Below are 115343 nucleotides of genomic sequence, written 5' to 3'. Positions count from 1 at the left end.
CGAGGAACCCAATCAGAAGCAAATTGGATTGCAGATGCTCAAATCCACCAGCGGCCTTACCCTTATACACAAAATGCAGGCCTTGTTCATGAAGGATTTTTAAACATTTATGAATCATGTCGAGATGAGATACTGTCCACGTACGCTACCTTACCAGCCAAGCCTCTTTATATTACCGGACACAGTCTTGGGGCTGCCCTCGCTACGCTGCATGCTCTTGATGTTGTGACCAACACAAATTTCCCAGGCGTCACCATGTACAACTACGCATCTCCACGAGTTGGAGATTTAAACTTTGTTCGTACTTATACAAGCTTAGTACCTGAGAGCCGATCGTTTATCAATACAACGGATATCGTCCCAAAACTTCCTCCTAAAGTATTTTATAACCCGTATACAAAAGAAACGATGTACTATGCAGATGACCCTTTAAAATTGTTATTTACGATTCAAGGGGGAAGTACGGTAGAAAATCATAGTCCTAAAACCTATAGCGTGGGTATCTGGACGATGTCTGATTATCCGATTCTTTCTCCAAATTAAAAAAGCAGGTGGAAGCACCTGCTTTTAGTTCATTTCTGCCTTTAACTCTTCAATCTGTAAAAGATGTCTCTTTTCATGATAACCTACAAACTCAATCCACTGAGCTAAATCCATATCACCAAAGATTGGATGAGGGAACGACTTTTTCTGTAGTTCCTCTGTCGCTACACGTTTAGTAATATCTTCTAGCTTCGTACGCGATGTTGCAAGCTTCATCTTCATTTCCTCTAACGTCTGTGGTTCTTCTGAAGGAGTGACCTGTGGAGGTGCAGGTACTTTCCGAGAACGATCCGTTGTTAAATGAAACGGCTTCTTTTGTGCTGACTTGTCCTCTCCATTTTGCAACTGATAATACACGCGAGCTACAATCATCTCTTCCATTAGATACAAGTGTTCTAATACCTGCATAATACTCCATTTTTCTTCTGATACTTTTTGATTTAATTCTTCATATGACAAAGTTGAAACAGTTTCTAGTAGTTCTTCACGAAAGGCTTGATTCGTATTCATAATGTCACTCCTTTATTATCTTTTTTTTATCGTATCAAATATTACTTTGTTCGAAAAATAATATCCTTTACCACAAAAATATTTTTAAAATCAAAAACATATCCTTGACTTTTAAACTAACATTGCGTAGAATTATGATTCTAACTTCAAAAAGAAGTAACTTGAGAGGATGTATTGTAAAATGCAAGGTAAAAATACTGGCATTCTACACATGTTTTTAAAAACAACTTACTCACACTGGATCGGCTTCGGAGCCGTAAGGATGCAAGAGAGGTAGGGCTTGCGTCGTTTAGGTTAAACGATCGTGTGGAATTGATGAACCGCGGCAATGGATAAATCCATATGAGCAGACACAATCAATGCTAATTGTGTCCCAAACAGCAGAGAAAATTTAAATCCTTATTAGTATGGGTTTAATCATAAAATGAATTTGTTTTTACACTTGCACAAAGGCAAGTTACTTAATATGAAAGCTAAAAAAGCGAGCAGGGATTTCCTTGCTCGCTTTTTTCATTTGAATAAATAGTTTTTACTTACCTCTTATTTCTCCGCTAAAACGTCCGCAAATGCTTTTGCATACGGTGGTAAATCTGGTGGACGACGACTTGAGATAATGTGGCCATCAACTACAACTGCTTCGTCATGCCAGATAGCACCAGCATTCTCCATATCATCTTTAATACCAGGCGTACTTGTAACGTTACGGCCTTTTAAAATCTTCGCTGAAATCAATACCCAGCCAGCATGACAAATTTGGCCAATTGGCTTCTTGTGCTCGTCCATATGTTGAACCATTTCAATAACTTCTGGATAGCGGCGCAGTTTATCTGGCGCCCATCCTCCTGGTACTAAGATGGCATCATAATCGTTTGCTTTCACATCGGAAAACGCATAGTCGGACACAGCAGGCACTCCGTATTTTCCTTTATATGTTTCCTTAGCCTTTTCACCAACTAAATGCACCTCAGCTCCTTCTTCACGAAGTCGCATGACAGGATACCATAACTCTAAGTCTTCAAAGTCTTCGCTTACAAGCGCAATTACTTTTTTATTTTCTAAACGCATCTCGACACCTCCACTGTTCAGTATAGCATGTTCTGATTACCCCTTGAAAATGTAAGCTTCTAGTGTGAAAGTGTATTCGACGCGGATTGATTCTTTCTTTTCGATAAAATCCAAACCGTTAGAGCCATCAATACAATTGCAAGTAAGAGCGTTGCAACATGACCGAAAATACCAGCAATTAAAAAAGCTATAAATGCTGAACCTGCATTTACTAGTGCATATGGAAGCTGTGTTTTGACATGATCAATATGGTCACAGCCCGCTCCAGTAGAAGAAAGCACAGTTGTATCTGAAATTGGGGAACAGTGATCTCCAAACATACCTCCCGATAGAACAGCACCAATGCAAACAAGCAGTGGAGCATCAAGCTGAACGGCCATCGGAATTGCTAGCGGCATCATAATCGCAAACGTTCCCCATGATGTTCCAGAAGCAAGTGACATGACTGCCCCAATGGCAAATAGTAAAGCTGGAATTAGAAAAACTGGCAAATTGCCATCAATAACTTCCACTATATAATTAGCTGTTCCCATTTCCTTCATTACCGTTCCAAGCGCCCAAGCTAATACTAACGTCGCTGCCACAACCATCATTTTTTGCATACCTTGAAAATAAATGTCCATCGTTTCAGCAAATTTTTTCACTTTTGAAATGACCAAAAATCCAATTAGCGTAACAGAAGCAAATAAGTACCCCGTCGTTAACGCTATACGAAACGCACTACCCTCCACTTGTTTAAAAGGAAAGCCTAACGAAATCAAAATTCCAAACAGCGTGATAAACAAAACTAGCAAAGGAACAATAATAAAACTCGCCTTGCTCTTTGTCTGCTGAATTTCGTTCATTGCTTCTGATTTTCGCAGTGGAATCGATGTATCCCAATATAGCTTGCCGGTTGTTTGTACTCTCTCTTCTGCTTTCTTCATTGGTCCAATATCAAGCTTTGTCATAACTACCAAAGGTACCATAATAACCGTTAAGATTGAATAAAATTGGAATGGAATAGCTCCCACAAAAGCTTCCCAGTCTGTCATACTTGTTACGTTTGAAGCGTCAAATTCTTTTTGAATAAGTCCCATAATATACACGCCCCAACCGATAAACGGAATTAAAACAGCAACCGGGGACGACGTTGAATCAATAATCCATGCAAGTTTCTCACGTGAAATCTTCATCTTATCAAATACTTTTTCAAAAACTGGTCCTACAATTAAGGGTGTGCCCAAATCTGAGAAAAAGATTAAAATACCGCCTAGCCAAGCTGACACTTGGGTCTTCACACGCGTATTTAACACATGTATGACCTTTTCTGCAAAAGCACCTGCTCCTCCAGATTTCTCTACAAGCGCTACAAATCCACCGATAAACACAAGTAATACTAACACCCCAGCGTTATAACTATCCGTTAACTGAACGAATAAGTAATCACCAATGAATGTTTGAACTGATGCAATTGGTGCTCCTTTTTGTAAAATAACAATCCCGGATAAGGCACCCATGAATAAAGATAAAATAACATTTTTACTAATAAGTGCAAGAACAACAGCTATAAAAGCTGGTATTAACGAAACCCAACCCATGTGTTCCATAAAAAATCCTCCTATATTAATGAATAAATATATAATTATATTAATTATTATTCATTAATAAAAGATATAAATCAACCTTTATTTGAAAATCTATTACTATTTTATTAAAAACAGCTTGCCACTTCTTTTCATGCTATAATGTACGCAATTACATACTACTGTTAAGGAGGCCTATCGTGAGCAAAGGAAAGATTTTAATTGTTGAAGATGAAAAGAAAATTGCAAGACTTATTCAACTTGAACTGGAATATGAAGGATACGAAACTGCCACTGCTCATACCGGTGCAGACGGGCTGTCGTTATTTCAAGGTCAACAATTTGACTTACTCATCCTTGACGTCATGCTTCCAGGATTAAGTGGGCTTGAAGTATTAAGAAGAATACGAGCAAACAACCAGTTCATCCCAGTTATTTTACTAACAGCTCGCGATTCACTTCCTGATAAAATTAGCGGACTTGATTTAGGAGCAAACGATTATATGACAAAGCCATTTGAAATTGAAGAATTGCTCGCCCGAATTCGCGTCTGGCTTCGTCATCAGTCTACTACCGTTGAAGAAAGTTCAATTCTTCAAATTGGCGACTTAACCGTTGACGAAAAAACACGGATAGTCATAAGAGAAGGAAATACCATTGAACTCACGCCAAGGGAATACGATTTACTTGTTTACTTATTAAAAAATAAAAATCAAGTTCTTAGTCGAGAGCAACTTCTGACAAATGTGTGGGGATTTGATTATTATGGAGATACAAACGTAATAGATGTGTATATTCGCTATCTTCGCAAAAAAATTGATGCACCTTATTCAAACCCTTACCTTCATACGGTACGTGGCGTTGGCTACATGCTAAAGGAATAAATAAGATGAAGCTAAAAACGAAAATTACGTTATTTACAACGCTCCTTCTTATCCTGTTGCTTCTTGTAACCAATAGTTCAATCTATTTTATCTTTAAAAAAACCATGACAGACCATGCCATAGAACGCTTAGATAGCCAAGTTAATGATATTGCAGAAGGCTTTAACAGAAGTGGCTCAACCGCTGTTGAACCTCGAAATTTATTCAATGCTTATGTTCCTTTAAACGGGATGATTCGCATTATTGATGAAAATAACAAAACCTTACTAACAACTTTAAAGGATGAGCTATCGCTTCGTAGTTTAAACGCAACCTATCGAACAAACGAACACACTGATGTTACACAGAAATCAGGCGCCATTTATGCAAGTGCATCAATGCCTATTATCTGGACAAACGGTAATGTTGTGAGCCTGGAACTTACCGAGCGATTAGTGGATGTTGAGCAGTCTTTAAGTATTTTACGTATCATTCTAATTGTCGCTTCTTTTATCATTTTAGTTCCAACCGTTATTGGTGGTCGCTTTTTAAGCAAAGTGGTTTTACAGCCAATTCAATCACTTATTCATACAATGGAAGATATTCAAACCTCACGTACCTTTAAACGAATTGCAACGAAGTCATCCTCTAAAGATGAACTTGATCAAATGGCTAGTACGTTTAACAATATGATGGATTTACTTGAAGAAAACTATAAAAAGCAGGAGCAGTTCGTATCCGATGCTTCTCATGAGTTAAAAACACCGCTTACAGTCATTGAAAGCTATGCCAATATGCTCAAGCGCTGGGGAATGAAGCGGCCTGATATACTGGAAGAAGCCGTTGAATCTATTCACTCAGAGTCAATTCGGATGAAAGCTTTAACCGAGCAAATGCTTGTCTTAGCAAAAGATGACTCCCAGCTGGAATTACACATACAGCCCACTGATATTAACACCCTATGTATTGAAACCGGTCGTAGTCTGCAGCAAGCATTCCAGCGAACGATTCATGTAAAGCCTTCAATGCATTCGATTCAAGTTAGTAGTGATGAACAAAAGCTTAAGCAGCTTCTTTATATTTTATTAGATAATGCAATTAAATATAGTGAAGAGTCAGTAGAATTAATCGTCAACGCAGTAGATAAAACATGCCTTATTACCATAATAGATCATGGAATTGGCATTCCAAAAGAGGACTTGACACACGTTTATGAACGCTTTTTTCGTGTTGATAAAGCAAGAAGTCGAGAAACTGGCGGTTCTGGTCTAGGTCTAGCTATTGCATCAAAAATTGTTAAAGCACACCAAGGTACCATTGAGATTGAAAGTGAAGAAGAAAAAGGCACAACTGTACAAATCCGCTTACCAATTCATTTCTCATGAAATTTTAATCTTATTTTAACTTCATTATCATAAACCAATGAGATAATCAGCTGGAGGTGATACTATGAAACGAACACTGATTATGGTTTTAATCGCGCTTGCTGTGGCCATCGGAATTTGGTACTGGGTAACAGCTTTAAACAATACCAGTGCTTCTTCTTTATCAGAAAGCGACGTACAAAGCCTCGTTAAGCAAAAATACGAAGGTCAGATTGATCGAATACAAAAAGTAGACAATCAGTTTCACGTACAGCTTACCAATCAAAACAATACGTATGAAATCATGGTTGATAGAGCTTCTGGTGACATTATCGATTTTTCAAAAGTCAGTGAATCAACGAACGAAGAGAAACCTCGTGCACAGCTCACTCAGGAGCAAGCAAAAAAGAAAGCAGCGGAACGTGTACAAGGTACTGTGGAAAACGTAAAAGAAAGCAATGACCACTATGATATAACAATTAAGAATAATGGCGGCACTCATATTGTGAAAGTCAATCGTTCAGATGGTTCAATCGCAAACGTCTCTACTGCTCAGGAAAATGAACAGTTAACCACTCTTATCAGCAAAGAAGGAGCCAAAAAAATTGCGCTAGAAAAAGTAAAGGGCACCATTTCATCGGTGGAGCTAGAAGATGATGACGATGAGCTTTTATATGAAGTAGAAATTGATCAAAGCCCAAGTGAAGAAGCAACTGTACTTATCGATGCCTATTCTGGTGAAATCGTATCAATTCAGTTTGAGACAGACGATGATTAAAGGCTTATCCTGCTAGTTTTGTAGCACGGATAAGCTTTTTTCTATGAATTATGAGAGCATTTCCTCAAAAACTATCCGATTTCTCATCAAATTCTAATCTTTCTCTCCTTTTCCTTTAATCTTCACTGGATAAGATAAGGATGTAAACAAAACAAGGAGGTTATTGATTATGAAACTTGCGGCAACGTTATTAACGGGAACTTTAGTTTTAGGTGGATTAGGCGCTGGTGCTTACGCTATGACAGATAAACAGCCTTTACAATCCGTATCGGCCAACTCAACAACGATTTCAGAAGAGCAAGCAAAAGAAATTGCGCTAGAACAAACAAATGGTGGTAACATTACAAAGATGAGCGTGGATACAGATGATAGAACGAAAAAATATGAATTTGAAATTATAAATGGTGAGTGGGAATACGATGTAGACGTTGATTTTAACTCTGGAAAAGTAGTAGAGTTTGATCAAGAACGTTTAGATAGCGATGATGACGATGACCGTGATGGCGAGATAAGCATTGAAGAAGCTAAATTTTCATTAGAGGAAGCAACAAAAGTAGCACTAAAAGAGCAAGCTGGAACCATTGTTGAAACAGAGTTAGACCGCGACGATCACCAGCTGCGCTATGAGATTGAAATTCACACTGAGGATAACCGTGAAGTCAATGTTGATATTGACGCTATTAACGGAAACGTATTAAAGGTTGAGTGGGACGATTAATCCCTCTTTTATATAGAAGCGCGCTTAGCTTTATTCTAAGCGCGTTATTTTATATCTTCAGGCCTTAATTGAAAATGAGGATAATCCTTAAATCCTTGCCAGTCTCCTCCCCACTCAAAGCCAAGTTTTTTACCAATTTCAGCTACTTCCATCCAGTCAGATTTACCATTACCATTGCCGTCGTACTCCATGTCCCAAATAATATCGCCATTATCGACTCGCAACGCAAAATCAATCGCTAAACCGTAGTTATGATAAGATTCGCCACCTTTTGAGTACGTGACAATCTGCCCTTCGGTCGTTCGGCCACGGGCATAAAGTTCGTCTTGTTCTTCAAATGAGCGAAAGCCATCCGTAATGACAACATCTATTCCCTGTGCTTTTGCTTTTTCGATAAGCTGATCTCTTTTTTCAGCTACATCGGGATGAAGGTCTGTTGCGTCTTTAAACTCACTTAAACTGGGACCAAAAGGAGAAATAGGCCAATTTTTTTGAACAAAAAAGATTAATCCATACGCAATAATGCCGATTAATAGCAACTTAAGAATTGTCTCTACCGCATTCATGTTTTTATTTATGCTCCTTGCCTATACATGTAATAAATTAAGAATAAGCATAGTATACTCAGCAACGAATGAAAAGAAATTCACTCTTGGAAATATGCTCCTCTCATCTTTTTTAAATCTTTTTGCTACTTTCACCATTTTTTCACTATTGCTGGTTACATTATCAAATGTGAACAACATACTTCTCATATGTTGTTCCTTCATCGGGGAACTTAACATAAAAAGGAGTGAAAAAAATGAACAAGAAGTGGCTCGGCTATGTGTTGGCCAGCAGTTTAACTCTCGGCGCAGTAGCAGCGGTAAACACACCTGTGTTTGCGGCAACAAAAGACAATGTGGGCGAAAATACAATCGTTCAGCGAACAAATCACTACAAAGAAGACGTTCAGCTAGATGCCCAAACGCAAGAAAAAGTGGATGTAGTTATGAACGAGGCAAAAACAAAATTAGAAAAGCTCGGTGTGGTATTTCCCGAGAAAAAAGATCACCCTTTCCACAACTTAACGAAAGAGCAAAAAGAACAGTTTCACAACATTATGGAACAAGTAAAAGATGGTTCTTTAACAAAAGAAGAAGCCTATACTAAGTTAAAAGAGCAAGGTATTAACCTACCTAAAAAAATGCATAAACACCCGCTTTCTAATTTAACTGAAGAGCAAAAAGAGCAAGCGAAAAAGATTATGAATCAAATTAAAGAAGGTTCTATTACGAAAAAAGAAGGTATTGAAAAGCTTAAAGAGCTTGGAATCACTTTCCCAGAACGTGAAGGGCATCTATTACAAGGATTAACAGATGAACAGAAAGTAGAAGCAAGAGCAATTTTACAAGAAACAAAAGAGAAAGTAGAAGATTTAGGTGGAAACTTTCATCATGAAAAGCATAAGCATTTTGTCCAATCGTAAAAACAGAGGCTGATTAAGCCTCTGTTTTTTACATCATTAAGGACCGTACGATCTCTTGGGCTGAGCACTCTTTTACTTTATTGTGACCAATACCCGCCCAAAGGGAAAGATAATTTGCCTCCCCTTGCTTAGCAGCCTTTTTCCGAAGCGGCTGGGTCATATAGTGAACGTGCGGATAGGCTGCTGGAGCGGAGTCAGTATGGGAAAGCAAAAATGTATTTGCCAAACCTCTAGCACGCCTGCCTGTAAAAGCTCGGGTAATGGCCGTCTCTTTGTACGTTTTATTTAATAATGCTTTCTTATAGGTAGAGTTCGCCCCACTTTCCTTACAACAAAGAAAAGCTGTTCCTATTTGAACGGCACTAGCCCCAGCATTCAATACTACCTCTACACCATCTTTGTCCATAATTCCACCGGCAGCAATAAGCGGCAAGCTAGACTGCTTTTTTACAAGATCTATGAGCTCTAAAATTCCATAGTCTTCTTCTTTGCCTTTTTGATTGTTAAAGCTTCCGCGATGGCCACCCGCTTCAATCCCCTGCAAGCAAAGTGCATCCGCCCCTGCTTCAGCTGCCAGCTTGGCTTCTTTTGGTGTTGTTATCGTTACGATAACGACGGTTCCTTTCTTCTGCAATGTTCGAATAACATTTTTTTCTGGACAGCCAAACGTAAAACTAACTAATGGAACAGGATGATTTGCTAAGAGCATAAGTTTATCCTTCCATTCATCGTCATGGTATCTTGGAACACCTATTTCTTCCTGCAACGTAACTGCCGTACTTTTTATACGCTCTTCATACTGTTTGAGGTCATAGTTTCCTTCTTCTTCTGGTACAAATAAATTAACGCCAAATACACCGGGTTGTTGCTTTTGCAGCTGTTCTATTTCTTCTTTTAAAGCAGATGTTGTTTTATAACCTCCGGCAAGAAAGCCCACTCCTCCAGCTTTGCAAACAGCAGCAGCCAGCTTAGGTGTAGATATTCCTCCTGCCATCGGTGCTTGAATTAATGGATATTTGCTGTTAAACATTAATCATTTCACCCTCTCTCTAACGTTATACTCTCCATGTTCTTTACTATCCTCTACGTTTCCTGTTGATAAACAAAAAAACCTATCTGCTTAAGCAGATAGGTTTTTCAAACAACAAGTTAATTTATACATTTAAAAACTTTACGCAAACCGCGTATGGTACATCAACAATTGAGTCTACGAACGTTAACTTGCCAGTTTCTTCATTTCGTTCAAACAACACTAAGTTTCCAGTCTCTTGATTAGATGCCACAATAAATTTTTCCGTTGGATCTAATACGAAATCACGTGGCCAGTCTCCTTTTGTATCCGTCCACTCAACAAACGTAAGTTCATAACCGTCGTTACTAACAGCAAACGTTGCAATAGTATTATGCCCACGGTTTCCAGCATAGACGAAACGGCCATCTGATGAGATATGAACCGCACTTCCTTGGCTATTTTCAGTAAAATCTGCTGGTAAAGTTGCAATTGCTTGTAGTTGTGTAAAGCTCCCATCTTGAGCGTTATATTCTAACACTAACACTTCATTGCTTAGCTCTGTCATCACATACGCATACTTGCCATTTGGATGGAACGTTAAATGTCTTGGTCCAGCGCCAGGTGATGTGTTAAACGTTTGAGCTTTTGTTAATTTCCCTTCTTTTCCAACAGCATACGTGATGATTTCATCTGTGCCAAGATCCACCGCTACAGCGTACTTACCGTCTGGCGTAAAATCTGAATAGTGAGCGTGTGGTTTTTCTTGACGATCTTTGTTCGGGCCTTCTCCTTCATGTTGCATAACTGAAGCAGCTGGCCACACTTCTCCGCTTTGAGAAGAAGTTACGTATGATTCAATACTTCCTCGATGGTAATTAGCAGTTAACACCTGGTCATTGTTATCGTTAACTGCCACATAACACGGTGAAGGTCCTTCAAGCATTTGGTTATTAATAAATGTTAAATCGCCGTTTTCAGGATTGATTTTGTAAGAAGCTACGCCTCCTTTATCTCCCTCTTTTACAACAGCATATAAGTATTCATTGTTCTTGCTAATATTCACATATGTAGGGTTATCAATTTTAGCTACTGCTCGTACATCCCTTAATTCCTTTTTCTCTGCATCAAATGTAAATGTGTAAACTCCTTCACTTGAACCTTTTGTATACGTTCCAACGTAACCGATAAACGTTTTTCCTCGAGTCATCGCTGCATACCCTCCTAAATTATTGATTCTATCTTTTAACTATATCATAACTATAGCGCAAGTCTCATTTTTACTCTCCCCTGAATGGTCTTTTTACAAACATGAAATCAAGCGGGTTTCTTGCTTTTTTAGTTTAGGGAGCGTTATCATAAAATTTGGATTAAACTTAGTTTGGATTTTTAAATCCATTTTAGATATAGAGAATATACACTCAAAAGGAGGAGTTTACTTGATTTCATTAAAAAGTGAACGCGAAATCAACTTAATGCATGAAGCAGGTAAGTTATTAGCTCAATGTCATAAAGAGATTGAACAAATGATTAAACCAGGTATTACAACGCATCAAATTGATCAATTTGTTGAAAGCTTTTTAGAAAAACACGGTGCTACGCCAGAGCAAAAGGGATATAAAGGATACCAGTTCGCCACATGTGCATCGTTGAACGATGAGATTTGTCACGGCTTTCCAACGAAGCAACCTCTAAAAAATGGAGATATTGTGACTATCGATATGGTGGTTAACTTAAATGGTGCTTTAGCCGATTCAGCATGGACTCATAAGGTGGGGGAAATCTCTGATGAAGCAAAGCGCTTGATGGATGTAACGTACAACGCATTATATAAAGGTATAGAGCAAGCACAGGTAGGAAATCGCACAGGTGATATTGGGTATGCTATCCAATCTTATGTGGAAGGAGAAGGCTTTTCCGTTGTTCGTGACTTTACTGGACACGGCATTGGTAACACAATGCATGAGGAACCAACCATTTTTCACTATGGCAAACCTGGGAAAGGACCTCGTTTAAAAGAAGGAATGGTTATTACAATTGAACCAATGGTAAACGTAGGAACTTGGCAATCCAAAATGGATAAAAACGGATGGACAGCGCGTACAACAGATGGAAAACTATCTGCGCAGTACGAGCATACCATTGCAATTACGAAAGAGGGGCCGGTTATTTTAACCGAACAATAAATTAAAAGACTGCCTGAACATCAGGCAGTCTTTTAATTTATTGGCAACGTCAGCATAAACGTTGTTCCTTTTTCAGATGTTTCCACTAATTCAATATCTCCACCGTGATTTTGAAGAATTGTCTTTACAATGGTCAAACCTAATCCCGTGCCGTTTTCCTTCGATGTATTAAACGGATGAAAGATATTCTTTTGAACCTCTTCTGGGATGCCCGTGCCACTATCTTTTAGATAAATGCAGTATTGATTTCTCTTCACCATTCCGGTGATTTCCATCCTACCGGCCCCGTTCATAGCTTCTAAGCTATTTCGTAGCAAATTATGAACCACTTGCTTTATTTGTTTATCATCAATCCAAACCATTGCTTTTTCCATCTGTACTTGAATCATAAAGGATTGATTATTAGCGGTAATAAACGAAATAATCTCTTCTAATACATAATCAATTCTCTTTGCTTTCATAACGGGTGCTCCTGGTTTTGCAAGCATCAGCATTTCTTCTACAATTGAATTGATTCGCTCAAGCTCTTTAAGCAATAGCTCAACCTGAAACGATTTTCGATCCTCTATAGAAAGCCCGTGGTTCATAAGTGATAAAAAGCCATGAATAACCGCTAGTGGATTACGAATTTCATGAGCTGCTCCTGCAGCTAATTCTCCTACTAATGCTAGTTTCTCTGATTGATGCATTCGACGTTCTAACTGCTGCGTATCAGTGATATCAATGAAGTGAAAAATCCGACCGACCACATTGTTTTCATCATTCACTAGCTGTGATTGAGAAACCAGCAGGCAGCGTTCTTCTTGGTTTAGCTGGTACGTTACTTTTTGATGTCTTTTTACTTTTTTCTCACGTAAAATACGCCAAAATGCTTCGTTCTCGTTTCCTTCATAATGTAAAGCATGCTGAACATCGCTTAAGCTAATCATTAACATCTTTTTTACTGCTCCATTTAAGAAAAGATGATTATTGTAATGATCAACTGTAATAATACCCACAGGCAATGAGTTTAATATTTGCTCACGGTATGTCTTCTCTGACGTTATCTTATGAAAAGACTCAGAAAGATTTTGAGACATCTTGTTGATTGATTTGCTTAGTCTAAGAAACTCGACTTGCTGCTCTTCTTCTAGTCGTAATCCGTATTCACCATCAGCAATCCGATTGACTCGTGCAGTCATGCTTTCCACAGGTTTGGTCAACATTCTGCTCATACGGTAGGAAATAAAAATTGACAAGAATACAATGACAACCATTGAAATTAATAATCCAATTAGTGCATTCCGAATAATAAGCGGCAAATCACTAGACAGTTCACCTAAGGAATTTGATACATCTTTCTTTTGATCATGAATCTCGCCTTGTACTTTATATAGCTGAGGCAAATAAACCTCTTCAAGATAAGTAGCAACTGCTTCTTGATCTCCGTAATCAATTAACCCTGCAACATTATTATTCATTTGAAAATCGAGCAGTTCAATTTGCTCTTTCAATTGTTGGAGCGATGCTGGAAAAGCCAATTTATCATTTTCTACTTTGCTTATTGCGTGATTACCATATTGCTTATATTCTGTTACTACGCTTGTACAGCAATTATCTCTTTCTAGATTGTTTGAAACAATATATTGCTTAACATGAAGCTCTTCATCCCAATGAGAAAGCCAAACTAACTCTGGAATTTCTTCATTTTTTAATCTTTGGCTAACATGACTCAAATCATCGATTGAATATACAAAAATAAACGACAGGCTGCTCAACAACAAGGCAATAACCAAGAGTGAACTCAGGATTTTACTCCGAAACGAAAGCTTACTTATCACATTCTTCATAATCATCTCTTTCTTTGTATACTTTCTATATTGCTAGCTTCCTGCTACTATTCTTCTATGCTATTCTCGATTGCTCTCTTCTCTTTTTCTGTGTACATAGGACCAAAAGGAGCAAGTCGGTACACACCATCATTCTCATCTAATACGACCATGCCTGATGGTAAACCGCTTTCGCTAAAATAATCCTTCATAATGGAGCTATAAGACTCTGGTACATCATTAATAACGCTTGTTAGTACTTGATTCTCCCCCATATACGATTGATCATCAAGATAACCTATGACATAAATTCCTTTTTCTTTAGCTGTACTAATAATATCTCGATTATATGAATTTCCTTTAGCATAAATGACGTCGACTCCTTGGTCTACTAATTCATTCATTAACTCAACAGCCTTTTTACTATCATCTCGGCTATTTACCACTCGGTAAAAGAATTCAATATCCTCATCCACCGTCATCAATCCATTTTCAAAGCCTTTGTTTTTCTCACGAGCTTCAAATGCATCGATAAGGCCTACCTTGTTACTACTTGTTTTAAAACTAGCCGCAACTCCTGCTTCATATTCAGTTTGATATTGATCAAACGTATAGACTGTTTGGTTGGAATGTTCAGCGGTACCGTGTATTGTAACGAAGTGAACATGTGGATAAGAGGTTGCTAATTTATTAAAAAAAGGAGAGAACTCTCTTCCATGACCAATAATGACTTCGGCTTTTTCTTCAACTGCAGCCTGGACAGCATTTTCTATCTTTTGTTTACTATCAAGCTGACTGTAAACATTTGCAATGACGGGGAATTCATTCTCAATTTTCACTTTCCCTTTATAGGCTAAACTTCCCCAGCTCTGATCTATAATAGCATCACTAGTTAAAATCGCCACATGTTTTTTTTCAGCTGGTTCTGCACCTTGATTATGTAAAATCCCTTGTGCTTTTAGCATAATAACAGCAAAAAGAATGAAAAAGAACAGCACCGCAATAAAGATAATTATTTTTGATTGTTTTGCTTGTTCCAATATAATTCTCCTTTTTCAACTTCTTCCTTTATTATACAAAAAATAAACCCTTAAAAACTACATTTTCAGTCATTTTTTTTCTTTTTTCGACATTTTTTGCGCATATCAGTACTAAAATGCTTCTTTTTAGTAGCTGAAACGGACTTAATGACCTCTAAAAAAGTAAGAATTAATCTTCGTCTTTTACATCCATGTCTTCTGGAATAGGCTCACTTAAATATTCTTCCATCTGCTTTTTATATTTTTCAAGCTGTTCAAAATGCGTATTAAATTGTTCTTTGTTTATTACGTATTGTTCACCGTCAAAAACAGTACGAATCTTCCCCTGCTGAATAAGACTTTCAATATATTGCTCAGGTAAGGATAAATATTCAGCTGCTTCTGTTATTGTTAAATACATTTTTTATTCCTTCTTTCAAATAATAACTTACTTCTAGAATACCACGTTTAAAAGGAAAGAGCTTCAATAAGTCATTGAAGCTCTTTCAATAGTTCATTTAATTCTTGCTGGGACAGCTCTCTCCAAACCCCCGCTTCTAAATTTCCTAGGTGAATATTCATAATACGAACCCGCTGCAGACGCTCAACTCGGTAACCTAATGCTTTACACATTCTTCTAATCTGCCGATTAAGTCCTTGAGTTAAAATAATTTTAAACACATTGTCACTTATTTTTTCGACCTTGCACGGCTTAGTTATGGTATTTAAAACCTCAACACCGCTTTCCATTTGTAACACGAACTGCTCTGTAATTACCTTATCCACTGTAACAACATACTCTTTTTCATGACCATGCTCTGATCGAAGAATCTTGTTGAAAATATCACCGTCATTTGTCATTAAAATAAGACCTTCGGAAGCTTTATCCAGGCGGCCGACAGGAAAGATTCGCGTTGGATAATTTACAAAATCAATGATATTTCCCTCTACTTCTTTAGCTGCTGTACAGGTAATACCCACCGGTTTATGAAGCGCTAAATAAACAGAGTGTTCCTTACACGGAATAGCTCTTCCATCAATTAAAACTTCGTCATGCTCTGCTACCATTGTATTCTTATCGCTCACGGTTCCGTTAACCGTTACTCTACCTTCTATGATTAAGCGATTTGTTTGCCTTCTCGAACAAAAACCTGTTTCGCTAATATACTTTTGAATTCTCATCTTCTACTCGCTTTCTCTACCTTTTTCTTTATTTTAGAGAATGTAATGTTAAAAAGCATTAAGAATTTGAATAAGGTAAATTCATTGGGGTGACAAATTGCTGATGAATCATGCTGTAATACGCTCCTTTTTTATCCATCAATTCATCATGATTACCTTTTTCTTTAATGTTGCCATCTTCAATAAACATAATTGTATCTGCATGACGAATAGTGTTTAATCTATGGGCGATAATAAAGCTCGTTTTCCCTTGTAAGATGGTGCGTAGTGCCTCCTGAATGTACAATTCGGTTCGCGTATCAATATTACTGGTTGCTTCGTCCAGAATAAGCATTGATGGATTTGAAAGCAGCACTCTCGATATAGCAAGCAGCTGCTTTTGACCTTGGCTCAGATTATCACCGTTTTCCGCTAGCTTAGTCTCATACCCTTTTGGCAATTGATTAATGAAGTAATCTGCATTCGCTACTTTAGCCGCTTCTTTTACTTCTTGTTCACTTGCTTCTGGATTTCCGTATCGAATGTTGTCCATAATGGTTCCTGAAAATAAATATGTATCTTGAAGCACGATACCAAAGCATTTTCTCAGACTTTCTCTCGTGTAGTTCCGAATATCGATTCCATCAATTAAAATTTGCCCTTCAGAAATCTCATAGAACCTTGTGAGTAAATTAATAATAGTTGTTTTTCCAGCTCCAGTTGTTCCAACTAAAGCCGTGCTACTGCCTGCTTCTGCCCTAAAGCTAATATTTTTTAAAATAAATGCATCATCGCTGTAACCAAAGCTCACATTTTTAAATTCCACAATCCCTTTAGGGTTTGTTAAATCAATGGCATTCTTAGGGTCTGCATCTTCTTCTTTACTATCTAACACGTCAAATACTCGTTCAGCACCGGCCACGCCAGACTGGAGAGTATTAAAGATATTCGCAAGATCATTTAACGGACGTACAAATTGGCGCGAGTAGGTGATAAAACTTGCAATTAAGCCTACTGTAATGAGCTCATTAATAGCTAAATATCCCCCCACAACGGCAATAACCATAAAGCCAAAATTATTAATTACGTTCATCATCGGCATTAAAAATCCTGACCATATTTGTGCCTTTATACCAACTTCTCGCAGTCTCGTATTCACTTCTTCAAAGCGGTGAATGGACTTTTCTTCATAATTATAGGCTTTAACAACCTCCAAACCAGTGATCATCTCTTCAACATGCCCATTAAGCATGCCTAGCTCTTTTTGTTGCTCTTTAAATAACACTTTTGTTTTTCTAGCAATCGACTTTGTTAAAAGAAACATTAAAGGAATAGTAATAAGACTTGCTAGCGTAAGTAACGGACTTAAGACTAGCATCATCACTAATGACCCTATTAAAATAATTACACCAGACATGAGCTGCGTAATAGACTGAGAAATTGACGTGCTGACGTTATCAATATCGTTTGTTAATCGGCTCATCATTTCTCCATGTGTGCGTGAGTCAAAAAAGGCCACAGGTAGATTTTGCAGCTTACCAAACAAATGCTGTCTTAATCTTTTAACCATTCGTCCAATAATTCCGGCCATCATCCAGCCCTGTGAAAAATTTAATAAAGAGCTTGTGACGTACGCAACCAAAAGCGTCACTATCACGGTATTGAGCACGCTAAACGAAACAGATTTCGTCAGCGCCATCGTATCTACCGCTTTCCCAATTAAAAATGGAACGAACAGCACGATGATGGAGTCCATCATCGTCAACAGAAAAACAGTCGCCAAAAGCCCTTTATCTTCTCCAAAATAAGACCAGAGCCTCTTCATCGTTCCTTTAAAATCTTTCGGTTTTATCACTGGCCGTTGAAAGCGAGCCGCTCCTCCGCCACCCTGGCGGCCAGGCATAAGAGGTGCGCTATCCTTTTTCACTTCTTGATTGGTTCTTTGCGCCAAGTTAACGCACCTCCTTTTCAAACTGTGATTCGTAGATTTCTTTATAAGCTTGACACGTTTGTAATAGCTCCTCATGCTTGCCGTTTCCAACAATCTCACCGTTATCAACTACAAGAATTCGGTCTGCATCTGCTACCGTTGAGATTCGCTGTGAAACGAGAATGCACGTGATGTCATTAGCATATCTCTCCAGCGATTGTTTAATCTTTGCTTCAGTCGCCATATCCACCGCGCTGGTGCTATCATCTAAGATTAAGATTTCAGGCTGTTTAATTAGCGCTCGAGCAATCGAAACTCGCTGTTTCTGGCCGCCCGATAAGTTAACTCCACCCTGTCCAATTTCCGTTTCATACCCCGCTTTTGACCTTTGAATAAATCCATTTGCATCAGCCATTTCAGCTGCTAGCTGTACTTCTTCTTCAGACGCATCTTCTCGTCCCCAGCGGATATTATCACCAATCGTCCCCGTGAATAACATCGCTTTTTGAGCAACAATCGCAATTCTTTCACGTATGGCTTTTGGCTCAATCTCCCGAATGTCGCTATCGTTTAGTTTAATTGTTCCGCTCGTTGCATCATATAAGCGTGGAATTAAACTCACAAGACTGCTTTTTCCCGCACCCGTTTTTCCGATAATACCAAGAGTTTCTCCAGGCATACACGTAAACGTAACGTTTTTTAAGACCAGTTCTTGCGATGTTGCATTATATGAAAAAGACACATTTTCAAACTCGATTTTTCCTCCTTGATTAGAAACAAACTGTTCCTCTGTCCACGTCATATCGTTTTTTTCGCCTAGCACTTCACCAATGCGGCCAGCTGACGTTCTCGCTCGGACAAACATATTAAATACCATAGAAATCATCATAAGTGAAAAGAGAATTTGCGTCATATAGTTCGTAAACGCCACGACGTGTCCCACTTGAATTGTACCGCTTTCTACTCCATGACCCCCAATCCAAAGGACGGCCACAATTCCTACGTTCATCACAAGCATAATAATTGGACTAAAAATAGCAATGACTCTTGTGGCCGCAACCGATTTATCCTGAAGCTCATCGTTAAACCTGCTAAATTTTGCTGTTTCATAATTGAAGCGATTGAATGCTTTTACTACGCGAACACCTGATAAATAGTCTCGCATCGATCCATTGACTCGGTCGAGTGCATTCTGAAGCTTTGCAAAGCGCGGAATGCTGAGTTTAATATTCGTAATAAGCAGAACCACAATTATCGGTACGACAACCATAAGTACCACAGATAAATGAATATTTAACGTGGTTGCCATAATGAGGCCGCCAATTGCTAGTAAAGGCGCTTTAATATAAATTCTCATCAAACCGTTCACAAACAGCTGCACCTGCGTCACGTCATTTGTTAGTCTCGTAATTAACGACGCTCGGTCATAGTTATTGATTCGTTTAAAAGAAAGAGTTTGAATTCTTCTAAACAAATCAAGGCGCAGCTCAGCCCCAAAATTTTGAGACGTGATGCTTGCTAAAATGCTACGTGTCGAAGCTGCTACTCCTCCAAGCAGCGTCACGCCAAGCATCACCGCTCCCATCCGAAGCACATAGTCTAAATCCCGATTGGCTATTCCAACATCAATAATTTTTGCCATAATCGTTGGTTGCATCAAGTCACAAATCGCTTCTAGCATTAGGAACAAAAGTGCAATGCTAAAAGGCTTATAATATTTTTTTATGTATCCTCTGTAGTTACCCATACATCACCCCACACTTAGTTAATAGACTGCCAGCGAACAGCTCGTATAGTTTTATTATATTTAAATGATTAAACAATTTACCATCTTTTTACGTAGAAAGCAGTTTTGAGAAGATAAAAAAAGCTCAATTCCGTTTGGATTTGAGCTTTTTGTGTACTTTGAACGCTAGTTTAGCCAGTCTGAGAAACATATCTATACTGATACATCTTTACTAAGTGACGATGAGTCAAAGCTAAGGATAACATAAATATAACTTCAAACAGGTTTATCACAGCTGTACTTGGAAGAGAAAAAGGAATTGCGCTTCCTACAATCATCACTGCTACGCCAATCATCATGATGCTCCAATTCATGTGCTTGAAGATTAAGATACCGATAAAGAGTAAGATAAGCGCTACAACTATCACCATAATAGGTGGACCAGATGTTCCTACAATTCCATAGCGAGTAATACCATACTCACTTATAGCTGCCATATCATGACTAATTGTCTTTACTACTTCATAACTAATAAGGATTGCTGTGCTTATTAGAAAAAACACCTTCACAATTGGCTTGTTAGCCCAGCTAATATTGGCATGTTTTGCGACCCCATACCCAAACAAAATAAGTGTTGGCGTAAACAAAGCATGGAACCAGAAGCGGAGCAAGCTAAGAGCAAAGAGTATATTCCCCTCGCCAATAAATGAACCTATAAAGATAATTAAATTATCATAGATCAAACCTATGATTACTAAAGGAAAAGAAAGCATATAAACCGATAATGCTCTCTTCTTAATTAATTTGATACTGAATAGAAACAATGCTACGTAGAAAATAGTAAATAGTAGATAGAGAATGGTATCAATCATTTTTACTCCTTTTTATAAAAACAACCTTTTCAAACATAGATTGCTATCGTTATTAATCAAAATAGCTCAATAAAATTATGTTTAATCACTTCTTTTAATTCTGTTTGATTACGACATTTGGCTTTTCTAATGCCTGTGAAAGTGACCATTCGGCACGGTCATCCTTTTTTACTCGTACTTTTTCAACCCGAATATTTTGCTTTTTTAATGCTTTAATGATCATATCAATTGAATTCATACGACTCACTCTCCAAAGAAATGCTTAGTATTTGTTTTCTTTTATCCATGTTAGTGTAGTCTGTGCCATTTCATCCTGCTGATTTTTAACGGGGATAGATGCTTTCATATCTCCTTTTTGCGGTCCATACATTCCAAATTGAGCATGATTTCCACCTTTTATCTCATGCATTGTTGCATTCTTCGAAAGAAGTTGCTCCGTGTCTTGAATCTTATCTTTTGTAGATAAGCCGTCTTTTTCACCGTATATAGACAAAATAGGAAGGTTCGTGTTTGAGAAATCAGATGCTTCATCAGGATAAGAACCTAGCAGAATTAAACCGTCTACTTCCTTTGAATGAGCGTAGGCAAATTTAGAAGCAGTAACTCCTCCTAAAGAATGGCCACCTACGATCCACTTGTTTACTGATGAATAACTATCTATTACCTCTTGCGCTTTATTTGAGTCAAACAAGGCAAAGTTAAAGTTTACATTGGGTATTGCAACCAGATAACCTTCGTCTGCTAATTGTTTACCGTAGTAACTGTAAGCTTCAGGTTCTACTTTTGCACCTGGATACAACACGATCCCAATTTGGTTATTCTCTTTAGGATTAAAGATAACCCAATCTTCTTCTTGCTTAATTTCTTTTTTATCTATGAGTGTATAAAGCTTTTCAGATGGTTCATATGTTTGCTGTGACCATATAAAAAATCCTAGAAACCCCAATACTAGTAGAACGACAATACTAGCCAAAAGGTAGCCTATTTTTTTCTTCATCTATAAACCCTCTTTTCCTTGTAATTAAATTTGTTTGATTTACTTAAATCCATTAAACTAATATTAGATCCTTTAAATAATTATATATACCAAAAGGTTAATTAATCAACTAAATTAATATGTCTATTTTTTGAACTAGGAGGCTCCCTATGAGTGATAACATACCGAAGAAAAAGCCTGGAAGACCGAAAATAACAATTGAAAAGAATGTAACGAGGGAGCAAATCTTGAAAACTTCAGCTCATCTCTTTATGACATATGGATATGAAAGTGTCTCAATGGAACAAGTCGCAGAAGCAAGTGACGTAACAAAAGCAAGCGTGTACTATTACTTTAAAAATAAAGCAAATTTATTTACGGTATCCGTATCTAGTATGTTTGAGCGTATTACAATCCAAACAGAGCGACTGTTACAAAGTTCAAAAGGATTAAAAACTCGATTGTATGAAGTCACGTTAAATCATCTTCAAACACCGCATATCGACTTTGAAACACTATTAAACGAGGCTACTTCTTCACTTACAAAAGATCATATAAAAAAAATTCGTGGAGCAGAGAAAGAAGTGCATCAAGCACTGGAAGATATTTTCAAACAAGCGATGGAAGACGGTGATATCGTTCAGAGTAATCCCCTTCTCCTTGCCCATGCATTTTCAACAGTCACTATGATTCGAAATAAAAAAGAATTGATCAATGAACTCGGAGGGCCCGAAAAAACTGCTCAGTCGTTAGTAGACCTTTTTTGGGAAGGCATTAGTCCCAAGTGAAGGCACTATCCTTTTTAATAAAAAAGACAACTAACCTTATAAGGTTAGTTGTCTTCTTTTAAAATAAGCTTTGCCACTGATTCCACATGTCTGGACTGTACATGGCAACACACGAGATGTTGATAGGCTACTCTTCAGTAAATAGAGGGTGAGCAGCATTGATACTGTGATCTCTTACTGAAAATATTTATATAGGAGAGTAACTAATGAAGAAAAAATTTCAATTAATGTTTGTTTTTCGAACAAAGCAACTTTCACTACTACACTGTGTCGGAATGGATTATGAAAATGGAGCAATGTTTTGCGTTTTGTTAAATAGCCCAAACGATAGTGTACAAATTGATTGTATGACTGATCACTATCCAAAATCTTTAATGAGCCATTTAAGCGAAGAGAAAGAAAGGATTGATTGTGGCTTCTATGATATTCGGACCTGGGGAATGAGTTTGTACCATTAATCCATAAAAAAACAAAAGGTCTCACTTATCAAGAAATAATTGAGGCCTTTAAAATTAATTTTTCTTCAAATTATATTTATACGATAAGGTGTGTATCTTTGAAGATATGTATGAATGGTTGTCTTTCAAAGATTCTTTTATTGGATTCGATAAAGAGTCTATTTATATAAAATATAAATTCTTTTTTTATCTTTTTGAATCTTAAATGTTCTAAATACTTATCAGAAGATAAGTGCTCACTTTTATGAATTGGAACCCAGGAAAATGAGTTTATAACATGACTATTCGCCTTATAAACTTGCAAATAATAATTTTTCATCCTTGACTATTTATTAGTTCTTTACTAATAAATATAAGCTTTAAATATCTTCTCTTCAGCTAAAATAAGTCTGATAATTCAAATTTCAAACTTTACAATGTACATGCAAAGCATTTAAAATGGAAATATTAGTCTTTAATGTTTTGCTTAGTGCGTCTATTCATTTGAAAGGAGTGCTATATTGCAATGGAACTGGTCCTTTCAGCCACCAAATTAATTGGATTGTCAACACTAAACTAGACAGTTTTCTTAAGGTGCGTAAATTTGTATTCCACTGGACTTAAATAATCTAAAGTACCGTGGATGCGTAGATGGTTAAACCAGTGCACATAATCTGTAAACTCTCTTTGTAACTCTTCTAAGCTATCAAAATGACGTTTCTTTACAAACTCTGTTTTGATGATTTTGAATGTTGCTTCTGCTACTGCATTATCATACGGACAGCCTTTCAAACTTAGAAATCGCTTGATGTTAAACGTTTCTAGGGCCTCATCAATGACTTGGTTCTTATATTCTCTTCCTCGGTCAGTATGGAACATTTGAACCGTATGTAAATTACCTTTTATGGTTCTGGTGCAAAGATTGCATTTATTTGAAAGAGGTATATAGACTCCTAATGGAATCTGTTCTTATGCAGCCATTCCAAATAGTTGATGAATGAACTTCACTTGATTGTGGACAGACTTGTCCCGTAAAGCAAGTTGTCCTTTTTTAATGATATGCATTGCTTCTATTCCTGAAAGAATAGATTTAGCTGTCCGAAAAGATTTCAACCCTAACATCGAACGAACTCTCTTTTTAATAAAACGATGATCTTGTTCCACAATATTATTAAGATATTTAACTTGCCTTAGTTGGATGCCTACGGGCATCTTTTTCTCCTTCTTCAACTCTTCAATCGCCATAGGATAGGATGGGTTCTTGTCTACTGTGATAACACGAGGCTTTGAAACATGAAAAGACCGCAAAGCTTTCTTGAAAAATCGCTTTGCAGCCTTATGATCTCTTGTTTTGCTTAAATAAAAATCAATCGTATTTCCTTCTGAATCAACGGCACGATATAGGTACATCCATTGACCTTTGACTTTTACATACGTCTCATCGACTCGCCAAGAATCATTGGTTGGCTTAAGATGACGCCGTACTCGCTCATCTAATTCAGGACCATACTGATGAACCCAGCGCATGATGGTTGTATGAGCAATAGATAATCCGCGTTCTTCCATCATTTCGACTAAATCACGAAAACTGAGGCTGTACCGTAGGTACCATCTCACGGTTAATAAAATAATATCAGGTTGATAATGTTTCCACTTGAATAGATTTTGTTTTTCCATACTGATCACGTCCTTTTTTTAGAGTAATAGTATCAGTATGTCCAAGTTTGAGAGAATACTTGCAGATATTTTGAAGTTTTTGCACCAGAACCCTATTTTTCCTGTTTTCATTACTTGTTTTATAGATTCAAACAATCTCTTTTTTGTTTTTTTAGCGTAACCAAAATACTTCGTGCCAGTGCGAAATTTTGTGCACACGCCTCACTCCGAAATGGGCCCGAGACTTTTTGTTTCACCTTTTCCATTCGTAAATCCCGCTCAGCTAAGCTATTGTCAAATGGAACGTTTGGATTTACTGCAAGTAGTAATACGGAATCTTGACGCTTTGAAATCCGATTTAATAATTTTTCCGCATCATGATTTGTCATTGTAGCATTCTCCCTCTACCCTTTTTCAAGAATGGCTGTAATAGTAAGCTGTTAAAAAACGTCAATAAATGTTATAATATTTAGTAAATTCGATAATTAAGTTATTTGAAAGGAGAATATCAATTGTGAACTATATAATTCGAACTATGAATGAATACGATATTGCAGGAGTTCAACACGTTGCAAAAACTTCTTGGAATGATACATACAATGGGATTATACCCCAGAAAATTCAAGATGCTTTTCTAAGTCAGGCCTATTCAGAGGATATGCTGAAATTTCGAATGGAACATTCCCCCCTCCTAATTGCAGAAGAAAAAGGTAAAATTGTTGGGTTTATTAATACTTCTTTAACAAATGAAAATGGAGAGGCTGAGTTACTTGCTATTTACTTACTTCCAAATTACCAACGGAAAGGAATCGGAAAAGCACTTCTTCAAGAAGGAATACTTATTTTAAAGAATGTGCAGAGACTTTTTGTTAATGTAGAGAGTGATAACCAAAAAGGACATAATTTCTATGCAAAAAGAGGTTTTCAAGTTATAGATGTATTTAACGATGACTTTGACGGTCACACGTTAAATACAACAAAAATGCTTTTAAATATATCATAAAATTTTATATACTTAATATCAAAACACCATATTTATACAAAAATACATATAAAGTCTTCTTGGCACCATTTTATAGACTCTAACCTAACATAAGTAGGAAGACAAACTATCATTATGGTTGCCAACTTATCTATTGACATTTATTTAAGTAAATTCAGAGCTATCAAAGCAGCTAAGTGTTTTTAAAGAAGCCTTAGCTGCTTTTCATATTGCAAAACCTCGAGAGATAACAAAGGAGTTACAAAAATGAAAAAGGTAATTCATGTAGGAGTTTTAGGTCTTGGAACAGTAGGAAGTGGAGTAATTCATATTCTTCAAGAGCGCCGAGAAAAAATTTTTCTTGATACAGGATATGAAATACGAGTAAAGACAGTAGCAGTACGTGATTTGGAAAAAGAACGAGATGTTTCAATAGATGGAATTGTATTAACAAACAATTTAGATGATATTACAGATGATCCAGATATTGACATTATAGTGGAAGTAATGGGGGGGATTAAACACGCAAAGCAATCTATTATAAAAGCGTTCTATAATAAAAAGCATGTGGTGACTGCTAATAAAGATCTACTGGCTTCTTATAGTACTGAACTATTACAACTTGCGCATGAAAATGCATGTGATTTGTATTATGAAGCTAGTGTCGCTGGAGGTGTTCCTATCTTAAGGGGACTTATAGATGGACTAGCCTCAGATCATATTAGAAAAATAATAGGAATTATAAATGGGACAACAAATTATATACTTACAAAGATGAGTCAAAACGGATGGTCATATGATCAAGCACTTAAAGAAGCTCAAAATCTTGGGTTTGCAGAGGCTGATTCTTCTGCAGATGTAGACGGGTTGGATGCAGCGCGAAAATTAGCGATTCTTGCCAATTTAGGGTTTTCGATGAATATTTCTCTTGATGATATACATGTACGAGGGATTCGACATGTGGATAAGACAGATTTAAAAGTAGCGAAGAAATTAGGTTTGACTATGAAATTAGTGGGGAAAGCAGAAATGAGTAATTCAGTCATTAGCTTAAGTGTGGCGCCTACTTTATTACCGAATCATCATCCCCTCTCAAGTGTAAACAACGAATACAACGCTGTGTATGTACATGGTCAAGCTGTTGGAGAAGTTATGTTTTATGGACCAGGTGCTGGTAAATTACCAACGGCGTCAGCTGTAGTCAGTGATGTAATTTCTATTGTTAAAAATATGAATCTTGATACAAATGGTTACAGCCTTTTAAAAGAGCCTCAATCTTATATACTAAAACAAGATCAAGAAATTTTTTCTAAATATTTTATACGAATTCTTTTAAAAGATGAACGAGGGATACTCAAAAAAATCACTGAATGTTTTATGAACCAATCAATTAGTTTAAAAGAAATTATCGAATTGCCATTGGATGATGAACTTGTAGAAATTGTGATTGTTACACATCGAACTTCCAGATATCAGTTCGAACGGACTTTGAGATTATTAGAGGATGTGGCGGGTACTATTAAAAGTTACTACTGTATTGAGGTGGAGAAAGAGAATGCATAACAAAAAGGCTTCAAAAAAAATTGAAGCCTTTTTGTTATGCATTCTATATATATCCCGATTAATTTTCCGACATGGCTTGCGATCCAATTCGTTGGATTACCTTCTTCGGATATGCATTCAGATATTCCATAAAAGAATCGATTGACTTTGGAATATCTTTTCGTGTGGCATGAAATCGATTCGTAATTACACTTACTTTCAGCCATCTCAAAATACGCTCTACAGCGTTAATATTCAGGGAATAATATCGTTGCAACTTTTTAGAAAACAATCCTAGTTCATCAAAAATCGATAAGTTCATATTAAAAACGCCATCATTTCCTAGGACTATATAGAAAGAATGGCGTATTTTTTCATTTTAGAGGGAATTTTGTTTTGTTAGCTTGATAGCGATGTGGCAGGACCCGATAATCAAGATCATCGGAAGACATACTAATCATGTGGTCCAGTAAAGTTTCCCATTTTTTTCTACAGAAAATTGCAATCCAATTTTCTGTAAAACTTTAATAGACGGTTGATTATCTGGAGAACAAGTAGCTAAAACTTTCTTAACCTCTGGTTGGGAAAGTCCCCATTGAACAAGTGCTTTTCCCATTTCACTCGCATATCCTTTTCCCCTTTGATCTGGTACTATACTATATCCTATATTTATAGCTCCTTCCTCATTAGGACCACCTTTAAAACCCATATCACCTATAATTGTGTTCGTTTTTTTATGTATGATTAGACCTTCCCATTTATTTTCTATAGGAGTTTCTTTGAACTTATTAATCTTGTAAGAGAAAAATTGTCGATATTCTAGTAAAGGCCATTCAGAATGCACATTTAATGAAAATCTCTCTGTAAAAGTATGTTTGTTTTTCATTATCTTTTCCATCATTTCGACTGTAAATGTTGTCATAATAAGTCGATTTGTATGTAGTTCTGGCATATTGATTTCTCCTTTTTTATAAAAAATAATATAACTATATTCGGAAAGGAAGATAGAAAATCCTGTTATATATCATATTTATATGAAGTTTACATAAGACATCATTGGGGTTCAGCCGAGATACGTGTAAAAATGGGTCATAGACTGGATTTTATTTCCATAACATGACCCATATATTTTTTATACAGGTATATTCTCTTCTATTGGCTGTGGGATGTTTTTTAAATCAATCACATAATCGCCAAAACGTTTTAGATGTTTCGTCATATATGGGCTTAACATCACTAGATCTTCCCGTGAGAATTGATAACCTTCTCTTTTGAGCTGCCACAAAATCATAGTTATATCAACAACATTTTGAAAAATGACTGCATTGGCAACGAGATCATTATACTTAATTCGTTTTTCTTGTTCTAGTGGATCATTTTCAGTAATAATCCCATCCCCGCCAAAGAATAACCATTTTGAAAAACCATTATATGCTTCCACTTTATTCGTACTAGCTGTAATTTGCTCTCTTAATTTCATATCTGAAATATACCTAAGAAAAAATATCGTTCGATTGAAGAAGTAAAAATATCTTATGAGTTTCAGAAGAATTCTAGTCATATGTTAGTAATTACGCTGAAGTAAAAATGTAAAAAGAACTCTCTTTACATTTTCTTAGGATTCTTTTACTACTACTGATGCGTTATGTACACAATACTTGTATAGATAAGGCTATACAATCCTTTTTAGTACTCTTTAATAAAAGGGGGAGAAAAAATGGTGAAAGCAGTTATTTTCGATTTAGATGGAACTTTGTTGGATAGAGATAGTTCCCTTAAACCTTTTATTAAAAATCAATACACGAGGTATATTAATGAACTAAAACATGTACCTGAAGAACAATATGTAAACTGATTTATTGAGTTAGATAATAAGCATCCTCAGACAATAGAGTACATTTTATCCCCTTACCATCTTTAAATACACAACCTATCATTTCACCAATCTCAAATACAAATGATGTTTTCTTATCCCCCGCACTAAACTTAGGAGATCTTTCTTCAACAGTTGGAAACTCTTCATGCCTTATATATTTAAATTCAAAAAAATTAACTGTTATTTGATACAGATCACCGTTCCCCTCCATATCAAGAACACAATAATACTCTTCTATTGTTGAAAATTTACCTTTTAACAATTCATCCTGATTAAGTAGCTTTATATCTACAGTAACCCCCTCATAAATACATAAGAGTGTCTGTAACACCCACCACTATCACGATCAATAGGATAATATTTACCCAAATGAAACACCACCAATAGTGAAATTTTCTAGCAATTAACTAAAAATTTCACATACCATAATAAATATATAACCCTAGTACTATAAGACTAAAAATCCGAGAATAAAAATAACAGAAAATAGGTAACCCTATAGCTAGCTGACCAAACCAAGTATCGTAGATATAATTATGTATTGGCAGAGTGGACAATTAAAAATTAACCAGCTGGTAGCCCTTCGATTAGGCTGTATGACACGGTTTCTTCTGCCATAGCGCTATCGCTCTTTGCTTGTAGTAAGATATTCCCCTTTTGGGGAAACAGTTCGTTTAAATAGCTTAAATAACTCTCTCTTTTTTGCCCTTTTTCATGTAATGCAAATGAAATTAACATTCCAATCGTTGAAAAACCTGTTTTTGCTGTTTTTCCTTTACCTTCAACCGTCTTATATATTTTATTACTGTTTTTTAAGACAGTGTTTAGGGTACTTCTAGGAATATTAATTGCTTCACATAGTTCTTTTTGTGTAAAGTATAGCACAGGTTTGTTTTTAGAATTCATTGATAGGAAAGCGATAATATCCGCTTCCCACTCATGCCAATGAGAACGTACTCTATCCTCACGTTGTTTTTTGTGTTTTTTCCAGAATGCAGCTGGTGCTCTAAACGAATTAACTTGTCCTGGAGTCCCATATGTTTGAAGTAAACGATCAATGTAATCTTTATGTGCAGCCTGGTATTTTCCTGAATATGCAGACATGACAATTCCTCTAACCTCAGCATGATCTAAAGGTTGATCTAGGTTACTATTAAACTGATCCATCATGTCTAATGTCTCTTTAATTGACACTTGACTTTGAAAACATGCTAATGACAAAGTGAAAATCGCATTGTTTCGCCCTGCTTTTGTCTGTTGTGGCGCTATATTCGTACAATTAATAATTTGTTTAAACCACGCTTCTTCAACCTGTTTTGGTTGCTCTACTGGTTTGTTTTTAGAGAATGAAGTTTCAATTACGTTATTTTCACCTGGTATTACAAAAAATTCTTTGCCTTTGTTATCATCTTGTCTCTTACTCCAATCTTGCAGTTCCTTGAAAGAATATACATTTTCCTCGAAAAACATAATGATATTCTCTTCCGAAGGCATTCTGAAGAAACCAAAGTGATTACATGTTAAATCCACGTTTGGCAAACTCTCAGCAAACATTTCTCTCAAGTTTTGAGAAATTCTTTTTGCTGATTTAATAGCAATATAGTTCTTATTATTTGTTACATATACAGCTTTATCTAGCACATAATATACTTGGTAACCCTTTGTAGATTGAAGAATCATAGTTGGCACACCAAAACCAGCATTTAACGCAACATCGTTAATCGCTGTCATTGGGAATGTCTTTGAATCAATGTCAATTACAAAGCAATTAATTTGCTGTAAGTTCTTTTCTGTATGCCCAACGATAGTACGAAGACCATTCTCGCCATATGTACCAAAATTATATACATTAGGAGTCCAGTGAGAAGCTTGTCCAACATGATCCAGTGTAGCTTCCTCAGATGTTAACACTACCCCTCTTGTACCAAAAGGTGCGCTTAAATCTTCCTTCTTACGAGTAATAAAAATAGATCCTTTTTTATTCTTCTTGCCATTTAGGGTTCTGGTGCAAAGATTGCATTTATTTGAAAGAGGTATATAGACTCCTAATGGAATCTGTTCTTATGCAGCCATTCCAAATAGTTGATGAATGAACTTCACTTGATTGTGGACAGACTTGTCCCGTAAAGCAAGTTGTCCTTTTTTAATGATATGCATTGCTTCTATTCCTGAAAGAATAGATTTAGCTGTCCGAAAAGATTTCAACCCTAACATCGAACGAACTCTCTTTTTAATAAAACGATGATCTTGTTCCACAATATTATTAAGATATTTAACTTGCCTTAGTTGGATGCCTACGGGCATCTTTTTCTCCTTCTTCAACTCTTCAATCGCCATAGGATAGGATGGGTTCTTGTCTACTGTGATAACACGAGGCTTTGAAACATGAAAAGACCGCAAAGCTTTCTTGAAAAATCGCTTTGCAGCCTTATGATCTCTTGTTTTGCTTAAATAAAAATCAATCGTATTTCCTTCTGAATCAACGGCACGATATAGGTACATCCATTGACCTTTGACTTTTACATACGTCTCATCGACTCGCCAAGAATCATTGGTTGGCTTAAGATGACGCCGTACTCGCTCATCTAATTCAGGACCATACTGATGAACCCAGCGCATGATGGTTGTATGAGCAATAGATAATCCGCGTTCTTCCATCATTTCGACTAAATCACGAAAACTGAGGCTGTACCGTAGGTACCATCTCACGGTTAATAAAATAATATCAGGTTGATAATGTTTCCACTTGAATAGATTTTGTTTTTCCATACTGATCACGTCCTTTTTTTAGAGTAATAGTATCAGTATGTCCAAGTTTGAGAGAATACTTGCAGATATTTTGAAGTTTTTGCACCAGAACCAATTAATTTATACTTAGGAAGCAACGGTTCTTTGCTTAATGGTATTACTCTTCATAATCATATTGATCATACCATCCACTAGTCTGTACTACTTCTGTATATGATAAGTTCACAATATAATTAATTAAATCTTCAAAACACGTAATGTGAGCTATTTCTTCCAAGTCTTGTGTTTTTAAAGCCTTAATTGAAAAGATAAACTCTACGATATCAATTCTTATCTTCTCAGGTGATTTCCTAGCAAAAATATCAAAGTCTTCTAATCCTATATCTACTAACCCATCTTTTTTATAGTAAGAAAGCGCTCTACATTTAGACCATTCTACTAATGTCACATCATAAATATCTGCGGCGCTATAAATTAAATCTACTGCTTTCTCATAAAAATTAATTTTAGATTTCCCTTCTAAATCTTCCTTTAAATAAAATAGCAGCATTCCGTCCCGTTGAGGAACTTCCGCAATATGATACTCATACATTGGACTGTTGTTAATTTTGTTTAAAATTTCTTGTCTGTTCAAATCTAATTTCTCCCTTCGGTGTCTTTTAAAACACATACTAAAATTCGGTACTTTTTAATTTTTAAAACCAGTCTTGAAAAGTTTCTATTTAGTATAAATTTTTTGTAAATAATCACCGTTTATCCTGTTAACTTTTCAAAACTAGTTAAATAGCTAGCTACATTATAAATGCAAAATAAAGAGCAGATGAAAAAACTTTATTTTTTATAAAATATAGTCGCTACTAGCAATTAAGTTTATGTTCCCTCTATATAAATTCCTACAACGTTTAAGTTATAATTCTGTGCTTTTTTAAAGGGATCTTCTCTTTTAAAGAAACTGTTTTCTATAGCGGCTTTGCTTATTACTAGCATATCAATAAAAAATTTTTTTCTATCCTTGCCCCTTGTTTCCTTAAAAATCTGCAGAATATAATGTCGATGAATTTTTCAATCAGCATATATGAAAGCTGTTTTGAGATCAGTTTCGCTTTCTTTTCTAAAAGACCTAGTTTCTCTAGCAACTGTACTCATTACCTCAAGGATATTAAGGCAATCATAATTTTTTCAAAAAAAATTTATTTTTTGTGCTCTTGCCTCTTGTTTCCTTGAAAATCTGCAGAATATAATGCCAATGATTTTCAATCAGCATATATGAAGATTGCTTTGTAGACTAAACGTATTTCTTTTATAAAAGAGCTAGCTTCTCTAACAATTGTTCTCATTACTTCGAGGGTATTGAAGGGTTCAACAATTTTAAAAAAATTTATTTTTGGGTTATCTCCCCTTGTTACCCTGAAAATCAAGAGAATATAATGTCGATGAATTTTTTAATCAGCATATATGGAAAAGTCGCGCTTTCTTTAAAAGAAATGATCTACAGACGCTTTGCTCATTGCTTCAAGGAGATTGAGGCGATCACAAATCTTTTTGAAAAAATTTATTTTTGTGCTCTTGCCCCTTGTTTCCTTAAAAAATTAGAGAATATAATGCTGATGAAATTTTCAATTACTAGTAAGGAGAGGATGCACCTGACTATTACACGGCACTTTGCCTTACCTGAAGAAGGTGTCAATGTAAACACACTTATTCAACATATTCTCGTGACAGAGTTGGACAAACTGCTAGATTCACAGTTACATAGTCCCTCATCAACAGAACAACCCATTGTAAGGAGTGATTGTGATTGAACTTTAATAAAGTTCAGTTTCATCGAATCTATAAAACAGAATTGGTGAAGCAGCTTGAAGAACTTTGTGAGAAAGGCTACATATCTCCTTTCTTGTTAAAGAAGTTTATTGAATTAGCAATTTGGAGGAAGACAAATGAAAGAAAAAGAAGTTGAGTTATTTCCTGGTCAGTGTACAGGAACAATTAAAGTATTTATTAATTGCCTAGAAATCCAAGAACCGATTCAACTTGAGCTGGAATTAGTATTCCAAGATTAAAAGAAAGACCATTTTGTATAAAATACGCCTATTTCCGTCAAAGCTTATAGGCGGAGGTGTATTTTATGCGAAAGAAGATTAATTTAAAAACTAATTCAGAAGTGAATGACGTAGCGAATTTGTGGATTCAACATTTAATTCAACGTATTATCGTTGAACAGTTAGACATCCCTCCTCGCTTACAGTCAAAAATACTTTATAAAAAAAGGGGAAATACAAAAAATGAAGACATTAAAAGTCGTAGCTCATCGTCGTATTAGTACAGAAAGTCAAGATTTACGTATGCAAGAAAGCGCAGATGCTCCATATCGTGAACAACATCCTTCGAATCAGTTAGTTATCATTAACGAACATGGTGTTTCAGCTAATAAATTAAGTATTAAGGATCGACCTAAGATGCAAAAACTCATTAAAATGATTAAAAATAACGAGGTTAAAGTGCTGTACACGTTTGATCGCTCACGACTCTTTCGAGATTTCTATGAAGCAAACCTTTTTTTGTCATTGTGTAAAAAGCATAATGTAAAGATTATTTTTACTTCAAGTGGCCATCAACAAGCATCTGATAGCACATTGATTGAAGGTGTAATGAATATTGTGGGTGATATTGAAGGTGAAAATATCGCGAGAAGAAGCGCAGAAGCTAGAAAAAGGTTTCCTGCGCAAAAGTTTGGATATGAAAAAAAAAAGAAACTAAACAATACATCAAAGATTTAGTAAAATCAGCAATCATCATTGATTTCTTTAAAGAACTTGCCGAAGTTAAAAGTGTTTTGGAATTAGACAATGTATTAACCAAGTATAAGAAGTTGCTCAAAAAGAAACCTGATGACCTTCTTAAACTAGCCACTGATCCGTTCTATGCAGGTTATGATTTGAGTAATGGTGAAAACAAGCTTCAACACGTTGAACCATATTTATCGTTGAAAAGTTTTAAGGACTTACAAACTAAAAATGTAATGATTTCACAGTATGCAAATAAAAAGACGGAATTATTAAATGAGAATACATTTGAACCTTATTGTGGAAAGTGTGAAAAGCCAATGAAGTTTAAATTTAGCGTTTTAGAAGATAAGGCTTGGTATACTTGCTCAAATCAATCTAACCATCCAAAGATTCTGTTATCAACTCAGGATTTAACTTGCGTGGTGAATAGAATCCTAGATAAAGCGCTTCAAGAACTTGATACTAGTAAAATTATTAAAGATTCTCGGCAATACTTTAACAATATGCGCAAAGTTATTCATAAGGAACTATCTGCAATTACTAGAAAAAAGGAACAGCTGCGTCAAAGAATCATATTAGAGAATGATGAGCTGACAAACTGGAGAGATTCTCCAACTTACAGTGAACTATCAAAACTTGAAGATATGCAACAACAACTTCTAAAGGAAGTCAATGAAAAGGAAGAGTTACTACTAGATAATAAGGAGCTAACTATGTTAGCAACCGAATACTTACTTAAATCTAAACAGAAGAATCTTTTTTCCTTAGCTCCTATGCTTGTTGAGCGCTTAGATATTTACCCTGGAAAAATTAATATTACAATGAGTCGATTTGACTACCTAAAACATTTAAATAATCAGTACGTGTTTAAAGGAGGTAATTTGTATTGAAAATGGCTTTTGCATATATCCGTTACTCTTCTCATAAGCAAGTAGATAACAATAGTGTAGAAATTCAAAAACAACACATCCACGAATTTGCAAAGCGAAATCAATTGGTTGTACCTGAAGAATTTATTTTTATTGAAGAAGCCACAAGTGCTTACTCTAAATCTGCTAAACAAAGGAAACAACTAATGAACTTAAAGGAAAAGATGATTGAGATGAATATCTCAATCGTCATTTTCCACGATATTTCTCGTATGGATCGTACAGGTTATTCTTTTACAATTGATTTTTACCGCCCGCTATTGGAATATTTACCTAATTTAAACGTATATACGACAGAATCGAATGAACCAATCAATCCAAATAGCTTAAATACAAAAATGATTTTTTTACTATCTCAACATGAATCAGAAATTAAGTCAGAACGTGCTTTGAATAACTTAATGGGTGTGCTTCAACAAGAAAAAGCAAATCGTCCTGGTTCAATTGCTCCTTATGGATATACGCAAGTAGATAAGCAACTTGTTCCTAATCAGGACGCTGAAATTGTCTCATTTATTTCATTTCTTTATACCTGGGGATATTCTTTCAAAAAAATTGCATTTCTTTTAAATGAAGCCAATATCCCCTCTCCTACAGGAAAACAGTGGCCAACAAGTACAGTAGAAAAGATCTTAGGTAACTCTGTTTATACTGGTAACCTTACTTGGCATATTCATAAAGGGAAACATAAAAATAATGTATTTACATTTAAAGACTCACATGAGCCATTAATGAGCGCTTTTGAACTTCAACTACACTCATACAATAAACAAATTCAAAAAGAGTTTGGACGATTGGATACACCATTTTTATTTCTCAAAAAAATTAGATGTAGTCATTGTCACCAATCTCTTATTACGCAAAATGGATCTACAAAGCGTAATGGCGTTACCTATCACTACCATTACTACATTTGTAAAAATTGCGACTATAAAGTATCAATTGATAAAGTGCACAAACGCTTAGTTCCTTTGATTCTTCAACACATTCAACAGCTTGCTTTATCAAAAGAGAATAAACAAATGACCTTAACTACACTGAGAAATATTGAAGCGAACCTTAAAGAAGTGATTTGTGAAGCTGAAAATACAGCTCATAGCCTCTTTAAAAAGTTAGAACAAGCTCAAAGCATTAAAGACCCTGAGTTAGAACTGCACATTACAGATATGATGGCTAAGAACGAAAACATGTTATTGACTTGCCAGCAAAAATTAACTGTCTTAGAAAGCTACTACCTAGCAGTTGAATCTAATGAATTTTTTGCAAGATTTGATAACGTTCTGGAGTATCAATTAGACTCACCTGAGCATCGACTTCTGATTTTATACTTCGTTGAATACGTACTTATTTCTACTGATCAACAGCCACTTATTCAATATAAGGATAATATCTTTCAGTTTCTAGAGGCTTCTAAATCAAGTAGTGACGAATAGATTCGTTACCGAACATTTCAACATCTGAATAGTTGAAAAATAGAACAAAGTTTACAAGGGGTTTCAGTTTATAAAGTTCCTTTTAGAAACCCCTTATAAACAAGGATTATTGTTAATAATTTTCTATTTCCAAACTATAACAGGATACCGCCTTAGGTAAATTATGGACATTTATCATTATTATGGGCATGTAGCCGAAAATTATACATAAAACAATATTCATCTAGGGAGAACACATATTATGAAACACAGTTATTCAGGGACATTGATTACATATAACCTTTTACTAAAATGTTATTTAAGAATGAAGTTATTGGTCAATACTGCTGATGTAGCCCTATCAACATCTCATTTAACTCTTTTTTGGGGTGGTAACTTGAAATGAGATGCGCTATATATGCTCGTGTATCAACTGAATTAGATTCACAAAAAACTTCAATTCATAATCAAATTGACCTCTTTACTAATTATATTGCTGAAAAAGGCTGGGAGATTACGAAGATTTATACAGACAAACAATCTGGTACTAAATCAAATCGCCCTGGTTTAAAAGCACTTATTGAGGATGGAAAGAACGGAAAATTTGATGTCATCCTTGCTAAAGAATTATCACGGTTAGCTCGAAGCGGCCAACTTTCTTACAAAGTAAGAGATATATGTTTAGACCATAGTATCGATATTGTGTGTCTAGATGGCTCTATTAACACTTTAGAAAAAGACGATAGAAATTTTGGATTATATGCTTGGTTATATGAAAATGAATCTATCTCTACTAGTAAGAGAAGCAAAACAGCTAAGAAAACAAAAGCCAGAAGAGGTTTATTCGTAGGATCTAATCCTCCCTACGGCTACTACAGTGATAAAGGAGTCCTTAAAGTCCGCGCAGATGAAACTCCAAATGTTGTAAAGCGGATTTATAATGATTATATTGAGGGACAAGGTATGGATTCTATCGCAAAGCAACTTTCTCTTGAGAAAGTTCCTACTCCTTCATTAATTGCTAACAAGTCCAATGCAACAGTTTACTGGCATGCTTCAAGTATTAAATTAATTTTAAGTAATCAACATTATTGCGGTGATTTAGTCCAAAACCGTACAGAAACAGTATCAGTAACGAAAACCAAGCGTAAACCTGTTTCTAAAGAAGACATGATTATTCTAGAAGGAACTCACGAAGCCATTATTTCAAGAGAAGTATTTCAAATCGTACAGACAATGTTAAAGAATCGTATGCGAACCAAAACTGCACCTAAGAAACATCTTTTCACTAACGTATTATATTGTTCTAACTGTGGCAAAGGCATGTGGTATAAACAAAATCAACGTGGTTATCGCTGTGGTGGAAATATTAAGCATGGAAACATCTTTTGCCCAAATCGCACAATCGTTAGAGAAAAAGAACTAAAGTACGCGATTTTAAATGATTTAAACGAGCTAACAAATGGATTTAGTACTGAAGATTTGCTAAAGCAAGTTGAACAAAAACTAAATTCTAAACAACGTAAATTGCAGAACGAACTGGTTCAAGTTGAAAGCAAAATTAACAATTGGAACGATCGAAACCAAAAATATTTTGACTCTTATTGTGATGGCATTATTACACATGAACAATATGAACAGTACAGCAAGAATAATCTTGAAAAAATTGCTCAGTCTGAAGCGGTTAAAGCACAAATTAACATTCAGTTAGAAGAATGTAAAAACCAAACCTTTACAATGGATTTGAAGTCTAAATTAAAAGAATTTGCTTCCATTCAAGATTTAACCACTAAACTGCTACATTCTTTAGTGAAAAAAGTAACTTGTACTATTGATGGGAATGTTAATATTCACTATACTTTTGTGAACCCTTTCCAATAAAAAATAAAAGAAAGACAACACCCCTAAAGGGTTAGTTGTCTTCTTTTAAAATGAGTTGCGAGACCGATTCCACATGCGTCGTATGCGGAAACATATCAACGGGCTGCACTTCCACCGTTTGATAGCCGCCTTCTTCAAGAATCTTGAGATCACGCGCCAGCGTTGCCGGGCCACATGATACGTAGACGACTTTCTTTGGCTTCATTTTAAGAATCGTTTTTAATAATGCTTCGTCACAGCCTTTTCTTGGCGGATCAACGACGATGACATCCGCTTTAATACCTTGCTTGTACCAGTTAGGAATGACAACTTCAGCCTCTCCTACTTCAAACTCAGCGTTATCTATATTATTCAGCTTAGCGTTGCGCTTAGCGTCTTCAATCGCTTCAGGAACAATTTCTACTCCGTATACCTTCTTGGCTTTTTGCGCTAAAAACAGAGAGATTGTCCCAATTCCGCAATATGCGTCAATGACCGTTTCTTCTCCTGTTAAATCTGCATACTCAAGCGCTTTGTCATAAAGTACTTTCGTTTGCTCTGGGTTTACCTGATAAAATGACTTGGCTGAAATAGCAAACTTAACGTCGCCGATATAGTCATAGATATACTCTTCACCCCAAAGTACGTTGGTTTGATCACCCAAAATAACGTTTGTGCGCTTTGTATTGACGTTTTGAACAATTGATTTCACGTTTGGTACGGCTTTAACGATTTCTTCAATGATATGCTTTTTGTTTGGAAGCTCGCTTGTGCGAGTAACAAGCACAACCATAATTTCTCCCGTCGTTAAGCCGTAGCGAGCCATGATATGGCGAATCGTTCCTTTGTGCTTTTGTTCATGATAAGCGGGAACATTGTACTTTTCAAGAATGCTTTTAACAACTTGAACAACGTCATCGTTTTCTTGCTGTTGAATTAGGCACATGTCCATATCAATGATGTCATGGCTGCGCTGCTGATAGAAGCCAGCCACTAAGCCACCGTCTCTACTTGCAACAGGAACCTGAGCTTTGTTACGGTAGCGCCAAGGATCTGTCATACCTATTGTTGGTAGCACCGGAACGTTTGGAAGGTGACCAATTCTTTCCATTACCCCTTGAACCTGCTTTTGCTTGAACGACAGCTGACCTTCGTAACTTACGTGCTGCAGCTGACAGCCGCCGCACTGCTTATACACAGGACAGGGAGGTTCTACGCGCGCTTCGCTCACCGTACTGTGATTCATAAGTTTTCCAAACGCATAGCCTTTTTTTACTTTTATTACTTTTACTTGGCCGCTTTCGCCAGGCAATGCGTTCTGAACAAAGATTGGAAAGCCGTTTACTTTGGCTACGCCTGAACCATCATGTGTTAAATCTTCAAACGTAACATCTATATAATCATTTTTTTCAACTGGTGGTGTTAACTTTTCCATTTATCGTACATCCTTTGTATTTAAAAATGCTGAACTGATTGTACCACATCGATTCTCTTTACACAAAAGTCGGTCACATGAAAAAAGATCGCAGTTAGGCGATCTCATTTTTCTCCATTAATTTTGCTGTCTCTTTTGGGACAAAAACTTCTACATGTCGATATAAATTGACAAATTCCCCAGGCAATAATCCACCGTATTCTCCATCAAGATTCAGCTGCATCTTATCGCTTGTATGAATCTTAACGCGATTTGCTTTTGTATAAATAATGTGAGGGTCATTGATGTGCTCTCCGCGTAGCGCTAATGTTGCAATACGAATAAACTCAGCTAAGTTAGCTTTTTTCAAGATAATTAAATCAAACATCCCATCATCTAAAGAGGAATCTGGCGCTAGCTTCTCAAAGCCTCCAACAGAATTTGTTAAAGATACTAAAAACATCATAATATCTCCGCTAAAAAACTTACCATCATACTCAATTTCCACCGTGGTTGGCTTAATTGAAGGCAGCATTTCCATTCCTTTTAAGTAGTAAGCTAGCTGACCCAGCATAGTTTTTAATTTACTAGGCACTTCGTACGTCAACTCTGTTAAGCGGCCACCACCTGCAATATTCACAAAGTGATGCGTTTCCCCTTCATTGGTAACTGCACCTAGATCTATCGCTTTTGGTACACCGTTAATGATAACATCAACCGCTCCTTCAATCGTACGAGGAACGTTAATTGCACGAGCAAAGTCATTGGTTGTTCCTACTGGAATAATCCCTAGCTGCGGACGATAGTCTTGTCCAGCAATGCCGTTTATAACTTCATTAATCGTTCCATCACCGCCAGCAGCAATGACGATATCAAATTTGCGCTCCACTGCTACTTTGGCAGCTTCTGTCGCATCACCAGCACAGGTAGTCGCATGACAAGACGTCTCATAACCAGCTTGCTCTAGCTTTTGAAGTACCTCTGGTAAATTCTTTTTAAAAATTTCACGCCCCGATGTCGGGTTATAAATGATTCTCGCTCTTTTCATTTTCATCATCCTAATAATGATAATTTATCAAAATCCAAACCAATTCAATATCTACATTATATACATATGCATAATCTCTATTCCAAAATAAGACCCCCTCTTAAAATAGCAGCTACAATTTTACGAGGGGGCAATCATCACATGATGTAAAGAAATTACCTTACGCTAATTAGCGCTTTTTAATTTCTTCTAATAAAATTTTGTTAACCATTGGAGGGTTGGCTTGACCTTTTGACGCTTTCATAATTTGCCCTACTAAGAATCCAATTGCACGATCTTTACCGTTTTTGAAATCTTCAATTGATTGAGGATTTGCATCTAACGCATCCGTTACGAACTTGCGTAGCGTTGCATCGTCAGAAATTTGCACAAGGCCTTTTTCTTTTACGATTTTTTCTGCGCTTCCACCATTTTCAATTAACTCTTTGAAGACTTTTTTCGCAATTTTAGATGAAATTGTGCCTTCTTGAATTAATTTAATCATGCCAGCTAAGCCTTCTGGAGTTAATGCCACGTCGGCTAACTCTTTTTGGTTTGAGTTTAAGTATGCTGATACTTCACCCATTAACCAGTTAGAAGATAATTTTGCGTCTCCACCAGCTTCAATCGTTGCTTCAAAGAAGTCAGACATTTCTTTTGTTAGCGTTAATACCATTGCATCATAAGCCGGTAACCCAAGCTCTTCAACATAACGTTTCTTACGAGCATCTGGAAGCTCTGGAATTGACGCACGGATGCGCTCTTTCCACTCATCATCAATATGAAGTGCTACAAGATCTGGCTCTGGGAAGTAACGATAATCATCCGATCCTTCTTTTACACGCATTAAGAGTGTTTCACCTGTTGATTCATCAAAGCGACGTGTTTCTTGCTCAATGATTCCACCAGCTAGTAATACTTTCTCTTGGCGCTTTTCTTCATGCTCCAGACCACGACGTACGAAGTTGAAAGAGTTTAAGTTCTTTAGCTCTGTTTTTGTACCGAACTTCTCTTGTCCAACTGGACGTAGAGAAATATTGGCATCACAACGAAGTGAACCTTCCTCCATCTTACAATCAGATACGCCTGTGTATTGGATGATAGATTTTAATTTTTCTAAATATGCGTAAGCTTCTTCCGGAGAACGCATATCTGCTTCTGATACGATTTCAATTAAAGGCGTACCTTGACGGTTAAAGTCTACTAGAGAGTAACCATCACCTGTATGCGTTAATTTACCCGCATCTTCTTCTAAGTGAAGTCGGTTAATACGAATACGCTTTGTTTCACCGTTTACTTCAACTTCAATCCAACCGTTTTCACCAATTGGTTTATCAAATTGAGAGATTTGATAAGCTTTTGGGTTATCCGGATAGAAATAGTTTTTACGGTCAAACTTTGTATCTGTTGCGATTTCACAGTTTAATGCAAGAGCTGCTTTCATCGCGAAGTTAACCGCTTCTTTATTTAGAACTGGCAGTACGCCAGGATATCCCAAGTCGATAACGCTTGTGTTCGCATTTGGCGCTGCTCCGAACGCGTTTGGACTTGCTGAGAAAATTTTAGATTGTGTCTTAAGCTCAACGTGTACTTCAAGACCGATAATCGTTTCAAAGTTCATCTTCTTCTCACCCCTTACAGTGCTGGTTTCGCTTTATGATGCTCAGTTGCTTGTTCGAATGCATGAGCGACGCGATAAATTGTGCTTTCATCAAAATGCTTACCGATAATTTGCAACCCTAATGGTAATCCGTTCGCAAGGCCACAAGGCACAGAGATACCTGGTACACCTGCAAGGTTTACTGGGATTGTTAAAATATCATTTGCATACATTGTTAACGGATCATCTGTCTTTTCACCAATTTTAAACGCTGGTGTTGGCGTTGTAGGACCAATGATAACGTCATAGTTTTCAAATACAGATTCGAAATCTTCCTTAATAAGTGTACGTACTTGCTGCGCTTTTTTATAATAAGCATCATAATAACCTGAGCTTAACGCAAATGTACCAAGCATGATACGACGCTTCACTTCGTTACCAAAGCCTTCGCTACGCGTTTGCTTGTACATTTCAAGTAAGTTTTCAGCATTATCTGTGCGGTATCCATAACGTACACCGTCAAAGCGAGATAAGTTTGCAGAAGCTTCTGAAGAAGACAGTAAGTAGTATGTTGCTAAGGCATACTTAGAGTGTGGTAATGAAACCTCTTCCCAAGTTGCGCCAAGGCTTTCTAATACTTTTAATGCATCTAGTACTGATTGACGAGCTTCTTCGCCAACGCCTTCACCTAGATACTCTTTTGGTACAGCAATTTTAAGACCTTTAATATCACCAGTTAAAGCAGATACATAGTCCGGAACATCTACGTTTGCAGAAGTTGAATCCATTGGATCAACACCTGAAATTGCTTGAAGTAAATATGCATTATCTTCAACTGAGTTTGTGATTGGTCCGATTTGATCTAAAGAAGATGCAAATGCAACAAGACCGTAACGAGACACGCGTCCGTATGTAGGTTTTAATCCAACAACACCGCAATAAGCCGCAGGTTGACGGATTGAACCACCCGTATCAGAACCCAGTGAGAATGGTACTTCTCCAGCTGCAACAGCCGCTGCTGAACCACCGCTTGATCCACCTGGTACATAGTCTAAATTCCATGGATTGCGAGTTAATTGTAGGCCAGAGTTTTCAGTCGAAGAACCCATTGCGAACTCATCCATGTTTAATTTACCAATCGTTACTGCTTCAGCTGATTGTAGCTTTTGAACAACCGTTGCGTCATAGATTGGATCAAAGTTTGCTAGAATTTTACTTGAACACGTTGTGCGTAAGTCTTTTGTTACGATGTTATCTTTTACACCGATAGGCATACCAAATAACAAACCAAACTCATCTTTCGTTTGTAGCGCTTCGTCTAGTTGTTTTGCGTAAGCACGAGCGTTGTCCTCGTTCAGTGCTAGGAAAGCACCCACTTTATCATCTACTGCGTTAATACGCTTATACGATTCTTCTACTAGGTCTTGTACACTTACTTCTTTACTATGAAGAAGCTTATGTAATTCTGAAAGTTTACGATTAAATAATGACATCGTAAAGCCTCCTTTCTTATTCTAAAATAGTTGGTACGCGTACGTATCCATCTTTATGGTCTGGCGCGTTTTTCGTTACATCTTCAACAGGTAATCCTTTTGCTGGCTTGTCCTCACGCATTACGTTTTTCACGTCTAATACGTGTGAAGTTGGCTTTACATTTGTAGTATCCAATTCGTCTAATTGCTCAGCGTATGTAATGATTGCATCTAATTGCTTTGTAAATAAAGCTGCTTCTTCATCTGTTACAGCTAATCTAGCTAAATGTGCAACATGTTTTACTTGTTCAACAGAAATTCTTGACATGTTCGTTCACCTCCGAATATTCGTCCCACTACAATATACTGATAATACCAAACTTCACTAGCATCAAGCAACATTTCTGAGAGTAGTTCCATAAATATAAAATCTTCCTTTTAAAATGATAGGGGTTACACTCTATATTCCTCTAGAAAAGGGATTTTTCTCCTGGATTTATTTAGAGTGTTACTCTTTTCTTCTAAATGAAGAGCTCTTTGACATATATATTAATAACCTCTTCATAAGCTTCTTAATCAGAAGTATAAGGGTAAATAAAAAGGTCGAAAATGAATATGACCGCTAGTAAGGAGTGTGAACACATTATGAATCCATTACTCATTTACTCGACTATTCATAAGCGTCCTGTCTACCAAGAGTGTCTGAACTGGTTTGTTCTCGATGACGAATTTTCATTTAACTTGCATCAGCTGCAAAAGCAAGTTTTCTCTTGTCTAAACCGCCAATTCACAACCCCGGTTGTGTTTTGTGACTCTTGTGAAGCAAATAAAATTGTGTCTGAACTTGAAGAAGAAGAAGCAGAATTTCTTCAATATGCTTCCGCCGTCTATTGGAGAGAAGTTGGAATTATTTTCATATTTAAATTCGAGGATTATTTACCTTTGGTTGAAACGCTGTTTCACGAGTTGCGTCATGTCATGCAAGAGGATATTCCTTTTTTCAAAAAGCAATTTGAGTTTGATAAAAAGCTTCCATATGAAGAGCGAAAAACTGAAAAAGATGCATTTCAGTATGCCAAGAGCCACCTGCAAAAATTTATGAAATCTCATCAAAACACACCCTTTGTCTCACAATGAAAAAGCCGCTCAGATGAGCGGCTTTTCACTTAGTTTTCGTAAATATGCACGGTTGGCGTTTCTTGATCAGGTTTACGGATAATTAATGCTTCCGGACCGTTTACAGACGTGATGGAAATACTTGTTTCCATATAGTCTGGGAAATGATCAAGCATTAATCCAGCAACGTACTGAGTAAACCCAACAATTTCACCTTTTCCGTAAAATTGAATTGGAATTTCAATGGACATTCTCTGCATCTGACCATCGATATAATGACCTTTCCCTACTACGCTTGTAAAGTTCGGGAAGTAATCTTCAATTTGTGCTTTGAATTCATTAAACTTCATTGCATCATCGCGATAGTCTTTATCGGCAGCAGATGACGGGAATAGGTAATACTTTTCATCAACTTTATCCCACCCGTTCACTGAGTTACGCCCTTTGCCAGCTTGGCCAACGCTAATAAAGTTACCAGGTGTTAAAGAAGATTTTGGATTTTGCTTAAAGATTGCCACTGTGATTGGTACTTGTTCTAGTCCCTTCTTTTTACGCATACGATCCACGATGGTATTTGCTATCTCTTTGCCTCGCTCTTCAATTTCTTTATCATCGAGCTTAACTTCACGAGCGTATCCATCTTCTTGCGTATAGTAGTGGACAGAGTTCATGGCCAGACCAATAACTACCCCGCCAAGCGCAACTTTATCGTCACCGTCTTGAACTAAGTAGTTTTGCTCCGTAATATGGGCCAAATACATTGGGCTTCTTTCATTTCGTGCTTTTAAGTCTCCATCACCTGTATCGGCCGGATTGAGACCTTCATTCTTTAATGAATCACGATCATTTTCCTTTGTCTTATCCTTTAGTTCTTTAAACTGCGCGTCTGTTTTCTTACGGCTTAACCATGAACGAATCGTCTCTTTGTCTAGATATTGTCCTTCTTGGAACACATATTTGTCAGGTGAAAAATCATCTTGTGCTAGACGCATTAATCCTGTTTCAAACTCTTGAATATCAAGGCGATTATTCATATTCGCTGCTACAAGGCCTCTCGCTACTCCCGGTTTATAAGGAAGAATTGTTCGGTAATATTCATCTGAAATGCTGTATTTTGGGATAACAGCTTTTTCATTTTTATCATCTGTTTGTTGAACAATCTCTTCCTCTTTCGAAAAATTAGGTGCACATGCTGAGGTTATAAGCATGACCATAAGAGACAGTAAAAATATCTTTTTCAACTATACACACCTCTTATTTGTTTAATTCAATAAGTAACCTCGCTTCGTCCCATACTTCAATGCCAAGCTCATTTGCTTTAGCAAGTTTAGAACCTGCGTCTTCCCCCGCAATGACAAGGTCTGTTTTCTTACTTACACTACCTGTTACTTTTCCGCCTAAAGCTTCAATCTCCGCCTTTGCTTCGTTTCTGCCTAGCTCTTCTAATTTACCAGTTAACACAATCGTTTTACCAGCAAAAACAGAATCAGAATCTCCTACATTGACGGGTTTTGGACCTTTATAGGTCATGTTAACGCCGGCTTCTTGAAGCTCGCGCAACAGCTCTTGCACTTCCTCTTGTGAAAAGTATGTAACGATTGCATCGGCCATCTTGTCACCGATCTCATTAATTGTCACTAACTCATCATACGTTGCTTTTTGCAACTTGTCCATCGTATCAAATTGCTGTGCTAGAGTTTTTGCTGCTTTAGCACCTACGTGACGAATACCTAAGCCGAATAACAATCTTTCAAGAGAATTTTCTTTAGAAGCTTCAATCGCTTTTAAAAGATTATCTGCTGATTTTTCACCCATTCGCTCAAGCTCAATTAGCTGCTCTTTTGTTAGTTCGTAAAGATCTGCTACGTCTGTGATTAACTCTTCTTTAAAAAGTTGAGTAATTACTTTCTCTCCAAGACCATCAATATTCATGGCATTGCGAGACACAAAATGAATGAGACCTTCACGAATTTGAGCAGGACAACTCGGGTTAATACAGCGAAGCGCTACTTCCCCTTCTAAGCGGACAAGCTCACTCTCACATTCCGGACAGTGGGTTGGCATCGTAAACTCTTGCTCGTTGCCTGTTCGCTTTTCAGTAATGACATTCACAACTTCTGGAATAATATCACCGGCTTTTTTAATAACTACTTGGTCGCCGATGCGAATGTCTTTTTCACGAATCAGGTCTTCATTGTGTAAAGATGCGCGCTGTACGGTCGTACCTGCAACCTGCACTGGTTCCAAAATGGCCGTCGGCGTAATAACACCTGTACGTCCAACCGTTAGCTCAATATTTTTTAGAGTTGTTACAACTTCTTCTGCCGGAAACTTATAAGCTATTGCCCAACGCGGGCTTTTTGCTGTTGTACCGAGCTCAACCTGCTGCTCAAACGCATCGACTTTAATAACAATCCCATCGATATCATAGGCAAGAGATGGGCGTTTTTCCTGCCAGTTTTCAATGTAAGCAAGAACTTCTTCAATGGTAGCACACTTTTGACGCTCTTTATTTGTTTTAAAACCAAGATGGTCTAAAAGGTCTAAACTTTCACTATGAGCTTCTACATCCTGTTCTCCAACATCCGTCATTGCATACACAAAAATATCAAGATTTCGTTTCGCTGCAATTTTAGGATCTAATTGACGCAATGAACCAGCAGCAGCATTACGAGGGTTTGCAAACGGAAGCTCTTCATTTTGAATCTTAGCTTCATTTAACTTCTCAAATGACTTTCTCGGCATGAATGCTTCTCCGCGTACTTCCATCGTAACAGGCTCTTTTACACGAAGAGGAATTGAGCGGATAGTTTTTAGATTCTCGGTAATATCTTCACCAATCGTTCCGTCTCCGCGCGTAGCTCCGCGTACTAGGTAGCCATCCTCATAAAGTAAAGAGATTGCTAAGCCATCAATTTTCAACTCGCATACATAGGAAAAATCATCTCCTACCGCTTGGCGAATACGCCGGTCAAAATCACGCAAATCCTGCTCATTAAATGCATTTCCTAAGCTTAGCATCGGCGTGCGGTGCTCAACCTTTTGAAAGGCATCAAGCACCTGGCCGCCAACGCGCTGAGTAGGAGAATCCTGCGTTTTTAACTCTGGAAATGCTTCTTCTATTTTAATCAGCTCATTCATTAAGCGGTCGTATTCCGCATCGGGAACGGTTGGCTGATCTAATACGTGATACTCATAGTTATAGCGGTTTAACAGCTCATGCAATTCTTGAATTCTTTGTTTGCTCGTTTCAAGATCCATATCCTTACTCCTTCTTCACACATTATACTTTTGTTACGGGTGCAAATTTAGCTAACAGACGCTTTACTCCCACTGGGCTTGGAAACGCAATGTCCAATTCTTTTGAGTCGCCTTCTCCTTTAACGCTAACGACTGTCCCGATACCCCATTTTTTATGCTCCGCTTTGTCGCCAACACCCCAACCAATCGATTCGCCACCGGTAGAAGTGAGCGTTGTTTTCGCAACGGCAGCTTGTCTGCGAGCAGCATACGGTGATGTGCTTCTTCCACTTGGCTGCATCGGCGATTTCTTCGCTTCGTTCAACGACTCGATTAGCTCTGATGGAATTTCGCTAATAAAGCGTGATGCCGGGTTAACGTTTGTCTTACCGAATAGTGTGCGCATTTGTGCATTCAATAAGTAAAGTTCTTGTTCCGCACGCGTAATTCCAACGTATGCTAAGCGACGCTCTTCTTCCATTTCCATATCTTCAAAGAGCGAGCGACTGTGTGGAAATACGCCTTCTTCCATACCAAGTAAGAAAACTACTGGGAACTCAAGCCCTTTTGCAGAGTGAAGAGTCATTAAAATCACTTGTTCGTTCTCATCTTCCTCTTCATCAAGCTGGTCGATATCGGCCACAAGCGCCAAGTCCGTTAAGAATGCGACTAGGCTTTTGTCCTCACTTGCTTCTTCAAAGGTTTTCGTAACAGATAAAAACTCATCAATGTTTTCTAATCGACTTTGAGCTTCAATTGTTTTTTCCGTTTTGAGCGCTTCTCGGTAGCCCGTTCGCTCTAGCACTTCTTCTACAAGCTCTGTTACGGACATGTAATCCTGCATTTGAGCTAGGTTGTCAATCATTGCTTGAAAATCTCGAAGCGTACTCGTTGCTTTGCCGGTTACCCCAATTAACTCCACTTCATCAAGTGCTTTAAAGATTGAAATATCATGGGTTAGTGCATAGTTTGCCACCTTATCAACAGACGTTGCTCCTACGCCTCTCTTTGGTACGTTCACAATGCGCGTTAAGCTGATGTCATCATCTTGGTTTGCAATTAAGCGTAAATAAGCCAGGATATCTTTAATCTCTTTACGATCATAGAACTTAATTCCGCCAACGATTGTATAATTAATATTTGATTTTAGTAAGACTTCCTCCATCACACGCGACTGGGCGTTCGTACGATATAGAATGGCAAAATCGCTATATTTACGTTTACCAGAATCTATGGCTTCTTTAATTTTACGCGCTACGAATTGAGCTTCATCATGCTCACTCATTGCCTGATAGCGATAAAGCTTTTGGCCATCCACGTTTTCTGTCCATAAGTTTTTCGCTTTTCGATTCATGTTGTTGGCAATGACTTCGTTTGCTGCTGCTAAAATATTTTTTGTTGAACGATAGTTTTGTTCTAATAAAATAACCGATGCTTTTGGATAATCTTTTTCAAAGGAAAGGATATTGGTAATATCCGCGCCACGCCAGCGATAGATCGATTGATCTGAGTCCCCAACTACGCACACATTTTCAAAGCGCGCTGCTAGCAATCGAACAAGCATATATTGCGCATGATTTGTATCTTGATACTCGTCAACATGAATGTATTGAAACTTACGCTGATAGTAAGTGAGCACTTCTGGTACTCGCTTAAAGAGCTGAATCGTCGTCATAATTAAGTCATCAAAGTCCAGCGCTTGATTTTTCTTAAGGCGCTTTTCATACTTTGTGTAAACCGTGCTTACGACTTCTTCATACGGACCCGCAGCCGTTTTTGCGAAATCATCCGCTGTTTTTAGCTCATTTTTCGCTGAACTGATGCTTCCTAGCAACGATCGTGGGTCAAACTTTTTCGGATCCAGGTTTTCTTCTTTTAAGATGTTTTTAATAACGGATAACTGATCCGTTGAATCGAGAATAGTAAAGTTTCGATTATAGCCAATTCTGTCAATGTCGCGGCGTAAAATACGCACACACATGGAGTGGAACGTCGAAATCCAAATATCTTCTGCTACTCCACCAACGATTGCGCTAACACGTTCTCTCATCTCGCGAGCCGCTTTGTTTGTAAACGTAATTGCAAGGATATTCCAAGGCGCCACTTCTTTTTCAGCCATTAGATACGCGATGCGATGCGTGAGCACACGCGTCTTTCCACTTCCTGCACCAGCCATAATTAGCAACGGCCCGTCCGTTGTTTTTACCGCTTCTTTTTGCTGAGGGTTTAACCCTGTTAATAATTTTTCACTTAAAAAATTCATCATTTCACCGCCTAATCAAACATATGTTCTATTTTACTTCACTTTATTTTCCGTTCGCAACATTCTTTTTCACTGCATCTACTGTTTTTAATGCTGTTGATAAATCGTCATAGATTATGTTCCCAACAACTACTGTGTCTGCTATTCTTCCCATTTCAGCAGCCTGCTCTTTCGTTCTAATACCGCCACCGTAGAAAAGATTGGTATTGGTTAACGATTTTTTTACTTTTTCAACGATATCCGGATTCCCGTACATACCGCTATACTCTAGGTAAAAGATTGGTAAATTAAACATTCTTTCTGCCATTTGTGCGTACGCTACAATATCGTCAGCGTCTAAATCCGTTTTCGCACTCGTTAAGGTTGCTACTTTGGCTTCTGAATTTAGCACGCAGTACCCTTCTACAAAGATTTCATCCCAATCCATAATTTCTCCATACTCTTTCATTGCGTGATGGTGTAAGCCAGAAATCCACTTGGGATCACTGCTGTTTAATACAGTTGGAATAAAGTAAGAGTCAAAGCCAGGAGTAACTGATTCAATTGTTGATACTTCTAAAGCACACGGCACCGTATAGCGACGAATACGCATCAAAAGCTGCAGTACATTATCTAACGTAACACCATCTGAGCCACCTACGATTACCGCGTCTGTACCGGACTCGCATACTTTTTCTAGCGCTTCATCTGAAATTTCCTTGTTTGGATCTAATTTAAATACGTGTCTCCATTTTTTTACGTCGTACATTGTATGAACCTCCATCTATTTATCCCGCAACTCTTCACTATGCGTTAACTTAACGGACTACTTTCCATTTGTTCATTATAACAAAACTAAGATTGGGAGACGAAACGAAAACCAATCTTTTTTGTCTACATCAATTAAAGTGAAAAAGGCATTTTGTTATAACGGTTATTGTATCCCTGCATAGGATATGCTAATATATAGCTACAAAATTGTATAGCCATACTTTGAAGGATTAATAGTACTTAAACCCTCTGCAGTATAATAGCGATTTAGGGATAGTGAAAGCCTAAAGCAAGATTTAAGGAAAAGGCAATCTGGAGTATATACATGTTTAAGGTGGATACATTACGTATCAACCAGGGTGGAACCGCGGGAAAATCTCTCGTCCCTGGGCATATGAAAGCATATGCCCAGGGACGAGAGATTTTTTTATTACATCATTTATTATTGGAGGAATTACTATGACAAAATCAATGGATCAAATTGTATCTCACGCGAAGCATCGTGGCTTTGTTTTTCAAGGCTCTGAGATTTACGGAGGCTTAGCAAACACTTGGGACTACGGTCCGCTTGGTGTAGAACTTAAAAATAATATCAAAAAAGCTTGGTGGAAAAAATTCATTCAGCAGTCTCCTTACAACGTAGGCTTAGATGCTGCTATTTTAATGAACCCAAAAACATGGGAAGCTTCTGGTCACTTAGGAAACTTCAACGATCCAATGATTGATTGTAAAGATTGTAAAGCGCGCCATCGTGCTGATAAATTAATTGAAGAAAAGCTTCAAGAAAAAGATATTGAAATGATTGTAGACGGTCTTTCTTTTGATGAAATGAAAAAGTTAATTGCCGATCATGAAATCACTTGCCCAGAGTGTGGTTCTGCCAACTTTACAGAAATTCGTCAATTTAACCTAATGTTTAAAACACACCAAGGTGTAACAGAAAGCTCTACAAATGAAATCTACCTTCGTCCTGAAACAGCTCAAGGTATCTTTGTAAACTTCAAAAATGTTCAGCGCTCTATGCGTAAGAAACTTCCATTTGGTATCGGACAAATCGGTAAAAGTTTCCGTAACGAAATTACACCGGGTAACTTTACGTTCCGTACACGTGAGTTTGAACAAATGGAACTTGAGTTCTTCTGTAAGCCAGGAACTGAACTAGAGTGGTTCGATTACTGGAAGAAAACATGTGAACAGTGGCTGCTATCTCTAGGTATGAAAGAAGAAAACATTCGTCTTCGTGACCATGATTCAGATGAGCTGTCTCACTACAGTAACGCAACGACTGACTTTGAATACAAATTCCCATTTGGCTGGGGTGAACTGTGGGGCGTAGCATCTCGTACAGACTATGATTTAAAACAACACATGGAGCACTCAGGTGAAGACTTCCAATATATCGACCAAGAAACAAACGAACGCTACGTGCCTTATTGCATCGAACCTTCTTTAGGTGCAGACCGCGTAACGTTAGCATACATGATTGATGCATACGAAGAAGAGGAACTAGAAGATGGTTCATCTCGTACGGTAATGCGCCTACATCCAGCTTTAGCACCAGTAAAAGCTGCAGTATTACCACTTTCTAAAAAGCTTTCAGCTGAAGCTCAGGCTGTATTTGCTGAGTTAGCAAGCGACTTTATGGTTGACTACGATGATGCAGGCTCAATCGGTAAACGTTACCGTCGTCACGATGAGATCGGTACGCCATTCTGTATCACATTTGACTTTGATTCATTAGAAGATAACCAAGTAACGGTTCGTGATCGCGACACAATGGAGCAAAAACGTGTGCCAATCAGCGAGTTAAAAGCTCTTCTAGAAGAAGCAGTTAAGTTTTAATAAAGAAAAAGCGTGAGACAGATGTCTCACGCTTTTTCTTTATCATGTTGCAGACGCTCTAACACCATTTGATACGCATCGCTACCGTAATTTAAGCAGCGTTTGACGCGTGAAATCGTCGCTGTACTTGCACCTGTTTCTGTTTCAATTTTATGGTACGTATTTCCTTCACGAAGCATACGTGCTACTTCTAAGCGCTGTGCTAATGACTGAATTTCATTAACCGTACACAAATCATCAAAGAATTGATAGCACTCTTCCATGTTTTCTAAAGATAAAATTGCTTCAAATAATTGATCTAATTCTTTGCCACGAAGTTTGTTAATTTGCATGTGCTGAAAACTCCTTTACACTAAACTTTCTATTCATCATCATTTATTCATGTTGTGTTTCACAAACAAAATTCCTACCTTATAAATGCTCTTTTACAAAACGCTTTTACACTTTTATATTTTAACGCATTATTGACGGAAAAAGTACCTTTTTATTCATTACATCATAAATTCCTGCTGGTGTTACGCGAATATAAGGTAAATGTGTAGATGAGAAAAAAAGAAGTGAATAAATTGGGTCTTCATGTTGATAGCCTCTTATTTTCAATTCTTGTTTTAAGCACTCTTCTTGCGTCATCAAGACTTCCATTCTTTCAGTCGACATGCTTCCATTCAAAGTAAGTGGGAGCTCCGCCACAATTTTCTCATCCTCTGCAAGAGCAATGCCTCCGCCCATTTCTTTCATTTTATAATAGGCATACAGCATATCTTTTTTTGATTTTCCAATAAGAATGAAATCACCGGTACTAGAAAACGAACTAGCTAACCCTTTAACATGCGTTGCAAAGCCTTTCAAAAGCGTGTTAATCCGCCATTTACCGTAGCGGTCAATGAGCATGAAGAAGCATTCATCATGGTTTGTATCTAAACATTCATCTCCTACATTTAGTTGAATTGAGTAAGGTTCCATAATAACTGCGTTTTTCATATAAACACCCATAGGCATTGAAAATTGAAAATCATCCATTTTAAGATCCCAGTTGCAATCAAGCGGTTGAAATCGATACGAAGCCCACGGGAAACATGTTTCGTTTTCTTTCTGTTCTTCTCCTTGCTTTAAAATCCATTTTCCGCTTGCAAGAACACTTATGGGTGTCGGGCATTCAGGACTAGTGAGTAGATTAAGGTTAGCTATACATCCAACGCCAATGTGACCATGTAAGTGTTCAATATTGTAGTATCGGGCAATATTTGTAGAAACCATCTTATAGGCATCAATGATTGGTACATGATGCTCAAGTGCTACTTTCACTAGCATATCTGAAACTCCATCTGTATAAAAAGATGGTGGGGAACCATCGGTATTCATAGTCAAATGTTCATAATAATTGAGATCTTCTTCATGTAGTTCATCCAAGATTCTCGGTAGATCCGGGCGAATAGACGAATAGCGTAGCGATACATCGTAACCTAATGACAGCCTTGAAAGAACATCTTTTCCGCTCATAGCCTCGTGATCAGCATCTGCTCCAAGCAATTTCATTTTAACAAGCGTACGTTCTGAAGCTCCTGGAAAATGCCCTTCAACATGCTTTCCTAATCGCTTTGTTTCCTGAATCCAATGGAGCATAAGGTCATCTCCATTTAGCAAGCGAGGCCAACTCGTAAGCTCTCCTCCTTGTAAAACTGAATCATGATTTAACCATTTTTTGATATGGGCATGAGAGAAAACCTCAGATTCGTTTTCAAACTTCGTTTGAGAATCGAAGCGGCACCACCAATACATCGAATATGGTAGCGCTTTCATTTCTTCGATTAATGAAAATGCTGTTTCTGTATCTGTTTGCAGCATGAGCACTAAGTTATCGTTAATTAAGGTTGTGGTGCCGTGCTTAGCCGCATACTGTGCAAAAGTATGGGGATTATATAACTGAAACGGATGCACATGAGGTTCAATATAGCCGGGCACAATGTATTGATCGCGGCAGTCAAAGACTTCCGTAGATGAATTCAGCACAGCTGGCATTGCTTCACCAACGTAAACAATGCGGTCGTTAGCAATCCAAATGTTAGCTTTCATCCACTTATTCAAACGGGCATTTAAGTAAGTTGTTCCTTTTAACACAATTGTCGGGGATGTTTGTTCACTTACAACTGAAAGCTGATTTCGAATCTGTCTATTTCTCCAACGATACATTCCTATCGACATACGCTGTGCCTCCTTTTGGTTATAATGAATAAATTCCATTTACAAAATAACTTTTATTAATTTATGAGAAAAGGTGATAAAACATGAGACCAAATATTGGCATCGTTAATGCTTTAATTCGACTTACAGTTGGCTTTACCCTTCTTTCTTGGGCAACCTCTCGCTTAACAAGACGTCCTTACCGAGATTCTTATCTATGGTTAGCCTTTTTAGCTGCAATGAAAATTGGTGAAGGAATTACGCGCTTTTGCCCTTTAGTATTTGCTTACGACAAATACCAAGAAGGGGACCAGGGCTATACAGAAGATCCAACGATTAACCCAAGTTAATATTACCTAAATAAAAAGAAGAGCAAATGCTCTTCTTTTAGTTTTTTGATGCTTTTTCAAGGGCACGATATCCAATATCTTTTCGATAGAAGAAGCCTTTTGATACATCAATGTGATTCATTTGTTTATATACTTCTTCTTGTGCTTGCGAAAGCGTATCTCCCTTAGCACCAACTAAAAGAACACGCCCTCCATTTGATACATATGTTTCATCTTCTAAAGTTGTTCCTGCGTGGAAAACAAGCGCTTCTTTATTAATCTTATCTAATCCATAAATTGGATTTCCCTTTTCATAAGCTTCAGGGTAACCAGCAGCTGCTAACACAATCCCCATAACAGCTTGATTATCCCACTCAATTTCAACGTCTTCGTTGTTTAAAATGCGAAGTAAAACATCAACTAAATCGCTTTTCATTCGCGGTAATACAACCTGTGTTTCAGGGTCACCAAATCGAGCATTAAATTCAATAACCTTCGGACCTTGCGCTGTTTGAATGAGTCCAGCATATAAAATACCCGTATACTCACAGCCTTCTTTAGCTAGCCCTTCTGCCATTGGTAATAGAATTGTTTGAACCGCTTGTTCTACTTCAGCGTCACTGATTTGAGGAACTGGAGAATAAGCACCCATTCCACCAGTATTCGGACCTTTATCTCCGTCAAACGCACGCTTATGATCTTGTGCAATGACCATTGGATATACCTTTGTACCACGCACAAATGCCATTAACGAAAATTCTTCACCGTCTAAAAATTCTTCAACTACAACAGTAGCGCTAGCTTCCTGGAACTTTTGATCAACCAAGAAATCATGAAGTGTTTCTACTGCTTCTTCAACAGTTAAAGCGACCGTTACACCCTTACCAGCAGCTAGACCATCTGCTTTAATAACAATCGGTGCACCTTGTTTTTCTACATACGCTTTTGCCTCTTCATAAGACGTAAATGTTTCATATGCAGCGGTAGGAATCTCATACTTTTTCATTAACTCTTTCGCAAAGCTTTTGCTTCCTTCAATCATAGCTGCTTTTTTACGAGGTCCAAATACCGGCAGACCCTCAGCTTCAAAGCGATCTACAACCCCTTCAATCAATGGGTTTTCAGGACCTACAATTGTTAGTTTGATATCTTGTTGTTTCGCAAAAGCCACTAGCTCATCATGATTACTTTCATCGATTGAGACAAGCGTTGCCACGTCACTCATACCTGGATTACCAGGAGCTACAAACACTTCATTTACAAGTGGGCTTTTGGACGCTTTCCATGCAATTGTATGTTCTCTTCCACCTTTTCCGATAACTAAAACATTCACGTTCTTCACCTCATTAATGTTTAAAATGTCTTAAGCCTGTAAATACCATTGTAATGCCGTACTCATCTGCTTTTGCAATTGACTCTTCGTCACGGATTGAACCACCTGGTTGAATAATGGCTGTAACACCAGCTTTAGCTGCTGCTTCAACTGTATCTCCCATTGGGAAGAAAGCATCTGAACCTAAAGCTGATCCTTGTGCTTTTTCACCCGCTTGTTCAATCGCAATTTTCGCTGCACCAACGCGGTTCATTTGTCCAGCACCTACTCCGACTGTCATATCGTCTTTTGCAAGTACAATCGCATTTGACTTTACATTTTTCACAACTTTCCACGCTAATTTTAAATCTGCCCATTCTTTTTCTGTTGGCTCGCGCTTTGTTGGAACAGAAACCGTAGCATTGTCAAAACCAAATACATCTTCGTCTTGAACAAGTACGCCGCCTTTTACAGATGTTAAGAAGGATTCTTTTTGTGCATTTTCATCAAGTTCTACTGTTAGTAGACGTAAATTTTTCTTCGCTGTTAATACATCAATTGCCTCTTGATCAAATGAAGGAGCAATAATGATTTCTAAGAAAATTTCTTTTAATTGAATAGCTGTTTCACGATCGATTGGGCGGTTTGCTGCTACAATACCACCGAATATTGATGTTGGGTCTGCTTCGTAAGCTTTCTGATAAGCTTGAGCAATCGTTTCACCCACACCTACTCCACATGGGTTCATATGTTTGATGGCCACAACAGCCGGCTCTGAAAATTCTTTTACAATCTGAAGCGCTGCGTTTGCATCATTAATATTGTTATAAGATAACTCTTTTCCATGCAGCTGTGTAGCCGTTGCAATTGAACCTTTTTGCGTTAATGGTTTTTTATAGAAAGCCGCTTCCTGATGTGGGTTTTCTCCGTAGCGTAATCCTTGAACACGCTCATACGTTACTGTTAGCTTTTCAGGCGTCTTCTCACCCGTAATATTTGTTAGGTATTCAGCAATTAATGCATCATAAGCCGCCGTATGACGGAATACTTTCGCTGCTAAGCGTTGGTTTGTTTCAAACGAAACGTTTCCGTTTGCCTTTAATTCGTTTACTACGGTCGCATAATCAGTTGGATCGACAACAACTGATACCGAACGATAGTTTTTAGCAGCTGAACGAAGCATTGTTGGTCCACCAATATCAATGTTCTCAATTGCTTCAGCAAGCGTTACATCGTCTTGTTCAATTGTCTTTTTAAACGGGTATAAGTTTACAACTACAAAGTCGATTGGTGAGATATTGTGTTCTTTCATTTGTGTCTGGTGCTCTTCGTTATCGCGTAACGCTAATAAAGCTCCGTGAACATTAGGATGTAGCGTTTTTAAACGGCCATCTAAAATCTCAGGAAAACCTGTCACTTCAGAGATACCAATTACATCAATGCCGTTTTCTTCTAGCGTACGCTTTGTACCGCCAGTCGAGATAATTTCTACTCCTAACTCCTTCAGTTCTTTAGCAAATGAAACAATACCTTCTTTGTCAGATACGCTAATAAGTGCGCGTTTTGCTGTCATTTTGTAAACTCCTCCTGATTCGATCTCTCTTTTTATAACTTTCTTACAATATCACTCTACCATAGTAAAGTATTAAAACTTTTTTGACAACCCAGTCTATTATTTAACCACAAGCTGCTGAAACAGTTTGTTGAGCACTTGAGGATAAAACTTATGCTCAATCTCATGTATGCGAGTTTCAACGATGTCTCTTGTATCGTCCTCATTTACACGAATTGCCTGCTGATCAATAATCGGCCCCGTATCCATTCCTTCATCTACAAAATGTACGGTAATACCAATAATCTTTACACCAGCATCAAATGCTTGGCCAATTGCATCCATGCCTGGAAACGCTGGTAATAAAGAGGGATGGATATTAACAATTCGATTTTTATATGGTTGAAGTAATGTTGGACCAACTAAGCGCATGTAGCCTGCCAATACTAGAAAATCTATGTTATTAGCCTGTAATTCGTTTAGAATTGCTTGTTCATAAGCTGCTTTATCAGGGAAGTCTTTAGGTGAGCAAACAAAGCACGGAATACCACATGCTTTTGCTCGCTCAATTACATACGCTTGTGGCTTATTACAAACCACAAGCTTAATTGCTGCCTTTAATTGACCCGATTGCGTTGCTTCGTATAGAGATTGAAAGTTGCTGCCATTTCCTGAAGCAAAGACTGCAATATTCATCATCCAAGCACGCCTCCACTAAACTCTACCCCAGTGCTTTCTGTCACACGTCCAATCACAAATGCTTTTTCCCCTTTGCTTTCAATTGCATTGATAACCGCGTTCATTTCTTCTGGCTCTACCGCTAACACAAACCCAATCCCCATATTAAAAACTTCAAACATTTCTTTACGTTCTAAGCCGCCATGCTCTTGAAGGAAATCAAAGATTTTTGGAATCGGCCAAGAACCGTAGTCAATTTCTACTCCTAAACCGTCTGGAAGCATGCGGGGAATGTTTTCAATAAATCCTCCGCCTGTAATATGCGCCATTCCAGCTATCTTGGCTGCCTCTAATGCTTGTAGCACAGGCTTCACATAAATTTTAGTTGGTGTTAAAAGCTCAAGGCCAAGAGTTTGATCAAATCCTTCATAAACCTTTTGAAGGTCAAGCTTTTGATCATCAACAATTTTTCTCACCAGTGAATAGCCATTGCTATGAATACCGCTTGATGAAATACCTACTAGTAGCTGCCCTGGCTTTACGCTTTCTCCAGTGATAATTTCTGATTTCTCAACTGCTCCAACTGTAAATCCAGCTAAGTCATATTCATCTTCCTCATATAACCCAGGCATTTCTGCTGTTTCACCGCCGATTAATGCACAATTTGACTGCTCGCATCCATCTGCAATTCCTTTTACAATCGCTTCGATTTTTTCTGGGACTGCTTTCCCACATGCAATATAATCCAGGAAATAAAGAGGCTCTGCACCTTGTACAACCACATCGTTTACACACATCGCTACAGCATCAATCCCGATAGTGTCGTGCTTATCCATTTGAAAAGCTAATTTTAATTTTGTACCAACACCGTCTGTTCCTGATACTAAAACAGGCTCTTTTAAACCTAAGGAAGATAAATCAAACATTCCTCCGAAACCACCAACTGTGCCCATAATACCTTTGCGCTCTGTTCGTGCAACGTGTTTTTTAATACGTGAAACGGCCTCGTAGCCTGCTTCTAAGTCAACTCCAGCTTGCTTATATGAATATGACATATTGTCACTCCTTTTTTACATTGAAACTAACAAGTTACCTTTTCATGTGGGTGTACGGTATCCGGATAAATTTCTGTTGGATATTTTCCTGTGAAACAAGCCATACACTGCCCACCATTTTCATAATCTCGACCGATTGCTTCAATTAATCCTTCATTGCTTAAGAATTCCAAAGAGTCTGCTTCGATTAATTCACAAATCTCTTGTACAGAGCGAGTGGCTGCAATGAGCTCTGATGAAGAAGATGTATCAATTCCATAGAAGCATGGATTTTTTATTGGAGGTGCGCTAATACGAACGTGAACTTCTTTCGCTCCTGCTTCTCGTAGCATGCGGACGATACGACGACTTGTTGTTCCTCGAACAATCGAGTCATCAACCATTACAACACGCTTACCTTCTACAATCTTACGCACTGGAGACAACTTCATTTTTACACCTTGTTCGCGAAGCTCCTGTGATGGTTGAATAAACGTACGTCCAACATAACGGTTCTTAATTAATCCTAACTCATATGGAATACCTGATTGTTCGGCAAATCCAATGGCCGCTGAAATACTAGAATCTGGAACACCAGTTACGACATCTGCTTCGATTGGAGATTCCATCGCTAGCTGTTTCCCTAAATTTTTACGTGCTGAATGAACGTTAATCCCATCAATGTTGCTGTCTGGACGTGAGAAATAAATGTATTCCATGCTGCAAATTGCACGATTTACATTTAACGTAAAACGCTCAGATTTTATTCCTTCATCATTGATGATTAACAGTTCTCCCGGTTCTACATCACGTTCATGAACTGCTCCTACAATATCAAATGCACATGTTTCTGATGCCACAACATACGCATCGCCTAGACGACCAAGTGATAGTGGGCGTAAGCCATTTGGATCTAAAGCAACCATCATGGCATCTTCAGTTAAAATAACAAACGCATATGCACCTTTTACCATAGAAAGTGCATTTTTTACTTTGTCCTTCATATCACTATAGCCACTACGTTTAATTAAATGAGCCAATACCTCTGTATCAGAAGTTGATTGAAAAATGCTGCCTTGGTTTTCAAGCTGATGCTTCAGCGCATTGGCATTTACTAAGTTACCGTTGTGAGCCAGTGCGATACTTCCGCTATGAGAGCGGAAGTGAAGGGGTTGAACATTTTCAAACCCTCCACCCCCTGCTGTTGCATAGCGAACGTGACCAATTGCTGCTGTTCCTTGAAGCTGATCAAGCTCACCGTGGCCGAATACTTCGTTTACAAGACCCACGCCTTTTGCCACGCTGACTTTTTCACCATTTGTAACAGCAATTCCAGCTCCTTCTTGACCGCGATGCTGAAGGCTGTGAAGGCCATAATAAGCAATTTGACTTGCATTTTCATGACCCCATATGCCGAATACGCCGCATTCTTCGTTTAAACCTTTTATTTCAGCAAGCATGGAATAGCTCCTTTCCAAGCTTTCGTTAAGTCTTGAACAGATTGTTGTACAATTGCATTTCCTTCATGCTTAATTGTTAATTCTCCGTTTTCAGTTACGCGTCCCACTAGCTTAGCATCTGCAACAATACTCTCGAAAGCCTGTTGATTTTCTGGTGCCACTGTTATGATAAAACGTGATTGTGTTTCACTAAATAACTCTGCTGTTACGTCGCCGTTCACCGTAACATCTACTCCAAGACCGCTATCGTTCATTACTTTCTCTGCTAGGGCTACAGCAAAACCACCTTCTGCAATATCATGTGCAGATTGTACAGTTCCTTGACGGATTGCTTGAAGAAGCTGATCTTGACGTGCTTTTTCTACCGATAAGTCTAAAGCAGGTGATTGACCAAATACCTTACCGCTTTCAAGTACTTTTTGAAGCTCAGTTCCGGCAAATTCTGCTTTCGCTTCGCCAATTACATAAATTAAATCTTCTGCTTGTTTCGCATGCTGAGTTGTAATATGCTTCACATCGTCAATTAGTCCAACCATCCCGATAACAGGTGTTGGATAGATTGCTTCACCTTTTGTTTCGTTATAAAGAGATACGTTACCACCGATTACTGGTGTTGAAAGTTGACGACAAGCGTCGCTCATTCCGTCCGTTGCTTTTTCAATTTGCCAGAAAATTTCTGGTTTTTCTGGATTTCCAAAGTTTAAGCAGTCGGTAATTGCTAAAGGTTGTGCACCTGAACACACAAGGTTACGAGCTGCTTCAGCTACGGCAATGCGGCCACCTACTTCAGGATCTAGATAAAGATAGCGAGAGTTACAGTCCGTTGTCATTGCTAATGCTTTATTTGTTCCTCGCACGCGTACAACGGCTGCATCAGAGCCTGGTGATACAACTGTATTTGTACGCACTTGATAGTCATATTGATTGTAAACCCATTCTTTGTTTGCAATCGTTGGTTGTTGTAAAAGCTTCACTAGCATATCACTGTGATTGTCTACTGATGGTGCGTAAGATGGCTGAGACTGAAACTCACGGTAATAAGCTGGCTCTGCTGATGGTTTGTGATACACAGGTGCATCTTCTGCTAACGCATCAACCGGTACATCCGCTACCACTTCACCTTTATGCGTTAAACGAAGGCGCTTGTCATCCGTTACGTGACCAACTGATACTGCTTCTAAACCGTAGCGCTCTACGATATCTACAATCTCTTGCTCACGGCCTTTTTCAACAACGATTAGCATACGTTCTTGTGATTCAGAAAGCATCATCTCGTACGGAGTCATGCCTGTTTCACGCTGAGGTACAAGATCAAGATTCATTTCGATACCAGAACCTGCTTTACTCGCCATCTCTGCTGATGAACTCGTTAAACCAGCCGCTCCCATATCTTGAATACCAACTAATGCATCACATTTAATTAATTCTAAGCATGCTTCAAGAAGAAGCTTTTCCATAAATGGATCTCCAACTTGAACTGCTGGACGTTTTTCATCTGATTGATCTGAAAGTTCCTCTGATGCAAATGTTGCACCGTGGATACCATCGCGTCCTGTTTTAGCACCAACATACATCACCGTGTTGCCAACGCCTTTTGCTTGTCCTTTTTGGATGTCTTCGTGATTAATTAAGCCTACACACATTGCGTTAACTAGTGGATTGCCTTCGTAAGAATCTTCAAACTGAATCTCTCCACCCACTGTTGGAATTCCAACGCAGTTACCGTAACCTGCAATTCCTGCTACTACTTCCTCAAACAAATGACGAACTTTTGGAGATGTTAACTCTCCGAATCGTAAAGAGTTTAACAGCGCAATTGGTCTTGCTCCCATTGAAAAGACGTCACGGATAATTCCACCTACACCAGTTGCTGCTCCTTGATAAGGTTCAATGGCTGATGGATGATTGTGACTTTCAATTTTAAATACAACTGCTTGATTATCGCCGATATCAACAATTCCTGCGCCTTCACCTGGTCCTTGAAGCACCTTTTCACCAGTGACAGGGAATTTCTTCAAAACAGGCTTTGAGTTTTTGTAACTGCAGTGCTCTGACCACATAACAGAGAATAACCCTGTTTCTGTATAGTTAGGCGTACGGCCTAATAGTTGCTCTACATTTGCAAACTCTTCATCTGTTAATCCCATATCTCGATATAGCTTTTGCTCTTTAATTTGCTCTACATTTGGTTCAAGAAGTAACGACATTTTGTTCCCTCCACTGCTTTACGATTGATTGAAATAATTTTAGTCCATCTGCGCTACCTAGAATGTCACTGACTGCTCTTTCTGGGTGTGGCATCATTCCTAATACATTTCCTGCTTCGTTTGAAATTCCTGCGATGTTTTGAAGACTACCATTTGGATTATCTTCGTATTGGAAAAGGATTTGATTGTTTTCAACCAATTGTTGTAACGTTTGTTCATCGCAATAGTAATTACCTTCACCATGTGCTACTGGAATTGCAATGATTTCGTCTTTGCCATAAGCATTTGTAAACATAGTTTCATTGTTAGCTACTTTTAAGTTAACTGTTTTACAGATGAATTTTAAATTTTCATTACGACGCATAGCTCCTGGTAAAAGACCTGCTTCTAAAAGGATTTGGAAGCCATTGCAAACACCTAATACAGGCTTTCCAGCTGCTGCTGCCTTTTTCACTTCATCCATTACGTTTGAAAAGCGTGCAATGGCACCTGAACGTAAGTAATCTCCGTATGAGAAGCCACCTGGTAACAGGATACCGTCATATTCGTCTAAAGACTTAGCATCGTGCCATACGTATTCTACTTCCTCACCAAGCTCATCTTTAATTGCATGATACATATCTACGTCACAGTTTGACCCTGGGAACACAATTACAGCAAATTTCACTGTACGACAACCTCCTCAACCTCGTAACAATAGTCTTCAATTACTGTATTCACTAAAAGCTTTTCGCACATTTCTTTTACTCGCTCATCCAATGCATCTGTGCTATCGATTGTTAGCTCTAAGAACTTACCAATACGAACTTCTTGTACTTCTTCATAAGACATACGGTGTAATGAATTTTTAACGGCTACGCCTTGTGGATCTAATACGCTTTCTCTTAATGTGACAAATACTTTTACTTTATACATGGTTGGGTTATCCTCCGATTCGCTGTAAGATTTTTTCGTATGCTTCTGTTAAACCGCCTAAATCTCTGCGGAAAACATCTTTATCTAATTTTTCGTTTGTATGAACATCCCAGAAACGGCAAGTATCAGGTGAGATTTCATCAGCCAAAATGATATTTCCTTGAGACGTACGACCAAACTCTAATTTAAAATCAACTAAGAAAATGTCTCTCTCTTTAAAGAAAGAAGATAATACTTCATTAATTTGAAGTGCTTGTGCTTTTAAGCTATCAATCTCTTCTTGAGTTGCAGCTTGTAGGAAAACAGCATGTTCATCAAGGATTAACGGGTCTCCTAACGCATCATCTTTGTAATAAAGCTCCACAATTGGCTTTTTAAATCGGATACCTTCTTCAACGCCAATTCGCTTAGCTAAACTACCGGCTGTTGCGTTTCGAACCACGACTTCAAGCGGAACGATTTTGACCTGTTTCACTGCTTGCTCATAGTCAGATAGTTGTTTTACAAAATGTGTTTGAATTCCTTTTTCATGAAGCATTGAAAATAGCAAACTACTAATTTGGTTATTTAGCTTTGCTTTCCCTTCAATTTCAGCTTTCTTTTCACCATTAAATGCTGTTGCCTCGTTTTTGTAAGCAACCCACAGTACATCTTGTTCACTTGTTGCATAAATTTTCTTTGCTTTTCCTTCGTAAAGTAGCCCTTGCTTTTCCATGCTGACACCTCTATATCCAGAATATTCTGATACCCACTTTTGCAGAAAGGCAAGGACTTACCTTGCCTTCTTTATTAAAGACCTAAACGTTCAAAAATCATATCTACACTTTTCAGGTGATGTGTATGATCGAAGCAGTCATCAATTTCTTCTGCTGTTAAATGTTGTGTAATGCGCTCTTCTCCTTCGATTAGAGAGCGGAACGGAACTTGTGTTTCCCATGCTTCCATTGCTTTAGGCTGAACTAAGTCATATGCTTCTTCACGAACCATACCTTTGTTAATTAACGTTAGTAACACGCGCTGTGAGTAAATTAAGCCTAACGTGCGATCCATATTGCGCTTCATGTTGTCTGGGAATACCGTTAAGTTTTTCACGATGTTTGCAAAACGATTTAACATGTAGTTCAATGCAATTGTTGCATCTGGTAAGATAACGCGTTCTGCGGAAGAATGTGAGATATCACGTTCGTGCCAAAGTGGTACGTTATCATAAGCTGTTACCATATATCCTCGAATTAGTCGTGCTAGCCCTGTCACATTTTCTGAACCGATTGGATTACGCTTATGCGGCATAGCTGATGATCCCTTTTGACCTTTTGCAAAGTACTCTTCTACTTCACGTGTTTCACTCTTCTGAAGGCCACGAACTTCTACTGCAAACTTCTCAATTGACGTTGCAATTAAGGCTAGTACGGACATATAGTGTGCGTGACGGTCACGTTGTAAAGTTTGTGTAGAGATAGGAGCTGGAGAGATACCAAGCTTTTCACACACATACTTTTCAACAAATGGATCAATATTAGCAAACGTTCCAACTGCTCCAGACATTTTTCCAAACTCTACTTCAGCAGCTGCTCGCTTCAAACGTTCTAAGTTACGCTTCATTTCTTCGTACCATAGTCCCATCTTTAAGCCAAATGTTGTTGGCTCTGCGTGGACACCGTGTGTACGCCCCATCATAACTGTATATTTATGTTCTTGTGCTTTTTCTTTTAACACTTCAATAAAGCGCTCAACGTCGTTTACTAAAATATCATTTGCTTGTTTAAGTAGATAAGATAATGCTGTGTCTACAACATCTGTAGAAGTTAAACCGTAATGTACCCACTTACGCTCTTCACCAAGTGTTTCTGATACTGCACGAGTAAAAGCAACAACGTCATGTCGTGTTTCAAGTTCAATTTCATTGATTCGATTGATATCAAAAGATGCATTTTCACGGATTAGCTTTACATCTTCTTTTGGGATATGCCCTAATTCAGACCATGCTTCACAAGCTAAAATTTCAACTTCTAGCCAAGCTTTAAATTTATTTTCTTCAGTCCAAATGGCTGCCATCTCTGGTCTTGTATAACGTTCAATCATGTTGTTAATTCCTCCGTTCTTTCCCATATTCCTAATGATTCGGCTTTTTCTACCGCCTCATCTATCTTATCAGCTAATACAGTAATATGTCCCATTTTTCGTTTATGTTTTGGAACTTTTTTTCCGTACAAATGAAGGTGCATATCGTCTAAATATTCGATTTTTGCCATCGTTTCTTCAATATGCTCTCCTAATAGGTTAACCATAACAGCAGGTTTTAACAATGTTGATTGAACTAAAGGCCAGTTACAGATTGCTCGAACATGCTGCTGAAATTGCGATAAGCTACAAGCATTAATTGAATAATGTCCTGAATTATGTGGTCTTGGTGCTAATTCATTAATATAAAGATTGCCTTCTTTCGTTAAGAACATCTCAACAGCAAGAGTCCCAACTAAGTTTAGACCTTTTGCAATTTCTTTTGCATATTCAACTGCCGTTTGCTCTTGGCTAGCTGTAATACGTGCTGGCACAATGGTTTGGTGTAAAATATGATCTTTATGAATATTCTCAGCAACTGGTAAGCATACAATGTCGCCTCTCATGTTTCGGTGAACAATGACAGAAACCTCTTTATCTAAGTTCATCCATTGCTCTACAATACATTCAGACTGTGATAGTAATCCTTCTGCTTCAGCTACGTCATGACTGCTTTTTAAAAGAACTTGCCCTTTGCCGTCATAGCCCCCTCTACACGTTTTGACTACGCAAGGATAGCTAATCGTCTCGATAGCCTTTAACAGCTCTTCTTTATTCTTTACAATGGCATACTGAGGTACGTTTAGATTTAGATTAGTAATCATTTCTTTTTCTAAACGACGATTTTGAGTAACTGCTAATAAATGACTTCCTTGTGGCACGTAACATTTCGTTTCTAACCACTTCATCATTTCAACATCAACATTCTCAAATTCATATGTGATTACATCTGAAACTTCTGCAAGTCGTTCAATTGCCTTTCGGTCATCATAGGCACCAACCACTTTAATATCAGCTACTTGACCACAAGGTGAGTCTTCTGTAGGCTCTAAAACAGCAATATAGTAACCCATTTCTTTAGCAGATAGGGCAATCATTCTCCCTAGTTGGCCTCCGCCAACAATTCCTATTGTTTTCCCTGGATGTATAAGAACATTAGACAAGTTGATCACTACTTTCTAACACGGATAGTCGAATTGATTCTCTTCTCTCATCTAGCTGTTTACTAACGATAGAATCTGATGTACCCAAAATTTGAGCTGCAAGCAAGCCGGCATTTGTTGCTCCTGCTTTTCCGATTGCTACTGTTGCGACCGGAACACCTCCGGGCATTTGAACGATAGACAGCAATGAATCTAAGCCATTCAAGTTACTTGATTTAACCGGTACACCAATGACAGGCAAAACTGTTTTCGCAGCAATCATACCTGGTAAATGTGCTGCTCCTCCTGCTCCTGCAATAATAACTTGAATTCCTCTTTCCTTTGCTGTTTCGGCGTATTCAAACATATAATCTGGAGTTCTATGTGCCGATACAACTTTTTTTTCGTAAGCAATATCTAATTCCTCTAAGATGTCACAAGCATGTTGCATTGTAGACCAATCTGATTGACTTCCCATGACAACAGCAACTTTTACATTCATAGATAAAAGCTCCTTTTTTAATTTATAAAAAAAGCCTAGAATGATGTGATTTCCAAAAGGAAAGTCACAATCACTCTAGGCTTTATTAATCCGTACCTTTACCATAAGCTGCAGGATACGAATAGTTAATCCTAATTGATTGTTCTTTCCTCATAGTCCAATAATTTACGGTTATTGGGTAGAAACTCTCAGGCCATATTCCTGAATATTATATGAGGTTTCGTTTCTCTTATTTGCAACTTAATGATAACAGCCAACCATGAAAAAAGTCAACTCAAAAATCGAATATTTAACTTTTAAATTTTAATAATGTTCGTGTTTAAAGTAGTTTTCCTTCAAATATGATTTGTTGCTTTACCGGAACATGTTCTTTAACCCCATTCGTGACCCTTTCTTCAAAGACAGGCTTTTCCATTCTTCTCACAGGCATATAACCGTCCTTTTTCATACGATCTAGACAATCAGCAATTGTTTCGTTTTCAGCTACTTCATACATTACTTTTTTCTTTTTTTTCTCACTCATAGTAAATCTCCTTTTTATTCATTACTTTTTATCGAAAGGAATAACAAAAAAGGCTAGTCTACTGACTAGCCTTTTTTGCGCTGTTGCCTGGCAACGTCCTACTCTCACAGGGACAAAGTCCCAACTACCATCGGCGCTAGAGAACTTAACTTCCGTGTTCGGCATGGGAACGGGTGTGACCTCTCTGCTATCGCCACCAGACATGAATTGAGATTATTCTCTCAAAACTAGATAACATTTTGCTGAGTACTTCGTGTACTATCATTTTGGTTAAGTCCTCGATCGATTAGTATCAGTCAGCTACACACGTCACCGTGCTTCCACCTCTGACCTATCAACCTGATCATCTTTCAGGGATCTTACTAGCTTACGCTATGGGAAATCTCATCTTGAGGGGGGCTTCATGCTTAGATGCTTTCAGCACTTATCCCGTCCACACATAGCTACCCAGCGATGCCTTTGGCAAGACAACTGGTACACCAGCGGTGTGTCCATCCCGGTCCTCTCGTACTAAGGACAGCTCCTCTCAAATTTCCTACGCCCACGACGGATAGGGACCGAACTGTCTCACGACGTTCTGAACCCAGCTCGCGTACCGCTTTAATGGGCGAACAGCCCAACCCTTGGGACCGACTACAGCCCCAGGATGCGATGAGCCGACATCGAGGTGCCAAACCTCCCCGTCGATGTGGACTCTTGGGGGAGATAAGCCTGTTATCCCCGGGGTAGCTTTTATCCGTTGAGCGATGGCCCTTCCATGCGGAACCACCGGATCACTAAGCCCGACTTTCGTCCCTGCTCGACTTGTAGGTCTCGCAGTCAAGCTCCCTTGTGCCTTTACACTCTACGAATGATTTCCAACCATTCTGAGGGAACCTTTGGGCGCCTCCGTTACTCTTTAGGAGGCGACCGCCCCAGTCAAACTGCCCACCTGACACTGTCTCCCAGCCCGATCAGGGCTGCGGGTTAGAATTTCAATACAACCAGGGTAGTATCCCACCGACGCCTCCACCGAAGCTAGCGCTCCGGCTTCTCAGGCTCCTACCTATCCTGTACAAGCTGTACCAAAATTCAATATCAGGCTACAGTAAAGCTCCACGGGGTCTTTCCGTCCTGTCGCGGGTAACCTGCATCTTCACAGGTACTATAATTTCACCGAGTCTCTCGTTGAGACAGTGCCCAGATCGTTACGCCTTTCGTGCGGGTCGGAACTTACCCGACAAGGAATTTCGCTACCTTAGGACCGTTATAGTTACGGCCGCCGTTTACTGGGGCTTCGATTCAGAGCTTCTCCCAAAGGATAACCCCTCCTCTTAACCTTCCAGCACCGGGCAGGCGTCAGCCCCTATACTTCGCCTTGCGGCTTCGCAGAGACCTGTGTTTTTGCTAAACAGTCGCCTGGGCCTATTCACTGCGGCTCTCTCGGGCTATACACCCTACCAGAGCACCCCTTCTCCCGAAGTTACGGGGTCATTTTGCCGAGTTCCTTAACGAGAGTTCTCTCGATCACCTTAGGATTCTCTCCTCGCCTACCTGTGTCGGTTTGCGGTACGGGCACCTCCCGCCTCGCTAGAGGCTTTTCTTGGCAGTGTGGAATCAGGAACTTCGGTACTATATTTCCCTCGTCATCACAGCTCAGCCTTATGATGAGCGGATTTGCCTACTCATCAGCCTAACTGCTTGAACGCGCATATCCAGCAGCGCGCTTACCCTATCCTCCTGCGTCCCCCCATTACTCAAACGGCGGGGAGGTGGTACAGGAATATCAACCTGTTGGCCATCGCCTACGCTTTTCAGCCTCGGCTTAGGTCCCGACTAACCCTGAGCGGACGAGCCTTCCTCAGGAAACCTTAGGCATTCGGTGGACAAGATTCTCACTTGTCTTTCGCTACTCATACCGGCATTCTCACTTCTAAGCGCTCCACCAGTCCTTACGGTCTAGCTTCGCAGCACTTAGAACGCTCTCCTACCACTGACATCAAAGATGTCAATCCACAGCTTCGGTGATACGTTTAGCCCCGGTACATTTTCGGCGCAGAGTCACTCGACCAGTGAGCTATTACGCACTCTTTAAATGGTGGCTGCTTCTAAGCCAACATCCTGGTTGTCTAAGCAACTCCACATCCTTTTCCACTTAACGTATACTTGGGGACCTTAGCTGGTGGTCTGGGCTGTTTCCCTTTTGACTACGGATCTTATCACTCGCAGTCTGACTCCCACGGATAAGTCTTTGGCATTCGGAGTTTGACTGAATTCGGTAACCCGTTGGGGGCCCCTAGTCCAATCAGTGCTCTACCTCCAAGACTCTCACTACGTGAGGCTAGCCCTAAAGCTATTTCGGAGAGAACCAGCTATCTCCAGGTTCGATTGGAATTTCTCCGCTACCCACACCTCATCCCCGCACTTTTCAACGTGCGTGGGTTCGGGCCTCCATTCAGTGTTACCTGAACTTCACCCTGGACATGGGTAGATCACCTGGTTTCGGGTCTACAACCACATACTAAACGCCCTATTCAGACTCGCTTTCGCTACGGCTCCGTCTCTTCAACTTAACCTTGCATGGGATCGTAACTCGCCGGTTCATTCTACAAAAGGCACGCCATCACCCATTAACGGGCTCTGACTACTTGTAGGCACACGGTTTCAGGATCTCTTTCACTCCCCTTCCGGGGTGCTTTTCACCTTTCCCTCACGGTACTGGTTCACTATCGGTCACTAGGGAGTATTTAGCCTTGGGAGATGGTCCTCCCAGCTTCCGACGGAATTTCACGTGTTCCGCCGTACTCAGGATCCACTCAAGAGGGAACGAAGTTTCAACTACAGGGTTGTTACCTTCTTTGACGGGCCTTTCCAGACCTCTTCATTTACCTCGTTCCTTTGTAACTCCGTATAGAGTGTCCTACAACCCCAAGAGGCAAGCCTCTTGGTTTGGGCTAATTCCGTTTCGCTCGCCGCTACTCAGGAAATCGCATTTGCTTTCTCTTCCTCCGGGTACTTAGATGTTTCAGTTCCCCGGGTCTGCCTTCAATATCCTATGTATTCAGATAAAGATACTGCTCCATTACGAACAGTGGGTTTCCCCATTCGGAAATCTCCGGATCAAAGCTTACTTACAGCTCCCCGAAGCATATCGGTGTTAGTCCCGTCCTTCATCGGCTCCTAGTGCCAAGGCATTCACCGTGCGCCCTTTCTAACTTAACCATTAGCGAATAAATGGTGCAACTTGCGTTGCGTTATTTATTGGTTTGATTAAAGAAAAGTTTCACTTTTCCTCAGCTATTACTGTTATCTAGTTTTCAAAGAACAATCGCACTCAAAATTCTTCTTATTAGATAAGAAGAAAGTGATGTACTTTCTATTAATGAGAGATTGAACTCTCAAAACTGAACAAAGCTTCAAAACGTACGTCTTGTAAAAATCCTTAGAAAGGAGGTGATCCAGCCGCACCTTCCGATACGGCTACCTTGTTACGACTTCACCCCAATCATCTGTCCCACCTTAGGCGGCTGGCTCCATAAAGGTTACCCCACCGACTTCGGGTGTTACAAACTCTCGTGGTGTGACGGGCGGTGTGTACAAGGCCCGGGAACGTATTCACCGCGGCATGCTGATCCGCGATTACTAGCGATTCCAGCTTCATGTAGGCGAGTTGCAGCCTACAATCCGAACTGAGAATGGTTTTATGGGATTGGCTTGACCTCGCGGTCTTGCAGCCCTTTGTACCATCCATTGTAGCACGTGTGTAGCCCAGGTCATAAGGGGCATGATGATTTGACGTCATCCCCACCTTCCTCCGGTTTGTCACCGGCAGTCACCTTAGAGTGCCCAACTTAATGCTGGCAACTAAGATCAAGGGTTGCGCTCGTTGCGGGACTTAACCCAACATCTCACGACACGAGCTGACGACAACCATGCACCACCTGTCACTCTGTCCCCCGAAGGGGAACGCTCTATCTCTAGAGTTGTCAGAGGATGTCAAGACCTGGTAAGGTTCTTCGCGTTGCTTCGAATTAAACCACATGCTCCACCGCTTGTGCGGGCCCCCGTCAATTCCTTTGAGTTTCAGTCTTGCGACCGTACTCCCCAGGCGGAGTGCTTAATGCGTTAGCTGCAGCACTAAAGGGCGGAAACCCTCTAACACTTAGCACTCATCGTTTACGGCGTGGACTACCAGGGTATCTAATCCTGTTTGCTCCCCACGCTTTCGCGCCTCAGCGTCAGTTACAGACCAAAAAGCCGCCTTCGCCACTGGTGTTCCTCCACATCTCTACGCATTTCACCGCTACACGTGGAATTCCGCTTTTCTCTTCTGCACTCAAGTTCCCCAGTTTCCAATGACCCTCCACGGTTGAGCCGTGGGCTTTCACATCAGACTTAAGAAACCGCCTGCGCGCGCTTTACGCCCAATAATTCCGGATAACGCTTGCCACCTACGTATTACCGCGGCTGCTGGCACGTAGTTAGCCGTGGCTTTCTGGTTAGGTACCGTCAAGGTACAAGCAGTTACTCTTGTACTTGTTCTTCCCTAACAACAGAGTTTTACGACCCGAAAGCCTTCATCACTCACGCGGCGTTGCTCCGTCAGACTTTCGTCCATTGCGGAAGATTCCCTACTGCTGCCTCCCGTAGGAGTCTGGGCCGTGTCTCAGTCCCAGTGTGGCCGATCACCCTCTCAGGTCGGCTATGCATCGTTGCCTTGGTGAGCCGTTACCTCACCAACTAGCTAATGCACCGCGGGCCCATCTGTAAGTGATAGCCGAAACCATCTTTCAATTTTCTCTTATGCAAGAGAAAATGTTATCCGGTATTAGCTCCGGTTTCCCGGAGTTATCCCAGTCTTACAGGCAGGTTGCCCACGTGTTACTCACCCGTCCGCCGCTAACGTCATAGAAGCAAGCTTCTAATCAGTTCGCTCGACTTGCATGTATTAGGCACGCCGCCAGCGTTCATCCTGAGCCAGGATCAAACTCTCCGAAGAAATGTTTGACTTGCTCATAAAAGTTTTAAAAAATTAACGTTGACGTTTGTCGCTTTGTTCAGTTTTCAAAGTTCAACCGCCGCTCTTAAGCGACTTTATTATCATACCAAGTTTTTTACTTGATGTCAAATACTTTTTGAAAGAAAAAGAGAAATCTTTTTCAGCCTGGCAACGTCCTACTCTCACAGGGACAAAGTCCCAACTACCATCGGCGCTAGAGAACTTAACTTCCGTGTTCGGCATGGGAACGGGTGTGACCTCTCTGCTATCGCCACCAGACATGAATTGAGATTATTCTCTCAAAACTAGATAACATTTTGCTGAGTACTTCGTGTACTATCATTTTGGTTAAGTCCTCGATCGATTAGTATCAGTCAGCTACACACGTCGCCGTGCTTCCACCTCTGACCTATCAACCTGATCATCTTTCAGGGATCTTACTAGCTTGCGCTATGGGAAATCTCATCTTGAGGGGGGCTTCATGCTTAGATGCTTTCAGCACTTATCCCGTCCACACATAGCTACCCAGCGATGCCTTTGGCAAGACAACTGGTACACCAGCGGTGTGTCCATCCCGGTCCTCTCGTACTAAGGACAGCTCCTCTCAAATTTCCTACGCCCACGACGGATAGGGACCGAACTGTCTCACGACGTTCTGAACCCAGCTCGCGTACCGCTTTAATGGGCGAACAGCCCAACCCTTGGGACCGACTACAGCCCCAGGATGCGATGAGCCGACATCGAGGTGCCAAACCTCCCCGTCGATGTGGACTCTTGGGGGAGATAAGCCTGTTATCCCCGGGGTAGCTTTTATCCGTTGAGCGATGGCCCTTCCATGCGGAACCACCGGATCACTAAGCCCGACTTTCGTCCCTGCTCGACTTGTAGGTCTCGCAGTCAAGCTCCCTTGTGCCTTTACACTCTACGAATGATTTCCAACCATTCTGAGGGAACCTTTGGGCGCCTCCGTTACTCTTTAGGAGGCGACCGCCCCAGTCAAACTGCCCACCTGACACTGTCTCCCAGCCCGATCAGGGCTGCGGGTTAGAATTTCAATACAACCAGGGTAGTATCCCACCGACGCCTCCACCGAAGCTAGCGCTCCGGCTTCTCAGGCTCCTACCTATCCTGTACAAGCTGTACCAAAATTCAATATCAGGCTACAGTAAAGCTCCACGGGGTCTTTCCGTCCTGTCGCGGGTAACCTGCATCTTCACAGGTACTATAATTTCACCGAGTCTCTCGTTGAGACAGTGCCCAGATCGTTACGCCTTTCGTGCGGGTCGGAACTTACCCGACAAGGAATTTCGCTACCTTAGGACCGTTATAGTTACGGCCGCCGTTTACTGGGGCTTCGATTCAGAGCTTCTCCCAAAGGATAACCCCTCCTCTTAACCTTCCAGCACCGGGCAGGCGTCAGCCCCTATACTTCGCCTTGCGGCTTCGCAGAGACCTGTGTTTTTGCTAAACAGTCGCCTGGGCCTATTCACTGCGGCTCTCTCGGGCTATACACCCTACCAGAGCACCCCTTCTCCCGAAGTTACGGGGTCATTTTGCCGAGTTCCTTAACGAGAGTTCTCTCGATCACCTTAGGATTCTCTCCTCGCCTACCTGTGTCGGTTTGCGGTACGGGCACCTCCCGCCTCGCTAGAGGCTTTTCTTGGCAGTGTGGAATCAGGAACTTCGGTACTATATTTCCCTCGTCATCACAGCTCAGCCTTATGATGAGCGGATTTGCCTACTCATCAGCCTAACTGCTTGAACGCGCATATCCAGCAGCGCGCTTACCCTATCCTCCTGCGTCCCCCCATTACTCAAACGGCGGGGAGGTGGTACAGGAATATCAACCTGTTGGCCATCGCCTACGCTTTTCAGCCTCGGCTTAGGTCCCGACTAACCCTGAGCGGACGAGCCTTCCTCAGGAAACCTTAGGCATTCGGTGGACAAGATTCTCACTTGTCTTTCGCTACTCATACCGGCATTCTCACTTCTAAGCGCTCCACCAGTCCTTACGGTCTAGCTTCGCAGCACTTAGAACGCTCTCCTACCACTGACATCAAAGATGTCAATCCACAGCTTCGGTGATACGTTTAGCCCCGGTACATTTTCGGCGCAGAGTCACTCGACCAGTGAGCTATTACGCACTCTTTAAATGGTGGCTGCTTCTAAGCCAACATCCTGGTTGTCTAAGCAACTCCACATCCTTTTCCACTTAACGTATACTTGGGGACCTTAGCTGGTGGTCTGGGCTGTTTCCCTTTTGACTACGGATCTTATCACTCGCAGTCTGACTCCCACGGATAAGTCTTTGGCATTCGGAGTTTGACTGAATTCGGTAACCCGTTGGGGGCCCCTAGTCCAATCAGTGCTCTACCTCCAAGACTCTCACTACGTGAGGCTAGCCCTAAAGCTATTTCGGAGAGAACCAGCTATCTCCAGGTTCGATTGGAATTTCTCCGCTACCCACACCTCATCCCCGCACTTTTCAACGTGCGTGGGTTCGGGCCTCCATTCAGTGTTACCTGAACTTCACCCTGGACATGGGTAGATCACCTGGTTTCGGGTCTACAACCACATACTAAACGCCCTATTCAGACTCGCTTTCGCTACGGCTCCGTCTCTTCAACTTAACCTTGCATGGGATCGTAACTCGCCGGTTCATTCTACAAAAGGCACGCCATCACCCATTAACGGGCTCTGACTACTTGTAGGCACACGGTTTCAGGATCTCTTTCACTCCCCTTCCGGGGTGCTTTTCACCTTTCCCTCACGGTACTGGTTCACTATCGGTCACTAGGGAGTATTTAGCCTTGGGAGATGGTCCTCCCAGCTTCCGACGGAATTTCACGTGTTCCGCCGTACTCAGGATCCACTCAAGAGGGAACGAAGTTTCAACTACAGGGTTGTTACCTTCTTTGACGGGCCTTTCCAGACCTCTTCATTTACCTCGTTCCTTTGTAACTCCGTATAGAGTGTCCTACAACCCCAAGAGGCAAGCCTCTTGGTTTGGGCTAATTCCGTTTCGCTCGCCGCTACTCAGGAAATCGCATTTGCTTTCTCTTCCTCCGGGTACTTAGATGTTTCAGTTCCCCGGGTCTGCCTTCAATATCCTATGTATTCAGATAAAGATACTGCTCCATTACGAACAGTGGGTTTCCCCATTCGGAAATCTCCGGATCAAAGCTTACTTACAGCTCCCCGAAGCATATCGGTGTTAGTCCCGTCCTTCATCGGCTCCTAGTGCCAAGGCATTCACCGTGCGCCCTTTCTAACTTAACCATTAGCGAATAAATGGTGCAACTTGCGTTGCGTTATTTATTGGTTTGATTAAAGAAAAGTTTCACTTTTCCTCAGCTATTACTGTTATCTAGTTTTCAAAGAACAATCGCACTCAAAATTCTTCTTATTAGATAAGAAGAAAGTGATGTACTTTCTATTAATGAGAGATTGAACTCTCAAAACTGAACAAAGCTTCAAAACGTACGTCTTGTAAAAATCCTTAGAAAGGAGGTGATCCAGCCGCACCTTCCGATACGGCTACCTTGTTACGACTTCACCCCAATCATCTGTCCCACCTTAGGCGGCTGGCTCCATAAAGGTTACCCCACCGACTTCGGGTGTTACAAACTCTCGTGGTGTGACGGGCGGTGTGTACAAGGCCCGGGAACGTATTCACCGCGGCATGCTGATCCGCGATTACTAGCGATTCCAGCTTCATGTAGGCGAGTTGCAGCCTACAATCCGAACTGAGAATGGTTTTATGGGATTGGCTTGACCTCGCGGTCTTGCAGCCCTTTGTACCATCCATTGTAGCACGTGTGTAGCCCAGGTCATAAGGGGCATGATGATTTGACGTCATCCCCACCTTCCTCCGGTTTGTCACCGGCAGTCACCTTAGAGTGCCCAACTTAATGCTGGCAACTAAGATCAAGGGTTGCGCTCGTTGCGGGACTTAACCCAACATCTCACGACACGAGCTGACGACAACCATGCACCACCTGTCACTCTGTCCCCCGAAGGGGAACGCTCTATCTCTAGAGTTGTCAGAGGATGTCAAGACCTGGTAAGGTTCTTCGCGTTGCTTCGAATTAAACCACATGCTCCACCGCTTGTGCGGGCCCCCGTCAATTCCTTTGAGTTTCAGTCTTGCGACCGTACTCCCCAGGCGGAGTGCTTAATGCGTTAGCTGCAGCACTAAAGGGCGGAAACCCTCTAACACTTAGCACTCATCGTTTACGGCGTGGACTACCAGGGTATCTAATCCTGTTTGCTCCCCACGCTTTCGCGCCTCAGCGTCAGTTACAGACCAAAAAGCCGCCTTCGCCACTGGTGTTCCTCCACATCTCTACGCATTTCACCGCTACACGTGGAATTCCGCTTTTCTCTTCTGCACTCAAGTTCCCCAGTTTCCAATGACCCTCCACGGTTGAGCCGTGGGCTTTCACATCAGACTTAAGAAACCGCCTGCGCGCGCTTTACGCCCAATAATTCCGGATAACGCTTGCCACCTACGTATTACCGCGGCTGCTGGCACGTAGTTAGCCGTGGCTTTCTGGTTAGGTACCGTCAAGGTACAAGCAGTTACTCTTGTACTTGTTCTTCCCTAACAACAGAGTTTTACGACCCGAAAGCCTTCATCACTCACGCGGCGTTGCTCCGTCAGACTTTCGTCCATTGCGGAAGATTCCCTACTGCTGCCTCCCGTAGGAGTCTGGGCCGTGTCTCAGTCCCAGTGTGGCCGATCACCCTCTCAGGTCGGCTATGCATCGTTGCCTTGGTGAGCCGTTACCTCACCAACTAGCTAATGCACCGCGGGCCCATCTGTAAGTGATAGCCGAAACCATCTTTCAATTTTCTCTTATGCAAGAGAAAATGTTATCCGGTATTAGCTCCGGTTTCCCGGAGTTATCCCAGTCTTACAGGCAGGTTGCCCACGTGTTACTCACCCGTCCGCCGCTAACGTCATAGAAGCAAGCTTCTAATCAGTTCGCTCGACTTGCATGTATTAGGCACGCCGCCAGCGTTCATCCTGAGCCAGGATCAAACTCTCCGAAGAAATGTTTGACTTGCTCATAAAAGTTTTAAAAAATTAACGTTGACGTTTGTCGCTTTGTTCAGTTTTCAAAGTTCAACCGCCGCTCTTAAGCGACTTTATTATCATACCAAGTTTTTTACTTGATGTCAAATACTTTTTGAAAGAAAAAGAGAAATCTTTTTCAGCCTGGCAACGTCCTACTCTCACAGGGACAAAGTCCCAACTACCATCGGCGCTAGAGAACTTAACTTCCGTGTTCGGCATGGGAACGGGTGTGACCTCTCTGCTATCGCCACCAGACATGAATTGAGATTATTCTCTCAAAACTAGATAACATTTTGCTGAGTACTTCGTGTACTATCATTTTGGTTAAGTCCTCGATCGATTAGTATCAGTCAGCTACACACGTCGCCGTGCTTCCACCTCTGACCTATCAACCTGATCATCTTTCAGGGATCTTACTAGCTTGCGCTATGGGAAATCTCATCTTGAGGGGGGCTTCATGCTTAGATGCTTTCAGCACTTATCCCGTCCACACATAGCTACCCAGCGATGCCTTTGGCAAGACAACTGGTACACCAGCGGTGTGTCCATCCCGGTCCTCTCGTACTAAGGACAGCTCCTCTCAAATTTCCTACGCCCACGACGGATAGGGACCGAACTGTCTCACGACGTTCTGAACCCAGCTCGCGTACCGCTTTAATGGGCGAACAGCCCAACCCTTGGGACCGACTACAGCCCCAGGATGCGATGAGCCGACATCGAGGTGCCAAACCTCCCCGTCGATGTGGACTCTTGGGGGAGATAAGCCTGTTATCCCCGGGGTAGCTTTTATCCGTTGAGCGATGGCCCTTCCATGCGGAACCACCGGATCACTAAGCCCGACTTTCGTCCCTGCTCGACTTGTAGGTCTCGCAGTCAAGCTCCCTTGTGCCTTTACACTCTACGAATGATTTCCAACCATTCTGAGGGAACCTTTGGGCGCCTCCGTTACTCTTTAGGAGGCGACCGCCCCAGTCAAACTGCCCACCTGACACTGTCTCCCAGCCCGATCAGGGCTGCGGGTTAGAATTTCAATACAACCAGGGTAGTATCCCACCGACGCCTCCACCGAAGCTAGCGCTCCGGCTTCTCAGGCTCCTACCTATCCTGTACAAGCTGTACCAAAATTCAATATCAGGCTACAGTAAAGCTCCACGGGGTCTTTCCGTCCTGTCGCGGGTAACCTGCATCTTCACAGGTACTATAATTTCACCGAGTCTCTCGTTGAGACAGTGCCCAGATCGTTACGCCTTTCGTGCGGGTCGGAACTTACCCGACAAGGAATTTCGCTACCTTAGGACCGTTATAGTTACGGCCGCCGTTTACTGGGGCTTCGATTCAGAGCTTCTCCCAAAGGATAACCCCTCCTCTTAACCTTCCAGCACCGGGCAGGCGTCAGCCCCTATACTTCGCCTTGCGGCTTCGCAGAGACCTGTGTTTTTGCTAAACAGTCGCCTGGGCCTATTCACTGCGGCTCTCTCGGGCTATACACCCTACCAGAGCACCCCTTCTCCCGAAGTTACGGGGTCATTTTGCCGAGTTCCTTAACGAGAGTTCTCTCGATCACCTTAGGATTCTCTCCTCGCCTACCTGTGTCGGTTTGCGGTACGGGCACCTCCCGCCTCGCTAGAGGCTTTTCTTGGCAGTGTGGAATCAGGAACTTCGGTACTATATTTCCCTCGTCATCACAGCTCAGCCTTATGATGAGCGGATTTGCCTACTCATCAGCCTAACTGCTTGAACGCGCATATCCAGCAGCGCGCTTACCCTATCCTCCTGCGTCCCCCCATTACTCAAACGGCGGGGAGGTGGTACAGGAATATCAACCTGTTGGCCATCGCCTACGCTTTTCAGCCTCGGCTTAGGTCCCGACTAACCCTGAGCGGACGAGCCTTCCTCAGGAAACCTTAGGCATTCGGTGGACAAGATTCTCACTTGTCTTTCGCTACTCATACCGGCATTCTCACTTCTAAGCGCTCCACCAGTCCTTACGGTCTAGCTTCGCAGCACTTAGAACGCTCTCCTACCACTGACATCAAAGATGTCAATCCACAGCTTCGGTGATACGTTTAGCCCCGGTACATTTTCGGCGCAGAGTCACTCGACCAGTGAGCTATTACGCACTCTTTAAATGGTGGCTGCTTCTAAGCCAACATCCTGGTTGTCTAAGCAACTCCACATCCTTTTCCACTTAACGTATACTTGGGGACCTTAGCTGGTGGTCTGGGCTGTTTCCCTTTTGACTACGGATCTTATCACTCGCAGTCTGACTCCCACGGATAAGTCTTTGGCATTCGGAGTTTGACTGAATTCGGTAACCCGTTGGGGGCCCCTAGTCCAATCAGTGCTCTACCTCCAAGACTCTCACTACGTGAGGCTAGCCCTAAAGCTATTTCGGAGAGAACCAGCTATCTCCAGGTTCGATTGGAATTTCTCCGCTACCCACACCTCATCCCCGCACTTTTCAACGTGCGTGGGTTCGGGCCTCCATTCAGTGTTACCTGAACTTCACCCTGGACATGGGTAGATCACCTGGTTTCGGGTCTACAACCACATACTAAACGCCCTATTCAGACTCGCTTTCGCTACGGCTCCGTCTCTTCAACTTAACCTTGCATGGGATCGTAACTCGCCGGTTCATTCTACAAAAGGCACGCCATCACCCATTAACGGGCTCTGACTACTTGTAGGCACACGGTTTCAGGATCTCTTTCACTCCCCTTCCGGGGTGCTTTTCACCTTTCCCTCACGGTACTGGTTCACTATCGGTCACTAGGGAGTATTTAGCCTTGGGAGATGGTCCTCCCAGCTTCCGACGGAATTTCACGTGTTCCGCCGTACTCAGGATCCACTCAAGAGGGAACGAAGTTTCAACTACAGGGTTGTTACCTTCTTTGACGGGCCTTTCCAGACCTCTTCATTTACCTCGTTCCTTTGTAACTCCGTATAGAGTGTCCTACAACCCCAAGAGGCAAGCCTCTTGGTTTGGGCTAATTCCGTTTCGCTCGCCGCTACTCAGGAAATCGCATTTGCTTTCTCTTCCTCCGGGTACTTAGATGTTTCAGTTCCCCGGGTCTGCCTTCAATATCCTATGTATTCAGATAAAGATACTGCTCCATTACGAACAGTGGGTTTCCCCATTCGGAAATCTCCGGATCAAAGCTTACTTACAGCTCCCCGAAGCATATCGGTGTTAGTCCCGTCCTTCATCGGCTCCTAGTGCCAAGGCATTCACCGTGCGCCCTTTCTAACTTAACCATTAGCGAATAAATGGTGCAACTTGCGTTGCGTTATTTATTGGTTTGATTAAAGAAAAGTTTCACTTTTCCTCAGCTATTACTGTTATCTAGTTTTCAAAGAACAATCGCACTCAAAATTCTTCTTATTAGATAAGAAGAAAGTGATGTACTTTCTATTAATGAGAGATTGAACTCTCAAAACTGAACAAAGCTTCAAAACGTACGTCTTGTAAAAATCCTTAGAAAGGAGGTGATCCAGCCGCACCTTCCGATACGGCTACCTTGTTACGACTTCACCCCAATCATCTGTCCCACCTTAGGCGGCTGGCTCCATAAAGGTTACCCCACCGACTTCGGGTGTTACAAACTCTCGTGGTGTGACGGGCGGTGTGTACAAGGCCCGGGAACGTATTCACCGCGGCATGCTGATCCGCGATTACTAGCGATTCCAGCTTCATGTAGGCGAGTTGCAGCCTACAATCCGAACTGAGAATGGTTTTATGGGATTGGCTTGACCTCGCGGTCTTGCAGCCCTTTGTACCATCCATTGTAGCACGTGTGTAGCCCAGGTCATAAGGGGCATGATGATTTGACGTCATCCCCACCTTCCTCCGGTTTGTCACCGGCAGTCACCTTAGAGTGCCCAACTTAATGCTGGCAACTAAGATCAAGGGTTGCGCTCGTTGCGGGACTTAACCCAACATCTCACGACACGAGCTGACGACAACCATGCACCACCTGTCACTCTGTCCCCCGAAGGGGAACGCTCTATCTCTAGAGTTGTCAGAGGATGTCAAGACCTGGTAAGGTTCTTCGCGTTGCTTCGAATTAAACCACATGCTCCACCGCTTGTGCGGGCCCCCGTCAATTCCTTTGAGTTTCAGTCTTGCGACCGTACTCCCCAGGCGGAGTGCTTAATGCGTTAGCTGCAGCACTAAAGGGCGGAAACCCTCTAACACTTAGCACTCATCGTTTACGGCGTGGACTACCAGGGTATCTAATCCTGTTTGCTCCCCACGCTTTCGCGCCTCAGCGTCAGTTACAGACCAAAAAGCCGCCTTCGCCACTGGTGTTCCTCCACATCTCTACGCATTTCACCGCTACACGTGGAATTCCGCTTTTCTCTTCTGCACTCAAGTTCCCCAGTTTCCAATGACCCTCCACGGTTGAGCCGTGGGCTTTCACATCAGACTTAAGAAACCGCCTGCGCGCGCTTTACGCCCAATAATTCCGGATAACGCTTGCCACCTACGTATTACCGCGGCTGCTGGCACGTAGTTAGCCGTGGCTTTCTGGTTAGGTACCGTCAAGGTACAAGCAGTTACTCTTGTACTTGTTCTTCCCTAACAACAGAGTTTTACGACCCGAAAGCCTTCATCACTCACGCGGCGTTGCTCCGTCAGACTTTCGTCCATTGCGGAAGATTCCCTACTGCTGCCTCCCGTAGGAGTCTGGGCCGTGTCTCAGTCCCAGTGTGGCCGATCACCCTCTCAGGTCGGCTATGCATCGTTGCCTTGGTGAGCCGTTACCTCACCAACTAGCTAATGCACCGCGGGCCCATCTGTAAGTGATAGCCGAAACCATCTTTCAATTTTCTCTTATGCAAGAGAAAATGTTATCCGGTATTAGCTCCGGTTTCCCGGAGTTATCCCAGTCTTACAGGCAGGTTGCCCACGTGTTACTCACCCGTCCGCCGCTAACGTCATAGAAGCAAGCTTCTAATCAGTTCGCTCGACTTGCATGTATTAGGCACGCCGCCAGCGTTCATCCTGAGCCAGGATCAAACTCTCCGAAGAAATGTTTGACTTGCTCATAAAAGTTTTAAAAAATTAACGTTGACGTTTGTCGCTTTGTTCAGTTTTCAAAGTTCATTTTCTCTTGAAACAACTTTACTAATATATCATTTCGAGTTATGAAAGTCAACAACTTTTTTAAACTCTTTTTTCACACTTTCAAGTTTTTCTCAATCGCTCGTTGGCGACATATAATAATTTACCATGATAATTATAAAGAGTCAATTGTTTTTTCAAAAAAACTTTTACTTTTTTAAAAAGCTTTTATTTACTCAATTTTAAACACTTAAATCTCTAAGTGTTGTGCATTTATTTTATAACTGTTATTCCACAAAAGTCCAGTAACCTGCTCAAAATAAAAAGGCAGCTAAAGAAGCCGCCTTTTTCTACTTTCTACTATTCTATTATTGTTTTACTTTGCTAAGAAGATAAAATACAGGACAAAGATTACGAATAGCCCATACATAATTGGATGAATTTCTTTTCTTCTCCCTTTACAAATCATCGTAATTGGATAAAAGATAAAGCCAATTGCAATACCTGTAGCAATACTATAAGTTAGTGGCATCATTATGATTGTTAAGAAAGCCGGTACCGCTACTTCAAATTGATCCCATTTAATCTTTCCTAAACTTGCCACCATTAGTGCACCTACAATAATAAGTGCTGGTGCCGTTACTGCTGAAGTTACTACAGAAAGCAGTGGTGAGAAGAAAATAGCAATCAAAAAGAAAAACGCCGTTATAACTGAAGTAAATCCTGATCGCCCACCGGCTGCAACACCCGCTGTTGATTCAACATACGATGTTGTTGTAGATGTCCCTAATACAGCCCCTGCTACTGTTGCTGTAGAGTCTGCTAAAAGCGCTCTTCCTGCACGAGGTAATTTATTATCTTTCATCAGCCCTGCTTGAGTCGCAACAGCAACCAATGTACCCGCTGTATCAAAAAAGTCTACAAATAAGAAAGTCAAGATAACAACTAGCATCTGAAGCGTAAAAACATCTCCAAAGTTTGCAAAGGCTGCACCGAAAGTTGGAGCTAAGCTTGGAGCCGGTCCTACAACACTTGTTGGTAAATCAACTAATCCTACAATCATACCAGCGATAGCTGTAATAACCATCCCTATAAAGATTCCAGCATTAACACGTAAAACCATTAAGATAACTGTTACAATAACACCAAAAATAGCAAGTAATGTACTACCATTTGTTAAATCACCTAAACCGACTAATAAATCTGGATCATCCACAATAATATTCGCATTTTGCAATCCGACAAACGTAATGAAAAGACCGATTCCTGCACCAACTGCTAGTTTTAACTCTGCTGGAATAGCATTAATGATCGTTTCACGTATACCAGATAAAGATAATAAGATAAAAATCAATCCTGATACCATTACACCAGATAAAGCCGTTTGCCATGGAATGCCCATTGTTAACACAACATTATAAGCAAAGAAAGCATTCAATCCCATCCCCGGCGCAAGCGCAATCGGATATTTAGCAATTACCCCCATAATTAGTGAACCAAGTGCTGCGGCTAAAGCAGTAGCTGTGAATACCGCTCCTTGGTCCATACGCATACTATCCGGTAAATCTGGTACGCTGCTCAATGATAGCATCGCTGGATTAACGAATAAGATATAAGCCATAGATAAAAACGTTGTTAATCCTGCAATGGTTTCCCTTTTGTAATTTGTTCCTAACTCATCAAAACGAAAGTACTTCTTCATACTTGTTCCTCCCCACCATTGGAAGTCGCTGTCTCATGGGTAATATAAAAAACGCCTTATACAATTAATGTTGTAAAGGCGTTAACTACGTAAATATATACGGAATGATACTATCTACTCTTCTCTTTTTATATAAATAGATAGAAATTACGTGTATATACAGAGTTGCTCGTAGTCAAGCCATTTACGGTAGCTCGGTAGAAACTTTCGGGCCATATCCCCAAGATTATACGACATTTCTTAATATGTTTAGTTCTTTTATGCTAGTATATTACCACTCATCAACGAATTAAGTCAACAAAAAACGAACATTCTTATAATAAGAATGTTCGTTTGTTCGGTTTCTTTACATATTATTCCCATTCGATTGTTGCAGGTGGCTTACTTGTAATGTCATACACTACGCGATTAATATGCTTAACTTCGTTTACGATACGAACTGAGATCTTCTCAAGCACATCCCATGGAATACGAGCCCAATCAGAAGTCATACCATCGATTGAAGTTACGGCACGAATACCAATTGTGTAGTCATACGTACGAGCATCTCCCATTACACCAACACTGCGGATATCAGGAAGGACTGTGAAGTACTGCCAGATATCACGCTCTAAACCTGATTTTGCAATTTCGTCACGTAAAATGTAATCAGATTCTCGAACAATCTCAAGCTTTTCTTCTGTTACTTCACCAAGTACACGAATTCCTAACCCTGGACCTGGGAATGGTTGGCGCCATACGATATTGTCAGGAATACCTAACTCAGTACCTAATGCACGCACTTCATCTTTAAATAGTGTATTTAAAGGTTCAATTAACTCAAACTCCATATCTTCAGGTAATCCACCTACGTTATGGTGAGATTTAATTGTTTGAGCAGTCGCTGTACCACTCTCAATAATATCTGTGTATAGTGTACCTTGAGCTAAAAATTCAAAGCCTTGTAGCTTAGCTGCCTCATCGTCAAATACATAGATGAATTCGTTTCCGATAATTTTACGCTTTTGCTCTGGATCAGATACACCTTTTAATTTGTTTAAGAAACGATCTTTAGCATCAATTTTAATAACGTTCATATTAAATCCTTCGCTGAACGTTTCCATTACGCTGTCCGCTTCACCTTTACGCAATAAACCGTGATCCACAAACATACAAGTTAATTGATCACCGATTGCTTTATGAATTAGTACGGCTACTACAGAAGAATCTACGCCGCCACTTAACGCACATAATACCTTTTTATCTCCAACAACTTGTCGAATTTTTTCTAATTCAACTTCAATAAAGTTTTCGATAGACCAGTTAGCTTCAGCATGACAAACTTCAAATACAAAATTCTTTAAAAGGTCGTTTCCATATACTGAATGGCGAACTTCTGGATGGAATTGAACTCCGTACATATTTTTATCTTTATTGCTCATACCAGCAATCGGGCAAGATGCACTTGTTGCATCCACTTCAAATCCAGGTGGTGTTTCTACAACTAAGTCTCCATGGCTCATCCATACCACTTGCTCTTTCGGTAGCTCATGGTACATTAATGAATCATTTTGTACGTGAATCGATGCTTTACCATACTCACGATGATCTGCACCTGCTACTTTACCGCCAAAATGATGAGTCATAAGCTGCATACCGTAACAGATACCCAGTACAGGAATTCCTAATTCGAAAATATTTTCGTCACAGTGAAATGCATTTTCACCATACACACTATTTGGACCACCAGAGAAAATAATCCCTTTAGGATTTAACGCTTTAATTTCTTCTGCCGTAATTGTGTGTGGATGTAATTCACTATATACACCAAACTCACGAATACGACGCGTAATGAGTTGGTTATACTGACTTCCAAAATCTAATACAACAATCATGCCTTCCATCTCGTTCACCTCTCCGAATGTGTAAATAATCACTTGCTATTATGCCCCAAAATATAAAAAAAACCAGACTTTCCCCTTTGATATAAAGGCAGAAAGTCTAGTTGAACACAAAGCTATGATCAAAAAGAATATCCTGCCTTCATAGTCAGGCCATTTAAGGTGACCCGGTAGAGACTCTCGAACCATATTATCGAGGATATATGAAGGTATACGTAACACTATAGTAAGTTCGTGAATATTCTATCAATCAAGCTGGAAATGGTCAAGAACCTGTCTTTTTAATTAAATTTTCCCACAATTCTATTGCCTGGTTCCAAGCTTCTACGGATGACTGCTGCTTATAAAACACTCTCTCATACTTTTTCGTTAATTCACTCATATCATTTGTATGAAGCTGTTGATCTACTCGTAAAGCAAAATCTCTCAGCGTTTCATGTGAATCTCTTTTTAAACCTTTTCTTGCTAACATACTTATTAAGAAGAAATAGGCTTTTTCAAACGTTTTTTCATCAGAACGTTTGCGATAGTATGGAATCATTACACGTGTCAACCACTTATAGCGAGTTAGATACAATAAGAAAATTATAATAAGAGGTAGAAGCAAGAGCCACCATAAAGAAATTGCAGTAGCTGAAGACTCTACTTTCTCATTATTTTCAGTTTGCTTTTCTTCAGGTTTCTGCTCTTCTTTTACGGGCTCTTGTACTTCTGGTTCAGTAGCTTCCTCTACTTCTCTCTCTTCGTTATCTTGATTCCCTTCTTCCCTTTGAGGTTCATCAAACTCATAAGGGCTTGAAAAAGTCTTAGTAGGCTCAAACGGAACCCAACCTGTCCCTGGGAAATAAACCTCCACCCATGAATGCGCATTGTTTTGCGTCACTTGGTATACAGGCGTTTCTGCACCAGCGCTAATTTGTTCGCCTTCCGTATATCCTTTCACCCAGCGCGCTGGAATATCAAGCGTTCTAAGCAGTACAACCATAGATGAAGAAAAGTTATCACAGTACCCTCTAAGCGTCTCAAACAGGAATTGATCCACATAGTCTTCTCCTTCATCAGGAATAGATACATCACTTGTATCATATACAAAGCCATTAGCTTGAAAGTATTTCTCTACTGCTTTTACCTTATCATAACGAGTAGATTCCTCTGCTGTAATTTCTTGAGCAAGCTGTCCAACTCGATTAGGTAATGATTCTGGTAACTGAGTGTATCTCGACTGAAATGAAGACTTTTGCTCGATAGAACTTCCGTTACGATCACTACTTTGCAGCTGTTCAATATTAAAAGTAGGATATGCATACGTCATTTCATATGATTGTGCTTCGGTAACGCGACCTTGATTGTAAGGAAACAACTTTTCATTGGCTGGCGTAATTTGCGGTTGCAATTCATCATTAAGAGAAATACTCTTCAATTCAGGAACATGCATTAAATGAATAGTAGGTTGCTCAAACGTAATAGACGCGGTGTATAATTCTTTTTCCACACTTGCGCCGTATTGAGGAAGTACATTTTCATTTCCTTCTAACGGTCGACTCGCATCATTATAAGACGTTTCCCAGCCTTTTCCTGTATAGACGTCTTTTGTTTCAATTCGCCAATAATGTTCTTTCTCTGTTTGAGCTGTAAATACAATCGTATCGTCTGCAGTAAAAGCACCGCCTAGCTCAGAATCATCAGTATCGTAACCAATCCGCTGATTATTTGATGCCCCTTCACCACTGTTTTGTGTGTAAGCTGTTAAGAACGGAACAGGGTCAGGCCATTTAGGAGCTGATTTCGGCGCAATATAAGCAATACTAACCGCTATAACTAGCACACCTAATAGCAAAAAGAAAGACCTCACTCTATTTTCAACGTGGGAAAGCTTTTGTTTTTTTCCTCCATCTATGTTCAATCGCAAAAAGCCTAGTAGTAAAAAACCTATAGCTACAACTCGAACAATAGCAAACGTAGCGTCATACTCAGAAAATGTATCAAGCACTGTAACGTAAACAATTGTTAATAAAAAGAAGAAAAAGATCTTTTGCTGATAAAAAATCCAGTAGCGGATTAAGTAAGCCATAATCCATAGCAAGATAAAAAACAAACATGTTCTCATCTCAACTGATAAGTTGGGGATTTGCCAGCCGATAATACGGCCTATATCTATTGAAATTTGGTTAACGAATGCACTGAACCACTCTGCTGATAAAAAGGGCATTTGATAATAAATTCGATTAACAGCATACAAGACAAACGCGACGTTTATAACCATTACAATAAAAAAAGATGTCTGCAACATCAGCAAGAGAAAGTTAATGCTAACAAAAAAGATAAAAGACTGAATTTCTCCTGTATCCGTCACAACACTAAGAGGGTGTAGCCATTCAATCAATAATAAAAACGCGCCGACATAAAGTAATATGCTGCGAATGTTTAGAGACTTCATTATCTATTCACCTCCCGGACACTATAAGAATTCGGAAATTGAATAAAATGGACATCCCACCTTGGAATGTTTATATAGCCTTGCATGTCTTGTTTGTTTTGTATAACAAAGAGCGTTACTTTGGTTTGCGGACTTACTTTAGCCTTAACCTCTCGAATTAATTCACTTGTCACCGAACTTGAAATAACGGTAACTGCATGAGATAAACCTTTTGGAATCGTTAACTTTCCGTTTCGTATGGGCTGGACTCTAGCGAAATAAGCAAGCCAACTTCTGGTATGCTGGGCTCCTCCATGCAATTCCTTTAGACGACTACTGCTTCCGCCGTGGATAAATGACGCTTTCTTATGTTGATTTAAATACGATAGAATCATAGAAGCCATGAAGCCAGTCCGCTCCTCAAAATCTGTAGGATCAACGCCATCAAAAATAAGAACCTCTTCTAAATCACTCATCTTCTCAAACTCTTTTGATATAAGCGTTCCTTTTCGTGCAGTTGCTTTCCAATCAATAGTAGACAGGCGGTCTCCGTGTTCATACTCACGCACACCGGTAGCAAGCATCGTGTTTTCAGCAATTGCACGCTTAAGAAAATGATTTTCTCCCTCACTCCATTGGGAAGATGTAGGTTTCACCTGTATTAAATGAGGATACATAATGAGCTGGTTTCTCGTCACAAAAACCTGCTGTCGATGAACAATGCCTAATAAATCACTCATTTCAATTGAGATTCCAGCAAGGCTATACTCCCCTCTCTCTAAAGAGGGTATTTCAAACTCAATTACAATTTCCTTTTTCCACAGTGGGTATACTGCCTTTCGCAAAGATAAATTAGCTTCTTTACATATATCTTCAACCCAAAGGTTATATAAAGGAAAAAATGATTTTCGTTTAATATGAACCTCATAATAAACCGATTCCTTTGCTTCATACTGCGTACGCGTCATCACTCGTTCTACTTGCCAACTTTTCATAGGATAGAACGCAATCACAATTCCATATAAACCAAAGGGTAGAAAGCTATAAAATAAAAACCAGCTTACAAATCCTCCTTGAAACATCGCATACGCAAAAGTCGATACTAATAAGATTGCTAATAAAAAAAAGCTTATGACTGGTTGCCTTTTAACACGTAGTTTAGCCATATAGCTTTTATCCTTTCACAGGTACAGGCGTACGCTTTATAATATTCTCGATAACGGAGTCTTCCGTTAACCCTTCATATCTCGTCTCAGGTTGTAACATAATGCGGTGTGCGAACGCATGTTTCATTAAGTGTTGAACATCATCTGGAATACAATAGTCTCTACCTTCAAGTAAAGCATACGCTTGAACTGCTTTCATTAACGCTACAGAACCACGTGGACTTACGCCAAGGCTAATGGATTCATGCGTCCTCGTTTGGGTAACCAAATCGACGATATAATTTTTAATAACATCATCTACGTAAACATCCTTCACCATTTGCTGCATCTTACGCAGTTCTTCCACATTCATAACAGGCTGGACATCATTTATCGTTCGCTTTTGCTCAACCCCATTTAGAATAGCTAGCTCTTCTTGTTTCGTTGGGTATCCCATATTTAATTTAAATAAGAAACGGTCAAGCTGCGCTTCTGGTAATTGATACGTTCCTTCAAAATCAATTGGGTTTTGCGTAGCCATTACAAAAAATGGAGATGGTAACTCTCTTGTTAATCCGTCTATAGTAACGTGCTGTTCAGCCATGGCTTCCAATAATGCTGCTTGTGTTTTTGGTGAACTACGGTTGATTTCATCTGCTAATACAATATTCGTTAAAATTGGTCCTGGTTTAAAGTGGAACTCCATATCCTTCGGGCTATACACCGACATACCGGTTACGTCTGACGGCAACAAGTCTGGTGTGAATTGAATCCTCTTAAAATCAGCATTGATTGCCTTAGCCAGCGCTTTGACAAACATCGTTTTCCCTACTCCGGGTACATCTTCTAATAGAACATGCCCTTGTGCAAGAAGCGCAACAACACTAAGCCTAGCCACTTCTCGCTTTCCTATAACCACTTCGTCAATTGTATCTAAAAGCTGTTGAAGCTGAGTCTGCACCTTTTCTGCTGGTATCATGAAAGTCCTCCCTTAATGAATGTATACATACAAATTTGTCACAAATATAGTACTATTCTAGCAAATCAAGTAGTTTACTTAAAAGGAATAAGGTGAGTGTGATGCTTTATATTTTTACCAGTTTTGAAACATCATCTCGCTAACGTTTATAAAATTACAAAGCGGCTAGGTTTTTTTAACCTAGCCGCTTTGTTTATAGAAATAGAATTATAGCTGTTTATTGATTAAATCTATTATTTTAGGAAGTTCTTCCATAGTCTCAATAGTAAAGTCTGCTCCATTATCTAAAAATACTTTTTTCATGTTGGCAATTATCTCTGCTTTCTCATCAGGAGATAATTGTTCAAACTCTTCTTTAGATAACCCCATTAGTGAACTACCAATAATTACGCCAACTGACCATATACCAGCATTTATTGCTTCTTGTATATCAGAAACTGTATCTCCAACTTTTACTACTTGGCGAGTTGAAGATAGCTTTAATTTTTCCATATTTCGAAAAATCATATAAGGATATGGCCTTCCATAGGAATTTGTGTCATCAGCAGTAATATAAAAATCTGGCTGATATCCTTTTTTCAAAGCATTAGGTACAACAATGTCCATCATTTTACTTGTATATCCAGTTGTTGAACCAATCTTTAAACCATCTTCCTTTAGCGCTTGAACAGTATTTATAACCCCAGGAATCGGATCAGTATAATTAGATAATGATTCCATTAAAGCAGGCTCAAACTTGTTATATAAATCATTCACATCATCCTCGTTAAAGTCCCTGCCATAACGTTCTTTCCAAAGCTTTGAAATTCTCGGCATAGATAACATCGCTCGAATATGATCAATCTTTAGCATTCCCATAGGCTCGCGCGCTTCACTCATCGTTACGTCTATTCCTGCTTTTTGAAAAATATCGATGAATACATTAACTGGTGCAAAGCATCCAAAATCTACAGTTGTTCCGGCCCAATCAAAAATAACAGCTTCTATTTTCTTCATTTCATCTTCACTCCTACAAATTCTTCTATTTCATTACATAATTGATCAATATCATCTTTATAAATTTCTCCGATGTTCCCAATTCTAAATGTATCTACCTCTGTTAATTTTCCTGGATAAATAACAAACCCTTTTTGTTTCATATGTAAATAGAATGTTGGAAAATTAAAAGAATCGTCTGGATATAAGAATGATGTAATAATAGGTGATTGTTTCTCTTCAGATACATAACTTGCAAATCCTATTGCTTTCATTCTGTCACGAAGATGTTTATTGTTCTCATAGTAACGGTGAAAGCGTGCTTTAACGCCACCCTCTTGTGCAAGTTCATCAAGAGCTTTAGAGAAAGCTGCAACCGTGTGGGTAGGAGAAGTAAATCTCCATTTTCCATCCTTATCCATCTCTTCCCATTGATTATATAAATCTAACGATAGACTTTGAGCATTGCCTTTGCAATCTGCTAAACTATGAATCTTAGCTATGACGAAACCAAAACCTGGCACTCCTTGGATACATTTATTCGCACTGCTTATTAAGTAATCAATTTCCAATGCAGGAACGTCAATGTCGATTCCTCCAAAACTGCTCATAGCGTCAATAATAAGCTTTTTCTTAAAATCCTTTGCTACTTGGGAAACCATTTCAATTGGATTCAATATTCCGGTTGTTGTTTCACAATGGACCATAACAATATGAGTGAAACTCTCATCTTTTTCTAATAACCCTCTAATTTCTTCTTCATCTGGATACTCATGATAGCTTGTTTCATATTCTGTAAAATTCAGGCCTAGGTACTGAGCCATTTTTACAATTCTTTTTCCATATGCTCCGTTTGTAATAATTAATGCTTTATCTTGAGCTTTTAGTGAAGTAGTCATAACAGCTTCTACAGCAAACGATCCGCTACCTTGCATTAACACAGCTGTATATTGATCACTGCTAGCATGTGCTAATTTTAATAGTTCTTTTCTTATGTTCTGAGTAATCTCTTTGTATTCATCATCCCAAGTACAACGGTCAAGGAGCATTTCTTCTTTTACAGTTGTTGTTGTAGTTAAGGGACCTGGCGTTAATAATTTATATTGTTTCATATTACTTATCTCCTTTTATTTAGCAGAGTTAAAAAATGCTTGATGTTTTTCAAGAAGCTCTATAGTTAATGGCTCTTCAAATACTTTATTATTAGTTGCTTTATTTTCTTCACTCACTTTTTCGCCCTCATACAAAGGAACTGGATAGTACTTAATTAATTCTTCTCTAGCATTTTTTGTAATAACTTCTGCCATCTCCATTGCCAGTTCAGATTTCTCTTTTTCTTTATCAATTACCACCAACGATTCTGTAATAGAAAAATTGCCTTCGGCAGGGTCAACAAAGTCAATAGGTGCTCCAGAATTTTTCACTTCCACTGCTTGATGACGAAGACCAAAGCCTACAGCCACTTCTCCTGCTTGTACCTTTTTAATTGATCCTGATCCAGAACTCTCTAAATGCGGCCCTGCATTTTTTACAATCCCTTCCATTACTTTCTTTCCTTCTTCTTCCCCATATTCACTAATAATTGCTTGAACCATTAGCCATCCTGTTGAAGAATCTATGATATTTGGAATAGAAATTAACCCTTGGTATTCAGGCTTTGCTAAATCTTTAATCGACTTCGGAACCTCTAACCCTTCTTGCTTTATCATTTCAGTATTAAAGAATATTGATCCTGTAATAGCCAAAACAGGCGTATAAAAATCAGGGTACTTATTAATTGCATTTGTTTTAAATTCTAAAGGTTTAAACATTTCATTCTTCTTTTGTGCACTTTCTAAAAAATAAGAACTCATCGTAACTAAATCTGCTTCTATTTCACTGCCTTCAGCCATTAATTTCCCTCCTAATTCAGAAGTACCGAGGGATTGAATGACATATTGGCCTTCATAACCAGCATTGTTTAGCGATGTTTCCATTGCTTGTATTGCCTCTTCATCTCCGTTGGAATAAATAACAATCTGATCGTTATTACCACTGGTTGCTTTATTTCCACATCCCGCCATAATAACTAAGCATCCAATTAACATAATGAATAATCTCTTTTTCATCTCTACACCTCTGTTTCTTAAGCTTTTTTAAACTGCCGTTTTTGAATATAATCACAAATGCATTTAACCAAAATATTGGTACCGAAAATTAATAACGATAGTACAAATATTTCATTAAACTTAGCAAAATGCTGTAATTCTTTAATCTTGCTTGATACAAGAGATGTTTGAGCAGATACTAGGAAGATAACTCCGCTTACGGTTACCATTGAGTTAATAAAATAATAGCTAAACATCTCTGTAATAGTTGAAAGCGAATTTGGCAAAATAACTCGATAAATTGTTTTAAACCAGCTGTCTCCCAGCAAACCACCGGTTATTTCCCATGTAGGGTTCATTTTAGACAAGGAGTTCTTTGCCATTAAATAAGGTGCTGTAAAATAATGGACTATATTACAGAATATTATGATAATAAATGTCCCTTTAAGGCTACTTCCATTGAATAATAGCAAGTACGAAAGTCCAAGTACCATACCTGGTAACGTATTTGTAACCATTGAGACAATGTCAAAAGTTCCTCTTCCTTTTAAGTTTGTTCTCACATTTAAAATAGCTGCACTATAGACAATAACAATGCCTAGAACTGTTGTAAAACTAGCAACAATGGCAGAGTTTGTGTAGACTTCATATAAATTACTTGTTGAAAAAACGGTCGTAAAGTGTTCAAACGTAAAAGTCAAATTGTAAGGAAAATTAACCAGAAACGGTGCAATAAACATTACTAGAAAAGTTGAAATTACTGCCCCTACTACAGCTATAGATAATAATCCCAAAAGAACATCCCTAATTCGGTTCTGAACAATATCAATGTGAGTAAACTTATCATAGTGAAAATTAAATCGATCTAAATACTTTAATAAAATAACAGAAAATGCTGCTGGTACAAGCATTAATACAGCTATTACAGCTCCATTATTAAAGTTAGGTATAGAGCCTAGCATTACTTGATAAAGCTGCGTCGCAATAACCGAGTATGTTCCTCCAATGGATGCAGGTATTCCATAATCAGTAAAACTTAAAATAAAAGAAAGAACCGCTGCCCCCCCTATCGTACCCAACATTGGACGCAAAATAGTGTTATAAAAGCTTCTCCCAGGTCTGTCCATCATCAAAGTACTAACCACTATAAATTTTTTATCTATATATACAAACGCATTATGCATTAACAGGAAAGCTGGTGGTAATGTATAGATTACGTATCCTAACAATAACCCGTTAAACCCATAAATGTTAAATAGTGCTTTTCCTAGAATTTGTGTAATTAAGCCTTGATTTCCAAAAGAATAGATGATGGCAAATCCATATGTAATTGTAGGTAAAAGCATTGGAATGACGACTCCTGCTCTAATCATACTTTTTAACGGCTTACAGATATTTGTGAAATGTAAAGCATATGCAATAGAAAATGCAAGAATGGTCGTAATCAATGCTGTCAAACTAGAGACTTTAATACTGTTAAAAAAAGCTGTTATTAATTCATTATTTGATAACATATTGAAGTAATTATCTAGACTCAATCCTTTGGTACTTTGAAAAGAATTCAGCAAAAGGACTCCAATTGGCAACACCAAAAATAATACAAATATGGTTAAAGTGACTCCATATATAGCTCTCATTTCAGTACGTGCATTAAGCATACTGCTCACCAAATAAAGTAAAGATATTTTGCCTTTTAATCTGCAGCTGGTTTACTATAAATCCTTTTACAAATTCATTTTGAGGACGATGTATAATGTCATGAGGTGTTCCAAATTGAGCAATTTTGCCTTCATTGATAATAAGAATCCTATCAGACAGCGTAAGTGCCTCCTCTGGATCATGAGTGACAATAATGATTGTTAACTGTAACTCTTTGGCAATAGACTTAATTCTTTCTTTTATAGATTCTTTAATAACACCATCAAGTGCGCTTAGGGGTTCATCAAGAAGTAAAAGCTTTGGCTTCATCACTAGCGTTCTCGCTAATGCCACTCTTTGCTTTTGCCCCCCAGATAATTCATTAATCTTTTTTTTAAGATGAGCCTTTAATTCAAGAAAATTGACATAATCTGCTACTTGCTCTTCTGTCACCATTCCCTTTTTATTTTTTAAACCATACACAATATTTTCGTATGCATTTAGATGTGGAAAAAGGGCGTAATCCTGAAATACAATGTTGAACCCACGATCTTTCATTTTGACACTTGTCATATCTTGACCTTCAAAAAAAATTTTACCTTTATCCATCTTAGTTAACCCTAAAATAATATTCAATAATGTGGTTTTTCCACTTCCACTCTGCCCAAGTAATGAAATAATTTCACCTTTATTAATTTCTATACTGATATTATCCAAAACTACTTTATTCTGATACTGTTTACTAACTTGCTCTAACTTTAGCAAACAACTCACCTCCAGTTACGATGTAAACGGCTTTTAAATTTTCAACTTAGTTTGCTTTAATCCATTTCGATTTCTCTATTCCAAGTCCTTCATTGGTCATATCGGTAATAATGTAATCAACCTCTTCTAAGTCTTGAATTTTGTAAGTGGCTATACGCCCAATCTTTGAAGAGTCACTTAAAACATAAGACTGTTTAGAGTTATTGATAAAGATACTAGAAAGGAGGCATTTATCTAAATCATAGCTCGTGACTCCTGCATGTTCATCAATTCCATCAACTGATATGAAAGCTTTATCTACAAAAAACTCTTTTGCCATTTTTTCAGCTAGAGAACCTGCTGTACGAAAATGATTTCCCTTTACATATCCACCTAGGAAGATTACCTTTCCTTTAAAGCCACTTTTATCACCTTCTTGCTCCATCAACTGGACAGCAAATGGAAATGAGTTGGTAATAACGGTAACATTACTTTTGACCTTTATTGAATTAGCCATCTGTAATGTTGTACTTCCTTCATCAATAAAAATTACATCTCCATCCTCAACAAGTGACGCAGCTTTTAAACCAATTATCATCTTCTTATCTATATGAAGTATTCTTCTCTTAAACATTGATAACTCGCTTAAGCCTTCTTCAATTCTTACTGCTCCACCATGAACTTTTTTGATTTTGTTTTCATTTTCCAACTCTTCTAAGTGCCGACGAATTGTTTCTGCTGATACATGAAACCTTTTGGCAAGTTCATTCACCTTCACTTGACCTTCATTATTAATAAGTTCTATAATTCTTTTTTTTCTTTCCTCAGCTAATAAAGACATAGTGTATTCTCCCTTTCCTTCTAGCTCAATTATAAAAAAGATTTGTAAAGCATTTATTAATAGGTTGTTAACAAATTGTGATATTGTGTTGTTTTATGTGAATATGTATTGTTTTTTTCACATGAATGAATTTTTAACTTTACTACAGTTAGAAATTCACCATAATTCTATTGCAACCGTTTAGAGGAAGTTTCTCAAGAACCGTGATATAATTTTTATCAGTAAGCGATTCCAAGCATACTACATTAGATTTCGGAAAAATAAGTCTTTTTTGAGGAGAAGAAGAAAGATGGATTTAGATCAAGAATCTTTAGTAACAAAAGAACAAACAATCTTTAATCATGTAGGTAATAAAATTATAGTAAGAGATAAAGAGATTGATATCATAGCTCGTTTAGAAGAGCCGCTCATTCTCGTACTAGACAATGTGTTAAGCGACGCAGAATGCGATGAGCTAATTCAGCTATCTAAAGATAAGATGCAGCGCTCTAAAATTGGAGCTTCACGTGAAGTTAATAATATCCGTACAAGCAGCGGGATGTTTTTCGACGAAAGCGAGAATCCACTTGTGCAGAAAATCGAAATGCGCACCTCAGAAATCATGGGCATTCCAACTAGCCATGCTGAGGGGCTTCAAATTTTAAACTATTTACCAGATCAAGAATATCGAGCACACCATGATTACTTCGCTCCTACAAGCAAAGCCGCGAAGAACAATCGAATCAGCACGCTCGTTATGTATTTAAATGATGTAGAAGAAGGCGGCGACACTTATTTTCCAAAGCTCGGGTTTTCCGTTACGCCGAAAAAAGGTATGGCCGTATACTTTGAATACTTCTATACAAATCAAGAACTTAACGACTTAACTCTTCACGGCGGTGCACCCGTTGTAAAAGGTGAAAAGTGGGTAGCAACTCAGTGGATGCGTAAGCAGAGAATTCGATAAATGTTATCTTGCTATGTAACAAAATACAAGGCCTGCTCAAGTGAGCAGGCCTTGTATTTTGTTAACTCTTTTTTAAATTAATATTTAGCCTTTAATTTATCGAGAAGCCCATATTGATCAAAGGAAAGCAAGACATATTCCTAATCAACCTCAAATTAATTCAACGAATGATAGTCCATATCCATCAGAATTGCATTCACCTTATCAAGGCGTTTTTTCGTTCGTTCAGGATAATTAATTGCCAAAGCGCTGATTATATAATCTGCTACAAACATTGATGATACAACTGAATTATGAAAAGCAATGCTGCTTGAACTGCATGGCAGTACTATATCAGAATGAGAAGCAAGCGGAGACGAGTAACTGTCAGTAATTGAAATGATTTTCACACCATTGTTTTTGGCCGTTCGGGTAAGGTCAATAATCCGCCGAGCATATCTTGGAAAGCTAATCGCAATTACTAAATCGTTCTCGTCCAGGCCAACCATGCTATCTGCCCAATCACTTAAATCGGCTATAAATAGACTGGTATTCCCAAAGAGCCTGTTTAATCCATGCGTCAAATACTGTGCAACCGGTAATCCGCTTCTAACGCCTGTACAAATAATTCGATTTGCTGATAAGATTGCTTTTTGTGTATCCTCAAGCACTTCGTTGGAAATTACATCAATGGTACTTTGGATATTGCTAATCTGGCTTTCTGCATAGCGCCCCCACAAATCGGCTTCTTTAATTCCCTTTATATTTGCTTCAAGTCTTGTTTGAGGAGCAGCTTGGTTTCTTAGATTTTCTTGAAGCCCTTTTTGAAATTCAGTGTAACCTGAATACCCAAGGTTAAATGTTAACCGCATTATCGTTGTTGTACTTGTCTTTACTACTCCTGCCAATTGATCTACGGTCAAAAAAGCTACATCAAGCGGATGTTTAATAATGTAGTCTGCTACTTTTCGCTGTGTTTCCGTTAATTCACCAATTCTTTGTTGTAATTTCACAATAGGATTTTCCATATTATCTCTCCAGACAATTGGGTAATGTGTTAATTTTTCCACCTTTTTTCATCTGAGAAAATATTATCACGATTTTCCTTTCTTGTAAAAAAAGCATATTATTCTCATAGAAATAGCTACACTAAAAATTACCTTGTTCAACAAAAAATCTAGATATAATAGTGATTTTATACAGTTACTTATAAAGAGAATGAGTTAGCTGCAAATAGAAATAATTGAAATTTCATCTAAAAAAGAAAGCAGACGATATTTCTATAATTCGTCTGCTTTCTTTTTCCTAACGAACATGCTCTAATTTTTCATCAAATTCATCTGAAGAATAAGCATGTCCTTCATTTAATTTTTCATTGGGGAGATATCCGAGAATAAAGCCAAGTATTCCAGCTAATGCACTAATCATAAAGGTTGGAGTAGCAAATATGTCCCAAGATTTCTGTATTAAATAACCTTTTTGAAACAGGATTCCTGCCAGTTGACCAAAGACTAAACAGGTTCCGCCAGCTAAAAACAGCAAAAGACAAGTTTTAAATAAAAAAGCAATGATATTTCTCATTTTTTCACTCTCCTCTAATTTAATACTGGCAAGAAGCCCATTGCAATGAAATAACCAATCAATAAAATTGGAATAACATAATATAAAATTAAAGGAACGAAAGTCTTTTCAGGACTCGCACCTGCGAGGGAAGCCGCAATAAATATTGATCCAGAAGCAGGTGGCGATGCACCTTCTGTTGAAGCAAAAACAAGAATTGCAACTACTGCAAGTAAAGGATCAACTCCAGCTGATACCATTGCTGCAAAAGCCACCATTCCAATAGCGGTTAATGTAGCTGTGGATGAAAGTGGACCAGCAACTAAAGCTACAAGAAGGGAAATTACCAGAACCATTAACCACTTAGAAATTGCAATAGAGTCCATGACAGCTGTTAAATCTTCAGCAAGACCTAAATCAGTCAACACTTGGCTAGAAGCATAAGCAAAAACAAGTAGTGCTCCTATTGTGGAAAAACGGGGAATCGCTTTATTTAAAAAGTTATTCCAACCCTTTGCTGTCTTTGGTAATTTAGTCCATCCAACCATCATGCTAATGAAGATAATTAGAATTGGTATCCATGTGATTAATGAAATACTTTCCATTGCATCACTGCCGATATTTTGATTTTCCATAAGTTTTTTAGCAAGAGGTCCAATTGTAATTACAATTGGAATTAATGCGCCCAAAAAAATCAATGTTGATTTCCAACCTGTACTTAACGCTTCTCTTAACGGCTGAATAAATTCCGGTGAAACCGCTTTAATATTATCACGCTTAACAAAATACATAATAAGAAATATACGATAAATTATTTGGTATACTCCCGCAATAAATAAAGCTACATACAAATCCCCTTCTGACACGACGGCTGCAATAGGGGCAAATCCAAGCATAATAAACATTGATGCACTAGGTGGTAACGCTGCACCAAGGCCACCATTACCAGCTACAATAGTAGCAGCTCGCTCCCGACTAAAATTGGACTGCACCATCCACGGCGCAGTAATAGAGCCCGTAGTAGCTGTATTCCCTGAGTTTGAACCTGCAAGCGTTCCCATTATTCCTGATGCAATTGTATCAACGTATGCAGCTCCCCCAGGTAGACGTCCTAATAGAGAGTTCAGTATTTTTACAAGACTAGCAATAATGGCAGTGTGATCAATAACATATGCCATAAATACAAATGCTACAGATGCGTACAAAACATCATTTGTACCCGCAAAGAGAAGACCATTCCATATTAAATCGAAAAATTCCGTCCCACCGAACAAAGCAGTTGCAATAAACCCAGCAAGCATTGCCTCTGCAATATTACGTTTAAGTACTAGATTCCAAAACACAATTATACCAATAAATACAAGTAACGCCCAAATTCCAACCCCCATGTCTACACCTTCTTTCACCACTTTTATAAATACCGCTTCGTATTATTATCTTATTTTTATGTGATTACTTTAAATGCTTCAATGACTTGCTTCCAATGTTCTGGCTTTTGCCCTTGATATTTTTCTTTGAAATTTAGTAAAGCAAGCTTTTCAATTTTAGCTTTTGCTGCTTTTGATATGCTAGAATCAATCTGAGCTGATTCTAGCATATCAATTGTGCCCCCAAGCTCAATAGAACGTCGATTTGCATGAAGGGCAGTTCCCGTCACAAGGCGATTCATTGTTTCTTCAAAGCTTTTTCCGTTAATGGTCTCACTTAATGAATCGATAACAAGATTTTCAACATTGTAATGTTGAGCAGCCTCTAATAATTCAATATATAAGCCAACGATTCCTTTCATATAAATACTTCTTATCAATTTAGCGGCTGTTGCTTCACCAGGTAGCTCGCTTACTTTCTCAATATTCATTTCATATATGGACATTTTTTCAATAAAAGTATCAGTACCATTACCACTTGCTAGAATAGGTACTCTATGTTTATAAACTGGTAAAGGCCCCATCATAGCGGCATCTACAAATTCCCCGCCAACACTATTTACGTTTGCTGCTATTTGTTTTTTAATAGTGGGCTTAGCTGCTGAAACATCAATATAAAGGCACTTACCCTTAACGTATGATACTAATTGTCTACTTACCTCATATGCCTTGTCTGCAGGGACTGCAACAATGACCGCTTCGGAGCTTCTCATTATTTCTTCAGGTGACTCTAATATTGTAACGTTGGCTGCTTTAGCTCGATCTTGAATGAGATTACTATATTCTGTCATATTCCAAAGCGGATCATATGCCTTTATTTTTTTAATCCCTTGTTCATTGAGGCCAAATGCTAATTCAAAGGCCGCTTCACCAAATCCGATAAATCCTAAATTCATGTTTCATTTGCCTCCTTTAGTATTCAAATGCTTTGATTTTTTCAGCTAACCATTCTGGTGCGATACTTGTTTTATCTGTTTTTTCTTGGCTTTCACTTTCCTCATAGTTATCAATCAATTGTAAACGTTTTTTTTCGTATTCAAGCTTTTTTTCTGCTTTCAAAAGTACATCTTCCACTTTCTCTTGAGGAACAACCACTATACCATCATCATCACCAACTATTAAATCGCCTGGGTGAACCGTAACGCCAGCACAAGATATTGGTATATTAATAGCACCAGGACCATCTTTAAACGGCCCATTAGGAATGAAGCCTTTTGCATAAACGGGAAGTCCTATTTCACTAAGCATTTCTTTATCCCTGACTAAACCATCAATGACAATCCCTTCGATACCAACTGCTTTGGCTGCTTTAGCCATTAACTCTCCTAAATAAGCGTTTTCAACGTGCCCTTTTCCATCTGCCACAAGCACATACCCTTCGCCCCCGCAGTATATTCCTTGGTGTAAAAACAAGTTATCCCCCGCTCTCATTTCAACTGTTAATGCTGTACCAACTACATGCATATTTGAGGATACTGGCTTAACCCTATAATCCATTGAACCTGTACATCCTAAGGCATCTGATATAAGTGTTGTATTCAATTTCTTAGCTCTCATAATAATTTCTTGAGACAAAAGCGGTGCTGTATAACTCACGTGCATACACTCCTCGAATTTAAATATTTTTTGAATTTCCAGCTCTGTTCCCCCACCAATCTGATAACGCTTACAAATAAAAGTTTTAGATCACTTTCATTTGTAATAAAAATAACAACAATTGATAATAAAAGTAAAAATTTTTACTTCTTAAACAAAATATTAACATTGTTATTTCTTGGTGTAAACATTTTTTAAAAATTTAAACTATTTAAAGTTAAAAAGGAATTATAGCTAAAATAAAAAGCCTCTCAACAGTTAAAAAACTGTTGAGAGGCTTTTTTATAATTAGCTGTTTTATTTTATCACAGGGTTGCCATGTTTTATAAAACGAAAACAACTCCGAAGACAAGAAAAACATATCATCGTTTTAGACGTTGATATAATAAGGTTTTAAACCTTTAATTACATCATGCCGCCCATTCCACCCATACCGCCCATATCAGGCATTGCAGGAGCTGCGTTTTCTTCTGGCTTGTCAGCAACAACTGCTTCAGTTGTTAAGAACATAGCCGCTACAGAAGAAGCGTTTTGAAGTGCTGAACGCGTTACTTTTGTTGGGTCAACGATACCAGAATCAAGCATGTTTACCCATTCGCCAGTTGCAGCGTTGAATCCAGTTCCAACCGCTTCGCCCTTTAGACGCTCAACGATTACTGATCCTTCTAGACCTGCGTTATGAGCGATTTGACGTACAGGCTCTTCAATCGCACGTAATACGATGTTGATACCTGTTGCAACGTCGCCTTCAGCTTCGATTCCAGCAACTTTATTGTAGATATTTACTAATGCAGTACCACCACCAGCTACGATACCTTCTTCAACCGCAGCGCGAGTAGAGTTTAATGCATCTTCAATACGTAATTTACGCTCTTTTAATTCTGTTTCAGTAGCTGCACCAACTTTAATTACAGCAACACCACCAGCAAGCTTCGCTAGGCGCTCTTGTAATTTTTCGCGGTCGAACTCTGAAGTTGTTTCTTCAAGCTGAGCTTTGATTTGGTTAACGCGAGCTAAAATTTCTTCTGCGTTGCCTGCGCCGTTTACAACTGTTGTGTTTTCTTTTGTTACCACAACTTTAGAAGCGCGACCTAATTGCTCAATGCTTGCAGATTTTAAGTCAAGACCAAGTTCTTCAGTGATTACTTCACCACCAGTTAAAATCGCAACGTCTTGAAGCATTGCTTTACGACGGTCACCAAAGCCTGGAGCTTTAACTGCTACCGCTGTGAATGTACCGCGAAGTTTGTTCACAACTAATGTTGCTAATGCTTCACCTTCTACATCTTCAGCAATGATTAATAGTGGCTTACCTTGTTGAACAACTTGCTCTAATACTGGTAAGATTTCTTGAATGTTACCAATTTTCTTATCTGTGATTAAGATATATGGATCTTCTAATACAGCTTCCATTTTGTCTGAATCAGTTACCATGTATGGAGATGCATATCCACGATCAAATTGCATACCTTCTACAACTTCTAATTCAGTTGTGAAACCTTTAGACTCTTCAAGCGTGATAACACCGTCGTTACCAACGCGCTCCATTGCTTCAGCGATTAATTGACCTACTTCTTCGTCAGCCGCTGAGATAGCCGCTACTTGCGCAATTGAATCTTTACCTTGAATTGGTTTAGAGATTGCTTTTAGCTCTTCAATCGCTACTGCTACTGCTTTTTCCATACCCTTACGGATACCCATTGGGTTTGCACCAGCCGTTACGTTTTTAAGACCTTCACGAATCATTGCTTGTGCTAAAACTGTTGCAGTTGTCGTACCGTCACCAGCAACGTCGTTTGTTTTGCTAGCAACTTCTGCTACTAATTTTGCACCCATGTTTTCGAATGCATCTTCTAATTCAATTTCTTTTGCAATTGTTACACCGTCATTTGTAATTAATGGAGAACCGAATTTTTTCTCTAGTACTACGTTACGCCCTTTTGGTCCAAGCGTTACTTTTACAGCATTTGCTAATGTATCTACACCACGTAGCATTGAGCGGCGTGCTTCTTCGCTAAACTTAATGTCTTTTGCCATTTGACTCATCCTCCTAATTGTTTAAAAATAGTCTATTGTACATATATTAAATTAAAAGTCGTTATGAATAATTAGCCGATTACAGCTAAAATGTCGCTTTCGCGTAAAAGTAAGTATTCAGTACCTTCGTATTTCACTTCAGTACCAGCATATTTTGAGAAGATAATACGATCGCCTGCAGCTACTTCTAATGCTACACGCTCACCGCTTTCTAATACTCGACCTGTACCAACAGCAACAACTTTACCTTCTTGTGGTTTCTCTTTAGCGCTGTCTGGTAATACGATACCGCTTGCTGTTTTTTCCTCAGATTTTACAAGTTCAATCACTACGCGATCACCTAATGGCTTTAACAAGTGAAACAACCTCCTCAAATAATATGTTTTTACATTTTATTAGCACTCAACCTCATCGAGTGCTAACACATTTATTATATTAAAACAAAGTGGCTTTTTTTTGCAAGTATTAAACACAAAAAATTTTAAAAAATCCTTTTTCAACTCATACTACTCATACCCACATAAAAAGAAGGCATTCTTTTATCTCTCATATAATATGTATGTTACAATACGAACAAGAAGAAACATATCAAAAAGCTTCCCTACATGTTCTTCGACAATGATACATAAAAAACCTTTTAAAGGAGTATGGAAGATTGGAAAAGCGCTATGGTTATATCGTACTGACTTATATCATCATGCAGTTTTCTGGAATTTTAGGCATTCCATTATTATTATCGCTTGGACTGTTTAATGACGAACCTGTTAGAGTAGCTAGACAGCTTGCAATGACTTACTGGACAATCACCAGCTTTAGCTTGGCTTTAATAATTGTACTTGTGTTGTTAAAGCGTGAAATGTCAATGAGGCATGAACATGCTGGCTTACCAACAGCTATCTTCTGGTCCATCTTTGGCATCTTTTTAGCAATGGCTTCTCAATCCGTAGCTGCCATGATTGAAATGAACTTATTTGGTATTGAACCCGGTTCTGAAAATACGGAAATGATCTTGAATTTAGTGAAAGTTACGCCTTTATTAATTGTTGTCACATCCGTTATTGGACCAATTTTAGAAGAGATTATCTTCCGCAAAATCATCTTTGGTTCTTTATATCGTAAATATAATTTCTTTATTTCAGCCTTTATTAGTTCGCTTATATTTGCAGCAGTCCATTGGGATTTTGAACATTTATTAATTTACACAGCTATGGGGTTTGTATTTGCGTTTTTATATGCAAGAACGAAGCTAATTATTGTTCCAATTATCGCTCATGTCTTAATGAACACGATCGTTGTATTAGTCCAAACAATTTTTGCTGATGAAATTATGGAAATTCAAAAGCAAGCTGAACAGCTACAATTTATTATTAAAGGACTTGGTTTATGAATAACATCCCTCTAACCAGAGGATTTATCTACTTAATTATGGGAATCCTCTTTACGTATTTAGCTATTTTAAGCGTCGATACCACCGTATGGACCTTGCCAACAATCTTATTTGCCTTAGTCGCTGCTTTTGACTTTCGCTTTGCCATTCGAATCTTTTCATTGCATCGCAAGATTAAAAAGCTTCAAGAGCAATATAAAAAGTCAAATAGCAATGATTCTCAGAAATAAAGAAAGCCCCTGTTATAAGGGGCTTTTTTCGTTATTCAGAAGGCATTTCAACAGATTCTTCATATTCCTGCCTATTTTTTAACATTTTACGATAAGAGATACGAGAAATAATAATGCTAATTTCATAAAGGATAAATAAAGGAATTGTAACCATTAGATGTGATAGCAATTCTGGAGGTGTAATAAAAGCCGCTATGACTAATAGCACAAAATAAGCATACTTCCGGATACCGCTTAGGAACTGTGGCGTTACAATACCCAGTCTTGTTAAAAACATAATGACAACAGGTAACTGAAACAATAAACCAAACGGTAGTGTAAGCTGAAATAAAAATGAAAAGTATTCATTAATACCAATAACTTGGTTAACATCTAGCTTATCTGCTATTCGAATCATAAACTCTACCACAAAAGGAAAGAGAACAAAGTAAGCAAACGAAATACCAGTAAGAAATAAGATGATTGAAATTGGAATGTATCCAAGAGTTACTTTTCGCTCTTTATCATACAACCCTGGACTTATAAATGCCCATAATTGATAGAGTGCAATAGGAGCAGAAACAACACATCCGATGACAAACGCAAACTGCATATAAATCTTAACAGGGTCCGTCAATTTAAATGCATTCATTGTTAACGAGCTTGCCTCGTCCGCTGATTGGAGATAAATAATGACGCGGTCTGCTAAGAAGAAACCGCCGATTGTAGCAATAAAAAAGAAAAAGACGACGATTAAAATCCGTTTTCGCAGTTCACCAATATGATCATATACAGACATTTCTTGTTCGTTCATATGTCAATCATTCCTCTATTGATTTCGTTCTTTCTTCTTACCCTCTTCTTCGTTATCTTCCATTATTCCTTTAGTGGCGCTTTTAAACTCCCTTAACGTATGGCCTACAGCTCGACCAAGCTCTGGAAGTTTCTTCGGTCCAAAAATTAGCAATGCAAAAATTACAATTAAGATAACACTACCTGCACCTAATCCCATGGTTTTCCCTCCTTTATTACGTATATATTCTATTATATATTATTTTCAGGATAATTTTTCAAAAAGTAAACCAATGACTGAAGCTCTACGGCTAAATCAATATGATGTAGACGAATCGAACTTGGCACATTTAAGCGTGCAGGCGTAAAGTTTAAAATACCTTTAATCCCACATTTAACTAAGCGATCCGTAATTTGCTGTGCCACTGTAGCTGGAACTGTTAGAATTGCAACGGAAATATCCTCCGTCATATGTTCTTCAAGCTTATCTAAATGGTAAACAGGTACGTCTCCAACGTGAGTGCCTACCTTGTCTTCAATAACATCAAAAGCAAATTCAATCTTTGTATTGTTATTTTTAATAAAATTGTAGTTTAAAAAGGCTGTTCCTAGATTACCAACGCCAATTAAAGCAACTTTGGTTACCTCATCTTGATCTAATGTTTTACGAAAAAAGCTCAGTAAATAATTGACGTTATAGCCATATCCCTTTTTACCCAAGGCTCCAAAATAGGAAAAATCGCGACGAATTGTTGCGGAGTCTACTTTCACTGCTTCGCTTAATTCTGCTGACGATACACGTTGCTTACCAGAAGCATGTAGATTTTTAATAAAACGATAGTATAGCGGCAACCGCTTTGCTGTAGCTTGTGGTATTTTTAAGTTTTCTGTATTCATCTTGTGCCCCCTTAATTACGATAGATATAATGGCTATCGTTCAAATCTCCGCTTAAATTAGCAAGATTCTCTTTTTAAACTAGATAGCGCTTCCATTAAGTGAATCTTCTATTCACTCATGAACAGTAGTCTATAGTTTATTTTAACACAGTCTGTGTGGTAATAATGAATTCTACACATAATTTTATGGAAATGCTTATGCCATACACGTATTCATACTTCCGTCTTAAAAATATGTTAAAATACACTATGTCGAAATGAGTAGAGGTGAAATGATGATTATTCTACAGTTAAACGGAATTACGAAATATTACGGGGCAGACCCGATTTTATCAAATATAAAACTTGAAGTTCAATCTAAAGACCGCATTGCACTGGTTGGTCGAAACGGAGCAGGTAAATCAACGCTTTTAAAAATTATTTCTGGTGAACTTTCCTACGACAGTGGAGAGATTATGAAACCAAAAGAAACAACGATTGACTACATGGGACAAGATACGGTGTTAGAATCCACTTTATCTATTTGGGACGAAATGTTAACCGTCTTCAAGCCTTTGCAAAGAATGGAGAAAGAACTAAGAAAGCTTGAAGAAAAAATGGGGGATCCTTCTTATCAGCACGATTCTATTAACTATGAAAAGCTCTTAAAGGAATACGATCAGCTTCAAATTTCCTTTAAAGATCTAGGTGGATACCAATATGAAGCTGATATTCGTTCAATACTACACGGATTTCGCTTTTCAAACTTCGACTATTCCACCCCAATTTCTACACTAAGCGGTGGCCAAAAAACGCGACTGGCTTTAGCTAAACTGTTATTAACTAAACCTGATTTATTAATTCTGGATGAGCCTACCAACCACCTTGACATTGAAACATTGGCTTGGTTAGAGCAATTTTTACAAAACTACGATGGTGCTATCCTAATTGTATCGCATGATCGCTACTTCCTTGATAAAGTGGTTACACAAGTCTATGAAGTAAGTCAAAAAACCACTTATAAGTATCCTGGTAACTACTCAAATTATTTAACACAAAAAGCTGAACGCTACGAGCGTGAAATGAAACAATTTGAAAAACAGCAGGATGAAGTAGCAAAACTTAATGATTTCATTCAGAGAAATATCGCTAGAGCTTCAACAACAAAGCGAGCTCAGAGCAGACGTAAACAGCTAGAACGTATGGAGCTAATGGATCGGCCAAACGATGGTGAGAAAGGTGCAAACTTTTCCTTTGACATTGAGCGGCAAAGTGGAAATGAAGTACTAAAAGCTGACAATCTCTCCATTGGATATGAAGAGAATCAGTTTATTGTAAAAAACATTAACCTTCGTGCTACTCGTCAGGATAGCATTGCCTTGGTAGGTCCAAACGGGATCGGTAAATCCACTCTGTTAAAAGGCTTAATGAATAAACTTCCTTTTGTTTCAGGAGAAATCCAATTTGGTTCTAACGTAGCAGTAGGCTATTATGATCAAGAACAAGCAAATTTGACGTCTAACAAAACTGTACTCAATGAATTATGGGACGACTATCCTACTACTACTGAAAAAGAAATTCGGACTGTGCTCGGTAATTTTTTATTTTCAGGTGACGATGTCTTAAAGATTGTTTCCACATTAAGCGGTGGAGAAAAAGCAAGACTCGCTTTAGCAAAACTGATGATGCAAAAAGCAAACTTTCTAATTCTAGATGAACCTACCAACCACCTTGACCTAGATAGTAAACAAGTATTGGAGAATGCATTAATCTCTTATCCAGGTACACTTTTATTTGTTTCCCATGACCGTTACTTTATCAACAGAGTTACCAACAAGGTTATCGAATTGTCTGCAGAGGGCACAACAGAGTTTTTAGGAGACTATGACTACTACGTTGAGAAAAAAGCAGAAATGGAAGAACGAAGAGAGCTTGAAGCAGCAAACATGGCTGAAGAGTTATCTGTAGGGAAAAGTGTCAAAACATCATATATACAAGATAAGGAACAAAAAAAGCTTCTAAGGCAGCGAAAAAGAAGAATTGAAGAGATCGAGGAACGCATTGCTGAAGTAGAAGCACAATTAGAGCAAAATGAAGAGCTTTTATGCGACCCAGTAATTTACCAAAATCATGAAGAATCTCAGCGTTTAAACAGTGAGAACCAAACTTTTCAACAAGAGTTATCCACATTAATGGAAGAGTGGGAAGAACTTCAGCTAATTATTGAGGAAAGCTAACAGTTATACACAAAAGAAGCCCATACACCTTTTGGTGATGGGCTTTATTACATTCATTATCCACAGTTAATTCTAAATTGATTGAAAATTGTGGATAACCACTACATTATCCACAATTCTCTATTCTAACACTAACCCAGGATTCGCATTTAATGCCATCGTTGCTCGTCTATCTTTACGATATAAAATGCTGGCTGCTGCTCCAATCATAGCAGCGTTATCCGTACATAAAGATAGTGGTGGAATCACTAACTCTACATCATCATACTTTTCAAATCGTTGCTGTAGAGCCTCTCGCAACCCTTTATTCGCAGCTACTCCACCCGCTAAGAGCAGTTGATTTACTTTGTATTCTTGAACAGCTTTTTCCGTTTTTGTTACCAAAACATCAACTACGCTAGCTTGAAAACTAGCTGCTAATATTTTTGGATTAATATTTTCACCTTTTTGTTTTGCGTTATGCACAGTGTTGATAACTGCTGATTTCAAACCACTAAAACTAAAATCGTATGATCCATCTTCTAACCAAGCACGGGGTAAGTCAATTAAAGGTTCACCTTCTTGAGCTAGACGATCAATATGAGGACCGCCTGGATATGGTAGCTGTAGCGTACGTGCCACTTTATCATATGCTTCACCGGCTGCATCATCTCTTGTTTCACCAATCACTTCAAAATGGCCGTGCTCTTTCATGTAAACAAGCTCTGTATGTCCACCGGAAACAACTAATGCTAGTAATGGAAATTTCAATGGCGTAATGAGTTGATTTGCATAAATATGTCCTGCAATATGATGTACAGGAATTAAGGGTTTTTGATGAGCAAAAGCTAATGCCTTTGCTGCATTGACACCAATTAATAATGCTCCAACTAAACCAGGTCCTTCTGTTACCGCGACTGCATCAATATCATCAAATGTCATACTAGATTGATTTAGAGCTTCTTCTACAACTATTGTAATTTGTTCAACATGATGCCTAGAAGCAATCTCAGGTACAACTCCTCCAAATCGTTTATGGCTTTCAATTTGAGAGGCTACTACGTTTGCAATAATTTCTGTGCCACCTCGAATAATGGCAACAGCCGTTTCGTCACAACTTGTTTCTATTGCTAATATTACTTCATTTTCTTTTTTCATAATTTCACCCACATAACTAATGCATCTTCATTGTTATCAGAATAATAATTTTTTCGTATACCGCCAGCCTCAAAGCCTAGCTTTTTGTACAATGACTGTGCAATATGATTTGACGTTCTTACTTCTAGCGTCATTGAAAGTGCGCCTAGCTGTTTCACAACATCCATCGCAGCTTTAAGCAAAGCATATCCCAATCTTTTTCCTCTATACTTAGGAAGTATAGCAATATTAGTAATATGCGCTTCATCAATTACAATCCAAGTCCCACAATATCCAATAATTTGTTCATCTATTTCCATCACAAGGTAGGTAGAGAATTGATTGGCAGTTAATTCATTATAAAAGGCCTCTTTGCTCCAAGGTGTCGCAAACGCCTGTTTTTCAATTTCAACAACTTGATCAATATCTTCAACCTTCATTAAACGAAACTTTACTGTCGTAGTCATTTTCTCACTCATGTTTCGCTTCTTGTGCTTTTAGCCAGTTTGCTTCTGCCTCGGCTAGCCTAATATAATTAGGCACAAAAGCATGGACTGGTGTTGATTCCTTTTTCATACCTAAAAATGCTAACTCACTTGGACGAGGATTGTATTGTAAAACAGATGCAAAGAGTGCTTGTTCTCCTAAGACGCTAGTTAGTACTTCCTTATGCACTTCAACATCATTTCCAATAAATAAAATAGGTTCTTTGTATTCTTTCAATTTCTCAGCCCATTGTTCATTAATAATAAGCTGGTCTTTCTCTTCTTTACGTAAGTCCTCTCCATTATTAAAACGATATAAGCCCGTGAAAATTTGTTGTCTACGTGCATCAAATAACGGAGAGATAAGCCCATTAAAATAACGGCCGTTAGCAGCTAGCACTTCAAGGCTCGATACTCCAACTAAAGGAATATTAAGCGTCCACGCAAGTGTTTTAGCGACGGTTACCCCAATGCGTACACCCGTATAAGAACCAGGCCCTTCCGCTACTACAATTTTATCTAATTCTTTTGGTAAAGTATCGCAATCTGCTAGCAATGATTCAATCGCTCTCATCAAGCGAATGGAATGATTCTTTTTTAAATTTGTAATTACTTCTCCAATTACTTTATTCTCTTCAACCAATGCGACGCCCATTACAAAGTTTGACGTATCAATTGCTAATGTTTTCATAATTAAAAAGCTCCTTACATAGGTCAATATATCTTGCGCCCTTGGCTTTACAAACAAGCTTACGTGTTTTAGGCGTATCATGGTAAATATTAATCTGGACAAATTCCTCCGGTAGCTGCTCTTCAATTAAGTGAGCCCACTCAACAACGGTAACGCCATCACCATCAAAATACTCATCAAAGCCTAGATCTTCAAACTCTTCTCCTAGACGATACACATCCATATGATACAGGGGCAATCGTCCATCTTTATATTCTTTAATAATAGTAAATGTAGGGCTGTTTACGTTTCTTTTAATTTCAAGGCCTTTTGCTAAGGCTTTGGTAAAGGTCGTCTTACCAGCTCCTAAATCTCCTTCTAGTAACAAAACATCACCTTTAGCTAACAACGAAGCCAGACGGTTCGCTAGCTTTTGTGTATCTTCAATAGAAGCAGATTGAATGACAAACTCTTCTAGTGGTTTCATTTTTCAAATCCTCACTTTGCTCTCTCTAAATCAATTTATACCTCTATTGTATACGCACTTCTTTGCTCATATCCAGCATATACATACAAAAAAGTCCCTAGGAACAGTCCTAAGGATCATAATTTTAATATAAAAAAAAAGACGAAACTTTTTGTTTCGTTTACATGGCGGTCCCGACGGGAATCGAACCCGCGATCTCCTGCGTGACAGGCAGGCATGTTAACCGCTACACCACGGGACCATTTGGTTGCGGGGACAGGATTTGAACCTGCGACCTTCGGGTTATGAGCCCGACGAGCTACCAGACTGCTCCACCCCGCGATAATATAAAGTCTGGCAACGTCCTACTCTCACAGGGACAAAGTCCCAACTACCATCGGCGCTAGAGAACTTAACTTCCGTGTTCGGCATGGGAACGGGTGTGACCTCTCTGCTATCGCCACCAGACATGAATTGAGATTATTCTCTCAAAACTAGATAACATGTTTGCTGAGTACTAAGTTTACTGTCTAGCTACGGCTCCTTTCACAATTGAACAGTCGCCTTCGCTTTTCTAATTTGGTTAAGTCCTCGATCGATTAGTATCAGTCAGCTACACACGTCGCCGTGCTTCCACCTCTGACCTATCAACCTGATCATCTTTCAGGGATCTTACTAGCTTGCGCTATGGGAAATCTCATCTTGAGGGGGGCTTCATGCTTAGATGCTTTCAGCACTTATCCCGTCCACACATAGCTACCCAGCGATGCCTTTGGCAAGACAACTGGTACACCAGCGGTGTGTCCATCCCGGTCCTCTCGTACTAAGGACAG

Annotated in this window: 92 protein-coding genes, 2 tRNA genes, 11 rRNA genes, 6 pseudogenes and 3 riboswitches (2 of these 114 cut by a window edge); of the genes and pseudogenes, 25 read left to right on the top strand and 86 right to left on the bottom strand. The window is 39.1% G+C overall.

The genetic code is table 11. The annotated features are described in order from the left end of the window. Window positions 1-543: the 3' portion of a lipase family protein gene (locus tag NIZ91_01810; protein ID USY55444.1), read on the top strand. 207 nt of this gene lie to the left of the window's left edge; the window shows 543 of its 750 coding nt (coding positions 208-750); its start codon lies off the left edge, out of view; its stop codon occupies window positions 541-543. Window positions 544-567: 24 nt separating this feature from the next. Here NIZ91_01810 and NIZ91_01805 read toward each other — a convergent pair whose 3' ends face one another. The 3 genes from NIZ91_01805 to NIZ91_01795 all read right to left on the bottom strand — a co-directional run bounded on the left by NIZ91_01805 (window position 568) and on the right by NIZ91_01795 (window position 3707). Beyond that, window positions 568-1053, bottom strand: a complete 486-nt coding sequence (locus NIZ91_01805; GenBank protein USY55443.1) for a DinB family protein — start codon at window positions 1051-1053, stop codon at window positions 568-570. Between the two features lie 540 nt (window positions 1054-1593). Then, window positions 1594-2118 carry a type 1 glutamine amidotransferase gene (locus NIZ91_01800; protein ID USY55442.1) on the bottom strand — a complete coding sequence of 175 codons (525 nt, stop codon included), beginning with the start codon at window positions 2116-2118 and terminating at the stop codon, window positions 1594-1596. A gap of 59 nt (window positions 2119-2177) precedes the next feature. Continuing rightward, the gene (locus NIZ91_01795) at window positions 2178-3707 is read right to left on the bottom strand and encodes a sodium:proton exchanger (protein ID USY55441.1); all 1530 of its coding nucleotides are present in this window, start codon (window positions 3705-3707) and stop codon (window positions 2178-2180) included. Window positions 3708-3883: 176 nt separating this feature from the next. On the opposite strand from NIZ91_01795, the gene NIZ91_01790 reads away from it, so the two are divergent. The 4 genes from NIZ91_01790 to NIZ91_01775 all read left to right on the top strand — a co-directional run bounded on the left by NIZ91_01790 (window position 3884) and on the right by NIZ91_01775 (window position 7406). Next, window positions 3884-4567 carry a response regulator transcription factor gene (locus tag NIZ91_01790; protein USY55440.1) on the top strand — a complete coding sequence of 228 codons (684 nt, stop codon included), beginning with the start codon at window positions 3884-3886 and terminating at the stop codon, window positions 4565-4567. 5 nt (window positions 4568-4572) lie between these two features. After that, window positions 4573-5931 carry a HAMP domain-containing histidine kinase gene (locus tag NIZ91_01785; protein ID USY55439.1) on the top strand — a complete coding sequence of 453 codons (1359 nt, stop codon included), beginning with the start codon at window positions 4573-4575 and terminating at the stop codon, window positions 5929-5931. Window positions 5932-5995: 64 nt separating this feature from the next. Beyond that, window positions 5996-6688, top strand: a complete 693-nt coding sequence (locus NIZ91_01780) for a PepSY domain-containing protein (GenBank protein USY55438.1) — start codon at window positions 5996-5998, stop codon at window positions 6686-6688. A gap of 169 nt (window positions 6689-6857) precedes the next feature. Further along, window positions 6858-7406 (top strand): PepSY domain-containing protein, encoded by a 549-nt coding sequence (locus NIZ91_01775; GenBank protein USY55437.1) that lies wholly within the window; start codon window positions 6858-6860, stop codon window positions 7404-7406. 44 nt (window positions 7407-7450) lie between these two features. Here NIZ91_01775 and NIZ91_01770 read toward each other — a convergent pair whose 3' ends face one another. Further along, entirely contained in the window at window positions 7451-7972 is a 522-nt protein-coding gene (locus NIZ91_01770) for a M15 family metallopeptidase (protein USY55436.1), read from the bottom strand. A gap of 236 nt (window positions 7973-8208) precedes the next feature. Here NIZ91_01770 and NIZ91_01765 point away from each other — a divergent pair, with 236 nt between their 5' ends. Beyond that, complete coding sequence (locus NIZ91_01765) at window positions 8209-8874, top strand: hypothetical protein (GenBank protein ID USY55435.1); 666 nt, start codon at window positions 8209-8211, stop codon at window positions 8872-8874. A 28-nt stretch (window positions 8875-8902) separates the two neighbouring features. On the opposite strand, the gene NIZ91_01760 is transcribed toward NIZ91_01765, so the two are convergent. Next, complete coding sequence (locus NIZ91_01760) at window positions 8903-9904, bottom strand: nitronate monooxygenase (protein USY55434.1); 1002 nt, start codon at window positions 9902-9904, stop codon at window positions 8903-8905. Window positions 9905-10028: 124 nt separating this feature from the next. After that, complete coding sequence (locus NIZ91_01755; protein ID USY55433.1) at window positions 10029-11093, bottom strand: lactonase family protein; 1065 nt, start codon at window positions 11091-11093, stop codon at window positions 10029-10031. Window positions 11094-11322: 229 nt separating this feature from the next. Here NIZ91_01755 and map point away from each other — a divergent pair, with 229 nt between their 5' ends. Beyond that, entirely contained in the window at window positions 11323-12069 is a 747-nt protein-coding gene (gene map, locus NIZ91_01750; GenBank protein USY55432.1) for a type I methionyl aminopeptidase, read from the top strand. 32 nt (window positions 12070-12101) lie between these two features. Here the strand turns inward: map and NIZ91_01745 are convergent, their stop codons facing one another. The 9 genes from NIZ91_01745 to NIZ91_01705 form a co-directional block, all read right to left on the bottom strand. Next, window positions 12102-13898, bottom strand: a complete 1797-nt coding sequence (locus NIZ91_01745; GenBank protein ID USY55431.1) for an ATP-binding protein — start codon at window positions 13896-13898, stop codon at window positions 12102-12104. A gap of 47 nt (window positions 13899-13945) precedes the next feature. Further along, a complete protein-coding gene (locus NIZ91_01740; protein ID USY55430.1) occupies window positions 13946-14917 on the bottom strand; it encodes a BMP family ABC transporter substrate-binding protein in 972 nt (323 codons plus the stop codon). Window positions 14918-15086: 169 nt separating this feature from the next. Then, window positions 15087-15317 carry an excisionase family DNA-binding protein gene (locus NIZ91_01735; GenBank protein ID USY55429.1) on the bottom strand — a complete coding sequence of 77 codons (231 nt, stop codon included), beginning with the start codon at window positions 15315-15317 and terminating at the stop codon, window positions 15087-15089. Window positions 15318-15388: 71 nt separating this feature from the next. Then, the gene (locus NIZ91_01730; protein USY55428.1) at window positions 15389-16078 is read right to left on the bottom strand and encodes a pseudouridine synthase; all 690 of its coding nucleotides are present in this window, start codon (window positions 16076-16078) and stop codon (window positions 15389-15391) included. Between the two features lie 58 nt (window positions 16079-16136). Next, window positions 16137-17960, bottom strand: coding sequence for an ABC transporter ATP-binding protein/permease (locus NIZ91_01725; GenBank protein ID USY57065.1), 1824 nt, complete (start codon window positions 17958-17960; stop codon window positions 16137-16139). A 49-nt stretch (window positions 17961-18009) separates the two neighbouring features. Then, window positions 18010-19734, bottom strand: a complete 1725-nt coding sequence (locus NIZ91_01720; protein USY55427.1) for an ABC transporter ATP-binding protein/permease — start codon at window positions 19732-19734, stop codon at window positions 18010-18012. Window positions 19735-19904: 170 nt separating this feature from the next. Next, on the bottom strand, window positions 19905-20585 hold the full coding sequence (locus tag NIZ91_01715; GenBank protein USY55426.1) for a hypothetical protein: 681 nt from the start codon (window positions 20583-20585) through the stop codon (window positions 19905-19907). Window positions 20586-20679: 94 nt separating this feature from the next. Further along, window positions 20680-20823, bottom strand: a complete 144-nt coding sequence (locus tag NIZ91_01710; GenBank protein USY55425.1) for a hypothetical protein — start codon at window positions 20821-20823, stop codon at window positions 20680-20682. Window positions 20824-20847: 24 nt separating this feature from the next. Then, the gene (locus NIZ91_01705) at window positions 20848-21582 is read right to left on the bottom strand and encodes an alpha/beta hydrolase (GenBank protein ID USY55424.1); all 735 of its coding nucleotides are present in this window, start codon (window positions 21580-21582) and stop codon (window positions 20848-20850) included. 149 nt (window positions 21583-21731) lie between these two features. Here NIZ91_01705 and NIZ91_01700 point away from each other — a divergent pair, with 149 nt between their 5' ends. Then, a complete protein-coding gene (locus NIZ91_01700) occupies window positions 21732-22349 on the top strand; it encodes a TetR/AcrR family transcriptional regulator (protein USY55423.1) in 618 nt (205 codons plus the stop codon). Between the two features lie 206 nt (window positions 22350-22555). Further along, window positions 22556-22807, top strand: coding sequence for a hypothetical protein (locus NIZ91_01695; GenBank protein ID USY55422.1), 252 nt, complete (start codon window positions 22556-22558; stop codon window positions 22805-22807). A gap of 555 nt (window positions 22808-23362) precedes the next feature. Here NIZ91_01695 and NIZ91_01690 read toward each other — a convergent pair. The 3 genes and pseudogenes from NIZ91_01690 to NIZ91_01680 all read right to left on the bottom strand — a co-directional run bounded on the left by NIZ91_01690 (window position 23363) and on the right by NIZ91_01680 (window position 24831). Beyond that, window positions 23363-23671: pseudogene (locus tag NIZ91_01690) on the bottom strand (IS3 family transposase). 84 nt (window positions 23672-23755) lie between these two features. Continuing rightward, window positions 23756-24463, bottom strand: a complete 708-nt coding sequence (locus NIZ91_01685; protein USY55421.1) for an IS6 family transposase — start codon at window positions 24461-24463, stop codon at window positions 23756-23758. Window positions 24464-24609: 146 nt separating this feature from the next. Continuing rightward, window positions 24610-24831, bottom strand: a pseudogene (locus NIZ91_01680) (transposase). Window positions 24832-24977: 146 nt separating this feature from the next. On the opposite strand from NIZ91_01680, the gene NIZ91_01675 reads away from it, so the two are divergent. Together NIZ91_01675 and NIZ91_01670 are read left to right on the top strand one after the other, a co-directional pair. Beyond that, the gene (locus NIZ91_01675; GenBank protein ID USY57064.1) at window positions 24978-25445 is read left to right on the top strand and encodes a GNAT family N-acetyltransferase; all 468 of its coding nucleotides are present in this window, start codon (window positions 24978-24980) and stop codon (window positions 25443-25445) included. Between the two features lie 246 nt (window positions 25446-25691). Next, complete coding sequence (locus NIZ91_01670) at window positions 25692-26987, top strand: homoserine dehydrogenase (GenBank protein ID USY55420.1); 1296 nt, start codon at window positions 25692-25694, stop codon at window positions 26985-26987. A 436-nt stretch (window positions 26988-27423) separates the two neighbouring features. Here the strand turns inward: NIZ91_01670 and NIZ91_01665 are convergent, their stop codons facing one another. Together NIZ91_01665 and NIZ91_01660 are read right to left on the bottom strand one after the other, a co-directional pair. After that, window positions 27424-27918 carry a GNAT family N-acetyltransferase gene (locus NIZ91_01665; GenBank protein USY55419.1) on the bottom strand — a complete coding sequence of 165 codons (495 nt, stop codon included), beginning with the start codon at window positions 27916-27918 and terminating at the stop codon, window positions 27424-27426. Window positions 27919-28098: 180 nt separating this feature from the next. Continuing rightward, window positions 28099-28479: pseudogene (locus NIZ91_01660) on the bottom strand (transposase). Between the two features lie 204 nt (window positions 28480-28683). On the opposite strand from NIZ91_01660, the pseudogene NIZ91_01655 reads away from it, so the two are divergent. Beyond that, a pseudogene (locus NIZ91_01655) lies at window positions 28684-28818 on the top strand (L-2-haloalkanoic acid dehalogenase). 7 nt (window positions 28819-28825) lie between these two features. Here NIZ91_01655 and NIZ91_01650 read toward each other — a convergent pair. From NIZ91_01650 to NIZ91_01635, 4 genes and pseudogenes are all read right to left on the bottom strand, one after another. Beyond that, window positions 28826-29211, bottom strand: a pseudogene (locus NIZ91_01650) (hypothetical protein). A gap of 195 nt (window positions 29212-29406) precedes the next feature. Next, window positions 29407-30888, bottom strand: a pseudogene (locus tag NIZ91_01645) (primase C-terminal domain-containing protein). A gap of 15 nt (window positions 30889-30903) precedes the next feature. Then, window positions 30904-31611: an IS6 family transposase gene (locus NIZ91_01640; protein USY55418.1), complete on the bottom strand. Its 708-nt coding sequence runs from the start codon at window positions 31609-31611 to the stop codon at window positions 30904-30906. 136 nt (window positions 31612-31747) lie between these two features. Further along, window positions 31748-32224: a hypothetical protein gene (locus tag NIZ91_01635; protein ID USY55417.1), complete on the bottom strand. Its 477-nt coding sequence runs from the start codon at window positions 32222-32224 to the stop codon at window positions 31748-31750. 1164 nt (window positions 32225-33388) lie between these two features. Between NIZ91_01635 and NIZ91_01630 the strand changes: the two genes are divergently transcribed. The 6 genes from NIZ91_01630 (at window position 33389) to NIZ91_01605 (ending at window position 38598) form a co-directional block, all read left to right on the top strand. Beyond that, a complete protein-coding gene (locus tag NIZ91_01630) occupies window positions 33389-33547 on the top strand; it encodes a hypothetical protein (GenBank protein USY55416.1) in 159 nt (52 codons plus the stop codon). A 168-nt stretch (window positions 33548-33715) separates the two neighbouring features. Continuing rightward, a complete protein-coding gene (locus tag NIZ91_01625; GenBank protein ID USY55415.1) occupies window positions 33716-33910 on the top strand; it encodes a hypothetical protein in 195 nt (64 codons plus the stop codon). Beyond that, window positions 33873-34367, top strand: coding sequence for a recombinase family protein (locus NIZ91_01620; protein ID USY55414.1), 495 nt, complete (start codon window positions 33873-33875; stop codon window positions 34365-34367). The genes NIZ91_01625 and NIZ91_01620 overlap by 38 nt, the downstream gene beginning before the upstream one ends. Before the next feature lie 56 nt (window positions 34368-34423). Next, window positions 34424-35266: a hypothetical protein gene (locus NIZ91_01615; protein ID USY55413.1), complete on the top strand. Its 843-nt coding sequence runs from the start codon at window positions 34424-34426 to the stop codon at window positions 35264-35266. A 2-nt stretch (window positions 35267-35268) separates the two neighbouring features. Then, the gene (locus NIZ91_01610) at window positions 35269-36738 is read left to right on the top strand and encodes a recombinase family protein (GenBank protein ID USY57063.1); all 1470 of its coding nucleotides are present in this window, start codon (window positions 35269-35271) and stop codon (window positions 36736-36738) included. Between the two features lie 381 nt (window positions 36739-37119). Then, window positions 37120-38598 carry a recombinase family protein gene (locus tag NIZ91_01605; protein ID USY55412.1) on the top strand — a complete coding sequence of 493 codons (1479 nt, stop codon included), beginning with the start codon at window positions 37120-37122 and terminating at the stop codon, window positions 38596-38598. A 31-nt stretch (window positions 38599-38629) separates the two neighbouring features. On the opposite strand, the gene rlmD is transcribed toward NIZ91_01605, so the two are convergent. The 5 genes from rlmD to gatC all read right to left on the bottom strand — a co-directional run bounded on the left by rlmD (window position 38630) and on the right by gatC (window position 44418). Continuing rightward, the gene (gene rlmD, locus NIZ91_01600) at window positions 38630-40012 is read right to left on the bottom strand and encodes a 23S rRNA (uracil(1939)-C(5))-methyltransferase RlmD (protein USY55411.1); all 1383 of its coding nucleotides are present in this window, start codon (window positions 40010-40012) and stop codon (window positions 38630-38632) included. Window positions 40013-40106: 94 nt separating this feature from the next. Continuing rightward, window positions 40107-41039 carry a diacylglycerol kinase gene (locus NIZ91_01595; protein USY55410.1) on the bottom strand — a complete coding sequence of 311 codons (933 nt, stop codon included), beginning with the start codon at window positions 41037-41039 and terminating at the stop codon, window positions 40107-40109. Between the two features lie 169 nt (window positions 41040-41208). Beyond that, complete coding sequence (gene gatB, locus NIZ91_01590; GenBank protein USY55409.1) at window positions 41209-42639, bottom strand: Asp-tRNA(Asn)/Glu-tRNA(Gln) amidotransferase subunit GatB; 1431 nt, start codon at window positions 42637-42639, stop codon at window positions 41209-41211. Between the two features lie 14 nt (window positions 42640-42653). Beyond that, window positions 42654-44111 carry an Asp-tRNA(Asn)/Glu-tRNA(Gln) amidotransferase subunit GatA gene (gene gatA, locus NIZ91_01585; GenBank protein USY55408.1) on the bottom strand — a complete coding sequence of 486 codons (1458 nt, stop codon included), beginning with the start codon at window positions 44109-44111 and terminating at the stop codon, window positions 42654-42656. 16 nt (window positions 44112-44127) lie between these two features. Further along, complete coding sequence (gene gatC / locus NIZ91_01580) at window positions 44128-44418, bottom strand: Asp-tRNA(Asn)/Glu-tRNA(Gln) amidotransferase subunit GatC (GenBank protein USY55407.1); 291 nt, start codon at window positions 44416-44418, stop codon at window positions 44128-44130. 317 nt (window positions 44419-44735) lie between these two features. Between gatC and NIZ91_01575 the strand changes: the two genes are divergently transcribed. After that, on the top strand, window positions 44736-45227 hold the full coding sequence (locus tag NIZ91_01575; protein ID USY55406.1) for a DUF3920 family protein: 492 nt from the start codon (window positions 44736-44738) through the stop codon (window positions 45225-45227). Window positions 45228-45256: 29 nt separating this feature from the next. On the opposite strand, the gene NIZ91_01570 is transcribed toward NIZ91_01575, so the two are convergent. The 4 genes from NIZ91_01570 to NIZ91_01555 are packed head-to-tail and all read right to left on the bottom strand — an operon-like array spanning window position 45257 to window position 51457. Next, entirely contained in the window at window positions 45257-46447 is a 1191-nt protein-coding gene (locus NIZ91_01570; protein USY55405.1) for a CamS family sex pheromone protein, read from the bottom strand. Window positions 46448-46460: 13 nt separating this feature from the next. Then, on the bottom strand, window positions 46461-48467 hold the full coding sequence (gene ligA, locus NIZ91_01565; GenBank protein ID USY55404.1) for an NAD-dependent DNA ligase LigA: 2007 nt from the start codon (window positions 48465-48467) through the stop codon (window positions 46461-46463). 22 nt (window positions 48468-48489) lie between these two features. Continuing rightward, window positions 48490-50709, bottom strand: a complete 2220-nt coding sequence (gene pcrA / locus NIZ91_01560; GenBank protein USY57062.1) for a DNA helicase PcrA — start codon at window positions 50707-50709, stop codon at window positions 48490-48492. A gap of 43 nt (window positions 50710-50752) precedes the next feature. After that, window positions 50753-51457 (bottom strand): heptaprenylglyceryl phosphate synthase, encoded by a 705-nt coding sequence (locus NIZ91_01555; protein ID USY55403.1) that lies wholly within the window; start codon window positions 51455-51457, stop codon window positions 50753-50755. A 461-nt stretch (window positions 51458-51918) separates the two neighbouring features. Here NIZ91_01555 and NIZ91_01550 point away from each other — a divergent pair, with 461 nt between their 5' ends. Next, entirely contained in the window at window positions 51919-53301 is a 1383-nt protein-coding gene (locus tag NIZ91_01550) for a glycine--tRNA ligase (protein ID USY55402.1), read from the top strand. Between the two features lie 26 nt (window positions 53302-53327). Here NIZ91_01550 and NIZ91_01545 read toward each other — a convergent pair whose 3' ends face one another. Continuing rightward, window positions 53328-53633 carry a YerC/YecD family TrpR-related protein gene (locus NIZ91_01545; GenBank protein USY55401.1) on the bottom strand — a complete coding sequence of 102 codons (306 nt, stop codon included), beginning with the start codon at window positions 53631-53633 and terminating at the stop codon, window positions 53328-53330. Window positions 53634-53754: 121 nt separating this feature from the next. Then, window positions 53755-55503 carry an amidohydrolase family protein gene (locus tag NIZ91_01540; GenBank protein USY55400.1) on the bottom strand — a complete coding sequence of 583 codons (1749 nt, stop codon included), beginning with the start codon at window positions 55501-55503 and terminating at the stop codon, window positions 53755-53757. Window positions 55504-55586: 83 nt separating this feature from the next. On the opposite strand from NIZ91_01540, the gene NIZ91_01535 reads away from it, so the two are divergent. Continuing rightward, window positions 55587-55832, top strand: a complete 246-nt coding sequence (locus NIZ91_01535) for a DUF2892 domain-containing protein (GenBank protein ID USY55399.1) — start codon at window positions 55587-55589, stop codon at window positions 55830-55832. Window positions 55833-55869: 37 nt separating this feature from the next. On the opposite strand, the gene purD is transcribed toward NIZ91_01535, so the two are convergent. The 33 genes from purD to NIZ91_01370 form a co-directional block, all read right to left on the bottom strand. After that, window positions 55870-57144: a phosphoribosylamine--glycine ligase gene (purD, locus tag NIZ91_01530; protein USY55398.1), complete on the bottom strand. Its 1275-nt coding sequence runs from the start codon at window positions 57142-57144 to the stop codon at window positions 55870-55872. A 13-nt stretch (window positions 57145-57157) separates the two neighbouring features. After that, window positions 57158-58696: a bifunctional phosphoribosylaminoimidazolecarboxamide formyltransferase/IMP cyclohydrolase gene (gene purH, locus NIZ91_01525; protein ID USY55397.1), complete on the bottom strand. Its 1539-nt coding sequence runs from the start codon at window positions 58694-58696 to the stop codon at window positions 57158-57160. Window positions 58697-58795: 99 nt separating this feature from the next. Next, on the bottom strand, window positions 58796-59374 hold the full coding sequence (gene purN, locus NIZ91_01520; protein USY55396.1) for a phosphoribosylglycinamide formyltransferase: 579 nt from the start codon (window positions 59372-59374) through the stop codon (window positions 58796-58798). Beyond that, on the bottom strand, window positions 59371-60408 hold the full coding sequence (gene purM, locus NIZ91_01515; GenBank protein USY55395.1) for a phosphoribosylformylglycinamidine cyclo-ligase: 1038 nt from the start codon (window positions 60406-60408) through the stop codon (window positions 59371-59373). Before purM ends, purN begins: the two co-directional genes overlap by 4 nt. 26 nt (window positions 60409-60434) lie before the next feature. Then, window positions 60435-61847, bottom strand: coding sequence for an amidophosphoribosyltransferase (gene purF / locus NIZ91_01510; GenBank protein ID USY55394.1), 1413 nt, complete (start codon window positions 61845-61847; stop codon window positions 60435-60437). Beyond that, window positions 61832-64054, bottom strand: a complete 2223-nt coding sequence (purL, locus tag NIZ91_01505; GenBank protein ID USY55393.1) for a phosphoribosylformylglycinamidine synthase subunit PurL — start codon at window positions 64052-64054, stop codon at window positions 61832-61834. Before purL ends, purF begins: the two co-directional genes overlap by 16 nt. Continuing rightward, window positions 64038-64721 (bottom strand): phosphoribosylformylglycinamidine synthase subunit PurQ, encoded by a 684-nt coding sequence (purQ, locus tag NIZ91_01500; protein USY55392.1) that lies wholly within the window; start codon window positions 64719-64721, stop codon window positions 64038-64040. Before purQ ends, purL begins: the two co-directional genes overlap by 17 nt. Further along, complete coding sequence (purS, locus tag NIZ91_01495) at window positions 64718-64969, bottom strand: phosphoribosylformylglycinamidine synthase subunit PurS (GenBank protein USY55391.1); 252 nt, start codon at window positions 64967-64969, stop codon at window positions 64718-64720. The genes purQ and purS overlap by 4 nt, the downstream gene beginning before the upstream one ends. Before the next feature lie 7 nt (window positions 64970-64976). Then, entirely contained in the window at window positions 64977-65684 is a 708-nt protein-coding gene (locus NIZ91_01490) for a phosphoribosylaminoimidazolesuccinocarboxamide synthase (GenBank protein ID USY55390.1), read from the bottom strand. Window positions 65685-65758: 74 nt separating this feature from the next. Continuing rightward, window positions 65759-67051: an adenylosuccinate lyase gene (gene purB, locus NIZ91_01485; GenBank protein ID USY55389.1), complete on the bottom strand. Its 1293-nt coding sequence runs from the start codon at window positions 67049-67051 to the stop codon at window positions 65759-65761. Then, window positions 67048-68193, bottom strand: coding sequence for a 5-(carboxyamino)imidazole ribonucleotide synthase (purK, locus tag NIZ91_01480; protein USY55388.1), 1146 nt, complete (start codon window positions 68191-68193; stop codon window positions 67048-67050). The genes purB and purK overlap by 4 nt, the downstream gene beginning before the upstream one ends. After that, entirely contained in the window at window positions 68186-68674 is a 489-nt protein-coding gene (purE, locus tag NIZ91_01475) for a 5-(carboxyamino)imidazole ribonucleotide mutase (protein USY55387.1), read from the bottom strand. Before purE ends, purK begins: the two co-directional genes overlap by 8 nt. A gap of 133 nt (window positions 68675-68807) precedes the next feature. Next, window positions 68808-68910: riboswitch (purine riboswitch) on the bottom strand. A gap of 83 nt (window positions 68911-68993) precedes the next feature. Next, window positions 68994-69197, bottom strand: a complete 204-nt coding sequence (locus NIZ91_01470) for an NETI motif-containing protein (protein ID USY55386.1) — start codon at window positions 69195-69197, stop codon at window positions 68994-68996. Between the two features lie 85 nt (window positions 69198-69282). Further along, window positions 69283-69398, bottom strand: a 5S ribosomal RNA gene (rrf, locus tag NIZ91_01465). 65 nt (window positions 69399-69463) lie between these two features. Continuing rightward, window positions 69464-72398 (bottom strand): 23S ribosomal RNA (locus tag NIZ91_01460). Window positions 72399-72622: 224 nt separating this feature from the next. Continuing rightward, window positions 72623-74175: ribosomal RNA gene (locus NIZ91_01455) — 16S ribosomal RNA — on the bottom strand. 163 nt (window positions 74176-74338) lie between these two features. Then, a 5S ribosomal RNA gene (rrf, locus tag NIZ91_01450) occupies window positions 74339-74454 on the bottom strand. A 65-nt stretch (window positions 74455-74519) separates the two neighbouring features. Continuing rightward, a 23S ribosomal RNA gene (locus NIZ91_01445) occupies window positions 74520-77454 on the bottom strand. Window positions 77455-77678: 224 nt separating this feature from the next. Then, window positions 77679-79231, bottom strand: a 16S ribosomal RNA gene (locus tag NIZ91_01440). A 163-nt stretch (window positions 79232-79394) separates the two neighbouring features. Continuing rightward, window positions 79395-79510: ribosomal RNA gene (gene rrf / locus NIZ91_01435) — 5S ribosomal RNA — on the bottom strand. A 65-nt stretch (window positions 79511-79575) separates the two neighbouring features. After that, window positions 79576-82510, bottom strand: a 23S ribosomal RNA gene (locus NIZ91_01430). 224 nt (window positions 82511-82734) lie between these two features. After that, window positions 82735-84287, bottom strand: a 16S ribosomal RNA gene (locus NIZ91_01425). Together the 16S, 23S and 5S rRNA genes form the textbook arrangement of a ribosomal RNA operon. Window positions 84288-84696: 409 nt before the next feature. After that, window positions 84697-86022 carry an NCS2 family permease gene (locus NIZ91_01420; GenBank protein USY55385.1) on the bottom strand — a complete coding sequence of 442 codons (1326 nt, stop codon included), beginning with the start codon at window positions 86020-86022 and terminating at the stop codon, window positions 84697-84699. Between the two features lie 152 nt (window positions 86023-86174). After that, window positions 86175-86276: riboswitch (purine riboswitch) on the bottom strand. Between the two features lie 99 nt (window positions 86277-86375). After that, window positions 86376-87905 (bottom strand): glutamine-hydrolyzing GMP synthase, encoded by a 1530-nt coding sequence (guaA, locus tag NIZ91_01415; protein ID USY57061.1) that lies wholly within the window; start codon window positions 87903-87905, stop codon window positions 86376-86378. A gap of 122 nt (window positions 87906-88027) precedes the next feature. Further along, window positions 88028-88129, bottom strand: a riboswitch (purine riboswitch). Window positions 88130-88167: 38 nt separating this feature from the next. Next, window positions 88168-90339: a transglutaminaseTgpA domain-containing protein gene (locus tag NIZ91_01410; GenBank protein ID USY55384.1), complete on the bottom strand. Its 2172-nt coding sequence runs from the start codon at window positions 90337-90339 to the stop codon at window positions 88168-88170. Next, the gene (locus NIZ91_01405; GenBank protein ID USY55383.1) at window positions 90339-91484 is read right to left on the bottom strand and encodes a DUF58 domain-containing protein; all 1146 of its coding nucleotides are present in this window, start codon (window positions 91482-91484) and stop codon (window positions 90339-90341) included. Before NIZ91_01405 ends, NIZ91_01410 begins: the two co-directional genes overlap by 1 nt. Window positions 91485-91491: 7 nt before the next feature. Beyond that, window positions 91492-92442, bottom strand: coding sequence for a MoxR family ATPase (locus NIZ91_01400; GenBank protein ID USY55382.1), 951 nt, complete (start codon window positions 92440-92442; stop codon window positions 91492-91494). Window positions 92443-92649: 207 nt separating this feature from the next. Further along, on the bottom strand, window positions 92650-93438 hold the full coding sequence (locus NIZ91_01395; GenBank protein ID USY55381.1) for a phosphonoacetaldehyde hydrolase: 789 nt from the start codon (window positions 93436-93438) through the stop codon (window positions 92650-92652). Further along, a complete protein-coding gene (locus NIZ91_01390; GenBank protein USY55380.1) occupies window positions 93435-94529 on the bottom strand; it encodes a 2-aminoethylphosphonate--pyruvate transaminase in 1095 nt (364 codons plus the stop codon). Before NIZ91_01390 ends, NIZ91_01395 begins: the two co-directional genes overlap by 4 nt. A gap of 15 nt (window positions 94530-94544) precedes the next feature. Then, window positions 94545-95525: an extracellular solute-binding protein gene (locus NIZ91_01385; GenBank protein USY55379.1), complete on the bottom strand. Its 981-nt coding sequence runs from the start codon at window positions 95523-95525 to the stop codon at window positions 94545-94547. A gap of 17 nt (window positions 95526-95542) precedes the next feature. Continuing rightward, complete coding sequence (locus NIZ91_01380; GenBank protein ID USY55378.1) at window positions 95543-97162, bottom strand: ABC transporter permease subunit; 1620 nt, start codon at window positions 97160-97162, stop codon at window positions 95543-95545. Then, complete coding sequence (locus tag NIZ91_01375) at window positions 97155-97907, bottom strand: ABC transporter ATP-binding protein (protein USY55377.1); 753 nt, start codon at window positions 97905-97907, stop codon at window positions 97155-97157. Before NIZ91_01375 ends, NIZ91_01380 begins: the two co-directional genes overlap by 8 nt. Window positions 97908-97953: 46 nt before the next feature. Beyond that, window positions 97954-98727: a DeoR/GlpR family DNA-binding transcription regulator gene (locus NIZ91_01370; protein ID USY55376.1), complete on the bottom strand. Its 774-nt coding sequence runs from the start codon at window positions 98725-98727 to the stop codon at window positions 97954-97956. Between the two features lie 289 nt (window positions 98728-99016). On the opposite strand from NIZ91_01370, the gene NIZ91_01365 reads away from it, so the two are divergent. Continuing rightward, entirely contained in the window at window positions 99017-99673 is a 657-nt protein-coding gene (locus NIZ91_01365) for a 2OG-Fe(II) oxygenase (GenBank protein USY55375.1), read from the top strand. Between the two features lie 155 nt (window positions 99674-99828). Here NIZ91_01365 and NIZ91_01360 read toward each other — a convergent pair whose 3' ends face one another. The 7 genes from NIZ91_01360 to groES all read right to left on the bottom strand — a co-directional run bounded on the left by NIZ91_01360 (window position 99829) and on the right by groES (window position 106628). Then, window positions 99829-100680, bottom strand: coding sequence for a MurR/RpiR family transcriptional regulator (locus NIZ91_01360; GenBank protein USY55374.1), 852 nt, complete (start codon window positions 100678-100680; stop codon window positions 99829-99831). A 277-nt stretch (window positions 100681-100957) separates the two neighbouring features. Then, entirely contained in the window at window positions 100958-101233 is a 276-nt protein-coding gene (locus NIZ91_01355; GenBank protein USY55373.1) for a hypothetical protein, read from the bottom strand. A gap of 14 nt (window positions 101234-101247) precedes the next feature. Next, window positions 101248-102600: a TRAP transporter large permease subunit gene (locus NIZ91_01350; GenBank protein USY55372.1), complete on the bottom strand. Its 1353-nt coding sequence runs from the start codon at window positions 102598-102600 to the stop codon at window positions 101248-101250. A gap of 56 nt (window positions 102601-102656) precedes the next feature. After that, window positions 102657-103535, bottom strand: a complete 879-nt coding sequence (locus tag NIZ91_01345) for a prephenate dehydrogenase/arogenate dehydrogenase family protein (protein ID USY55371.1) — start codon at window positions 103533-103535, stop codon at window positions 102657-102659. A gap of 16 nt (window positions 103536-103551) precedes the next feature. Next, window positions 103552-104235 (bottom strand): RraA family protein, encoded by a 684-nt coding sequence (locus NIZ91_01340; protein ID USY55370.1) that lies wholly within the window; start codon window positions 104233-104235, stop codon window positions 103552-103554. Between the two features lie 405 nt (window positions 104236-104640). After that, entirely contained in the window at window positions 104641-106272 is a 1632-nt protein-coding gene (gene groL / locus NIZ91_01335; GenBank protein USY55369.1) for a chaperonin GroEL, read from the bottom strand. Between the two features lie 71 nt (window positions 106273-106343). Further along, window positions 106344-106628: a co-chaperone GroES gene (gene groES / locus NIZ91_01330; GenBank protein ID USY55368.1), complete on the bottom strand. Its 285-nt coding sequence runs from the start codon at window positions 106626-106628 to the stop codon at window positions 106344-106346. A gap of 299 nt (window positions 106629-106927) precedes the next feature. Between groES and NIZ91_01325 the strand changes: the two genes are divergently transcribed. Both NIZ91_01325 and NIZ91_01320 read left to right on the top strand, forming a co-directional pair. Continuing rightward, entirely contained in the window at window positions 106928-107659 is a 732-nt protein-coding gene (locus NIZ91_01325; protein ID USY55367.1) for a CPBP family intramembrane metalloprotease, read from the top strand. After that, on the top strand, window positions 107656-107889 hold the full coding sequence (locus NIZ91_01320; protein ID USY55366.1) for a YdiK family protein: 234 nt from the start codon (window positions 107656-107658) through the stop codon (window positions 107887-107889). The genes NIZ91_01325 and NIZ91_01320 overlap by 4 nt, the downstream gene beginning before the upstream one ends. A 31-nt stretch (window positions 107890-107920) precedes the next feature. Here NIZ91_01320 and tatC read toward each other — a convergent pair whose 3' ends face one another. Genes tatC through NIZ91_01305 form a run of 3 tightly spaced genes read right to left on the bottom strand, consistent with a single transcriptional unit; the run spans window position 107921 to window position 109557 of the window. After that, complete coding sequence (gene tatC / locus NIZ91_01315) at window positions 107921-108682, bottom strand: twin-arginine translocase subunit TatC (GenBank protein ID USY55365.1); 762 nt, start codon at window positions 108680-108682, stop codon at window positions 107921-107923. A 15-nt stretch (window positions 108683-108697) separates the two neighbouring features. Then, window positions 108698-108880 carry a twin-arginine translocase TatA/TatE family subunit gene (locus NIZ91_01310; protein USY55364.1) on the bottom strand — a complete coding sequence of 61 codons (183 nt, stop codon included), beginning with the start codon at window positions 108878-108880 and terminating at the stop codon, window positions 108698-108700. Between the two features lie 32 nt (window positions 108881-108912). Continuing rightward, window positions 108913-109557 (bottom strand): redox-sensing transcriptional repressor Rex, encoded by a 645-nt coding sequence (locus NIZ91_01305; GenBank protein USY55363.1) that lies wholly within the window; start codon window positions 109555-109557, stop codon window positions 108913-108915. 275 nt (window positions 109558-109832) lie between these two features. Here NIZ91_01305 and NIZ91_01300 point away from each other — a divergent pair, with 275 nt between their 5' ends. Beyond that, window positions 109833-111773, top strand: a complete 1941-nt coding sequence (locus NIZ91_01300) for an ABC-F family ATP-binding cassette domain-containing protein (GenBank protein ID USY57060.1) — start codon at window positions 109833-109835, stop codon at window positions 111771-111773. A 120-nt stretch (window positions 111774-111893) separates the two neighbouring features. On the opposite strand, the gene tsaD is transcribed toward NIZ91_01300, so the two are convergent. The 8 genes from tsaD to NIZ91_01260 all read right to left on the bottom strand — a co-directional run. After that, window positions 111894-112922 (bottom strand): tRNA (adenosine(37)-N6)-threonylcarbamoyltransferase complex transferase subunit TsaD, encoded by a 1029-nt coding sequence (gene tsaD, locus NIZ91_01295; GenBank protein ID USY55362.1) that lies wholly within the window; start codon window positions 112920-112922, stop codon window positions 111894-111896. Further along, window positions 112907-113356: a ribosomal protein S18-alanine N-acetyltransferase gene (gene rimI, locus NIZ91_01290; protein USY55361.1), complete on the bottom strand. Its 450-nt coding sequence runs from the start codon at window positions 113354-113356 to the stop codon at window positions 112907-112909. The genes tsaD and rimI overlap by 16 nt, the downstream gene beginning before the upstream one ends. A gap of 4 nt (window positions 113357-113360) precedes the next feature. Next, window positions 113361-114065: a tRNA (adenosine(37)-N6)-threonylcarbamoyltransferase complex dimerization subunit type 1 TsaB gene (gene tsaB, locus NIZ91_01285; protein USY55360.1), complete on the bottom strand. Its 705-nt coding sequence runs from the start codon at window positions 114063-114065 to the stop codon at window positions 113361-113363. Further along, window positions 114046-114531, bottom strand: coding sequence for a tRNA (adenosine(37)-N6)-threonylcarbamoyltransferase complex ATPase subunit type 1 TsaE (gene tsaE, locus NIZ91_01280; protein USY55359.1), 486 nt, complete (start codon window positions 114529-114531; stop codon window positions 114046-114048). The genes tsaB and tsaE overlap by 20 nt, the downstream gene beginning before the upstream one ends. A 165-nt stretch (window positions 114532-114696) precedes the next feature. Next, window positions 114697-114772 (bottom strand) — tRNA-Asp (locus NIZ91_01275). Window positions 114773-114775: 3 nt separating this feature from the next. Beyond that, window positions 114776-114852, bottom strand: a tRNA-Met gene (locus NIZ91_01270). A gap of 10 nt (window positions 114853-114862) precedes the next feature. Next, window positions 114863-114978, bottom strand: a 5S ribosomal RNA gene (rrf, locus tag NIZ91_01265). Window positions 114979-115089: 111 nt separating this feature from the next. Then, window positions 115090-115343: ribosomal RNA gene (locus NIZ91_01260) — 23S ribosomal RNA — on the bottom strand (it continues 2681 nt past the right edge of the window).

The organism is Bacillus sp. 1780r2a1, from assembly GCA_024134725.1.
GTDB lineage: Bacteria > Bacillota > Bacilli > Bacillales > Bacillaceae_H > Priestia > Priestia aryabhattai_A.
Note: the sequence above shows the minus strand (reverse complement) of the source record. Positions and strands in the feature narration are given on the sequence as shown.

Coding starts and splice junctions, on each gene's coding strand:
- NIZ91_01805 (USY55443.1), bottom strand. CDS start 1,053: ATGAATACGAATCAAGCCTTTCGTGAAGAACTACTAGAAACTGTTTCA.
- NIZ91_01800 (USY55442.1), bottom strand. CDS start 2,118: ATGCGTTTAGAAAATAAAAAAGTAATTGCGCTTGTAAGCGAAGACTTT.
- NIZ91_01795 (USY55441.1), bottom strand. CDS start 3,707: ATGGAACACATGGGTTGGGTTTCGTTAATACCAGCTTTTATAGCTGTT.
- NIZ91_01785 (USY55439.1), top strand. CDS start 4,573: ATGAAGCTAAAAACGAAAATTACGTTATTTACAACGCTCCTTCTTATC.
- NIZ91_01780 (USY55438.1), top strand. CDS start 5,996: ATGAAACGAACACTGATTATGGTTTTAATCGCGCTTGCTGTGGCCATC.
- NIZ91_01775 (USY55437.1), top strand. CDS start 6,858: ATGAAACTTGCGGCAACGTTATTAACGGGAACTTTAGTTTTAGGTGGA.
- NIZ91_01770 (USY55436.1), bottom strand. CDS start 7,972: ATGAATGCGGTAGAGACAATTCTTAAGTTGCTATTAATCGGCATTATT.
- NIZ91_01765 (USY55435.1), top strand. CDS start 8,209: ATGAACAAGAAGTGGCTCGGCTATGTGTTGGCCAGCAGTTTAACTCTC.
- NIZ91_01760 (USY55434.1), bottom strand. CDS start 9,904: ATGTTTAACAGCAAATATCCATTAATTCAAGCACCGATGGCAGGAGGA.
- NIZ91_01755 (USY55433.1), bottom strand. CDS start 11,093: ATGACTCGAGGAAAAACGTTTATCGGTTACGTTGGAACGTATACAAAA.
- NIZ91_01745 (USY55431.1), bottom strand. CDS start 13,898: ATGAAGAATGTGATAAGTAAGCTTTCGTTTCGGAGTAAAATCCTGAGT.
- NIZ91_01735 (USY55429.1), bottom strand. CDS start 15,317: ATGTATTTAACAATAACAGAAGCAGCTGAATATTTATCCTTACCTGAG.
- NIZ91_01730 (USY55428.1), bottom strand. CDS start 16,078: ATGAGAATTCAAAAGTATATTAGCGAAACAGGTTTTTGTTCGAGAAGG.
- NIZ91_01725 (USY57065.1), bottom strand. CDS start 17,960: ATGCCTGGCCGCCAGGGTGGCGGAGGAGCGGCTCGCTTTCAACGGCCA.
- NIZ91_01720 (USY55427.1), bottom strand. CDS start 19,734: ATGGGTAACTACAGAGGATACATAAAAAAATATTATAAGCCTTTTAGC.
- NIZ91_01715 (USY55426.1), bottom strand. CDS start 20,585: ATGATTGATACCATTCTCTATCTACTATTTACTATTTTCTACGTAGCA.
- NIZ91_01710 (USY55425.1), bottom strand. CDS start 20,823: ATGAATTCAATTGATATGATCATTAAAGCATTAAAAAAGCAAAATATT.
- NIZ91_01705 (USY55424.1), bottom strand. CDS start 21,582: ATGAAGAAAAAAATAGGCTACCTTTTGGCTAGTATTGTCGTTCTACTA.
- NIZ91_01700 (USY55423.1), top strand. CDS start 21,732: ATGAGTGATAACATACCGAAGAAAAAGCCTGGAAGACCGAAAATAACA.
- NIZ91_01695 (USY55422.1), top strand. CDS start 22,556: ATGAAGAAAAAATTTCAATTAATGTTTGTTTTTCGAACAAAGCAACTT.
- NIZ91_01685 (USY55421.1), bottom strand. CDS start 24,463: ATGGAAAAACAAAATCTATTCAAGTGGAAACATTATCAACCTGATATT.
- NIZ91_01675 (USY57064.1), top strand. CDS start 24,978: ATGAATGAATACGATATTGCAGGAGTTCAACACGTTGCAAAAACTTCT.
- NIZ91_01670 (USY55420.1), top strand. CDS start 25,692: ATGAAAAAGGTAATTCATGTAGGAGTTTTAGGTCTTGGAACAGTAGGA.
- NIZ91_01665 (USY55419.1), bottom strand. CDS start 27,918: ATGCCAGAACTACATACAAATCGACTTATTATGACAACATTTACAGTC.
- NIZ91_01640 (USY55418.1), bottom strand. CDS start 31,611: ATGGAAAAACAAAATCTATTCAAGTGGAAACATTATCAACCTGATATT.
- NIZ91_01625 (USY55415.1), top strand. CDS start 33,716: ATGCGAAAGAAGATTAATTTAAAAACTAATTCAGAAGTGAATGACGTA.
- NIZ91_01620 (USY55414.1), top strand. CDS start 33,873: ATGAAGACATTAAAAGTCGTAGCTCATCGTCGTATTAGTACAGAAAGT.
- NIZ91_01610 (USY57063.1), top strand. CDS start 35,269: ATGGCTTTTGCATATATCCGTTACTCTTCTCATAAGCAAGTAGATAAC.
- NIZ91_01605 (USY55412.1), top strand. CDS start 37,120: ATGAGATGCGCTATATATGCTCGTGTATCAACTGAATTAGATTCACAA.
- rlmD (USY55411.1), bottom strand. CDS start 40,012: ATGGAAAAGTTAACACCACCAGTTGAAAAAAATGATTATATAGATGTT.
- NIZ91_01595 (USY55410.1), bottom strand. CDS start 41,039: ATGAAAAGAGCGAGAATCATTTATAACCCGACATCGGGGCGTGAAATT.
- gatB (USY55409.1), bottom strand. CDS start 42,639: ATGAACTTTGAAACGATTATCGGTCTTGAAGTACACGTTGAGCTTAAG.
- gatA (USY55408.1), bottom strand. CDS start 44,111: ATGTCATTATTTAATCGTAAACTTTCAGAATTACATAAGCTTCTTCAT.
- gatC (USY55407.1), bottom strand. CDS start 44,418: ATGTCAAGAATTTCTGTTGAACAAGTAAAACATGTTGCACATTTAGCT.
- NIZ91_01575 (USY55406.1), top strand. CDS start 44,736: ATGAATCCATTACTCATTTACTCGACTATTCATAAGCGTCCTGTCTAC.
- ligA (USY55404.1), bottom strand. CDS start 48,467: ATGGATCTTGAAACGAGCAAACAAAGAATTCAAGAATTGCATGAGCTG.
- pcrA (USY57062.1), bottom strand. CDS start 50,709: ATGAATTTTTTAAGTGAAAAATTATTAACAGGGTTAAACCCTCAGCAA.
- NIZ91_01555 (USY55403.1), bottom strand. CDS start 51,457: ATGTACGACGTAAAAAAATGGAGACACGTATTTAAATTAGATCCAAAC.
- NIZ91_01550 (USY55402.1), top strand. CDS start 51,919: ATGACAAAATCAATGGATCAAATTGTATCTCACGCGAAGCATCGTGGC.
- NIZ91_01545 (USY55401.1), bottom strand. CDS start 53,633: ATGCAAATTAACAAACTTCGTGGCAAAGAATTAGATCAATTATTTGAA.
- NIZ91_01540 (USY55400.1), bottom strand. CDS start 55,503: ATGTCGATAGGAATGTATCGTTGGAGAAATAGACAGATTCGAAATCAG.
- NIZ91_01535 (USY55399.1), top strand. CDS start 55,587: ATGAGACCAAATATTGGCATCGTTAATGCTTTAATTCGACTTACAGTT.
- purH (USY55397.1), bottom strand. CDS start 58,696: ATGACAGCAAAACGCGCACTTATTAGCGTATCTGACAAAGAAGGTATT.
- purN (USY55396.1), bottom strand. CDS start 59,374: ATGATGAATATTGCAGTCTTTGCTTCAGGAAATGGCAGCAACTTTCAA.
- purM (USY55395.1), bottom strand. CDS start 60,408: ATGTCATATTCATATAAGCAAGCTGGAGTTGACTTAGAAGCAGGCTAC.
- purF (USY55394.1), bottom strand. CDS start 61,847: ATGCTTGCTGAAATAAAAGGTTTAAACGAAGAATGCGGCGTATTCGGC.
- purL (USY55393.1), bottom strand. CDS start 64,054: ATGTCGTTACTTCTTGAACCAAATGTAGAGCAAATTAAAGAGCAAAAG.
- purS (USY55391.1), bottom strand. CDS start 64,969: ATGTATAAAGTAAAAGTATTTGTCACATTAAGAGAAAGCGTATTAGAT.
- NIZ91_01490 (USY55390.1), bottom strand. CDS start 65,684: ATGGAAAAGCAAGGGCTACTTTACGAAGGAAAAGCAAAGAAAATTTAT.
- purB (USY55389.1), bottom strand. CDS start 67,051: ATGATTGAACGTTATACAAGACCAGAGATGGCAGCCATTTGGACTGAA.
- purE (USY55387.1), bottom strand. CDS start 68,674: ATGAATGTAAAAGTTGCTGTTGTCATGGGAAGTCAATCAGATTGGTCT.
- NIZ91_01470 (USY55386.1), bottom strand. CDS start 69,197: ATGAGTGAGAAAAAAAAGAAAAAAGTAATGTATGAAGTAGCTGAAAAC.
- NIZ91_01420 (USY55385.1), bottom strand. CDS start 86,022: ATGAAGAAGTACTTTCGTTTTGATGAGTTAGGAACAAATTACAAAAGG.
- guaA (USY57061.1), bottom strand. CDS start 87,905: ATGGAAGGCATGATTGTTGTATTAGATTTTGGAAGTCAGTATAACCAA.
- NIZ91_01410 (USY55384.1), bottom strand. CDS start 90,339: ATGAAGTCTCTAAACATTCGCAGCATATTACTTTATGTCGGCGCGTTT.
- NIZ91_01405 (USY55383.1), bottom strand. CDS start 91,484: ATGGCTAAACTACGTGTTAAAAGGCAACCAGTCATAAGCTTTTTTTTA.
- NIZ91_01400 (USY55382.1), bottom strand. CDS start 92,442: ATGATACCAGCAGAAAAGGTGCAGACTCAGCTTCAACAGCTTTTAGAT.
- NIZ91_01395 (USY55381.1), bottom strand. CDS start 93,438: ATGAAGAAAATAGAAGCTGTTATTTTTGATTGGGCCGGAACAACTGTA.
- NIZ91_01390 (USY55380.1), bottom strand. CDS start 94,529: ATGAAACAATATAAATTATTAACGCCAGGTCCCTTAACTACAACAACA.
- NIZ91_01385 (USY55379.1), bottom strand. CDS start 95,525: ATGAAAAAGAGATTATTCATTATGTTAATTGGATGCTTAGTTATTATG.
- NIZ91_01380 (USY55378.1), bottom strand. CDS start 97,162: ATGCTTAATGCACGTACTGAAATGAGAGCTATATATGGAGTCACTTTA.
- NIZ91_01370 (USY55376.1), bottom strand. CDS start 98,727: ATGTCTTTATTAGCTGAGGAAAGAAAAAAAAGAATTATAGAACTTATT.
- NIZ91_01365 (USY55375.1), top strand. CDS start 99,017: ATGGATTTAGATCAAGAATCTTTAGTAACAAAAGAACAAACAATCTTT.
- NIZ91_01360 (USY55374.1), bottom strand. CDS start 100,680: ATGGAAAATCCTATTGTGAAATTACAACAAAGAATTGGTGAATTAACG.
- NIZ91_01355 (USY55373.1), bottom strand. CDS start 101,233: ATGAGAAATATCATTGCTTTTTTATTTAAAACTTGTCTTTTGCTGTTT.
- NIZ91_01350 (USY55372.1), bottom strand. CDS start 102,600: ATGGGGGTTGGAATTTGGGCGTTACTTGTATTTATTGGTATAATTGTG.
- NIZ91_01345 (USY55371.1), bottom strand. CDS start 103,535: ATGAATTTAGGATTTATCGGATTTGGTGAAGCGGCCTTTGAATTAGCA.
- groL (USY55369.1), bottom strand. CDS start 106,272: ATGGCAAAAGACATTAAGTTTAGCGAAGAAGCACGCCGCTCAATGCTA.
- NIZ91_01320 (USY55366.1), top strand. CDS start 107,656: ATGAATAACATCCCTCTAACCAGAGGATTTATCTACTTAATTATGGGA.
- tatC (USY55365.1), bottom strand. CDS start 108,682: ATGAACGAACAAGAAATGTCTGTATATGATCATATTGGTGAACTGCGA.
- NIZ91_01310 (USY55364.1), bottom strand. CDS start 108,880: ATGGGATTAGGTGCAGGTAGTGTTATCTTAATTGTAATTTTTGCATTG.
- NIZ91_01305 (USY55363.1), bottom strand. CDS start 109,557: ATGAATACAGAAAACTTAAAAATACCACAAGCTACAGCAAAGCGGTTG.
- NIZ91_01300 (USY57060.1), top strand. CDS start 109,833: ATGATTATTCTACAGTTAAACGGAATTACGAAATATTACGGGGCAGAC.
- rimI (USY55361.1), bottom strand. CDS start 113,356: ATGACTACGACAGTAAAGTTTCGTTTAATGAAGGTTGAAGATATTGAT.
- tsaB (USY55360.1), bottom strand. CDS start 114,065: ATGAAAACATTAGCAATTGATACGTCAAACTTTGTAATGGGCGTCGCA.
- tsaE (USY55359.1), bottom strand. CDS start 114,531: ATGAAACCACTAGAAGAGTTTGTCATTCAATCTGCTTCTATTGAAGAT.